At 41.0% G+C, this 115,343-nt stretch carries 107 protein-coding genes and 3 pseudogenes (1 of these 110 running past the window's edge); 53 read left to right on the top strand and 57 right to left on the bottom strand.

The features are described from left to right. From RMY16_RS05115 to RMY16_RS05105, 3 genes are all read right to left on the bottom strand, one after another. Positions 1–669, bottom strand: the 5' portion of a protein-coding gene (locus RMY16_RS05115) for a zinc-dependent alcohol dehydrogenase (RefSeq protein ID WP_322735439.1). Its footprint begins 501 nt before the window's first position; only the first 669 of its 1,170 coding nucleotides appear in the window; it begins with the start codon at positions 667–669; the stop codon falls past the left edge of the window. Positions 670–711: 42 nt separating this feature from the next. Continuing rightward, positions 712–1,410, bottom strand: coding sequence for an SRPBCC family protein (locus RMY16_RS05110; protein ID WP_322663979.1), 699 nt, complete (start codon positions 1,408–1,410; stop codon positions 712–714). 109 nt (positions 1,411–1,519) lie between these two features. Continuing rightward, positions 1,520–2,617: a DJ-1/PfpI/YhbO family deglycase/protease gene (locus RMY16_RS05105; protein ID WP_322735438.1), complete on the bottom strand. Its 1,098-nt coding sequence runs from the start codon at positions 2,615–2,617 to the stop codon at positions 1,520–1,522. A gap of 465 nt (positions 2,618–3,082) precedes the next feature. Between RMY16_RS05105 and RMY16_RS05100 the strand changes: the two genes are divergently transcribed. Beyond that, positions 3,083–3,481: a DUF6335 family protein gene (locus tag RMY16_RS05100; RefSeq protein WP_322663976.1), complete on the top strand. Its 399-nt coding sequence runs from the start codon at positions 3,083–3,085 to the stop codon at positions 3,479–3,481. Here RMY16_RS05100 and RMY16_RS05095 read toward each other — a convergent pair whose 3' ends face one another. From RMY16_RS05095 to RMY16_RS05085, 3 genes are all read right to left on the bottom strand, one after another. After that, positions 3,482–3,886, bottom strand: coding sequence for a response regulator (locus RMY16_RS05095; RefSeq protein WP_322735492.1), 405 nt, complete (start codon positions 3,884–3,886; stop codon positions 3,482–3,484). It lies immediately after the preceding gene. Positions 3,887–4,331: 445 nt separating this feature from the next. Beyond that, complete coding sequence (locus tag RMY16_RS05090) at positions 4,332–4,556, bottom strand: hypothetical protein (protein ID WP_322735437.1); 225 nt, start codon at positions 4,554–4,556, stop codon at positions 4,332–4,334. 296 nt (positions 4,557–4,852) lie between these two features. Next, the gene (locus tag RMY16_RS05085; protein WP_322735435.1) at positions 4,853–5,650 is read right to left on the bottom strand and encodes a peroxiredoxin-like family protein; all 798 of its coding nucleotides are present in this window, start codon (positions 5,648–5,650) and stop codon (positions 4,853–4,855) included. Positions 5,651–5,915: 265 nt separating this feature from the next. Between RMY16_RS05085 and RMY16_RS05080 the strand changes: the two genes are divergently transcribed. Then, positions 5,916–6,113 carry an NblA/ycf18 family protein gene (locus RMY16_RS05080; protein WP_322735434.1) on the top strand — a complete coding sequence of 66 codons (198 nt, stop codon included), beginning with the start codon at positions 5,916–5,918 and terminating at the stop codon, positions 6,111–6,113. A gap of 266 nt (positions 6,114–6,379) precedes the next feature. Here RMY16_RS05080 and RMY16_RS05075 read toward each other — a convergent pair whose 3' ends face one another. Beyond that, on the bottom strand, positions 6,380–6,904 hold the full coding sequence (locus RMY16_RS05075; RefSeq protein WP_322735432.1) for an aminotransferase class I/II-fold pyridoxal phosphate-dependent enzyme: 525 nt from the start codon (positions 6,902–6,904) through the stop codon (positions 6,380–6,382). Positions 6,905–7,226: 322 nt separating this feature from the next. On the opposite strand from RMY16_RS05075, the gene RMY16_RS05070 reads away from it, so the two are divergent. The 9 genes from RMY16_RS05070 (at position 7,227) to RMY16_RS05030 (ending at position 15,888) form a co-directional block, all read left to right on the top strand. Continuing rightward, positions 7,227–7,655 (top strand): hypothetical protein, encoded by a 429-nt coding sequence (locus RMY16_RS05070; protein WP_322735431.1) that lies wholly within the window; start codon positions 7,227–7,229, stop codon positions 7,653–7,655. Between the two features lie 617 nt (positions 7,656–8,272). Then, on the top strand, positions 8,273–9,634 hold the full coding sequence (locus RMY16_RS05065; RefSeq protein ID WP_322735430.1) for an APC family permease: 1,362 nt from the start codon (positions 8,273–8,275) through the stop codon (positions 9,632–9,634). 135 nt (positions 9,635–9,769) lie between these two features. Continuing rightward, the gene (locus tag RMY16_RS05060) at positions 9,770–10,432 is read left to right on the top strand and encodes a methyltransferase domain-containing protein (RefSeq protein ID WP_322663958.1); all 663 of its coding nucleotides are present in this window, start codon (positions 9,770–9,772) and stop codon (positions 10,430–10,432) included. Between the two features lie 241 nt (positions 10,433–10,673). Next, the gene (locus RMY16_RS05055; RefSeq protein WP_322735429.1) at positions 10,674–11,483 is read left to right on the top strand and encodes a glucose 1-dehydrogenase; all 810 of its coding nucleotides are present in this window, start codon (positions 10,674–10,676) and stop codon (positions 11,481–11,483) included. Between the two features lie 62 nt (positions 11,484–11,545). Continuing rightward, on the top strand, positions 11,546–12,949 hold the full coding sequence (locus tag RMY16_RS05050) for a glycoside hydrolase 100 family protein (protein WP_322735428.1): 1,404 nt from the start codon (positions 11,546–11,548) through the stop codon (positions 12,947–12,949). Between the two features lie 515 nt (positions 12,950–13,464). Next, the gene (locus tag RMY16_RS05045; RefSeq protein ID WP_322663949.1) at positions 13,465–13,767 is read left to right on the top strand and encodes a hypothetical protein; all 303 of its coding nucleotides are present in this window, start codon (positions 13,465–13,467) and stop codon (positions 13,765–13,767) included. Between the two features lie 103 nt (positions 13,768–13,870). Continuing rightward, entirely contained in the window at positions 13,871–14,338 is a 468-nt protein-coding gene (locus RMY16_RS05040) for a hypothetical protein (RefSeq protein ID WP_322735427.1), read from the top strand. Between the two features lie 344 nt (positions 14,339–14,682). Next, the gene (locus tag RMY16_RS05035; RefSeq protein WP_322735426.1) at positions 14,683–15,192 is read left to right on the top strand and encodes an NUDIX hydrolase; all 510 of its coding nucleotides are present in this window, start codon (positions 14,683–14,685) and stop codon (positions 15,190–15,192) included. Positions 15,193–15,246: 54 nt separating this feature from the next. Then, entirely contained in the window at positions 15,247–15,888 is a 642-nt protein-coding gene (locus RMY16_RS05030) for a DUF938 domain-containing protein (protein ID WP_322735425.1), read from the top strand. A gap of 434 nt (positions 15,889–16,322) precedes the next feature. Here the strand turns inward: RMY16_RS05030 and RMY16_RS05025 are convergent, their stop codons facing one another. Next, the gene (locus tag RMY16_RS05025; protein WP_322735424.1) at positions 16,323–18,587 is read right to left on the bottom strand and encodes a glycoside hydrolase family 10 protein; all 2,265 of its coding nucleotides are present in this window, start codon (positions 18,585–18,587) and stop codon (positions 16,323–16,325) included. A 205-nt stretch (positions 18,588–18,792) separates the two neighbouring features. Here RMY16_RS05025 and RMY16_RS05020 point away from each other — a divergent pair, with 205 nt between their 5' ends. Continuing rightward, a complete protein-coding gene (locus tag RMY16_RS05020) occupies positions 18,793–19,254 on the top strand; it encodes a DUF3592 domain-containing protein (RefSeq protein ID WP_322735423.1) in 462 nt (153 codons plus the stop codon). 7 nt (positions 19,255–19,261) lie between these two features. Here the strand turns inward: RMY16_RS05020 and RMY16_RS05015 are convergent, their stop codons facing one another. Then, positions 19,262–19,534 carry a Precorrin-3B methylase gene (locus RMY16_RS05015; protein ID WP_292777848.1) on the bottom strand — a complete coding sequence of 91 codons (273 nt, stop codon included), beginning with the start codon at positions 19,532–19,534 and terminating at the stop codon, positions 19,262–19,264. Positions 19,535–20,329: 795 nt separating this feature from the next. On the opposite strand from RMY16_RS05015, the gene RMY16_RS05010 reads away from it, so the two are divergent. Next, the gene (locus RMY16_RS05010) at positions 20,330–21,859 is read left to right on the top strand and encodes a glycosyltransferase (protein WP_322735422.1); all 1,530 of its coding nucleotides are present in this window, start codon (positions 20,330–20,332) and stop codon (positions 21,857–21,859) included. Between the two features lie 323 nt (positions 21,860–22,182). Here RMY16_RS05010 and RMY16_RS05005 read toward each other — a convergent pair whose 3' ends face one another. Both RMY16_RS05005 and RMY16_RS05000 read right to left on the bottom strand, forming a co-directional pair. Beyond that, positions 22,183–23,283: an alpha/beta hydrolase gene (locus tag RMY16_RS05005; RefSeq protein WP_322735421.1), complete on the bottom strand. Its 1,101-nt coding sequence runs from the start codon at positions 23,281–23,283 to the stop codon at positions 22,183–22,185. A gap of 452 nt (positions 23,284–23,735) precedes the next feature. Next, positions 23,736–25,019, bottom strand: coding sequence for an MFS transporter (locus RMY16_RS05000; protein ID WP_322735420.1), 1,284 nt, complete (start codon positions 25,017–25,019; stop codon positions 23,736–23,738). A gap of 1,352 nt (positions 25,020–26,371) precedes the next feature. Between RMY16_RS05000 and RMY16_RS04995 the strand changes: the two genes are divergently transcribed. The 3 genes and pseudogenes from RMY16_RS04995 to RMY16_RS04985 form a co-directional block, all read left to right on the top strand. Beyond that, positions 26,372–27,943 (top strand): adenosine deaminase, encoded by a 1,572-nt coding sequence (locus RMY16_RS04995; RefSeq protein WP_322735419.1) that lies wholly within the window; start codon positions 26,372–26,374, stop codon positions 27,941–27,943. A gap of 457 nt (positions 27,944–28,400) precedes the next feature. Beyond that, positions 28,401–28,622 (top strand): DUF4327 family protein, encoded by a 222-nt coding sequence (locus tag RMY16_RS04990; RefSeq protein WP_322663924.1) that lies wholly within the window; start codon positions 28,401–28,403, stop codon positions 28,620–28,622. A gap of 3 nt (positions 28,623–28,625) precedes the next feature. Continuing rightward, a pseudogene (locus tag RMY16_RS04985) lies at positions 28,626–28,748 on the top strand (PEP/pyruvate-binding domain-containing protein); the annotation flags it as partial. Between the two features lie 99 nt (positions 28,749–28,847). On the opposite strand, the gene RMY16_RS04980 reads toward RMY16_RS04985, so the two are convergent. Further along, the gene (locus RMY16_RS04980; RefSeq protein WP_322735418.1) at positions 28,848–29,309 is read right to left on the bottom strand and encodes a DUF6632 domain-containing protein; all 462 of its coding nucleotides are present in this window, start codon (positions 29,307–29,309) and stop codon (positions 28,848–28,850) included. Between the two features lie 340 nt (positions 29,310–29,649). On the opposite strand from RMY16_RS04980, the gene RMY16_RS04975 reads away from it, so the two are divergent. Both RMY16_RS04975 and RMY16_RS04970 read left to right on the top strand, forming a co-directional pair. Next, complete coding sequence (locus RMY16_RS04975; RefSeq protein WP_322735417.1) at positions 29,650–29,871, top strand: hypothetical protein; 222 nt, start codon at positions 29,650–29,652, stop codon at positions 29,869–29,871. A gap of 87 nt (positions 29,872–29,958) precedes the next feature. Further along, complete coding sequence (locus tag RMY16_RS04970) at positions 29,959–30,816, top strand: sulfurtransferase (RefSeq protein ID WP_322735416.1); 858 nt, start codon at positions 29,959–29,961, stop codon at positions 30,814–30,816. Between the two features lie 209 nt (positions 30,817–31,025). Here the strand turns inward: RMY16_RS04970 and RMY16_RS04965 are convergent, their stop codons facing one another. Continuing rightward, positions 31,026–31,472, bottom strand: coding sequence for a protease inhibitor I42 family protein (locus RMY16_RS04965; RefSeq protein WP_322735415.1), 447 nt, complete (start codon positions 31,470–31,472; stop codon positions 31,026–31,028). Between the two features lie 100 nt (positions 31,473–31,572). Next, positions 31,573–31,764, bottom strand: coding sequence for a hypothetical protein (locus RMY16_RS04960; RefSeq protein WP_099099305.1), 192 nt, complete (start codon positions 31,762–31,764; stop codon positions 31,573–31,575). Positions 31,765–32,213: 449 nt separating this feature from the next. Here RMY16_RS04960 and hypA point away from each other — a divergent pair, with 449 nt between their 5' ends. After that, positions 32,214–32,555, top strand: coding sequence for a hydrogenase maturation nickel metallochaperone HypA (gene hypA, locus RMY16_RS04955; protein WP_322735414.1), 342 nt, complete (start codon positions 32,214–32,216; stop codon positions 32,553–32,555). Positions 32,556–32,905: 350 nt separating this feature from the next. Here hypA and hpf read toward each other — a convergent pair whose 3' ends face one another. Continuing rightward, positions 32,906–33,553 (bottom strand): ribosome hibernation-promoting factor, HPF/YfiA family, encoded by a 648-nt coding sequence (hpf, locus tag RMY16_RS04950; protein WP_322663914.1) that lies wholly within the window; start codon positions 33,551–33,553, stop codon positions 32,906–32,908. 620 nt (positions 33,554–34,173) lie between these two features. Here hpf and lipB point away from each other — a divergent pair. Together lipB and RMY16_RS04940 are read left to right on the top strand one after the other, a co-directional pair. Continuing rightward, positions 34,174–34,899, top strand: a complete 726-nt coding sequence (lipB, locus tag RMY16_RS04945) for a lipoyl(octanoyl) transferase LipB (protein WP_322735413.1) — start codon at positions 34,174–34,176, stop codon at positions 34,897–34,899. A gap of 252 nt (positions 34,900–35,151) precedes the next feature. After that, entirely contained in the window at positions 35,152–35,352 is a 201-nt protein-coding gene (locus RMY16_RS04940; protein WP_322735412.1) for a hypothetical protein, read from the top strand. 113 nt (positions 35,353–35,465) lie between these two features. On the opposite strand, the gene RMY16_RS04935 is transcribed toward RMY16_RS04940, so the two are convergent. Then, complete coding sequence (locus RMY16_RS04935) at positions 35,466–36,230, bottom strand: amino acid ABC transporter ATP-binding protein (RefSeq protein WP_322735411.1); 765 nt, start codon at positions 36,228–36,230, stop codon at positions 35,466–35,468. A gap of 79 nt (positions 36,231–36,309) precedes the next feature. On the opposite strand from RMY16_RS04935, the gene RMY16_RS04930 reads away from it, so the two are divergent. The 3 genes from RMY16_RS04930 (at position 36,310) to RMY16_RS04920 (ending at position 38,996) form a co-directional block, all read left to right on the top strand. After that, positions 36,310–37,818: an ABC transporter permease subunit gene (locus RMY16_RS04930; RefSeq protein ID WP_322735410.1), complete on the top strand. Its 1,509-nt coding sequence runs from the start codon at positions 36,310–36,312 to the stop codon at positions 37,816–37,818. Between the two features lie 386 nt (positions 37,819–38,204). Beyond that, positions 38,205–38,828 (top strand): Uma2 family endonuclease, encoded by a 624-nt coding sequence (locus RMY16_RS04925; RefSeq protein ID WP_322735409.1) that lies wholly within the window; start codon positions 38,205–38,207, stop codon positions 38,826–38,828. Positions 38,829–38,873: 45 nt separating this feature from the next. Then, positions 38,874–38,996: a hypothetical protein gene (locus RMY16_RS04920; protein WP_322663899.1), complete on the top strand. Its 123-nt coding sequence runs from the start codon at positions 38,874–38,876 to the stop codon at positions 38,994–38,996. Between the two features lie 94 nt (positions 38,997–39,090). On the opposite strand, the gene RMY16_RS04915 is transcribed toward RMY16_RS04920, so the two are convergent. Further along, entirely contained in the window at positions 39,091–40,098 is a 1,008-nt protein-coding gene (locus tag RMY16_RS04915; RefSeq protein ID WP_322735408.1) for a glycerate kinase, read from the bottom strand. Between the two features lie 8 nt (positions 40,099–40,106). Continuing rightward, entirely contained in the window at positions 40,107–40,439 is a 333-nt protein-coding gene (locus tag RMY16_RS04910) for a DUF565 domain-containing protein (RefSeq protein ID WP_322735407.1), read from the bottom strand. A gap of 719 nt (positions 40,440–41,158) precedes the next feature. Here RMY16_RS04910 and RMY16_RS04905 point away from each other — a divergent pair. Together RMY16_RS04905 and RMY16_RS04900 are read left to right on the top strand one after the other, a co-directional pair. Next, a complete protein-coding gene (locus RMY16_RS04905) occupies positions 41,159–41,791 on the top strand; it encodes a hypothetical protein (RefSeq protein WP_322735406.1) in 633 nt (210 codons plus the stop codon). A gap of 250 nt (positions 41,792–42,041) precedes the next feature. Continuing rightward, the gene (locus RMY16_RS04900) at positions 42,042–43,964 is read left to right on the top strand and encodes a glycosyltransferase family 39 protein (protein WP_322735405.1); all 1,923 of its coding nucleotides are present in this window, start codon (positions 42,042–42,044) and stop codon (positions 43,962–43,964) included. 65 nt (positions 43,965–44,029) lie between these two features. On the opposite strand, the gene RMY16_RS04895 is transcribed toward RMY16_RS04900, so the two are convergent. Next, a complete protein-coding gene (locus tag RMY16_RS04895; protein WP_322735491.1) occupies positions 44,030–47,266 on the bottom strand; it encodes a hybrid sensor histidine kinase/response regulator in 3,237 nt (1,078 codons plus the stop codon). Positions 47,267–47,922: 656 nt separating this feature from the next. On the opposite strand from RMY16_RS04895, the gene RMY16_RS04890 reads away from it, so the two are divergent. From RMY16_RS04890 to RMY16_RS04860, 7 genes are all read left to right on the top strand, one after another. Next, entirely contained in the window at positions 47,923–48,504 is a 582-nt protein-coding gene (locus RMY16_RS04890) for a KaiA family protein (RefSeq protein WP_322735404.1), read from the top strand. Between the two features lie 113 nt (positions 48,505–48,617). Beyond that, a complete protein-coding gene (gene kaiB, locus RMY16_RS04885) occupies positions 48,618–48,932 on the top strand; it encodes a circadian clock protein KaiB (protein ID WP_069069132.1) in 315 nt (104 codons plus the stop codon). A 75-nt stretch (positions 48,933–49,007) separates the two neighbouring features. Continuing rightward, entirely contained in the window at positions 49,008–50,570 is a 1,563-nt protein-coding gene (kaiC, locus tag RMY16_RS04880) for a circadian clock protein KaiC (RefSeq protein WP_322663886.1), read from the top strand. 103 nt (positions 50,571–50,673) lie between these two features. Continuing rightward, on the top strand, positions 50,674–52,932 hold the full coding sequence (locus RMY16_RS04875) for a TolC family protein (RefSeq protein ID WP_322735403.1): 2,259 nt from the start codon (positions 50,674–50,676) through the stop codon (positions 52,930–52,932). 416 nt (positions 52,933–53,348) lie between these two features. Next, complete coding sequence (locus tag RMY16_RS04870; protein ID WP_292775463.1) at positions 53,349–53,726, top strand: hypothetical protein; 378 nt, start codon at positions 53,349–53,351, stop codon at positions 53,724–53,726. A 277-nt stretch (positions 53,727–54,003) separates the two neighbouring features. Then, entirely contained in the window at positions 54,004–54,513 is a 510-nt protein-coding gene (locus RMY16_RS04865) for a hypothetical protein (RefSeq protein WP_322663882.1), read from the top strand. A 206-nt stretch (positions 54,514–54,719) separates the two neighbouring features. Continuing rightward, entirely contained in the window at positions 54,720–55,499 is a 780-nt protein-coding gene (locus tag RMY16_RS04860; protein WP_104909074.1) for a photosystem II S4 domain protein, read from the top strand. Between the two features lie 78 nt (positions 55,500–55,577). Here the strand turns inward: RMY16_RS04860 and RMY16_RS04855 are convergent, their stop codons facing one another. The 8 genes from RMY16_RS04855 to RMY16_RS04820 all read right to left on the bottom strand — a co-directional run bounded on the left by RMY16_RS04855 (position 55,578) and on the right by RMY16_RS04820 (position 61,680). Next, the gene (locus RMY16_RS04855; RefSeq protein WP_322663881.1) at positions 55,578–56,354 is read right to left on the bottom strand and encodes an SDR family oxidoreductase; all 777 of its coding nucleotides are present in this window, start codon (positions 56,352–56,354) and stop codon (positions 55,578–55,580) included. A gap of 339 nt (positions 56,355–56,693) precedes the next feature. Continuing rightward, positions 56,694–57,251: a hypothetical protein gene (locus RMY16_RS04850; RefSeq protein WP_322735402.1), complete on the bottom strand. Its 558-nt coding sequence runs from the start codon at positions 57,249–57,251 to the stop codon at positions 56,694–56,696. A gap of 635 nt (positions 57,252–57,886) precedes the next feature. Then, positions 57,887–58,492: an exopolysaccharide biosynthesis protein gene (locus tag RMY16_RS04845; protein ID WP_322663877.1), complete on the bottom strand. Its 606-nt coding sequence runs from the start codon at positions 58,490–58,492 to the stop codon at positions 57,887–57,889. Between the two features lie 131 nt (positions 58,493–58,623). Continuing rightward, complete coding sequence (locus tag RMY16_RS04840; protein WP_322735401.1) at positions 58,624–59,508, bottom strand: lipid kinase; 885 nt, start codon at positions 59,506–59,508, stop codon at positions 58,624–58,626. A gap of 821 nt (positions 59,509–60,329) precedes the next feature. Continuing rightward, positions 60,330–60,506 (bottom strand): hypothetical protein, encoded by a 177-nt coding sequence (locus RMY16_RS04835; protein WP_322663873.1) that lies wholly within the window; start codon positions 60,504–60,506, stop codon positions 60,330–60,332. Between the two features lie 49 nt (positions 60,507–60,555). Next, positions 60,556–60,972 (bottom strand): alternative ribosome rescue aminoacyl-tRNA hydrolase ArfB, encoded by a 417-nt coding sequence (arfB, locus tag RMY16_RS04830; protein WP_292732951.1) that lies wholly within the window; start codon positions 60,970–60,972, stop codon positions 60,556–60,558. Between the two features lie 47 nt (positions 60,973–61,019). Next, positions 61,020–61,274 carry an RNA-binding S4 domain-containing protein gene (locus tag RMY16_RS04825; RefSeq protein ID WP_322735400.1) on the bottom strand — a complete coding sequence of 85 codons (255 nt, stop codon included), beginning with the start codon at positions 61,272–61,274 and terminating at the stop codon, positions 61,020–61,022. A gap of 214 nt (positions 61,275–61,488) precedes the next feature. Beyond that, positions 61,489–61,680, bottom strand: coding sequence for a hypothetical protein (locus RMY16_RS04820; protein WP_322735399.1), 192 nt, complete (start codon positions 61,678–61,680; stop codon positions 61,489–61,491). A 134-nt stretch (positions 61,681–61,814) separates the two neighbouring features. Between RMY16_RS04820 and dpdE the strand changes: the two genes are divergently transcribed. After that, a complete protein-coding gene (dpdE, locus tag RMY16_RS04815; RefSeq protein ID WP_322735398.1) occupies positions 61,815–65,126 on the top strand; it encodes a protein DpdE in 3,312 nt (1,103 codons plus the stop codon). 255 nt (positions 65,127–65,381) lie between these two features. Here dpdE and RMY16_RS04810 read toward each other — a convergent pair whose 3' ends face one another. Continuing rightward, positions 65,382–66,443 (bottom strand): glycosyl hydrolase, encoded by a 1,062-nt coding sequence (locus RMY16_RS04810; protein WP_322735397.1) that lies wholly within the window; start codon positions 66,441–66,443, stop codon positions 65,382–65,384. Positions 66,444–66,647: 204 nt separating this feature from the next. On the opposite strand from RMY16_RS04810, the gene RMY16_RS04805 reads away from it, so the two are divergent. Further along, on the top strand, positions 66,648–67,451 hold the full coding sequence (locus tag RMY16_RS04805) for an SDR family NAD(P)-dependent oxidoreductase (protein WP_322735396.1): 804 nt from the start codon (positions 66,648–66,650) through the stop codon (positions 67,449–67,451). Between the two features lie 28 nt (positions 67,452–67,479). On the opposite strand, the gene RMY16_RS04800 is transcribed toward RMY16_RS04805, so the two are convergent. The 3 genes from RMY16_RS04800 to RMY16_RS04790 form a co-directional block, all read right to left on the bottom strand. Beyond that, positions 67,480–68,499 (bottom strand): tRNA-dihydrouridine synthase family protein, encoded by a 1,020-nt coding sequence (locus RMY16_RS04800; protein ID WP_322735395.1) that lies wholly within the window; start codon positions 68,497–68,499, stop codon positions 67,480–67,482. A gap of 425 nt (positions 68,500–68,924) precedes the next feature. Beyond that, positions 68,925–70,028, bottom strand: coding sequence for an aromatic ring-hydroxylating dioxygenase subunit alpha (locus RMY16_RS04795; protein ID WP_322735394.1), 1,104 nt, complete (start codon positions 70,026–70,028; stop codon positions 68,925–68,927). Positions 70,029–70,056: 28 nt separating this feature from the next. Beyond that, positions 70,057–70,791 (bottom strand): DUF3865 domain-containing protein, encoded by a 735-nt coding sequence (locus tag RMY16_RS04790; RefSeq protein ID WP_322735393.1) that lies wholly within the window; start codon positions 70,789–70,791, stop codon positions 70,057–70,059. 672 nt (positions 70,792–71,463) lie between these two features. Here RMY16_RS04790 and RMY16_RS04785 point away from each other — a divergent pair. The 3 genes and pseudogenes from RMY16_RS04785 to RMY16_RS04775 all read left to right on the top strand — a co-directional run. After that, entirely contained in the window at positions 71,464–73,686 is a 2,223-nt protein-coding gene (locus RMY16_RS04785) for an ATP-binding protein (protein WP_322735392.1), read from the top strand. Between the two features lie 352 nt (positions 73,687–74,038). Beyond that, positions 74,039–75,076: an aldo/keto reductase gene (locus RMY16_RS04780; RefSeq protein ID WP_322735391.1), complete on the top strand. Its 1,038-nt coding sequence runs from the start codon at positions 74,039–74,041 to the stop codon at positions 75,074–75,076. A gap of 191 nt (positions 75,077–75,267) precedes the next feature. Then, positions 75,268–75,355: pseudogene (locus RMY16_RS04775) on the top strand (transposase-like zinc-binding domain-containing protein); the annotation flags it as partial. A 254-nt stretch (positions 75,356–75,609) separates the two neighbouring features. Here RMY16_RS04775 and RMY16_RS04770 read toward each other — a convergent pair. The 4 genes and pseudogenes from RMY16_RS04770 to RMY16_RS04755 all read right to left on the bottom strand — a co-directional run bounded on the left by RMY16_RS04770 (position 75,610) and on the right by RMY16_RS04755 (position 82,645). After that, entirely contained in the window at positions 75,610–76,872 is a 1,263-nt protein-coding gene (locus RMY16_RS04770; RefSeq protein WP_416211646.1) for a response regulator, read from the bottom strand. Positions 76,873–76,930: 58 nt separating this feature from the next. Beyond that, the gene (locus RMY16_RS04765; RefSeq protein ID WP_322735389.1) at positions 76,931–79,363 is read right to left on the bottom strand and encodes an MASE1 domain-containing protein; all 2,433 of its coding nucleotides are present in this window, start codon (positions 79,361–79,363) and stop codon (positions 76,931–76,933) included. Positions 79,364–79,499: 136 nt separating this feature from the next. Next, a pseudogene (locus tag RMY16_RS04760) lies at positions 79,500–79,803 on the bottom strand (IS66 family transposase); the annotation flags it as partial. 829 nt (positions 79,804–80,632) lie between these two features. After that, positions 80,633–82,645, bottom strand: coding sequence for a protein phosphatase 2C domain-containing protein (locus RMY16_RS04755; protein ID WP_322735388.1), 2,013 nt, complete (start codon positions 82,643–82,645; stop codon positions 80,633–80,635). A gap of 234 nt (positions 82,646–82,879) precedes the next feature. Here RMY16_RS04755 and RMY16_RS04750 point away from each other — a divergent pair, with 234 nt between their 5' ends. The 4 genes from RMY16_RS04750 (at position 82,880) to RMY16_RS04735 (ending at position 85,668) form a co-directional block, all read left to right on the top strand. Then, positions 82,880–83,314, top strand: coding sequence for an NfeD family protein (locus RMY16_RS04750; RefSeq protein WP_322667814.1), 435 nt, complete (start codon positions 82,880–82,882; stop codon positions 83,312–83,314). 158 nt (positions 83,315–83,472) lie between these two features. Then, positions 83,473–84,480, top strand: coding sequence for an SPFH domain-containing protein (locus RMY16_RS04745; protein WP_322735387.1), 1,008 nt, complete (start codon positions 83,473–83,475; stop codon positions 84,478–84,480). A 158-nt stretch (positions 84,481–84,638) separates the two neighbouring features. Beyond that, a complete protein-coding gene (locus RMY16_RS04740) occupies positions 84,639–84,950 on the top strand; it encodes a hypothetical protein (RefSeq protein ID WP_322735386.1) in 312 nt (103 codons plus the stop codon). Between the two features lie 148 nt (positions 84,951–85,098). Next, positions 85,099–85,668 carry a Uma2 family endonuclease gene (locus RMY16_RS04735; RefSeq protein ID WP_322735385.1) on the top strand — a complete coding sequence of 190 codons (570 nt, stop codon included), beginning with the start codon at positions 85,099–85,101 and terminating at the stop codon, positions 85,666–85,668. A gap of 76 nt (positions 85,669–85,744) precedes the next feature. On the opposite strand, the gene RMY16_RS04730 is transcribed toward RMY16_RS04735, so the two are convergent. The 3 genes from RMY16_RS04730 to RMY16_RS04720 form a co-directional block, all read right to left on the bottom strand. Next, on the bottom strand, positions 85,745–86,167 hold the full coding sequence (locus tag RMY16_RS04730; protein ID WP_322735384.1) for a type II toxin-antitoxin system VapC family toxin: 423 nt from the start codon (positions 86,165–86,167) through the stop codon (positions 85,745–85,747). Next, entirely contained in the window at positions 86,164–86,400 is a 237-nt protein-coding gene (locus RMY16_RS04725; protein WP_322735383.1) for a type II toxin-antitoxin system Phd/YefM family antitoxin, read from the bottom strand. The genes RMY16_RS04730 and RMY16_RS04725 overlap by 4 nt, the downstream gene beginning before the upstream one ends. Positions 86,401–86,573: 173 nt before the next feature. Next, complete coding sequence (locus tag RMY16_RS04720) at positions 86,574–86,978, bottom strand: Fur family transcriptional regulator (RefSeq protein WP_322735382.1); 405 nt, start codon at positions 86,976–86,978, stop codon at positions 86,574–86,576. A 145-nt stretch (positions 86,979–87,123) separates the two neighbouring features. On the opposite strand from RMY16_RS04720, the gene purS reads away from it, so the two are divergent. From purS to RMY16_RS04700, 4 genes are all read left to right on the top strand, one after another. After that, positions 87,124–87,402, top strand: coding sequence for a phosphoribosylformylglycinamidine synthase subunit PurS (gene purS / locus RMY16_RS04715; RefSeq protein WP_099102896.1), 279 nt, complete (start codon positions 87,124–87,126; stop codon positions 87,400–87,402). Positions 87,403–87,546: 144 nt separating this feature from the next. Beyond that, entirely contained in the window at positions 87,547–88,218 is a 672-nt protein-coding gene (gene purQ / locus RMY16_RS04710) for a phosphoribosylformylglycinamidine synthase subunit PurQ (RefSeq protein ID WP_322735381.1), read from the top strand. 479 nt (positions 88,219–88,697) lie between these two features. After that, on the top strand, positions 88,698–89,222 hold the full coding sequence (locus RMY16_RS04705; RefSeq protein WP_322667805.1) for a DUF937 domain-containing protein: 525 nt from the start codon (positions 88,698–88,700) through the stop codon (positions 89,220–89,222). 125 nt (positions 89,223–89,347) lie between these two features. Further along, complete coding sequence (locus RMY16_RS04700; protein ID WP_322735380.1) at positions 89,348–89,902, top strand: pyridoxamine 5'-phosphate oxidase family protein; 555 nt, start codon at positions 89,348–89,350, stop codon at positions 89,900–89,902. Between the two features lie 316 nt (positions 89,903–90,218). On the opposite strand, the gene RMY16_RS04695 is transcribed toward RMY16_RS04700, so the two are convergent. From RMY16_RS04695 to RMY16_RS04685, 3 genes are all read right to left on the bottom strand, one after another. Then, positions 90,219–90,680 carry a hypothetical protein gene (locus tag RMY16_RS04695; protein ID WP_322735379.1) on the bottom strand — a complete coding sequence of 154 codons (462 nt, stop codon included), beginning with the start codon at positions 90,678–90,680 and terminating at the stop codon, positions 90,219–90,221. A gap of 24 nt (positions 90,681–90,704) precedes the next feature. Next, positions 90,705–92,546 (bottom strand): bifunctional serine/threonine-protein kinase/formylglycine-generating enzyme family protein, encoded by a 1,842-nt coding sequence (locus tag RMY16_RS04690; protein WP_322735378.1) that lies wholly within the window; start codon positions 92,544–92,546, stop codon positions 90,705–90,707. Between the two features lie 325 nt (positions 92,547–92,871). Beyond that, positions 92,872–93,681, bottom strand: a complete 810-nt coding sequence (locus tag RMY16_RS04685) for an ABC transporter permease (RefSeq protein ID WP_322735377.1) — start codon at positions 93,679–93,681, stop codon at positions 92,872–92,874. Positions 93,682–94,470: 789 nt separating this feature from the next. On the opposite strand from RMY16_RS04685, the gene RMY16_RS04680 reads away from it, so the two are divergent. Next, positions 94,471–95,547 carry a glycosyltransferase family 4 protein gene (locus RMY16_RS04680; RefSeq protein WP_322735490.1) on the top strand — a complete coding sequence of 359 codons (1,077 nt, stop codon included), beginning with the start codon at positions 94,471–94,473 and terminating at the stop codon, positions 95,545–95,547. Positions 95,548–95,726: 179 nt separating this feature from the next. Here RMY16_RS04680 and RMY16_RS04675 read toward each other — a convergent pair whose 3' ends face one another. Further along, positions 95,727–97,289, bottom strand: coding sequence for a phospholipase D-like domain-containing protein (locus tag RMY16_RS04675; RefSeq protein ID WP_322735376.1), 1,563 nt, complete (start codon positions 97,287–97,289; stop codon positions 95,727–95,729). A gap of 216 nt (positions 97,290–97,505) precedes the next feature. Between RMY16_RS04675 and RMY16_RS04670 the strand changes: the two genes are divergently transcribed. Beyond that, the gene (locus RMY16_RS04670; protein WP_322735375.1) at positions 97,506–98,693 is read left to right on the top strand and encodes a cysteine desulfurase family protein; all 1,188 of its coding nucleotides are present in this window, start codon (positions 97,506–97,508) and stop codon (positions 98,691–98,693) included. Positions 98,694–98,871: 178 nt separating this feature from the next. Here the strand turns inward: RMY16_RS04670 and RMY16_RS04665 are convergent, their stop codons facing one another. Next, complete coding sequence (locus RMY16_RS04665) at positions 98,872–100,134, bottom strand: patatin-like phospholipase family protein (RefSeq protein WP_322667798.1); 1,263 nt, start codon at positions 100,132–100,134, stop codon at positions 98,872–98,874. Between the two features lie 501 nt (positions 100,135–100,635). Here RMY16_RS04665 and rbsK point away from each other — a divergent pair. Together rbsK and RMY16_RS04655 are read left to right on the top strand one after the other, a co-directional pair. Beyond that, positions 100,636–101,577, top strand: coding sequence for a ribokinase (rbsK, locus tag RMY16_RS04660; RefSeq protein WP_322735374.1), 942 nt, complete (start codon positions 100,636–100,638; stop codon positions 101,575–101,577). A gap of 136 nt (positions 101,578–101,713) precedes the next feature. Next, entirely contained in the window at positions 101,714–102,355 is a 642-nt protein-coding gene (locus tag RMY16_RS04655; protein ID WP_322735373.1) for a transaldolase family protein, read from the top strand. Positions 102,356–102,421: 66 nt separating this feature from the next. Here the strand turns inward: RMY16_RS04655 and RMY16_RS04650 are convergent, their stop codons facing one another. Continuing rightward, on the bottom strand, positions 102,422–103,315 hold the full coding sequence (locus RMY16_RS04650; protein WP_322667795.1) for a LysR family transcriptional regulator: 894 nt from the start codon (positions 103,313–103,315) through the stop codon (positions 102,422–102,424). A gap of 177 nt (positions 103,316–103,492) precedes the next feature. On the opposite strand from RMY16_RS04650, the gene RMY16_RS04645 reads away from it, so the two are divergent. Genes RMY16_RS04645 through RMY16_RS04635 form a run of 3 tightly spaced genes read left to right on the top strand, consistent with a single transcriptional unit; the run spans position 103,493 to position 104,922 of the window. After that, entirely contained in the window at positions 103,493–103,777 is a 285-nt protein-coding gene (locus RMY16_RS04645) for a hypothetical protein (RefSeq protein ID WP_322735372.1), read from the top strand. Between the two features lie 4 nt (positions 103,778–103,781). Beyond that, on the top strand, positions 103,782–104,438 hold the full coding sequence (locus RMY16_RS04640; RefSeq protein ID WP_322735371.1) for a glutathione S-transferase family protein: 657 nt from the start codon (positions 103,782–103,784) through the stop codon (positions 104,436–104,438). Further along, complete coding sequence (locus RMY16_RS04635) at positions 104,428–104,922, top strand: GNAT family N-acetyltransferase (RefSeq protein ID WP_322735370.1); 495 nt, start codon at positions 104,428–104,430, stop codon at positions 104,920–104,922. Before RMY16_RS04640 ends, RMY16_RS04635 begins: the two co-directional genes overlap by 11 nt. Positions 104,923–105,009: 87 nt before the next feature. Here the strand turns inward: RMY16_RS04635 and RMY16_RS04630 are convergent, their stop codons facing one another. From RMY16_RS04630 to RMY16_RS04570, 13 genes are all read right to left on the bottom strand, one after another. After that, positions 105,010–105,573, bottom strand: coding sequence for an NUDIX hydrolase (locus RMY16_RS04630; RefSeq protein ID WP_322735369.1), 564 nt, complete (start codon positions 105,571–105,573; stop codon positions 105,010–105,012). Positions 105,574–105,575: 2 nt separating this feature from the next. Then, positions 105,576–106,184, bottom strand: coding sequence for a histidine phosphatase family protein (locus RMY16_RS04625; protein ID WP_322735368.1), 609 nt, complete (start codon positions 106,182–106,184; stop codon positions 105,576–105,578). A 10-nt stretch (positions 106,185–106,194) separates the two neighbouring features. Beyond that, complete coding sequence (locus RMY16_RS04620) at positions 106,195–106,770, bottom strand: O-methyltransferase (RefSeq protein WP_322735367.1); 576 nt, start codon at positions 106,768–106,770, stop codon at positions 106,195–106,197. A gap of 2 nt (positions 106,771–106,772) precedes the next feature. Next, a complete protein-coding gene (locus RMY16_RS04615; protein WP_322735366.1) occupies positions 106,773–107,498 on the bottom strand; it encodes a hypothetical protein in 726 nt (241 codons plus the stop codon). A 111-nt stretch (positions 107,499–107,609) separates the two neighbouring features. After that, complete coding sequence (gene hpxZ / locus RMY16_RS04610) at positions 107,610–107,996, bottom strand: oxalurate catabolism protein HpxZ (RefSeq protein WP_322735365.1); 387 nt, start codon at positions 107,994–107,996, stop codon at positions 107,610–107,612. Between the two features lie 68 nt (positions 107,997–108,064). Further along, entirely contained in the window at positions 108,065–109,318 is a 1,254-nt protein-coding gene (locus RMY16_RS04605) for an MFS transporter (protein ID WP_322735364.1), read from the bottom strand. Positions 109,319–109,345: 27 nt separating this feature from the next. Next, complete coding sequence (locus RMY16_RS04600) at positions 109,346–110,122, bottom strand: sulfite exporter TauE/SafE family protein (protein WP_322700518.1); 777 nt, start codon at positions 110,120–110,122, stop codon at positions 109,346–109,348. Positions 110,123–110,145: 23 nt separating this feature from the next. Next, positions 110,146–110,802: an HAD family hydrolase gene (locus tag RMY16_RS04595; protein WP_322735363.1), complete on the bottom strand. Its 657-nt coding sequence runs from the start codon at positions 110,800–110,802 to the stop codon at positions 110,146–110,148. Between the two features lie 9 nt (positions 110,803–110,811). Further along, entirely contained in the window at positions 110,812–111,150 is a 339-nt protein-coding gene (locus RMY16_RS04590) for a TSUP family transporter (protein WP_322735489.1), read from the bottom strand. 24 nt (positions 111,151–111,174) lie between these two features. Then, positions 111,175–111,888, bottom strand: coding sequence for a DJ-1/PfpI family protein (locus RMY16_RS04585; RefSeq protein ID WP_322735362.1), 714 nt, complete (start codon positions 111,886–111,888; stop codon positions 111,175–111,177). Between the two features lie 20 nt (positions 111,889–111,908). Further along, on the bottom strand, positions 111,909–112,880 hold the full coding sequence (locus RMY16_RS04580) for a DMT family transporter (protein ID WP_322735361.1): 972 nt from the start codon (positions 112,878–112,880) through the stop codon (positions 111,909–111,911). A gap of 250 nt (positions 112,881–113,130) precedes the next feature. Beyond that, on the bottom strand, positions 113,131–114,510 hold the full coding sequence (locus tag RMY16_RS04575; RefSeq protein WP_322735360.1) for an LLM class flavin-dependent oxidoreductase: 1,380 nt from the start codon (positions 114,508–114,510) through the stop codon (positions 113,131–113,133). Between the two features lie 68 nt (positions 114,511–114,578). After that, entirely contained in the window at positions 114,579–115,172 is a 594-nt protein-coding gene (locus tag RMY16_RS04570; protein WP_322735359.1) for a glutathione S-transferase family protein, read from the bottom strand. Between the last annotated feature and the right edge of the window lie 171 nt (positions 115,173–115,343).

Below are 115,343 nucleotides of genomic sequence, written 5' to 3'. Positions count from 1 at the left end.
CAGGCGTTCGGGAAAGCGATCAATACCGATCACTTTTTCGGCTCCCATCATATAGGCGCTAATCATGGCAAATTGTCCAACAGCACCGCAACCCCAAACGGCTACAGTATCACCCGGTTGGATATCGCATAATTCTGCGCCCATATAACCAGTGGGGATAGCGTCGGAGATGAATAACAACATCTCATCCGGCAAATCTGGCGGAACTTTGACGACACCCACATCGGCAAAAGGTACACGGATATATTCTGCTTGTGCGCCTGCATACCCACCTAGCATGTGGGAGTAGCCATAAATGGCTGAGGTGATATTGCCAAATAATTTTTCTTGAATCCAACCGTTGGGATTGGAATTATCGCACAATGACCACATATCACCTTGGCAATAATGGCAATTACCACAGCCAATTGTGGAAGGAACAACGACGCGATCGCCTATTTTTAAATTGTTGACTCCCTTACCAACTTCCACGACTTCCCCCATGAATTCGTGACCAATAATGTCACCCTGTTGCACTGTGGGAATATAGCCGCCATATATATGTAGATCAGAGCCACAAATTGCCGTGGAAGTAATTTTAATAATCGCATCACGCGGGTTGAGAATTGTCGGATCTGGTACCGACTGTACCCGCACATCATTAGCACCGTTCCAGCAAACTGCTTTCATAGTTAATTATTGGGCATGGGGCATTGGGCATTGGGGAAATAACTAGCTGCGTCCAGAAGGTTGACCTTCGGTTGTGGCAATTTCGCCTGCTTCCATTAGCATCTTGAAGCGGCGTAATTCATCACCAATTTGCTGTTCTGGTTCTTCACCAAAAAGTTTAGCTACGGTAGCTGCCAATGCTCCACCGGGGGGGTTATACTCCAAAACAACCTTAACTTCCGTGCCGCGATCGCCTGGTGCTTTTGTGAAGCGAACAAAACCAGAATTATCTACGTCTGCACCTTCTACAGAAGCCCAAGAAATAAATTCATTTTCTCGGTCTTCGAGAATATCTGCATCCCATTCTACGGTATTATCTAAAGGTGCATTGGCAATCCAATGAGAACGTTTTTCGTCGTACACCTTAACAGATTTGAGATGCTTCATAAATGTAGGCAAATTCTCAAAGTCGTGCCAAAAGCGATACAATTCTTCTGCCGATTTCCTAATTGTTACCGTCTTTTCAACTTTGATGGGTTGGTTTAGACCTATTGCTTCCTGCGCTTTCTGGATTGTGCTTTGCTTGGTTGCACCTTGATAAACCAAACCACCACCGGCTAAAGCCGTCAGCGCTCCTCGCAATGAACCTTGTCTTAAACCCATTAGCACCATTGCACCGCCACCAATAAGGGATGCCCAACGTTCTACTTCACTAGCTTCTGGCTGGTTTGTACTTGATTTATCCCCTGATGTTGAAGTCACTTTTTATATCTCCATTACTGTAAATTCACCACAGAGGCGCGAATACCCTCTTCTTTCTTGTGCATTATTTGCGCCTTTTCGGTAGCCGTCTGTCTACATTCAAAAAACCTTACATTGACACAGCAGCCCCTGTAGTCGGCTTAGGAGCCTGAATCTGACCGCCTATCCGCGCCCGATACAACTGTGCCAATTGCTGTTCGTATTTCAATAAATCCTGGTAAAATTCTTTGAAAATAGCAGTTGCTACTGGGTCAGTGAACATTGCAGACAAATTGCCAATATCGCCGATACCAGTTTGCACATCACCTAAAGCAGAACGTAACTGATATATGTCATCACTTCCGGTCATGGCAGTTTTGACCTTAGCATACTGATTGGCAATATTCGCCCCTAAAGAGGGTTTTTCGCCCAATAGCTGAAGATAAGTTTCCAGTTTTTGAATGTGGCGCTGTTTATTAGCAATTATTTCTTGAAAGACTGAGTTAACTTCGTTATCTGATTCCTTTTGCAAGTAGTTTTCAAATGCTTCTAGCGAATAACGTTCACCAGCAAGAGCATTATTTAAACCTTTGGTGATTTCACCTTTAGTTGAGCCACCCCAAGCATCAGCTAGCTTCCACCATTCAGCACTTGTGTCTTTTTCATTTGGTAATGCAGCATCTTTGCCACCATAACCCAAACGGCTCAAAATAGCTGTGGTAAAAATTGGCAAGTCTCCAGGTTCACGAGATGTAATCAAATTTCCGTCAACCACCACCGGCTCATCTAGATATTTTGCGCCAGCGTTAATCATGTCCTTGGCAATAGCGATAAAACCAGTGGCTTGTTTACCTTTGAGCAAGTCGCCTTCAATCAAAACTTGTGGCCCATGACAAACAGCAGCGACTAGTTTTCCTTGTTGTATAGCTTCTTGGACAAAGCGTACTGTGTTGGTGTTCCGCCGCATTCTGTCGGGAGCCATCCCACCGGGAATTATTACAGCGTCGAATTCTGCTGCGATCGCCTCTGTTGTAGTCCCATCGGCTTGTATGTTAAGTTTGCCGCGTTTACCCTTATATTTTTCATTCATTCGGGAACCAAGGACTACTACCTCCATTCCCGCTTGTTTGAATCCATTATAAGGAACGGTAAATTCTGCATCCTCTACTGCTTGTTCAATGAGGATAGCAACTTTTTTCTTACCGGAGTGATTGTTCTGTTCAGTCATAGATGCTCTTACGTTTTTACTTTTAGTTTTTAACTAACTACAACAATGTTTATCGATTAAGACAGTTAAATAGTCAGATTTATCTTGAATAAATAATTTTGAATTACCTATTCATTAGGAGCATCTGCTACTTAAACTTATTTAATTGTTTAGCATTTAGTTAGTTACAAATTCAAATACTGAGTTAAAATGCTAAACTTAATTTTTTGTTTTTCTCTTTTATCCAATCAGAAAATAGTTATGAGTGAAAAGCTCGCCAATAAATAATTTCGGTTTGATAACTTCTAACTCATAACTTCAACTACAAGTTCCTTGACCATGAATTCATAGTTACAATATTATGGCGCGATCGCTAGTTTAGCGTCGTTCCCAGGGGATAGATTATTTTATCAGCTATACACCTCTAGTTAGACAAATTTGTAAAAAGAAAACGTTATTGTGAGAATGCAGAAAAGGGCTAGTATCATGGCAGAAAAAAATCATCCTGACAAAATTAAAACCAATGATTTGCCACAAGAGATTACCGAATCCTACGGTACTGGTGTGAAAGACTTGCCAGGATACAATATTGGTGGACGCTCAATAAAAGCAGAAAGAGACGAGTACACAGAAACTAGTCCTGAACTGACTGGTGGGGATGTTGATGCTTATTGGCAAGATGCAGATGCAGTTGGAGATGAAGCTGTTGGTGGCAGTACTTCCACTCCCGATAAAAATGTAACAGAGGACTTAGAAGCCGCAGTAGGGCTAGAAATGGCTGATTCTGAGTTTCTCCATACCAACGATATTTTAGAGGATCGTGATGGCGATCGTTGGGAGTTAGATCCAAAGTCTTCTGAAGATTATCAAGACCGAGGAGAATAATTACCAATTACAAGAAGCAACTAAATTAGCCACTATCTCCACTAGTTCTTCTGGAGCAACCGGTTTAGATACATGAGTGTCAAAGCCAGCTTCCAAGGCACGGATACGAGCCTCACTATCAGCAAATGCTGTTAAAGCAATAGCCGGGACTCGTCCACATTTATTTGCTTTAAGCGCACGGAATTTGGTAATGAAAGTGTAGCCATCCTCCCCAGGCAACCCGATATCACTAATTAAGACATCGGGTTGCAATTCGGATAATACATTACGTGCATCTGCTGCTGATATCACTGCTATAACTTTTGCTCCATCCATTTCCAAAACAGTAGTGATAAAAAAGCGAGTATCATCATCATCCTCAACTACCAAGATATCTAAACCAGTAAGAGTTCCAGAAGGTTGCATAATAAATGACATTTTATTTATCCTTACTTGCTATATTCGTAATTCGTAATTAAGAGAGTACAGAGCAAGCAGTGATTACAACTACGAATTACGTTAGCGAGTCCGCAAGCGTCATTATCAATTACGAATTATCATAACTTTTACATCCTTTAGAGCAGATTTTGGATTCACAAAAGTAGATTGATGTGCTGGGAGTGTTGATGAGATACCGAAGCAGGCTCTTTTAACAAGAAATGATTTAACACCATAATTTCAAACATATAGCTTGATAGTCACTACTCCTTCATCTATTTTCCTACTGTAAGACCACTTCGCACAAATGAAATTCAAGCGTTATTAGAAAGTCCTCACCTATCTCAATTTTCAACATAATTCAGAATTCAGGAGTCAGGAGTCAAAATTCATTCTGAATACTGATTGACAAAATGCCCTTTACCTTAAACTCTCACTGATGCCCCATACAACAGTCGGTTTGTACCCCAGCAAACTGCTTGTCTTCTTTAACCGAAGATTGGGTTATCAGTCTTCTCAATTCAGCATCAATCGCCTGATAATAATATTTCCTTGTTTGATTTTGCGATGCCTTGCATCCCACAATTATGATCTCCCAGATCCAGCGATTAGGAGAAACCGATTTGTCTTTGTCTTTGGCATATTCAGACCATTGCACAAAGCGTTTAGAGATGGCAACAAATGGATGTCTTACGCCAGTAACTAAAACTACTGATTTATCAGTTCTTCTTTATATCTGTAACTATTGTCAGGAAAATCATATTGAGTAATAGATGCAAGCGCAGGATAAAATAGTGAGGTTACGATTGATAAGGATAGAACAATTTGTTTAAGTATACAAATAAAAAAAGCCAACAATATTATTATTGAAGACTTTTTTGTTTTTCGTTGCTAGTGATTATTGAAGAGGTTTTCAAATATGCTGAAACTGTAAAAATACAGCAGAGATTAAAATTAATTCCCAAGCCCAGCTAATTCAGTTTCGATCAAGGATAAAAATGATAGGGGCCGACTCATATTACTAGCAAAGCCCAGAATTCCTGGATCTCGATGTTCGTAAAGTAACTGGCCTTTGGTATCAAACAGAAAAGTTCCACCACGCTGAGTTAAGTAGGCAGAATTAGGTACATAAGTATGCCAATTGCTTAAAACTTCCACCATATTTCGTAGCCGTAGAGTAGCTAATTCAAACGGACGTTGAAACCCACTTCCACCAGCTAATTGGAAAAACGAGCCTTGAAAAGCAGGTAAAGGAGTAGCTTGAATAATTTCATCATCTTCAATAAGTTGAGGGGCTTGACGATCTCCCTTATATCCGCGAAAAACTTCTCTTAGTGTTCCAGGACTTCCAAACCCTGCACACATTAACACTAGATTTAGCCAAGCTTTCTGAGCAGGGGAAAGTCCAGGGAGAGAAAGATTGAGACCTGAATAAAGTTTGAGTTGGTGATGTAGTTCTCCATTAGGTTCAACAAATAAATTTTCAGGTGGAAATCCTGTATATTCACAGAATCTTGTTCCAGAGGCGCGATTACCAATTCCCACTGCACGAATAGCTAGTTTTTCATCCGACAATTTTTTAGCTTCGCGCTGTAACCACCACGCATATTCAAGACTATCAAAATCCCCAAGTTGGGGCCAGACTAAAACAAGGATATATGAGGCAGTCTCGCAATTTTCTAGTAGGGGGCGGTTCATGCCATCACTAACACGCTGAAGTCCGGTCTGATTAAGGATAGTGTAAGGATTCATGACAAATGATTAGTCGGATATTTGGGGTATCAGTGACACAGGATGTACTAAAGCATTAATATGCCATCATCTCAGTTTTGTAAATATTTTGTTATACTAGTTAACAGAAGTTCATATTTAGGTTTGACACCGCTAAGTAAGGGAATACCCAGTAGGCCGCTTGATGAGTGTATTACTGCTAACGGCAGCTAGATATGAATGCTTCTTCTCAAGATTGCCAACATAGACCCTTTAGTTTTCGCCTAGTTGGGCGATTAATCCTGCGATGAATCAACCCATGACATTATCTTTAGAACAAGAATTTAGCCTTAGAACTTTTGCTGACCAAGTGCAGCAGATGTCGCGTGAACAAGCTCAAGAGTTTTTGCTTATGCTCTATAAGCAGATGATAATTCGAGAAACGACTTACCAAGAATTGCTCAAACATCAATGGGAACTTGATTCAGACTCAATATTGGGCTAAAGCAAACAAGCAAATAAATGTTTTGAATTTAGCAGCGACAAAGAAATATTGTTAGAAACTTGTGGGAGAGAGGAGCAGCCATTGGCTGCTCCTCTCTCCCATGTTTTTAATTGATTATTATTCTATTTATTGCTGATTTTATTTTTTGGAAGTACCTTCGCACTCCAATTGAACTAATGTCTGCGAAATAGTGACTTTAATTGATAGGTTAGTATTGGCGCGCTCGGCGTTTCACCACTTAATAAATGATATATAACTGAACATGACTATAAGTGAATAGACGATACACTTACGCGTTGAGATGAGAAACCTATACTGATAAAACTTTTAGTTAAATAATTTTTAATTAGCTGACCAAGAATCTTAATTCCATGTTCAATATCCTCTGGTATTTGGCAAAAGTTCAAGCGCATCGCTGGATACCCTTGCCCTAGAAAAAATGCAGCACCACTAGCAACAAGGACATTGTAAGATAAGGCTTCAGAGCAAATTGCTTGAATAGGTAAATAGTATGGCAGATGAGTCCACAGAAATAAGCCACCTTTCGGAATTGTCCAGGTGATAGCTTCCGGAAAGTAGTTTTCCAAAGCTTGCAACATCACATTCCGACTTTGCAAGTTATTAATACGTAAACGATTCAAGTGACGGCGGTAATGTCCCGATGCTAAAAATTCGCTCACAATTATCTGGGATACTGTAGAAACATGCAAGTCATTGAGTAATTTATGCTTTACCAGAGATTGATGATGCTCACCTGTCACCACCATGTAACCAACTCGTAGCCCAGGCAAAACAGGCGTTAATTGAACGCAAGATTTAACTAGGTTATCAAAACAGAATTCAGGGGTCAGAATACAAGATTTTTTAATTGTCGAGAAACAAGGCGTTTTTCAAGTTGGTGAGTTACACAAGCTAAGTCTGTTACCCAAGCATAAAGCGTGTTTTACTCCTGAATTATGTTGTATATTGTCATGATGAAAGAGTATTTGCTTCAATTGCATCTATAGATAAAGAAACATCCTGAGCGAAGCTGGTATATTTAAAACTTTTAGTAGTAACATTTTTTGAATAGAATTAAGAGATTAACCTGGTATTTTTATAAGCCTTGGCAGTATGAATATGGAATTTTTTAACAGGATTCCTTTGATGCCTTTAGTATTACTCTTATTGGCTTACATTCTCCTGGGATGGTATCTCGCTGCTAATCATATTATTTGGTTAGTAGGGGCTTTTGTTGTTGCTATGGTTATAGCTGTAGTACGAAAGAGCTTTTCTTGGTTAGAGCGTTTAGTTGAGTTTGGTTCGAAAACTTTAGTTGTCATCTTGTTTTTAAGTATATCAATTGCTTTAGTAGCAACTTGGTCGATTTTATTAAGGCTCTTTATTATCCCCTTGGCTACTACGCTGTTAGCTGATTTGGAAATGCGCTTTTCTGGCTGCAATAAACTAGATTCATTTTGGATTATAACTGTCCTAGCTGTATTGGGTTTGGTAGTAGGTGAAGCAATAGATATTTTACTGTTTCCCAGTAGCAGATACTAAATAATTTATTGATAAAAATCCGATATATTATTTATTAATTAACAGTGCAAAAATGTGCATACATACTTCATCGAAATTATGGAGCGATCGCGGTCTGTAGTACAGCAGGGTGTAAATCAAGCAAGCATCAATTATAAATCAATAAAACGTTTCTGCTATAAAAATTATGCATAGCGTTAATAGCTTTTTTCTCAAAAACTGCACAATTATGCGTCATTAGTCAATCATTCTTTAGATCACTATAAATCTCACTATGGGAAGACGTTTTACCAATTAAAATTTCCTATCTTACTTAGGGATAATGTTGTCTAGCAAGAAAAGTTAGAGCGATACCTACGGCGGCAAGCTATGCACAGAGATTAATCTTAATCTGGATTTATGGAGATTACGGGTTGAAGATATATCACTGGTGACTGTCACTTTCTCGTCATATTTATTGTTAATCATAAAAGTATAGATACTTTCTCAAAAGTTAAATTTTGGGCTGGTATCCCCAATCTCAAAGGTTTTATTGAATCGTGAGTTCCCAAATCTGGAGTACATAGATGATTCCTCTGTTGAACAAAGACTATAAAACAAAGCCAAAAGTCCCAACTCAACACTAATAAGGAAGTAATGTGAGTAGACGTAAAAACTACAATTTGCTCGATCAAACAACATCAACTGAAGTAGCAACACCCAAACCATCCCTGACATTACCAGACGCAGTGGCTCTAATTGTCGGTATTGTCATCGGGGCGGGGATTTTTGAAACCCCGGCTCTAGTGGCAAATCAAGCAGGTAGTAATATTGCTGTATTGCTTTTTTGGCTAATTGGCGGTGTAGTATCTCTGGTAGGAGCGCTGTGCTATGCAGAGTTGGCAACTGTCTATCCCGATGTTGGTGGTACTTACTATTATTTGAAACGTGCATTCGGGCGGGGAGTTGCCTTTTTATTTGCCTGGGCGCGGATGATGGTGATTCAAACTGGTTCTATTGCTCTGTTGGCATTTGTTTTTGGCGATTATGTTTCTCAGATATGGCGGCTGGGAAGGTTTTCGTCTTCTATTTATGCAGCCATAGCGATCGCACTTTTAACTGCTTTGAACATCATCGGTTTGCAGCAGGGGAAGTGGACACAAAACTTGCTAAGTGCAGCAAAAGTTCTAGGTTTGTTGCTGGTAGTGATTCTTGGGCTTACCACCATTCCTAATTCTGCCGCCCCTGTAGAATCTGCATCATCGGGAACCTGGGGACTGGCAATGGTGTTTGTGTTGCTATCTTACGGCGGTTGGAATGAAGCGGCTTACATCTCCGCAGAAATTCAAGACGGACGACGCAACATTGTGCGATCGCTAATGTGGAGTATTGGGATCATCACTGCCATTTATCTGCTAATCAATCTGGCTTATCTGCGAGGGCTAGGATTAGCAAACATGGCCCAATCGGAAGCAGTAGCCGCAGATTTAATGCGCTCTCTTTGGGGCGCACCGGGAGCCTTATTTATTAGTGTACTGATTGCGATCGCTACTTTAGGAGCAACCAACGCTACTATCTTTACCGGAGCGCGTACCAATTTCGCACTGGGACAGGATTTTTCGCTATTTGGTTTTATGGGACACTGGAAACAACGTCCAAGTAGCCCTACCTATGCTTTATTTTTGCAAGCAACGCTCGCCTTAATACTGGTTTTTTTGGGCACGTTCACCCGCAAAGGTTTTGAAACAATGGTGGATTACACTGCCCCAATATTTTGGTTTTTCTTCTTGCTTTCCGGCATATCACTGCTAGTGTTGCGAATCCGTGAACCCCACATAGCACGATCATTCAGTGTGCCATTTTATCCTTTCACACCATTACTATTTTGTGCCGTCTGCGGCTACTTGCTTTACTCCAGCTTGGTTTATACAGGCGTGGGAGCGATCACAGGTGTTTTAGTGGTGGCAGCAGGTATTCCCGTGTTGTTCTGGAATGACTACGTCAAGCAAGGTAGGACGTGAGATGAGTGAGCAGAGGGGCAGAGGAGCAGAGGAGCAGAGGAGAAGAGGAGAAATAGCAGTAAGTTCTTTCCCCTCTGCCTCTTCCAATGCCCCCATACCCAAATACCCAATAACTATTGACAAAGGAGAAAATTCATGGACTTCAAAAAAATTCTGTTTTTACTGGTTACAGGCGTTAGTATTACCAGTTTAGGAATTGCTGGGTGTACGCCGCAACAACAAGATTTGGAAGCCGGAACACAACAACCTTCTACTCTAACAGGTCAGACCGAAACCGAAACACCATCGGCGACAACTCCCACAACTCAAGTCCAAGAACGTCCTGGAGATGTTCCTTATGTACCGACACCACAGCCAGTGGTAGATGCAATGTTACAAGTGGCAAAAGTGGGTAAAAATGATGTGTTGTACGACCTTGGTAGTGGTGATGGCAGAATTGTTAATACTGCGGCACAAAAGTTTGGTACACGCGGCATCGGTATAGATATTGACCCCGATCGCATCAAAGAAGCTAATGAGAATGCTAAAAAGGCAGGAGTAACCGATCGCGTCAAGTTTGTCCAACAAGATTTGTTCAACACTGATTTTAGCGAAGCAACAGTAGTTACACTTTATTTACTGCCAGAGATCAACGCCAAACTCCGTCCCAAGCTGTTGAAAGACCTTAAACCTGGGACTCGCATTGTTTCCCACGCCTTCGATATGGGCGATTGGAAACCACAGCAGACTCTCAATGTAGAGGGCAAAACTGTTTACTATTGGGTAGTCCCTGAACAAGTGCCAGCGAATTTGCGATAGGGATTAATACCAATTCGTAATTAAGAGGCGTCAGATTCAAGTTAAGCTTCCATCTCTTGAATCTGTAGCCTGATTTTTGAGAATTGTTTTCAGAAATTCAAAATTATCAAATATTTATTTTTTTACTTTAAATTACCTCCAATAGGAGTTGACAATACAAGCATTAAGTGTAGATAAAAATCTAAAATCCAAAATTGTTCGACTAGTGCAAATTCAAATCAGGGCAGCTTAGAGAGGAAATATGATAGGCTTAAAAGGAAAGAATGCTTTAATTACAGGTGCAACTTCAGGTATCGGTCAGGCGATCGCTATCAGACTCGCCGAAGAAGGGTGCAACATCGCCATCAATTACCGCAAAGACCCTGATGCCGCAGCAGACACGGAAGAGATGGCATTGCAAAAATCCTGCGGAAATATCGAAAATTGTGGTGTGAAGTCGCTGCTGGTTCACGGAGATGTCTCTCAAGAATCAGACATTGTTGAAATGGTCAACACCGTAGTAAAGGAATTTGGTAGTTTAGATATTCTAGTTAACAATGCTGGCATTCAAATAGAAAGTCCATCCCACGAAGTTAGCACAGCAGACTTTGACCGAGTAATTGCAGTCAATCTCCGGGGTGCTTATCTCTGCGCCCGTGAAACTATTAAACACCTCCTGTCTGTTAATCGTCCGGGGGTGATTATTAATATTTCTAGCGTTCACGAAATTATTCCGCGACCGATGTATATCAGTTATTCCATTAGCAAAGGTGGGATGGGAAACCTCACCAAAACTTTAGCATTGGAATATGCCAAGCAAGGTATTCGTGTCAACGCCATTGCCCCCGGAGCAACAGTCACGCCAATAAATCAAGCCTGGATAGATGACCCCGAAAAAAAGGCGCTCGTGGAAAGTCACATCCCAATGGGGCGTGCTGGCTCCTCAGAGGAGATGGCAGCCGCAGTAGCTTTTTTAGCTTCGGATGATGCCGCCTACATCACCGGACAAACGCTATTTGTAGATGGTGGATTGACTCTATATGCTGACTTCCGGGAATCTTGGTCAGCTTGAGGTTAGGCTGGCGTACTTTCCACAATTAAGCCGATACATACCATTAGTGGAATTAAACGCCCATGACTAGCGCGATCGATAAGAACAGTCAGATGGAAGCAGAAGCCTGGGAATTATTGGAAGATTCCGTAATTTATTACCAAGGAAAACCCATTGGGACTGTAGCTGCCAAAGATGCGGAGGCAGATGCACTTAATTATGACCAGTGCTTTCTTCGCGATTTTGTCCCTTCTGCCTTAGTGTTTCTCATGCACGGCAAAGCAGAGATTGTGCGTAATTTCTTAGTAGAAACACTGAAACTACAAAGTCATGAAAAGCAGATAGACTGCTTTGAACCAGGAGCAGGATTAATGCCCGCCAGTTTCAAAGTACACTCTAATGGGAATGAGGAATTTTTGGTCGCTGATTTTGGTGAACTAGCGATCGCTCGTGTTCCCCCAGTTGATTCTTGTATGTGGTGGATTCTCCTGCTACGAGCTTATGAAAAAGCTACAGGCGATTTGTCACTAGCGCGTCAGCCAGATTTTCAAGCCGGAATCAAACTAATTTTGGATCTTTGCTTAGTACATCGGTTTTCCATGTACCCAACAATGTTAGTTCCCGATGGCGCGTTTATGATTGATCGTCGCATGGGAGTTTACGAACATCCTTTAGAAATTCAAGTGTTATTCTACGCGTCCTTGAGGGCTGCTGGTGAATTGCTTTTACCAGATGGGGATGGCGATAGCTACCTTGGCAAAGTCAATAGGCGATTGGGATCTTTGAAATATCATATCCGCAACTATTATTGGCTAGACCTAAAGCGATTGGGGGAAATCTATCGTTACAAAGATAACGAATTTGGTAAAGAAATTGTTAATAAATTCAACATCAACTCAGAATCAATTCCTAGTTGGTTGACCGAGTGGTTGCCCGAAACTGGAGGATATTTAGCCGGAAATTTGGGACCGGGACGGATAGATTTTCGCTTTTTTGCTTTGGGAAATCTGATGGCAATTTTAACTTCCTTAGCTAGCGTTAAAGAATCTCAAAGCATTATGAATTTATTCGCTCAACGTTGGCAAGACTTAATCGGCTATATGCCTGTTAAAATTTGCTTTCCCGCAATGGATGGTTTAGAGTGGAGAATTGTTACAGGATGTGACTCTAAAAACAGGGCTTGGTCTTATCACAACGGCGGTAACTGGCCGGTTTTACTGTGGTTATTTACCGCTGCGGCATTGAAAGCCGGTCGCACAGAACTTGCTCAAGCAGCGATCGCTATTGCCGAAAGGCGTTTATTTAGAGATAAATTCCCGGAATACTACGATGGCAACAATGGTCGTTTAATTGGCAAAGAAGCCCGAATTTATCAAACTTGGAGTATTGCTGGATTGTTAGCTGCCAAAAAGCTGGTGGAAAATCCAGAGTACTTGGAATTAATCAGTTTTGCAGAGGGTCTTGAAGGGCCAGGTTGTAGCCTGTAGGTAGATTGTAGAGACGGCGATTCATCGCGTCTATTGCCTGAACCGAACAGTATTAGGTAATGAATACCTGGCAAAGTTTTACCCCAAAAATGATTTAGTGGTGTAATTATACAGGGTGTTTCTGCTAACTAGTACAGCAAACGCGTAAATCCAACTACTATCTCAATTGAGCAGACAATAGGCAGACAAGTTGTTCTGAGCAACTGGTTAAAGGTAGTCAAACTTCCGGCTGTACTAGCTATACTGACATAACATTGCAAGCGGGCAAACTTTTGGTAAGTATAAATTAGTAAATAGTATATTTGTACCATGAAAATCCTGATTAAAAGGTTCCAGCGATCGCACAGCCAGCTTCTCCATCAGAGAGTACCCTAACGAGTGACCCTGCCTCTAAATCCCCTTTTCAAATACCCGATAACTGATACACTATATTGTAAGAGGTATCTGAAGTGTCATACTTAGTAATATCATCAGATCGTCTTTGCATCCTTAACACGTTTTAACGTGTATTAACCATGAAAACTACTTCAGATTTAATTCCAGAATTTGAAAAACTATTCAGACAAAAATTACAATTAAATAATTGTAAACTTAGAAAGAAAAGACAAGAGAATAATTATGAAATTATTACTCCAGCTAAAGACATCTTTTTAATGTATTGGTCTGAGTTTCCAGAAGTTAACTTAATATATCAGCCTGTAGGGGTACGCACTCAGCAAACTAGTGTTTATGAACGAGCTATCCGCTCCCACATTAGTTCTAGTTTGAGTAGTATTCAGGAGAATCCTCACTCTGAATCACCATTATTGGTGCAATAGCTGAAACTCAGATAACACAGACAATATTTACTAAGCTCTCGCCAGTTTTGTTATATAACTGACGAGAGTTGATCACCGAAAATATGTTGATCGAGAGATAAAGATGCAATCCGAAAAAAATCAAGATCAGCTAGATTATAAAACCTTGTTAGCCAATGCAAAGCAAGCCTTAAAACTTGAATATCAAAAATCAGCCGCTTTAGCATCCCAACTGAAAGCCATCAAAACTCAGTTAGAACAAGTTCTGGCTGAAAACAAAACTCTGAGAGAAAGTACTTATGAAGATGTAGTTAAGCACTTTGAGGCGCGTACTCAAGCAGCAGAAGCACTAGCACTAAAAACGAAAGTACGACAAAAATTCCTTGAAGCCAATGGTTGTAAGGATGATGAGAGCTTTGATACTCTATGGGATAGTATTAAAAATAAGATTCAGATCCAAGACAGTGAAGTGAGAATCGTTGCTCAAAATGGCACTCCTAAATTTACTTTAACAGGCAGCATGATGACTTTAAGGGATTTTATTCAATCCCTCAAGCAAGATCCAATCTCTGGAAAATTTTTCTTGAGCTAGAGAGCCAAATTAATGAAAGGCTCTCGCTAAAAGTGGACTAACGATTGTAGTCAAAAGTTATTTATCTTCGTCTCCTGGCGACTGTTCGATTTGACTTTGTTGGGCATTCCACTCCAAAGTAATACACTCCCAAGACTTCTCGGGTTTTGGGGAAAAGGGGAAGGGAAAAGGGAAAGAAAAAACCTTTAATCCTTCCCCTTTTTCCTTTTCCCAAAGCCCGATTCCCAATCAAAAATTCACAAATCGAGAAGTATTGAATGCACTCCAACATTTAAGATTGCGTAGAGTTATTAACATTAGCGTATATTTTAATCAGTAAATTTCAATTTAAGAGAAATTTAATTATGATACAAAATGATGAAATACTCGACATTGTAGATGAGAATAATTGCATAATTGGGCAGAAGAAACGTTCGGAAATATATAGTCAAAGACTATGCAATTTTAGAGTTGTCAATGCTTTTATTGTTAATTCATTAGGTCAACTGTGGATACCTCGGCGTTCTGCACACAAAAGTATCTTTCCCCTTTGTCTTGATATCAGTATGGGGGGTCATGTTGAAACCGGAGAAACCTATGAATATGCTCTACAACGTGAACTTAAAGAAGAGTTGAACTTAGAATTAAATATACTTAATGTTCGACTTTTGGGATATTTAGCACCACATCAATATCAAGTATCTGCTTTTATGAAGGTTTATGAAATTAAATTAGATTGTAGCCCAGAGTACAATAAAAATGATTTTATTGAAAGTTTTTGGTTATCTCCTGATGATTTAATAAAATGGTTGTATGGCGGTGAGCCTGCAAAAAGTGACTTGCTCAAACTTGTGCAAATATTTTATCAAGATTAAGTATAATTCTTCGTTTGATATTTGTTCAGATTAATTATAAATATAACGATCCAGATGACACCACAAGACGCACGACAATATGCACCAGCAACCGAGCGTAACCGCGAAGCAATTCTAGAAGTACTTTTACAAGTGTTGCCGGAGAGTGGCACTATTTTAGAAATAGCAAGTGGTACTGGTGAACACGCAGTCTTTTTTGCATCCAAGCTCAGAGATTATCTGTGGCTCCCAACCGATGTAAATCCACAATCAAGAGCCAGCATTATTTCTTGGACTGAACACAATGTATGTGATAACGTTTATGCACCGCTTGAGCTAGATGTGAGAGAACCAGTTTGGGCTGTGGAAAATGGTGGATTTGATTGGCTAAATACGAAGCCAATTGTTGCCATCGTCAACATCAATATGATTCACATTTCACCTTGGTCAGCCTGTCTGGGGTTAATGGCAGGGGCAGGTCGTATCCTAAAAGCAGGAGGTATCCTCTATTTGTATGGCCCCTTCAAACAAGGTGGAGAACATACAGCGGCAAGTAATGCAGCTTTTGACGAATATTTACGCACTGAAAACCCAGAGTGGGGTGTGCGTAACTTGGATGATGTTGTAGCAGTAGCTAGCGCCCAAAATCTGATCTTGCAACAGATTTACCAAATGCCAGCTAATAATCTTTCAGTAGTGTTTCAACGTTCTACTTAGTGATTGATTTTTACTGGGCTAAAAGCCAATACGGTTCAGTTAAGAAATTTATCCGTTGAGGCAGGCAGGGGGAGCAGGGGGAGCAGGGGAGGCAGGGGGAGAAATAAAAGCTTAACTGAACTGTATTGGGCTAAAAGCCAATATGCTTGGGTTAAGGGTTATTCTGACTTTTCCCCATAAGTGAAAAGTCCACCAAAAACCTAACCTTTTTCTCGACGCGGTAAGGAGGAAAATTCAAAGTCTCTCTCCTTTTAGGAGAGAGAAATAGAAGAGAGGTTTTCCAGATGCCGTGAAAAGTCAGAAGGGTTATTGATGTAAATAAATGGTCTTTCAAGACGCGATAAATCGCGTCTCTACATTAGGGTTTCGGCGATGTTTGCGTAAATCCTGGGTTAGTTGAACGCTATCTGAGTCAGCAAGTCTTTACTTTATTCTCACCGCCGACTGCGAAAACCCTGTTTACCATTAACTTGGTCAAAGAGTACATCGTATTTATCAAACAAAGCGATTCCAGGATTTACAAATATAGTCAGTTCTGATTGTGGCGAGATACTCAAATTCCAGCGATTAAATCCGTCACGGGTTCCTGGTGTCAAACTGTAATCAAAAATGCCATTAATTCCTACTTTCACAGCATTTGCTGACCCTAATACTCCGGGTTTGAGTTTACCTGCTGTAGAAGCTGACTTGAATTCAGTCAAACCATTAATAGTTCCAGTATCAGCGATCGCTCTGCTATTACACAAATTTTTCGCAGAACTCCCAGCAAGAGTTAAACAAACTTTGGTTAGTCGAGAATCCCATCTTTTACCGGGTACACCATTAATTTCGGGTTGTTGACTCCAAGAAGCCATTTTGAAACCTGCTTGATTCTCAGCAGTTAAACCGAGAATTAAGCTGCCATTTTTGTTACTACCACCATTACCAGCGACGATAAATCCGTTACTCAGATTGCCCGATAATTTTCTCAACGGGTTATAGGGAAGTGATTTTTCAAAATAGTTAACACCGACAATTCCAGAAAATGATACACTACTATTTGCTGAACATTTAGGTTTTTGGGCAGTACATTGGCGGCTAGTAACAAGTTGTACGGGAACAGGTTCGGCGGTGGGAATCAAACCAAACCGGACATTAGCGTAAACTAATTCTCCTTCCAGGATAGTACCATCACTTAATACCTCCTTGATATTTTGACCTGTTCTTTGAATAGGAGAATTACCTAAAAACTCTTTGGGAACTCTTAACCCTGCTGACCCTGTATCTAATAAAATACGTTTTGGTTGACCATTTGCGATCGCAACTTCCAAAAAATAGCCGCGAACACGTTGTCCAAGTGAAGGTTTTGGATATAAAGGTAAGCTTACGGTGTTAAAAGTTGTCTTGCGGGGTGTATTTTGCGAGATATCGCGCAACGCTGAATTTGGGAAAAGAGCCGCAAATGCTGACTGGCGTTGCGCTGCTGGTTCAGGGGCAATATCCCAAAGGCTTTCGTAGTAGAAAAAGCCAATACCTAAACCGCGTTGTTGCGCTGCTTCTACCTGGGATTTGATTTGTGGGATGGCAACTGGACGATTTCGTAAACCCGCCATAATACCGATACCAGTTGGAATGATTTGTTGGGTTTCTAAAATTTCTGGGCGGGTAATTTGAGCGATAAAACTTTCCAAATCATTACGATACACCTGCATGACCAACTCATCAACAATACCCAACCGTACCCAGTTTAGCCAATCTTGCAGTTGCATTTTATAAGCGAAATTATAGTAATTAGGAGCAACTGAAAAAATGGCATTCGGTTTTCTGGCTTTCACTGTTTGGTAAAGGTCTACCATGAATGCAGTCATTTTATCTGCCCGCCATTTTATCCATGCTTGGGCTTGGGGATTAGGTGGTGGAGGATTCCCAGTTTCTTGAGTATATAGACTAATCGTGTACTTATCGTAACCAAAATCTACAGGTAAACTCATGTGGTCGTCAAATTGAACGCCATCAGCATTGTATTTAGTGATAACTTCGATCACGAGTTCGCGGATAAGCTGTTGCACTTCTGGGTGAAAGGGATTCAACCACGCTACTTCACCCGCAGCACTAATTGAAGTTTGAGTCCCATCCCCTTTTTGTGTTAGCCAATCTGGATGCTGCGATGCAAGTTCCGAAGTTAGAGGAACCATAAAACCAAATTCAAACCAGGGTATTGCTAGTAACCCTTGGCTGCGGGCTTGAGTAATAATGTCTGCAATTACATCTTGTCCCTCTGCTCCCTTGAAGAAAAAAGGTATTCCCTTTTTCTGCATGATGGCACTGGGGTATTGTGTATAACCATCATTCCAAACTACGGGATAAACAGTATTAAAGTTTAACTGCCGCAGTTGACTCATGGCTGCTTGCACCTGTGAACGATTTCTAAAAACGCTAAAATCGTTACCACTTAGCCAAACTCCCCGAATTTCCTGACGAGGTTGAGGAGGTAGTTGGGCAACGGTAGGGGCAAAGCTGTTGAGTAGCAATACCAGAAAGAATGAGATCAGACATAATAATGGCAGCAGACGCTTTTTCAAAAGCCACGGCGCTGTCTGTTGACTCGTTACCTGTAGCTTACTGAGACCTACTAGTACTCGTCTGTGTACAGGCTTAAATAGTAAGTTAGTTAGAATTGCGTTAATTTTTCTACTTTTTTCCCAAAACTGAGTTGTCATTACTTCTGCTTACTAAACGAGGTTGATTGGTTATATTTAATACCATATAAACGTTAAATTACTACATCAGGAAACTGATGCAGTAATTTAGCTGCAAGATAGTTGACGCAGTTATAAGCTTAGTGGTGCCAAATAGAAATGTTTCAAATGTAAGCTGTAATCGAGATGCTGTGATGAAATTTATTGTTGTGCGATCGTCAAACCCATGAATTTCCAACCTCACCAAAACACTTTTGAGGACAAATTAAGCGCAAGTATTGGGCTGGCCATTGGATTACTATTCATTGGGGGCGGTTTTTGGGTACGTAACATAATCACTTACGAAAGTGCAACGTTAAACGAAACACGCGGTACGGTGGTAGACAGCATCAGTCGTCGCGATCGCAGCAGTACAAACAACAATGAGCAAAAAGAAACCTATGCGCCAGTTATCGAGTTTCTAGCCAACGGTAAACGCACTCGTTTTACAGGCAATTATGAGTCCTACCGTTCCAGCAACGGCCAGATGGTGGTGATACGTTACAATCCTCAACAACCCATAACTACTGCGCGTGTCGTGAATCCGCTAGAAGGTTTAGTACCTTGGGGAATGTTTGGGATGGGTGGGTTAGCTGTGGTTTTTAGCGTGGGCGCACTGTTGCCTATACACTGGTCTTCAGATAGGTAAGCAGAAATTAGATATATTTTGATTTTCGTGCTGACTTTGGCGGCGTTCGGTGTGCGCCAAAATATTTCTCACTGCGGTAACGCAACCACACCCGCAACACTTGCGGAATCTGGTCTTTTTGTTCTTTAGTCAGAGTATTGTAAAGGGCTAAGGCGCGATCGCGTTCGCCCCGACAAGCAGCATTGTTGTGAGCATCCCAATAGCTGCGGGCTACTCGAATCCGCCGACAGACTTCTTTAATCAGCGCCTCTCCCGTAAGTGGAGTATCTTGCTTAGTCATACTCAAATGCGATAAATTTCTAATGCCATCCTAGCGAGTCAGATTTATCTTGACACTTCAAATTCCAAGCTGGCTGATTTTAGCTTTTCATAACGCATCCTACTACTGCCTAGTAGTTCGCCAAGTTTCCTTGGCGGGGTAAAGGGCAAGGGGGAAAGGGGAAAGGTTCTGTATTGTCCCCTTTCCCTTTAACCTTTACCCTTTTCCCCCTCTTGCAAAAAGCACTTTTGTAAAAGGTCTATTACACATCGCACTCTTATCTAGTCTTACAAGTTTTTGCTTTTTTTACAGCTTTTTAAGATTGCCTTTTCTACAGCGCAAGATTCATGGTCTGTCTTTGACATGACTCAAGATTATTTGTTATCGATTGATGATAAAAATTAAAAGACAGCAATCAAAAATCCGATTAGATACACTACACTCAATTCCATTTTTGGAAACAATAGTTAATTTATCTGATTTTAAGCCTTAAACCGTAGTGTTGCCAGGTAGATTAAGTAATTTTCCCTTATATTTTCTAAGAGCAGCGCAGCCGATGGCGTACCACTTGCTATTCACATCCTGCCTTGTTTCTTGAAAGTTACCATGCTATTTATGTCATCGGGTATATATGCGCCAGCCGCAGTAGCGATTAACTTAAACATTAGGATAAATGCGTGAATTGGCCATTTATCTACAGCCTCACTGCTTGCGTTTTTCAGCCTTGGGAGTTTTTAACAAGCTCACTAAGCTATTATGCTGCCGTCTTCAAGCAAAAATCTCTGGTAGAAATTAACCTGTATTAGGAAGTGGGCTATGCATATTGGATTTCTCAACCCTCAAGGCAATTTTGATTCAGCCAATAGTCACATAACGAAACACCCAGATTTTGGGGGTCAGCTAATTTACGTTAGGCAAGTCGCTATAGCCATAGCTCAAATGGGTCATAAAGTTGATATTATCACCCGTCAAATTATTGACCCGGAGTGGCCAGAGTTTGCCGAAACGATTGACACTTATCCAGAGATCGATAATGTCCGCATTATCCGCTTACCAGCTGGGCCAAAAGAATTTCTCTCTAAAGAGTTGTTATGGCCTCATCTTGTTGCTGATTGGGTACCCAACATCTTGAAATTTTATCAAGAGCAAGGTGGCTTACCCGATGCTATGACTGCTCACTACGGCGATGGAGGACTGTGTGGCGTTTTAATTGAAGAGGAGACAGGCATACCTTTTACTTTTACTGCTCATTCTCTCGGCGCTCAAAAGATCGACAAATTGGAAGTCACCCCAGAAAATCTCACACGGATAGACGAGCAATTTAATTTTAGATATCGCATTTTAGCCGAACGCCTGAGCATGAATCGCTCGGCGGTTAATATCACCAGCACACGACAAGAACGTTTTGAACAGTATTCTCATCGCGTCTATAGTGGTGCAGTAGATGTAGACAACGACAACCGCTTTGCAGTGATTCCACCGGGAGCAGATTTCTCGATTTTTGGTGCAGAAGCGCGTTCCGAAAACGAGGAGGCTACTTACGAGTTCATTCAGGAACGATTGGCACGGGACATTGCAGAAGACCGTCGAGATTTGCCCGTGATCTTAGCATCCAGTCGATTAGAGCTGAAAAAAAACATATTGGGACTAGTGCAAGCTTTCGCAATCAGTCCAACACTTCAGGAACGAGCTAACTTGGTGATAATTACAGGGGCGCTGGACAATCCTTTACGAGAAGAGACTAGCGACGAAATCACTGAAGAAGTATTAGCCCCAATTCGAGAAGCGGTCAAAGAAAACGACTTGTGGGGCAAAATCAGTGCATTTAGCTTGTTACATCAGTCTCAAGAGTCACTGGCAGCAACCTATAGGTTTATGGTTAAACGCCGCTCAGTATTTGCGCTGACTGCACTCTACGAACCCTTTGGGCTTGCTCCCTTAGAAGCGGCAGTAGCAGGCTTACCAGTGGTAGCAACCAAGAACGGTGGCCCTAGCGAGAGCTTGCGACAGGGAGATAAGGAATATGGCGTACTCGTTGACCCAGAAGATCCTGCTGATATTGCACGGGGCTTGGAGCGGTTGCTATGTGATGCTCAAGAGTGGGAGTATTTTGCCCAAGCTGGTCAGCAACGGGTGCTGAAGAAGTACACTTGGGAATCTACTGGTGAAAACTACCTGTCTTTGCTTGAGCAAATTGTGTCTTCACCGGAAACTCGCCCTCGCCCTGAACTCCTTCCTATCCATCCTTACTTCCGTAATCCAGAATCGCAGACCGATGTTTTTTTGGAAGAATTGAGCGAACTCTACTTTGGATCTAATCAAAAGGTACTAAGCAATGTCGATTAAATAAAGTGCAAAACTGGGGTCAAAGCAGAAGTTCTTGCAGGGAAGGCGGAAGTTGCTACAGACTGCGCAAAACACAGAAACGTCAAGGCGGAAGTTCTTGCAGGGAAGGCGGAAGTTGCTACAGACTGCGCGAAACACCGAAACGTCAAGGCGGAAGTTCTTACAGGGAAGACGGAAGTTGCTACAGACTGCGCGAAACACCGAAACGTCAAGGCGGAAGTTCTTGCAGGGAAGGCGGAAGTTGCTACAGACTGCGCGAAACACCGAAACGTCAACCCTGGAGCAATATTTTTTGATGGATGCTAAATGTGGGATTCAGGCAGCTATGAGCAGCCAGCGCAAAATGTGCTGACTGCTTCAGCAAACTGCTGATTTTGCTCCATCAATGCCATGTGTCCACCTGGTTTTAGGGTGACTCTTTCAGAGTAAGGTAATTCTGCTTTCATGCGATCGCTTGCCACAGGTTTTGTCGCTATATCTGAAGCCCCACACATTACCAATACAGGAACGTTAATAGTTGCAAGTGTGTTTGTTTCGTCGAACTTCAACATTCCCAGTGTGCCACGGGCCAGAACACCAGGCGAACCCAATGCTGATAAAAATGCTGCAAAACTTAGTTGACCGCGTGTTTCAGTACCCGTAAATCCAGATAGTTCGACGGTGATGTACAGCGAACCATTGAAATACGAGAGCCAAGTCATCAACCAAAAAACCGGCCACAGCACGATAGTCAGGTACAACACAGGTTCGAGTAACGGTTTCTGCAATTTCCGTACCAGATTGCTAAAGATGCAAGTTTTTACCGGATTGATGTAAGTAGTATCTACAAGAATTAAGCCAGCTACTCGACTCCTCAATTGCTCTGGAAAAAGGCGACAGAATGTCAGGTTAATCATTCCGCCCATGCTGTGTCCCAACAAGATAACAGGTTTATCCCCTGCTATGGCAATAACAGCTTCCAAGTCACGGGCATATTTTTCTATAGAGTGATCGTTGTTTTTCGGTTTAGCGGATTTTCCTAACCCTGGTAGATCCCAAACAATTACTCGGAAGCGATCGCTTAGTTGTCGTTTGGCATAATACCATATAGTACTGTTTGGCCCCCAACCGTGTGACAAGATAATTGGTTGACCATCTTCAGGGCCAAAAAACTCTACTTGCAACACGCTTCCATCTGGACGTGGTAAGCGCTGCACGGTTTTGCTACGCATAAACTTGGGTTCCTCGTTTCCAGGACGGCGCAGCAGTGGCAAACTGATAAAACGACCTCCAAAAGTCCACAAAACCATTACTAGTCCAGCTACTAAGTAGGGCGTTCCTACAAGTTCTCGTTCGTACCATTCATAGAGAATGTAGATTCCCCCGCCAAGTACTCCAACAGACAGCAGTTGAAACAGCCATACAAGTAGAAAATTATGAGGCATGAATATCATGAGCCTAAACCTTGCAATGCTTTGTTAACTGCTTTTAGCTTCATACCATAGTTAGAATCATCCAACTTTCACTCCCAAGAATGATTTCTACAGTGTTATGGGGGTGATAAAAATGCTGGGTTAGTCGAACAACAGTCTGACTTTTCACAGTATGTGGAAAAGGAGCAAGGGCGTGGGGTTGCAGGTTTGGGGTGTAGTAAGACAATATCAGTTCTCTACACCCTACCCCTAGTCTTGATGGGGGTTTCAGTACTTCCCGTGAAAAGTCAGATCAACAGTGTAGATTGGCAAAAATAACTATTAATCAAAAATATTGCCTCTCTCTGCCTCCTGCTTTTGATTAATTAACAACTCTTCAGTAGGGGTGTGTTAGTGACAGGTGTATGAGCCTACAGCACGCTAGCGCATTCGGATTAGGATTACGAATTAATATCAAATGCTTACTACTCAGGCAAAACATTAACTGAATCGTTACTAAAATTTTGTTCAAGATAGCGTGGATTGCTTACTCCTACGTGCAAAAGCAGTGCTGTAACTAATGCACCGATAGCTGCTACCAAAAAGGTAGTTCTATAGTCAATATTCTCCACTATCCATCCACCTAGTAGAGGAGCAAGGATGCTGGCAGGGGCAATAAGAGTATTACCAAGACCAATATAGGCTGGTCGTTGGTGTAGGTTTCCAAACTCTAAGGTCATTACCGCAGCAATATTTTGCAGAGCTATCATACCTATTCCCTCTCCTATAAATACCAAGTAAAACCAGTTAGCATTTGATGCTAAACAAGCTAAAACCGAACTGAACGCACAGGCTACACAACCAATTTGTAGAATCAACTTGCAACCGATGCGATCGCCTAACCAACCCAAAACTAATCCAGCAATAGTTTGTGTGACCATCAATAGAGTCGTAATGAACCCAATAGATGCTTCTCCCATCTCATATTGATGTACGGCATAGAGCGTATAGAAGGGAAGTGGCATCAGTGCTAACTGTGAGATCATACGTGCGATCACAAAGCAACGGAAATTCTCATCACAGCGGAGGATCACAATCAGACTGTCCCAAAATTCACGTCTACTTTCAAAGGCTGATGGTGTGATGCTTACTGGCTCTCGCGTCCTAGACATAAAAAACCAAGATAGAGCCATTGCCAAACTGGCACACAAAAAACACAGAGCAAAGTTAAATGGTTGAGCAATTTCCTTAAGCAGTAAACCTGCGATCGCAGCACCACAAACACTCATCAGATTACCAGATGCTGATAAAGTACCGTAAAAAATACCAAGGTTTTTAGAGGGAACAATTTTCGCAACCATACTTTGCCAAGCAGTAGCGCTAAACCCACCGCCTAGCCCTTGCCAAATGAGTATGGCAAATGTCAACAGTAAGATAGTTTGGTGATTGAATTTTAGTTGTAACAAAGCCACCAGTGCTAATCCCAAAAATGGAAGCTTCTGATGAATTGTCAATAACATTACAGTTGGTTTGTAACACTGTAGACGAGCTACCTTACTAGCTGTTAATAGCTGAGGTAGTTGCCAGCCTAAGCGTGGAATAGCTGGGATCAGACCAATGAGTAATGCAGAATCCGTAAGAGTACTAACAAATAGAGGAAGAATCGTGAAAAATGAAGCAAAACCACTCCCAAAACCAAACAATCCACTTTCAATAACATTGACAGTAAAATTATGGCGAAGGTTTTTTTGAATTTCAGAATTAAGCATTTTTATAGATATTACAAGTTAGGTGATTTATTCTGTTTTGTGGAAACTCAGGCTGCATTTTAAGCAGGTTGATCTTCTTTTTGTAGATACTTAGAAATCACCTAAGTACCTACAAAAACCTGAGTTCCATAGATTGTTCCCAAATGTTGTACTTAAATCACCGTTGAAAAATATTTTTGTAAAATATCCCAAGTTTTGATGGTGAGCCTTACTGCAAAGGAGTTTGGGTTAGTGGCAAGTGTAGGTTAGCTTTGAAGTTGTAAGTCTGTGGTGCGTGATTGGTAAGCGGTGTAGATTATGCCAAAGCTCACGCCTATTAATCATAGAGATTGACTTGACAATAAAAGAGCGAAAGCATAAACGTAGTTCGTTGTAGACATCGCCCAAAAGGTATTGATAAAGGTTAATTTGAAACTGGACTCTTTGGATTGAGTCGAAGAAAAACTGGAAGTGTGTTTATTAGTCTATTGACCGACAGATTGTCGTGAGTTAATTTTGGAACAGTGGCTAAATCAGTTATCAATAGACTTCTTGCAGAAGTTGGCAAAAGGTGAAGAGGTGAATGGCACTAAGTTAAGCCGTATAGTAGGCAAGGTATTGTAGGAGAGTACAACTATTCCATTAGACTTCTTGCAAAAGTCGGGGTAAAGGTGAAAGGGAAAATTTACTTGTTTGGGAAATGCGATCGCTCACATTGTGCAAATCCCCGATTAAATGCGTAGACGTTTCTTTGGCTTGTCGTCAGGTGCTATTCTCTTATCAACATAAATGCTATATGTCTTCTGAGTTCTATGTTTCTATCTCAGATACGAATGGCACTAAAATTCATGTGAAACCTCGTGAGGGCTATCTTGTTAGGGGTAGGGTGTAAAGAACTGATATTGTCTTACTACACCCCAAACCTGCAACCCCACACCCGGTCTTGATGAGGGTTTCAGTACTTCCCGTGAAAAGTCAGACACCCAACACCCCACACCCTTTCATCCAGGAATACCAGGGATTTACGCTTTTCTTAGTGCCATTTATCTCAGATACATTCAAACCAGTTAATTTAGTACGTTGTGACTATGCGATGCGGTCTGCGGTAATCGTAATTAATGTATATTTTTGAATTTAAATAACAAACCCAAATAAACACCCAACAGTATCCTGATTTTTAGAAACAATCTTCTTTTCAGAATTCAATACAATGTTAAAAAATGATAAGTTCTGATTGAACTATCTAAAATTTATTAATACGTATCTATCTTAGGTTATAGTTTATTTACCTTATAAAGATTGATAGTTGATGGTTTTGAACAGCATGAGAACTACATTCATACTGGCCATGTTTTACAAAAAAATAAATCTATATGCATAGACGAGCGCCCTTATCTTTGTTTTTAGGAGTATTAACGAGTTCTAGCTGTTTTATCTTCAGTGTAGTAGCCCAAGTCCCATCTAATTCGCAGCAGTCTTCGACTCGGAGTGAAGCTGAAGCTGCTAGTTGGTTTGAAGCTCATCGCAAGCAGCCAGCCGCTTTACGAGCATTTGTACAGCGAATGCCGAAGGGAGGAGATATACACAGTCATCTAAGCGGGGCTGTGTACGCAGAAAAATATCTGGAGTGGGCTGCCATCGATGGGTATTGTGTGAATCCAAAGATGGGGGCTTTAGTTGAACCTAAGGCCTGCGGTCAGGACAGTAGCTATTTTCCAGCCTCAGAATTGTTAAACCGAACATCTGTTTATGATTCCCTAATAAATCGTTGGTCTACTCGTAACCTCCAATTTGCTGGAAAATCTGGACACGACCAATTTTTTGAGGCTTTTAGTGGTTTTGGGCCAATATCAGACTCTATAAGCCGTCGGGATGATATGGTCGCGTCAGTAGCAAATCGGGCAGCTTCGCAGCATATTACCTATCTAGAGTTAATGCTTACCGTTCAGGGCAGTGAGGTTCGACAGCTAGGGCGTGAAGTTGGTTGGAATAAAGATTTGCAAGAGATGCACCGTCAATTGCTCAAACGAGGATTAACTAAGCTAGTGACACTGGGCAGCCAGCAATTTACACAGTTGGAGCGCGAAGTCTCGAAAACACTCGGTTGCGGTACTCCATCAGCACAGCCTGGATGTGCAGTAACAGTGAGCTATTTGCAGCAAACAACAAGAACAAAGTCGCCCGTTGAAGTGTTTGCTCAGTTAGCTTATGCCTTTGCATTAGATTCATCGGATTCGCGGGTAGTTGGCATCAATCTTGTCGCCCCAGAAGACAACCCGATTGCACTGCGCGACTATACTCTGCAAATGCAAATGCTGCAATTTTTCAAACGCCAATATCCCAATGTCAAGGTCACGCTTCATTCCGGAGAGTTAACCCTGGGTTTGGTTCCGACCGAGGATTTACGTTTTCATATTCGGCAAGCTGTAGAAGTGGCACAGGCATCTCGCATCGGACATGGCGTTGATATTCTTTTTGAGGAGCGTCCCTTCGAGTTGATGGAGCAAATGCGGCGACGCGGCGTGTTGGTTGAAATCTGCCTGACTAGTAATGAGATCATTTTGAATGTACAGGGAGATAACCATCCTTTTAGGGAGTATTGGAAAGCTGGAGTACCAATGACCCTTGCTTCTGATGATGAAGGCATTTCCCGCATCGATTTGAGTCATGAGTATCTGTTAGCAACAACGAGATATGGGCTGGGATATAAAGACCTCAAGCTACTGGCTCGTAATAGCTTAGAATATAGTTTCGCTCCGGGAAATAGTCTCTGGAAGTCGCCTGAGTTTAAGACAATGGTTCCAGCTTGTGCAAGCGATACTCCTGGTGAAACTTCTGTTTCTCAAGGGTGCAGTGCTTTTTTGAACAAGAGCGATCGCGCGCGGATTCAATGGCAGCTAGAATCGGAATTTGCTCGGTTTGAGTCATTGCAGAACTGGCTTTGATTGACTTTCACGAAAAACGTAGAGCAACGAATTATTTCACCGTACCGACAAATTAGAAGTCAAGTTTTTCATACCTGCAAGCTTTACTGCAAACAATACCTTTGCCAAAATTTTTCTAGGCTATTATTTTGGCAAAGGTATTGTTAATTTAGTGTATTTTCTAGATTCCATATTGATTCCCCTCCTATAGCTTTGTCTATACAGGATAAAGACAAACGCAAAAAATTTGAGGTACTTGTGAGGAAGTGCAAGATTATCTCTTCAGTTTCATAGGACTAATAAATTAAGTAATTTAAGTAAAAAATTATACTTTTAAGCTCAAGATTGTCTAGGAATAAACTTATGTATCATTATTATCTTTTTCACAATTTCCTCAAATTGTTTTGGTAAGTTTAAGGTAAAGCCAAAGCATGAATTGTTCTGGTTTTGCAGAACTTAAATAGCTGGGAGAAGAGTTATGGATACTGCTGTCAAATATGACCTAGAAGTTATTAAAGAAGAAGCGCGCCAACTTATTTACAAAGGACTTGTAAGACGTAACCAGCCAATTTATGCTTTGTGTCAGTACATTCCTGGTCGAGATTGGATTTGTGTTGAGCTTGTGCTAGAAGAAAACGACTTTTTACTCAGAGATAAGATTATCGATCTGTTAGGTCGTGAAGACTGGATTGAAGATTGAAACAAAGGCGTGAAAGTTCCTACGAGATTTGCTACTACGGCTAAAGCCTACCGCTATTTTATGCAAGCAGCAGGAATAGAACCGCAGCTAAGACAGATTGTTGCAGACTTAGATGTTGAAGATGTGATTTAGAAGCTGATTTGAAGTCTGCGGTTGATTTTAACCGCGTGATGGTGGCCTTAGGAATTTTCCTCTATCCGCTGCATTTGATTCGTTATGCTGCGCTCACTCACGCACTGGCGCTACTTCGTGTGATGCAAGAAAACCAAGGACAATTGCTACTAAAATCAATGCTGGAACATCCCCGAGGAGGTGTCCACGTTCCACAGGGTCAATCACTGCGTGTATCGCCATGATCAGCCCGTGAACAAAACTCGACCAGACGGTGAACCAGATTAAACTGAGATGCGCTTCTGGTTTTCGAGAAGCCCATAGTAAAAAGACACCGAGCGTCGCATAAACACCAACGATCATCTGTTCATATTCGTATTGACCTGGTTGCCATGACCAACCCGATGGCCATATCTTCATCAAAGGATAGACCAGGAGAAAAGCAATTCCAACAACAACAAGGACAATTTGCAAGTACCGATGCTGCTCATCCATTACTCCAACCTCACAGTATTTTTTCAGGGTAGTTTCTACTAATGGAATACCTAGTTGTAATAATATTCTTGCTAGTGACACTTCAACTTAGGAGTGTTAAAAATCTTGATGTTCCTCGTGTTTTAAAGTTGATCCAACACTGCATCATTTGCAAAGCAATATGCATCATTGACGGTGAATCATAGACTTTTTGCAAAAGTCGGGAAAAGAGGAAGGCGGGGTCTGGTTTGGGCATAAGGGGCGCAAGGCCTTGCGCCCATACGATGGGTGTGGTTCCAATACGGTTTAGGAAAAGGGAAAAAGGTGAATTCATTCAAACCTTTACCCCTTACTCTTTCCCCTTTTCCCAAACCACAACGGATATGAAAAGTGCTTATCCGAAACGTATTAGGTGTGGTTCAACAAGCACTAAGTGAGGCAAATGTTTCCCAAAGTTGTGTTGAGTATTGGTGCATTGCTAGCGATCGCTTTTTTAATTCGGCGGCGTTGCAGCATTTATGCAACGCCGACAAGCTTACCAGTGATAGGCAATATTCTCAACTCGATGATCTTTTTCTTCGGCTTAGGTGTGTTCTGCTTATGGTGGATAAAACGCGATCGCATGACAGTTAAGCACCTCCAAAAGCTCTCTTATAACATTTAACATTCATTATTCTGTAATTTGCATTTCAAAATGCAAATCTACCAAGGGTGATAATGCCTAATGGTACAATAGCAGAAGCATGAAAGCGTGAATACAAAACTCCTCATTTATCCTCAAGAACTCACGTCACTGTTAGCAGAAAACTCATTAAAAACTGTCATTATTGATACGCGAAGTCCAGAAGATTATGGTATCTCTCATATTCCTCAATCCATAAATATTAGAGATTTTTTCACCTATCTTTTAGAGAATTCTTCCCCAGCAGGATTAAAGGAATTGCAAGAGTATTTTGCAGAAATCATGAGCAGGGTAGGAATATCTGGTACAGAACAGTTAATTGTTTATGAAAATGCTTTAAATAAAGGTTACGGTCAATCTTGTCGAGCAGCTTTCTTACTGAAATATTTGGGTTGCGCTCAGGTATCTATTTTACACGGAGGATATAAAGCATGGCTCAAGACAGGATTACTTACTACCGATGAAGTACCGAACCGTGAAAGCAGCATATTTAGATTACATCCCAACGCTGACATAATGGTGACTACCAGCGAGATGTTACAAGCAATTGAAAATCCAGCAATTATTAAATTAGATGTGCGCGATCGCAACGAATGGCTTGGGTTGAGTTCTTCTCCTTACCATCCTGATTTTTGTCCTCGCAAAGGTAGAATTCCTAACGCTGTATGGTTAGAATGGCATCATCTAATGAATTCTGAATCGGAAATTCCCACGTTCCGATCGCCAGATGAAATCCGAGAAATTTGTCAGTCAGTAGGTATTACTTCTGAGTCTATTGTGTACATTTACTGCTTTAAGGGTTCAAGGGCTGCGAATACATTAATAGCTCTTGAAGAAGCAGGAATTTCTGCTAGAAATTATTTTGGCTCTTGGAATGAATGGTCCCGTGATTTTTCACTACCAATTGATAGCAGAGTCATGCAATGAGCGGATAAAGCAATACCCTTGGCTTCCGAATAATGGTAGATTGGGTTGAGGCTGTGAGTAAAATTCTTGCGTCGCAACAGTGCAAATACACTTTAACTTGAGTGCGATCGTTAAACAGTATTACTAAACTAGTATTATTTAAAGCTGCTGAAGTTTGCCATAACCCACCCTCCGGGAAAATCACGGGAGATGATCTTAACAGACTACTACTATTTTATTTGGAGGGTAACATCAAATCGCTGGACAATCGAGCGATCGCCTTCCCAAGATCGCCATTCCTTGAGTTGTAATCTAGCTACCCCTCTAGCTTTGGTTTTGAAGGTAAATATCCGTTTTCCACCAACACCTACGAGCCCATCTGTTGGGCTGCTAGAAAAGGTTGAATTCTGAAGTTTGATCGCATAGGGATCAATTTTTTCGATCTCCCATGTGTATCCCGTGCTTGGATTTTCTGCTAGATTGAGTACAATTACACTGCCACTGCGAACTCTAAAAGTTTTACCTTGGTCTGCCTGGGTAATGGTAAGCGGTGACACTTTCTTCTTTTTAATACATTTGTGGCGATCTACTACCCCAACGACGGTTGGAGTATTGAGATAACTTATAAACCCTTGATTAAGTTCTAAAAGCGTAACCAAAGTTATTGGCATCAACATAAAGAACATTATTCAGCACCAAAAAGATCATAAAATTCATTGACAATGCGTGGCGGCTCTGAATCATCTACCCATTGATTCTGATTCCTGAATTCTTCAATCAAACATCAACATTTATCTGTTCTATCTGTCTAGCGGCTTTATCCCAAAGCTTTGCTGAAGTTTCATCTTGCCAATGAGTTCTCAAATTTTCCGCTTTTTTGTGACATATTCGCTCTAACATTTCTAATATTGCGGATAATGTCAATTTATTAATTAATGATTCTAAAATTTCCATATATTCTTTTTGCATGATAATTACCTCCTTAACTTCATCTGAGTATATGCTGACAAAACCCACTTGTTCTTAAAGGATGTATTAAAATTTATTGTCGAGTGGTACTAATATTCTGCCAGCTTATACACGCAGTTTAACCTATTTTGAATACTCAATTTTGAGAATTTATTTTTAAGAGATGAAAAAACTGTTTAATTTAAATATTTCCTCACAAGTTCCTCAAGTTTTTTATCTAACTTAAAAATAGGGTTGGATAACTAAAAAGTATGAATTGTAATGCGATGGGCTATATTCTACCGGAGGCGATGGCTTCTCTACGAGACGCTACGCAAACGGCCGCCGTAGGCATCGCAATTAGTTACGGTAATGAGTTGCGTTGAGAATCTATAACCTCTTGCTAAACAAGGAATAGAGATAGCAATCGATAAAATAAACCACTTAATCAAAACTGCGAGGAAAGAATTATGCATGAAGTTGGCATGATGCAAAATATTCTTGATGCTGCTGTCAAGCGAGCTAAAGACGATGGCGCTCAACACATTCGTTTAGTACAAATGCGAGTAGGTGAGGCATCTGATGTAGTACCAGATTCTTTGGAGTCTGCCTTTGATGTTGCCAAAAAAGGAACAATAGCGGAAGATGCCAAACTACAAGTCGAGAATGTTCCTGCTGTTTGTTATTGCTCGAATTGCAACATTGAATTTCACCCGACTAACAAACTGAATGAATGTCCAGAGTGTCACCAAGCTTATTGTGAAGTGCATCAAGGCAACGAGTTTGAACTAGCTTTTCTAGAAGTTTCTTAATTTATCGCCTGAATATTACTGAAGTTACCAATCAACTTGCAATACATCAGGCAGATAAAATCAACTGTGTAGTTTCATATTGCCGCGCAAGCCCTCTCTGTTTTGCACGGTACAACACAAAACTCTGATGTCTACTTCCAAGGGAAATAAACTGTCAATCCTTATTATCTAGCTTATGCAGATATCAGCCAGAAAGTCATGGATGAATTTGCTGCGATAACTGGACGACAATATGGGAATGGGCATTGGAAGAGGTAGAGGTGCAAAGAAGAAAGACTTATTGCAACTTCTCCCCTGCTCCCCTTGTCTGGCTCATCTCCCTATTCGCCCTACTCCCTATTCCCCAGTCCCTATTTACTCGAATGCGACTTTTCCGGCATGACTATATTAGTGTGGCTTGCCTTGCCATTTTTGCCGTTATTCTGTGCGTTACCATTGCGGGGATGGATAACACCATAACCACCGTGGTTACGTTCGTAAATTACATTAATCTCTCCAGTTTCAGAATTGTGGAACATATAAAAGTCGTGTCCCACGAGTTGCAGTTGTTCTAGGGCTTCTGCAACGGTCATCGGCGGCATAGAAAAATATTTGGTGCGGACGACTTCGTTGGGCAATTCGGCGGTGCGATCGCCAATTAAATCTGTTACTATCGACTCTGGAATAACAACTTCTGTTGGTTGAGCATGAGTTTTGTGGTCTTGACGCCGTTCTTTATATTTCCGCAGTTGACGGGCAATTTTATCTGCAACTAAGTCAATGCTGGCATATAGGCTCTCGCTGCTTTCTTCGGCACGAATAACGCTACCATTAGCATAAATAGTTACTTCAGCCGCTTGTCTTGGATTAATTCGGGGATTCCGGGCGACGCTAAGATGCACATCCACTTCATTTGTAATGCTTTGAAAGTGACTAACTGCTTTTTCAATTTTTTGATGTACATACTCACGAATCGCATCGGTGATTTCAATATTTTTGCCGTGGATGACAAGCTTCATTTAATACTCTCCCGCTGAATATTTTGGATGTGTGAATTTGCTTTGTATGAAAAGAAATTGCGGTAAGGTTTATTACTCCCGCCAAAACAAATTGTGAACTATATTGTATCTACTGCTGTTAAGCTGTCTCTCAGCTTACTCTATCTGAGGAATTGTCAAGTATACCCTTGGTTTACCTCCTCATCTCTGCGCTGATGTCTAATTGTATATCCAATTAGCACTCTTGAGTGAGGAAATCTAATTGTAGCTTTTATGACTACCTTTTCTTTTAAAGGAATGCTTACAGAACTGTTGATAGTTGCTCCTTCTGTGTTCGATTGAGGTTTGCTTGCTGTTGTTCAAGAATACAAGGCTTTGTGGAAGTTTGATTCTGTTTGAAATGCAAACAATTGTATTAAAGTCATCAGCCAGTACATTCGTCCTTATTGTCTTGGCATAATGCTTATTGCAGAGAATTCCTCCTAAAACCTATTGAGGTTATATATTCAAGCTAGCACTTTGTATTTTCTAATGCATCTTCCCTTGACTTTCCTTTAAAATCCTTTGCAAAGCTTGACAATTGTTGATTCTAATCCTGTAACTTGAAATATATTTAGTTCTTTATACGGTTGAATTTTGGCATGATCCATAGTACTGAACCACAAAAAAACATTTGTTTGCTGTATAATCAAGGAATAATGCCTTACTTGGAAGCTCATGGATGGCAGCGATCGCTCGTCACTGAGCGCATTCATGACCCAAATCTAGATGATGTGTTAATTTTGCTAGAACATCCTGCTGTCTACACTTTGGGACAAGGAAGCAACTCAGACTTTCTCAAATTTGATATTGACCCTTCGGCTGCGCTCAGGGTAAACAGTCAGTATGATGTGCATCGAGTTGAACGAGGCGGCGAGGTTACTTACCATTGTCCCGGTCAACTTGTGGGATATCCAATTTTAAATCTGCAACGTTATCGTAAAGACCTCCATTGGTACTTACGGCAGCTCGAAGAAGTAATAATTCGTGTATTGGCAGTTTATGGATTGCAAGGAGAAAGAATTCCGGCTTTTACTGGCGTTTGGTTGCAAGGGCGAAAAGTTGCAGCTATTGGTATTAAAGTCAGCCGTTGGATTACTATGCACGGCTTTGCATTAAATGTTTGTCCAGACATGACAGGGTTTGAGCGCATTGTACCCTGCGGTATTTCTGACAAACCTGTAGGCAGTTTAGCCGAATGGATTCCAGGTATCACCTGCCAAGAAGTGCGTTTTTATGTAGCACAATATTTTGCGGAAGTCTTTGGCGTGGAATTAGTAGAATCTCAGCCTCAAGATTTTTCTGGTCTGAGTAAATTCAGCTTGTAATATGTAATAAATACTATAGCAGTCCTATTTAAATTGTGAGACACTTATGAGAGTAGTCCATATTTAATACTATCAAAATAACTATTTAATACCCATTTGAAAAAAGAATGTAATAGATACAAGCCTGAGAAACCAAATTAAATCAGACTTTTTAAATTTTGAATTGGTATGACTGCGGTTGTCAAAGCTAAACTCTGATTATTTCTAAATTTTTATACTAACTTTTTACCGCTTTTAAGCACAACTTTGCGCGTGAATTACTCAAATAATCTCCAGATATATGCCCCATCGATAACATTTCTCAGAGAACGTGATTGGACAGCTTTGATAGAACTATTTGATAGAGACGACGGTGATGAAATTGAAGCCGACATCAGCGGTAGTTTATTTTGGCTAATACCTGAACCTTGTTGGGAGGATGATCCCTTTGATTTCTTGCGCGAATATCTTTAATTAGTGCTGAGTGCTGAGTGCTGAGTGGGAAGTAGTGAGTGCTGAGTGCTGAGTGCTGAGTGGGAAGTAGTGAGTAAGGAGTTTCAAGGAAGTCTTTAATTACGAATTACGAATTACGAATTACGAATTATTTGAAGGCGACTTAGGAAAATACGTAGGCGATCGCTTTGGGGATTGGTCAGCACTTCATAGGCTGGGCCTTGTTCTGTCACAATACCTTTGTCTAAAAATATCACCTGATGGGCTACTTCTTTGGCAAACTGCATTTCATGGGTGACAACTACCATTGTCATCCCTTCTGTGGCTAATTGTTGCATGACTTGCAGAACTTCACCGACAAGTTCAGGATCTAGGGCGCTGGTGGGTTCGTCAAATAGCATGATTTGGGGATTCATACATAAACTACGAGCGATCGCTACTCGTTGCTTTTGTCCGCCAGAAAGTTGTTCGGGATAAGCAGAGGCTTTGTCAGATAAGCCAACTTTTTCTAAATATAATCTCGCTAGTTGGGCGCTTTCTTTCGGTGTTTTACCCAAGACTTTACGCGGTGCAAGTGTCATATTTTCTAGAACGCTGAGATGGGGAAACAAGTTGAACTGTTGAAAAACCATACCTACTTGTGTCCGTAGTTCCCGCAGTTGGTTATATTTGACAGTGGGTCGGGATAAGTTGATACCGTTGATTATTAAACGCCCTTTGTCAATGGTTTCTAACCGATTAAAGCAGCGTAGTAGTGTACTTTTACCACAGCCGGAGGAACCGATAACTGCAACGACTTCTCCTCGGTTGATTTCGCCGGTGATTCCTTTGAGGACTTTGAGGGAACCAAAGTTTTTTTCGATATTGTCAAAAAGAATGGCGGGGATGGTATTGTTCATTACTTATATCAAGCTGCTCTACAGTTGATTGTAAGGTTTTTAACGAACCGCAGAGGCGCAGAGAGGGAGAGAAAATAATATGGTTAAATTTGGTTTTGGGCGCTGGTGTGTGGTTGTAGGTTTTAGCTGTTTGTTACTGGCTGGCTGTGCTGTGAACTCTAGCGTGGGGAAAACTTTGCGGGTTGCTACGGAACCAGCATTTCCACCTTTTGAGTTTCAAGGAAAAGGTGGCGAGTTGCAAGGGTTTTCCATTGATTTGATGAATGCGATTGCTTCTTCTGCTAACTTTAAAGTTGATTTTCAAAGTCTGCCTTTTGATGGCATTATCCCAGCTTTGCAAGCCAAAACCGTAGATGCGGCCATTAGTTCGATTACGATTACTGAGGAGAGGGCGAAAACAATTTCTTTTTCCCGCCCTTATTTTAAGGCTGGGTTAGCGATCGCAATTCGCGCAGACAATCAAGATATTACTGGTTTTGACAGTCTCAAAAATAAAAAAATTGCTGTACAAATTGGTACAACCGGGGCTGCAAAGGCTAAAAGTATTCCTGGGGTGCAAATTCGCAGCTTTGATTCTGCGCCGGTAGCTTTGCAAGAATTGCTCAACAGTAATGTAGATGCGGTAATTAATGATGCACCTGTAACTTTATATGCAATTAATACAGGCAATCTTCAGGGAATTAAAGTAGTACAGAAATTGCTGACGGAGGAGTTTTATGGAATTGCTACAGCTAAAAACTCGCCAAATTTGACATTGATAAATGATGGCTTGGATAGGGTGCTGAAAAATGGCACTTATTCCCAAATATACCAGAAATGGTTTAAAGTTGAGCCACCATCACTACCAGCTAAATCACCATTTGAGAATCAAACTAACGCTAGCGCACCTACAATATTAACTTCAATTAGCGTGGTATTGCAGGCTTTTCCAAGTCTATTGCAAGGTGCATTGATAACGTTGCAATTGACGATACTTTCTGTAGTATTTGGTTTAATTGGCGGTTCCTTAATTGGTATTGTTCGCCTTTCTCATATTGCACCTGTGCGTTGGTTGGCGAGGGCGTATGTAGATTTTTTTCGGGGAACGCCTTTGCTGGTGCAAATTTTTATGATTTACTTCGGTTTACCAGCAATTTTACAAGAATTTGGTTTGACATTTTCTTTTGATCGTCTCACTGCTGGAGTAATTGCTTTAAGTTTGAATAGTGCTGCATATATTGCCGAAGTTGTCCGTGCTGGGATTCAATCGATTGAAACAGGACAAGCAGAAGCAGCACAATCATTAGGTTTGAGTTCTGTGCAAACCATGAGGTATGTAATTTTTCCCCAAGCTTTCCGGCGGATGATTCCACCTTTAGGTAATGAGTTTATCAGTTTGTTAAAAGATACTAGCTTAGTTGCAGTGATTGGATTTGAAGAATTGTTCCGCAAGGGACAGTTAATTGTCGCTGATAACTATCGCGCTTTTGAGATATACGCGGGTGTAGCGGTGGTTTATTTATGTTTGACGTTACTTTCTTCACAGGTGTTTAGTAGCTTAGAAGCGTGGATGAATCCGGTTAAACGCCAAAAGAAATACGAGACATAATAATTTTCAGTAGAGTGTGTTACGCCGCAGGTTAACGCACCTGAACAGATGAGATGAAGATGGTGCATTACTCGGTTAACTAATTTGGTATATTAAGTCCTCCGGCTTGAGAAGGGAGATAATATATAGATAGAATGCTCTACAGAGCAAACAAATATGTTATGTCAGCAAAAGATAAATTTCACGACGTTGTAACATTAGATTTCCAAGATAAATATTTTTTATTTTCATCAAGCAAAAATATATGACAATTCTCAATGTTCGTAATTTATCTTTAGAAGAAATTCATCGTCTGTTTGGCTTTAAAAAATATTACAATGACTCATTTTATAACTACTTTAAAAGCATTGGTGATTAAGGCAATATACAAGCCAAGGTAACAATTTATGACTCAAGCCATACCCAAACTAGTAAGCTTTGAAGATTTTGCAGCGTGGCGGCCCGAAGGTGGGAGATACGAATTACATAATGGTGCGATTGTTGAAATGCCTCAACCAACTGGTGAACATGAAGATGTTGTTGGTTTTATAGCTAGAAAACTAACAGTAGAATTTGACCGATTAAATTTACCTTATACAATTCCCAAAACTGCGCTGATAAAACCTTTTAATTCAGTATCAGCTTACTCTCCAGATGTGTTGATATTAAATCGTCCTAATTTAGTGAATGAGCCGCTATGGAAAAAAGAATCAACTGTATCATATCCGGCATCAATTCCCTTAGTAGTTGAGGTAGTTAGTACCAATTGGGATGATGACTACTACACAAAACAAGGTAAGTATGAGGTTATTGGAATTCCTGAATACTGGGTTGTAGATTATCTGGGTTTAGGCGCTAAAAAGTTTACTGGCAACCCCAAACAGCCTACTATGTCTATTTATCAATTAATCGATGGTGAATACCAAGTTACTCAATTTAGAAGTACAGATCGCATCATTTCGCCTACTTTTACAGAATTGAATTTAACCGCCGAACAGATTTTTCAAGCTGGAGGTTTCCCAAGTAGTTAAAATTATCGAGATAGCTTCTTACAACTTGTCTAATTACGAATTAGTATGAGACTACCTTGGGATGAATGGGAAGCAAGTAACCATGAAATAGAACAAGTAGCGAGCAAATTTATCTTTGCTAATTGCTATGACACCCAAAAAGCTAGCATTGTGCTACAAGCACTTTAACGATACCTCTGGAATTTTTGGTCTAAAGAGTAGGATAAATCACGCTTTAAGCAAATTATAGTGTTTTTAGCTAATTTGCTTGAGAACTAACGCCCTAAGCCCGATCGCAATACACTGCACCAAAGCTACGATCGCCATTAATCTCAATCACCATATCAACCACTGTCGCATCTTTTACCAACGGCGTGATAAATAATTCCGGGTGAAGCGATCGCCAAAAATAATTGACAAATTGTTCTATCTCTGCATTGCTCATCCCCGATTTACCCGCAGCGATCATTTGCTGTTCCGCTTGTTTGCGCCACTCCAAAGAACAGCGATAATCGGTTGGATAGAGCAAAATTAAATTGTCTAATCGCTCCCACAGTGGTAGATAAGCATGGAGGCGAAGATTCAGATCGCGGGCAAATGCCTTATCTTCATCTGTAACAATTGGCGGCGGTGCAGTATCAAATACATCTGCGTTAATTGGTCGTACACCCACAAACCAACCTTCAAATAGTACAATATCTACATCCGTCACCATTTGGGAAGTAGTGCGATCGCCAGCACCTGCAAAAGCTGATTTATCAAAGCGTGGAAGCATCACTGGGCTTTGCAACTGGCGAATTTGATCTAGTACATTTAAACCTAAGTCTATATCGTGGGTTCCTGGTGGGCCGCGCCAAATTAAGCGGGGATCTTGCTGTGTTAAAAGCAAGCGATCGCTGTAAGTTTTATATAAGTCATCCAAAGATAAACTCACAGTCCTGTATCCCAAATGATCGAGAATCAAAATGAGAATTTTGGACATTGTGGTTTTACCAGTGCCTTGTCCTCCCAATATTCCTTGAATCAGGGGGCGTCCCAACTGTTGGCGTTGCGATGCTAGTTTGATCCCCAAAGGCAGCCACAAGTCCCACAATACCTGTAACATTTCCTGGGGTAGTACTTGGAGAGTAGCTTGACAGAATTCGCTAAAAGCTGGGAAAACAGATTTTAGTAAATGCGATCGCCTTTCGATCATTTCATCAACATTTTCCAGCGTGATTCCAAAAGCTTTTGCCCTCAATGCATCTGCTAACGCCGCTTCTCTTGCTGACTGCTTCTTTATCTCCTTCATCTCCCACCCTACGATCCCAGCTTAAAGGCTTCGAGAAACAGTCCGTAGATGAAACCAACTTTGAGGAGATTTAATGAATCTACTAAGAGCGATCGCCTTGACAAAAAGCTGCGATGATAAAATATCCTACTGGTAATTTCCGTCAACATCACTAAAAAAGCAGCTACCAGAATGTCTAATTCTGCTCGTTGACCGGCTGTAGTGGAAGCTACGTTTGCCAGAAAAAAACCTAACAAAAAACTAATGATCAGCAACGATAGCCGCCGCCAAGGATTAAAAAACCATTGCCCTAAGCGTGTAGCAATGGCATCGAATAAGTTATTGAGACGAGTGTTTTGCATCACATAGACTTCTGGCGAAAAGTCAAGATATCTTGAAAAATCCTATATTCAAAAGAGGATATTGGTTTTAGCCTCAGCTTGTTTGTTAATATTATAAATATCTGCTGGGCTTCCAGCGTTGATTCAAATTTGCACATCATATCATCTTTAGGGAAGTTTAGTCCCTTAAAAGGGTGCTTATTCTAACGCAAGATGAAATATGCATCTTAAATTTATCTAAGGGTTTGGCAAAAAATGCCTTGTTAGGATCGCTAGTACCGCAAAGCGGAAGTCCGCCCCAACTCTTGGAGACTCTGTGTTTCGACTTTGCTCAACATAAATTCGCGTTCGAGGAAGTCAAAAGTCAAAAGACTGTGATTTTAGGCTTTTTGGCTGTAATAAAACGGTAGGTTTATTCTGCCTAACTGTACTAGTGGTTTCACGAAAGTTTTATTTTTATTTATACAAATGAATTGGCTGGCTCGGTATCTAATTTTCTTGTTTTTATGCAAGCCTACGGTCAAGACACAAAGCAATGGGTATCTTTACCCCTTTTTTGTCAAATATCCAGGAAATTATTTCCTCCGAATATTGTCTAATCAGAATGATACATACAATACATTAGTATCATTCATTTTAGGAAAGTCTATATCAGACTACTTTCTATGATTCCCTTTTGGGATAATAGGCTACTATTTGGTCAAGCCTAAACAAAATATTTATTTCTAATAACTATCAATATGAAATCCTCAGTATATCGTAACCTCGGTATTACAGTTTTTTGCTTGGGACTGCTTGCTGCTCTGGTGGGATGCTTTGGAGTAAGCGTATCCCTTGAGTCCACACCAGATACATCTTCACAACCGCCGACTGAAACTACTCAGTGGGAGACGGCTTCCTCTACACCCGTTTTACCTGAAAAGGGTGTTTCTGCTAGTCTATCAACAGCAACTACCTCAACCAATCAAGTAGAACATAATAATATTGAAGAGAATACTTATCCTGTCTTGGCAGAGCGTGATAAATCAGCTAGTAAAAGTAAGGATCAAGGAACTTTGCGAATGAGCAATCAAACAAATCAGCCTGTACGGTTGGCTCTACTGGCGCGACAGTCGCTCGCAAAAGGCTCTGGGACTAAGCAGGCTAACTATGATGTACCGGCACATTGGGATTTTGCTCCCCAAGAAGGTAGTGAAAAAGGGCTGATTTTATCTCTACCTCAGAATAATTTAAAACTGGAGAAGGGAGATATTTTAGTTGCTTTCGCACAAGATGGTTCCCGTCGTTACTGGGGCCCCTATATTGTCGGCGAAACTCAATTACCTAAATGGAATGCCCAAAACAGAGAATGGCAACTAGTACTGAGTCCATAGTCAATATTTAGTAATTTGAAATGGTGAACCAGCGCTGCGGGAGGGTTTCCCTCCGCAGGCGACTGGTGAACCCGAAGGGTATGTTTATTTCCGCCGTGCTGTACTAGCGTATTGGAGAAGTTTCTTTGGCGACTTAGAACAACTGGCGTTACTGAACAGGAAAAAGTGTAATATTGTTGAATTCAAAACTCCAAAGAACAAAAGATAGATAATCAACGACTATTGAGTAGTGATTGTTGACTATTGACTAATGAGCATGAAATTGAGTGTTAAGCACACTGTTGATCAGTGGTTCAACAAAATAGTAAAGAATCCAGCCCTTGGTGTAACTGTGTCGATTTTGTGGTTGATATTGATTGGCTGGATAGCTTTTGGGTGGAATTTGGGCAATATTGGTTTGATTGATGAGACAGAGCCGCTCTTTGCCGAAGCTTCCCGCCAAATGTTCGTCACAGGTGATTGGATTACCCCATTTTTCAATGGTGACACTCGTTTCGATAAACCTGCTTTAATTTACTGGTGTCAGGCGATCGCATATCATCTGATTGGCGTGAATGAATGGGCAGTACGCCTTCCTTCCGCGATCGCAGCATTCGGCTTAGTTTGTTTAGGTTTTTACACTATCCAGTGGTATCTGCTTAAACAAGAGGAATTAGAGCAAGTTTCACGTCCTACTCGTCGCTACAAAACATCTTTTATAGCAGCAGCACTGATGGCGCTCAATCCCGAAACTATTATTTGGGCGAGAACGGGTGTCTCTGATATGCTGCTCACCGGATGTATAGCATCGGCTTTGTTCTGTTTTTTTCTAGGGTACGCAGGGAAGGAAGGGAGCAGAAGAGCAGAAGAGCAGGAGAGCAGGGGAGCAGAATTAATCACTAATGTCCAATCCCCAATGTCCCATGCCCTATTCCCTAATAAGTGGTACTTAGCTTTTTATGTACTGATTGCTGGCGCAATTTTGACAAAAGGGCCAGTGGGAATTGTTTTGCCGGGGCTAATTGTTGCTGCTTTTTTACTTTACGTGGGTAAAGTGCGAGAGGTGTTGCGAGAAATGCACCTTCTTGTAGGTACACTGATAATTCTCGCTTTGTCAGTGCCCTGGTATGCTTTAGTAATTTGGCGCAATGGCTGGAATTACATTAACTCCTTTTTTGGTTATCACAACCTGGAACGCTTTACAGAAGTAGTTAATGGTCACTCAGCACCTTGGTATTTTTACTTTGTAATCGTGCTGTTGGGTTTTGCACCATACTCAGTGTATTTACCAGCTTCTATAATCAGACTAAAATTTTGGCAGCGATCGCATTGGCGATCCCTTGAACGTTTTCAGCAATTTGGTTTATTTGCCTGGTTCTGGTTTGCTAGCATCTTTGGCTTTTTTAGCATTGCTGTTACTAAACTCCCTAGCTACGTATTGCCTTTAATGCCAGCAGCAGCAATCCTCGTAGCCTTGTTGTGGAGCGACCTTTTTTCGGATACAGAGACACGGCAAACAATTCCTGTTTCCCCCTCTCCCACTCCCCCCATCTTTGCGTCTTTGCTGCGAATAAGTGGTTGGGTGAATGTAGTATTTTTATCAGTTTTGGCAACAGCACTACTCAACATTACCCATATATTAGGTACCGATCCAGCGATAAGTAACTTTCACGAACTAATTGAACAATCTGGTTTACCAGTAATCGCGGGTATAATTTGGCTAGTTTCTGCTGTTTTGGTTGCGGGTTTATTATTGAGCCGCCGCTGGAACTACATTATGAGTATTAATTTAATCGGGTTTGTGGCGTTTGTAATTTTTGTCTTAACGCCTGCTTCGTTCTTTATCGATCGGGAACGTCAATTACCCTTAAGGGAATTGTCTGCGGTCATTTTAGAAGCAAAACAACCAAACGAAGAATTGATCATGCTTGGCTTCAAAAAGCCTAGTGTGGTATTTTACAGCCACATCCACGTAAATTATTTAAAATTTCCCCAAGAGGCTGTAGAGCATATTAAAAACAAGGCTGCTAAAGGACTAAAACCTTCTTCAGTGCTGCTGTTGGCCGAACAGAAAAAGTTTTTGAAAATGGACTTACAGCCAGATGATTACAAGAATTTATCGACCAAGGGTGCTTATAACTTGGTTCGAGTTCCTTTTAAGAAAATGAAAAAAGAAAAAATAGACATATCATAAATTGTCATTGGTCATTAGTCATTTGTCCTTTGAGAATAACTAATGACCAATAACTAATGACCCCGTTAACATTTGTTATTGTAACCATTGACAGCTAAAGCTTGATTGATCTGGCTTAATAGGTCTTCCATTGATATTGATCGCGGTAATATTTGGGTAGCGATCGCACCAACAACAGTTTCTATCGATTCCAAACCATTCTTTTTCTGCTTGTTAATTCCCTTATAAGCTATTCCATCCTGGAAACTGGTTTCTGAGAGATTTAATCGCTGATTTAGTACCAAAATTGGTGGTAACTTTAAAGGCGAATCTCCCAATGTTTTCAGTGCTTTGAGTACATCTTTGTGGATAGAGGTTTCTCCTAAACAAATTAGCAGTAAGTCAACGCTTTCGTGGCGAATTTGTTGCAACACTTCTGCCCAACAAGGACTCATCGCCGCTTTGAAGCCTGCTGTTTGCAGGTATTGAATTAAAGCTTGGAACCACTCAGAACCACGTTCAGCAGTTTCACTACTAATTGAGCAATTTTTTTCTGTCCGATAACCCTTAGCTGGCTTACGTCTTACCTGGGGAAAATCCCGCAGCATTGTTAGATCCACTACTAAGATGTTGGGAGGGCAGCAAATACCAGAAGCAATTTCTAGTACTGATAGTAAAGCATCTGTTTTTTCGGTGCGACTGCTGTTGTCTTTCGCAAATGGTGTTAAGTAAGGAAATACAGATAACCCTGGTATTTTAGAGGCGATTAAGGTAGTTGCAACATCGCAAGTCACCAGTGGTATAGCTGCCAAACGTGGATGTCCAATTAGTTGTTGCAAATAAATTTGGGCGGTGGTACTTTCGACATCTAGCAAAATGACATCAAACTGCCATACCCGTGCCAAAAGTTCTGCCTGATCTAGGTCATCTACTTCAATCACCCGATGTTCTCGAAGTGAGGGGTGGGGATTGACCGATTCTAACTGGGGATTCACCAACCTGAGAATTCGCAGTGGGGTTTTAGTTGGGATAATTGCACTATTATTTAATCCTATCTGCCCAATTGCTTGTGCAGTACATAATTTTTCTAGAACTGGTGCTAAGACCTGATGCTCTACTGGCAAACTTAAGAAACCATCGGCTCGGTTAGCAAATGCTTGCTCCTTTTCGGCTCCTGTGGCCGTGACAATTACAGATATATGACGGGTTGCAGTGTCAGATTTTAGTAAAGTCAGCACATCCCAACCTGAAAGCAGGGGTAGCAACGGATTTAAAAATATCGCTATTGGTTGCAAGCGTCGCGCTTTTTCGACTGCTTCTGTCCCCGATCGCGCAATCACTACCCGATATCCTAAACCTTTGAGTTGTTCGGTCAAGTCTTCAATATATCGGGCTACTGCCTCGACTACCAAGACCAATCGTTGTGAACTCGCAAGATGATGCTGTATGGGCGTACTAACTTGCTGACGAGCGGCTGCGGAGTTTTCCCGTGTCGGTTGATATCGTGTCTCCTCGTCTTCTCTGATTCCCATATCTGGTTCCGAAAAGCCTGTTTTCGGGGGACTGGGCGGCAGAAGTAGGGTAAACTGGCTACCTTTACCTTCACGCGATAAGAAACTGACATCTCCTCCGTGGAGGCGAGCCAAGGCGCGAGTTAATACTAGCCCCAAACCAGTGCCTTCAAATTGGCGGGTAAGGGGATTTTCTAGTTGTTGGAATTTTTGAAAGATTAAGTGTTGCTGGTGTTCGGGAATACCAATGCCTGTATCCCAAACGGTAAAGGCAATCCATCCTTCCCAACGACTGACCCGCAGCCCAATTTCGCCAGATATTTCGGTGAATTTAAAGGCGTTGGAAAGTAGGTGCACTAGCATCTGGCGTAAGCGCAATTCGTCTGCCACCATCTGATCTAAACCTAGTTCAATGGAAAGACAGAATTGCGGAGCAGATGAACGGGCATTTGCAGGTGGCGGGGCAGATGTCGCTTTGGTAGTTTGAGTGTGGATAGCTTTGGCTTCCGAGAGGGCGCGATCGCACACAGCCTGAATTTTCACCGGAGTCAGCGTCAAATCCATTTGTCCCGTCTCCATCCGGGTCAAATCCAGAATGTCATTCACCACACTCATCAGGTGGCGTCCGCTTTGATGAATCAGTCCCGCATAACGGGCTTGACGCTCGTTAAGTTCTCCCAACTGCTGATCCACGAGCAAGCGCGATAATCCTAAAACGGCAGTTAGGGGAGTTTTGAGTTCATGACTAATACAAGCCAAAAATTCGTCTTTTAACCGATTTAGTTGAATTAAATCGGCATTCTTCGCTGCTAGTTCTTTACAAAGCTGCTGCTGTTCAGTGACATCAGTAGCTAAAACCAACCACAAATCAGTGCTGAGTGCAATCTCCTCTGCTGCACTCATCACTTTAAACTCAGAACTATCTAAGGGAATTTTGGCAAACTGCCAGATTCGCTCTTGACCATTTTGTACTTCAACAACGCAGGTACAAGTACCCACCTGACTATCCAAATAGCATCGGCTGTATACAGCATCACCTGATGCTTCTGGTTGAGTCAGTTCATCTTCACCACCATACTCATTCTCCCTACCATTGGGATGAACCTTGATGGCTGGTTGGGTGACATATTCTGCTATATCGGAGCGGTTCGGGGCAAGTATTGCCTCCACCTGTTGCCTAACTCCTTCTGGATCTTTTAAGGTTCCTAATTGCTGCCACCAGGCAGGATTTCGCGCTACCACCTCGCCTGTACCCGTTTGCAACATCAAAGGCCAAGGCAGTCTTTCTAGCAAGTGTACCAGCGGCTGATGTCCTAGCGACTTGGGTTCATTTGGTCTACCATCATACTCATGACGATGCTCACTAGACCTTTGTAATCCACCCAAGCGTGCTTTAGCCAGCGATCGCAACAGGCGTGAACTATCCAGCAGTCCCAAATATCGACCACCAGAGTCAATCAGCGCCCAATCTAACTTTTGGGGTTTTTCGACTTGTGAATCGCACCAGCGCAAGCTTAATCGCTCTACACGCTCCGAAGCTGATATTGTCTGTATTGGCTCAATTAGACCTTGACCCCAGGTAGAGAGCGATTGTTGTAAATTTAGATTTTTATCGTCACTTTGTGCTAATAATTTTGGGATTAAACGGGCAGAATACAGCAATCCAATGGGACATTGCTGTTGATTTACTACTACCAGGCGATCGCACTGCTCTTGCTCAAAAATCTCCAACACCACTGCCAGAGAACTTGTTTGGGGGCAGCTAGGTACGGTTGCCTGAAAGTCATAAAGCGGGTAATCTAGCATTAACATAAGGATTTGGGGGTCATTCTTCCTGTGGAACCCTCCGGCATTTCCATCTGCCAGTTGATGGTCTTTTCGCCTGAAGTCATATCCTTTAAGAAGACTCATATAAGCAACTCTGGTTATTTCAACGCCTTTCAAACAACGGAATTTCCCCTAACGGACACGGGAATTGCAAACGAGTGCATTTTTCCAAGAGGCGACGTTTCTCATTTCTAGCAACTAGCCTCTCCAGTGTCTTACTGGTATTTAAACTCCTCATCGATAGCGACGGCTAAAACAATTATGGCCCCAAAGATTCGCTTTAGAACCTTGAGGAATTATAATGATTTGGAATGCGACAATCCTTTAAGTTCGTTTAAGTATCTTATCAAGGAGCAAAATAAAAAAATCTATCTATTTATATACATAGATATGTAAATCATGAGTTAATTATTGTATCTTGCTATGCCGAAGGATACCTTATCATCAAAGACCTACTAAGTTCTACCAGTTAGTTGCTGCACTAAATTGTTAGGTGCGTAGCACTATCTGCTCTCATAGAGCGTTATTTTGGGGTTAAATCACCATTTGACTGCACACCCAGTATCCCCTTAAAGCGTTAGCTAAACTTATCAGCCCGCGTTTATTGGTCAAGGCGATCGAGGAGATATATTCAAGAATAGATGTTATTACCGATATTGATTCCGCAATTTAATGTGAACAAATGCTTAAATAATCCAGTTGACTTAGCCAACCTAAAAGGTTTGAGTACGTGGGTGGGGCAATTGATGGACGCAATTACTGCCCAATTTTACTACTTACCTGTTGCTGTAACGACCTCTGGAAAAATCAACTATTTACCAAATTGTCCGCCACTCAATCCAAGTAAGGCATACACTAGCAAGTACGTTTATGTATTTGCCAGTCAGATGCAAAAAAGCCAACAGCATTTTCAGGAGATGACTCCAGCAGAAAAACAAGGACTATTAAGACAGCTTAAAATAGATTATAGCCTGATTCTTATAGATTATTTTACCACAGACAAAACACTCAAAGATAAAATTGATAAATTTATCAATACTATATTTTATGCTAATATTCCTGTGCCTCAAATCATCGAAATTCACATGGAGGTAATTGAAGAATTTTCTAACCAGCTAAAATTAGAAGGCAGGAGCAATGAAACGTTACTTGATTATCGGCTAACTTTAATCGATATCTTGGCTCACTTGTGCGAAGTTTATAGGAGTTCAATTTCTAAATAAATTAAGTTTATCGGTGTATATTTCACTTTGAACACACTATTGCTGTTAGTTACTCCCAATGCGCGAACGCATTTGTTATTTTTATGCTCATGAATAGTTATTAACTATATTATATGATTAAAGCCAGAAAAACCTACGTTCTCAAGCTTTACGTAGCAGGAAACACCCCGAATTCAGTCCGGGCATTAAAAACACTCAAAGATATTTTAGAGCAGGAGTTTGAAGGTGTTTATGCTTTAAAAGTGATCGATGTATTGAAAAGTCCACAACTGGCGGAAGAAGATAAAATCTTGGCAACGCCAACATTATCTAAAATTCTGCCTCCACCCGTTCGCAAAATTATTGGGGATCTTTCAGATAGAGAAAGAGTATTGATTGGATTGGATTTGCTCTATGAAGAACTGAGTGAAGAAGATTTTGAAGAGTAAATTTTTAATCATAAAAAATTGAGTCCAAAATTAGTAATAAAAAAACAGGTTTTAATACCCTTTTGTTATCAAGCAATGAGTCAAAACGAGCAAGTAGACCCAAAACAACCACCAATAATTAGGGGTGTCGAAAAAATTCGGACAATGATCGAAGGGTTTGACGATATTAGTCATGGTGGTTTACCAATTGGTAGAACGACCTTGATTAGTGGTACATCCGGCACAGGTAAAACGTTATTCTCTCTTCAGTTTCTTTATAACGGTATCACCTACTTTGATGAACCAGGAGTATTTGTAACCTTTGAAGAATCACCAAGTGATATTATTAAAAACGCCAATATTTTTGGTTGGAACTTGCCCCGCTTAATCGAAGAAGGCAAGTTATTTATTCTTGATGCATCTCCCGATCCAGAAGGCCAAGATATCGTTGGAAATTTTGACCTTTCTGCACTCATTGAGCGTTTACAATATGCCATCCGCAAATACAAAGCTAAACGAGTTTCCATCGACTCAATAACAGCAGTATTTCAGCAGTATGAAGCAATGGGAGTAGTGCGACGCGAAATTTTTCGTTTAGTAGCACGTCTCAAACTACTGAATGTCACAACTTTAATTACTACTGAACGTAGTGAAGAATATGGGCCTGTTGCGTCTTTTGGTGTGGAAGAATTTGTTTCCGATAATGTAGTAATTGTTCGCAACGCTTTAGAAGGAGAACGCCGCCGCCGCACAATTGAAATTCTCAAATTGCGTGGCACAACTCACATGAAAGGCGAGTATCCCTTCACGATTACTAATGAAGGAGTTAACATCTTCCCACTGGGAGCAATGCGCTTAACTCAACGTTCTTCTAATATCAGGGTATCTTCTGGTGTCAAAACCTTAGATGAAATGTGTGGTGGTGGTTTCTTTAAAGATTCAATTATTTTGGCAACAGGAGCCACAGGTACTGGTAAAACGCTGTTAGTAAGTAAGTTTATTCAAGATGGCTGCCTGAATGGAGAACAGGCGATATTATTTGCTTATGAAGAATCACGCGCCCAATTATCTCGTAATGCTTCCTCTTGGGGAATTGATTTTGAAGAATTAGAAGATAAAGGTTTACTCAAAATAATCTGTACCTATCCTGAATCAACTGGTTTAGAAGACCACTTACAAATTATTAAATCAGAAATTGCTATTTTCAAACCCGCTCGGATTGCTATTGATTCTCTATCAGCACTAGCTCGAGGAGTGAGCAATAATGCATTTCGGCAGTTTGTAATTGGTGTGACAGGTTATGCTAAACAAGAAGAAATTACCGGCTTTTTTACTAACACAACCGACCAATTTCTAGGAGCGCATTCGATTACTGACTCTCATATTTCCACGATTACCGATACAATTCTGATGTTACAGTACGTAGAAATTCGCGGAGAAATGTCGCGGGCAATTAACGTATTCAAAATGCGCGGGTCTTGGCATGATAAGGGGATTCGTGAGTATAATATTACTGCTGACGGGCCCGAAATCAAAGATTCTTTCCGAAACTACGAACGGATTATCAGCGGTGCTCCTACTCGCGTTAGTATCGATGAAAAGGCGGAACTTTCTCGCATTGTTAGACGTTTTGAAGACAAACAGAGTTCCGAACCCTAAATTTAGTATCGTAGTATATTCTTTCCTAAGTTTAGTATCGTGCTATATTCTGTGGTGAAGAAAGGTTTTCTGCCGCTAGATTGATTTTCGTGTGAGGGATGCGGTGAAAGGACAGCAATTATTTTATAGCTTCTTACCTGGTGTAACGGCAGCAGTTTTAACAACTCAGCCTGCTTGGGCTGGTACTGCGAAACTAACTGGGGTACAACTGGCGTCTTCTCCTAGTGTTTTGACTTCTACTTATGGTCAAGGCTTGGTTGTAGACACCATAAATAGGCAACTGCCTAATAGTGCAAATGTTAGTGTTCCAACCCTAGTACCTACTTTGGGTTTTACTAAACTTAGTATGAAACCTTTAAGTAATAACAGTATTCCCGTATTTACGGCTGAAGATACTGTTGTGCCAATAAAACAACTACTTAAGAAAGATAAAGGTAGATTTTTCAGTTTGACACCTACCTCTAATCCTTCACTAGCTCAAAAGAACCAAAAACAGAGTAATTCAAGCGCTGATAGGCAGAAATTAAAGAAGACAGTAGTTCCCAACTACACTTCAAAACCCCTTTCTGTCCAAAAAGAAATTTTGTCCCTGTCTTCTTTCCAGCAGCCAGTGGTTCAAAAGAAAAATACTGTTACTCAGTTGCAAACATTTTTACAAACTTCAGCTACAGGTGCAGGAGCAGCAAAACTGTTGTCAGCGCAGAGGTGTCCACAGGAGTTGAGCAAAAGCAAAACTGACTCCTTGGCTGTGCTACTAACCTCAAGCACCTGCTTACGACAAAACGCTATTGGTCGCTTGGCTCAAAGTAATACCACGATTCCGACAGATTCGACGCCAATCACTGTGCCAGGAACTGTAACTCCTGCACCAGAGGGTTCGGTGCAACCTTCTACTGTGCCAGGAACCGTAACTCCTGTACCAGAGGGTTCAACGCCAACTATCACTGCGCCAGGAACCGTAACTCCTGCACCAGAGGGTTCGGTGCAACCTTCTACTGTGCCAGGAACCGTAACTCCTGTGCCTCCAGGGCCGGTGCAAATTCCAGAGAACCTGATTCCTAACTCAAATCCCCTACAATTTCCCACCAAACCGGAGGAGGTGCAACTTCAAGGAAATCAGCCGATTACTTTGGCACAGGCTCTGGAGTTGGCACGGCGTAATAATCGCGATCTACAGGTGTCTTTATTGGAGCTAGAACGCAATCGAGCGGCTCTACGAGAGGCGCAAGCTGCTTTATTGCCCACTCTGGGAGTTAGCACCGATCTGACTCGTAGTCAGTCTGCTAATGGCCAACGTCAGAACGAATTAAGCGGGCCGTTTGCCCCTAACCAAGATCAACCCAGTACATCTTTTTCTGGTGAAGCACAACTTTCATATAATCTTTATACTTCTGGGAGAGTGCAAGCTAGCATCAAAGCGGCTGAAGAACAGGTACGTTTTAGCGAGTTGGCTGTAGAAACTCAGTCTGAGACAATCCGTCTGAATGTTGCCAGAGACTACTACAATTTGCAACAAGCAGATGAACAAGTACGGATTGCCCAATCGGCTGTGCTGAACTCTGAAGCTAGTTTGCGTGATGCAGAAGCTTTAGAGCGAGCTGGGGTTGGTACGCGGTTCGATGTGTTGCGATCGCAGGTGAATTTAGCAAATGCCCAACAAAATTTAACTAATGCTAGATCCCAGCAGACAATTTCCCGTCGTCAATTAGCAACTCGGATCAGTTTGCCGCAAGCAATAAATATCAGTGCCGCTGACCCTGTACAATTAGCTGGTCTTTGGAACCCAACCCTAGAACAAAGTATTGTGTTGGCTTATCAAAATCGTCCAGAATTGCAACAGCAGTTAGCACAACGTAATATTAGCGAGCAACAGCGTAGGCAAGCTCTTGCGGAACTGGGGCCTCAAGTTAGTTTGGTCGCTAGCTATAACCTGCTAGACCAGTTCGATGATAATGTCAGCGTTACTGATGGTTATTCATTCGGAGTTAGGGCAACCCTAAATTTGTTTGATGGCGGAGCAGCAAGAGCAAGAGCAGCTCAACAGCAAGCTAATATTGCGATCGCAGAAACTCAATTTGCTCAACAGCGCAACCAAATTCGCTTTGAGGTAGAACAAGCCTATTCTACCCAGCAATCTAGTTTGGAGAATGTTCAAACCGCTAATACCGCTTTAGAACAAGCTAGGGAAGCTCTACGTTTAGCGCGTTTGCGATTCCAAGCTGGTGTAGGTACTCAAACTGATGTCATTAACTCTGAAAACGACCTCACACAAGCTGAAGGTAATCGAGTCACAGCAATTTTGGATTACAACCGCGCTTTAGCTGATTTACAACGGTCTGTTACCCTCAGAGCATTCCGCTAATTAGCTGAAACTCCATTGAATGAATACTTTTGACTACTGTTGTGTTTATCATGACATTACACAGTCCAGTAGCATTTCTAATAAAAAGCTAGCTAAAAGCCTCACTTATTCAGTAAATACACTGAATAAGTGAGGCTTTTTAGTCCAAAAGGCACTATTGTAAATTGTGATTTTTAGAAATTCTTTAGCGATCGCTAAAGGATAAAAAGAAAAAACTACGGTTTTCAAAGTAGACGTGTTTTATCTAATTCTTCCGGTAACGAAACTTTTTCCGCTCCTCTGAAAAGAGGGTTAGGGAGAAGTCGTAGAGAAGGAGTTGTTTTTGTGAGGTCTGTATTGGACTTAGCAGAGAAGCGCTATAGTCAAATTTGGACTAACATAACTGAGTGTTCGATCGCTTGCCTTGTCAAAGACTCATGACTAAAGTAACATCTCAAGAAATTGCACAGTTTCGCTCTCAATTGGCAGACGATCCTAGCGATATGGAAGCGCTGGATTTGATTGAAGACTGTGATGGAGATTTGGAAGATGCAGCGATGACGCTAGCTATCCGAGCAGGACAACAGCCAGAAAGAGCAAATTCCGAGTGGTTAGATGCCTTGGCTAGAAAATGGCGTGTGGTCATTTGTGAACAAGAATATCGAGAAGATTTGCTTAATACTTCTCTTGTGAAGATGATGGAACATCTAAAAACAACGCCGACATTTCCTAAGATTTTGGCAACGCCAGTTTTGCTATATGTCCTCAAGCAAGGCGTAAACAATTTTTGTGAGCCACTAGATTTGCTAAAATGATCGACCCGCATTTTAATCTCACGATTAAAACTGCGGCTACTGAACATAGATGCAAAACGGCTTCAAAACCCTTAATAAGCTTAGTTCGCGCAGGCGGACTACACAAACGCAGTGGGTAGTCCTTTCAGTGCTTTGGTGCAAGATGTGAGCCTGCTAACTCTGATGTAAGTCTTGGAGTAATCCAGATGTGTCACTTCTAGTCATGCGAGGTTGAATAGACCAGGACTGATACGCTGTTAATTAAGGCAAAACTTCTATTAGACAAATTGTAAAATCAATGAATTACCTTGTTGCCGTATTACCAGACCGCATTCAAGCCGAAGCTGCTTACTTAGCTTTAGAAAAAGAAGGCATTAACAGCACTATTTTAGGGAGGGGGTATAAAACGGCTGACGAGTTTGGCTTAATTGACCCCAAAGAACAGGCTAAAAAGCAAGCAAAACAGATGGCAACCTGGCTGATACCATTTGGCTTTTTTGCAGGTTTTACATTCAGCCTGATTACTGGTTTAGATACTTTTGCCTGGGCGGGTGAAGTTGGCAATCACATTGTTGGCGGACTGCTGGGTGCTGCTAGTGGTGCGATGGGTGGTGTGTTTGTCGGTGGCGGAGTCGGTTTACTTGTAGGTGGTGGTGATGCTTTACCTTATCGCAACCGCTTAGATGCAGGTAAATATTTAGTCGCCGTTCAAGGTTCTGAAACTCTGACTCGCCAAGCAACCAAAATATTACGTCAGTTTGATCCAGAAAATATCCAAGGTTATGCCGACACAAATACTGTGTATTGAATAAATCATAGTTTACAGATCACGAGACAACGGCTTGAGTTACTTTCCTATTCTTGGGAGATGGCTTAAGCCGCTGCGATCGCAAACAAATCCCCAGTAGAAAGGCTAACCCAATCTGGACAGGAACCGTAGAAATGGGAATTAAAGCTAGAATCAGGATAGTTATAGCAAATTAATTCTCAATTCATAACTCATAATTTTTAAGAATGTTGCCACGAGAAGAACTTTTAAAAGGTGTTGAAAATCGAGATAGTGTCGCTCGTGCAATCGATCAAGCAGAGCAAGCAATCAAAACTTGGGAAGTGGTTTTGACAGATTTTCTATCTCCCCCAGAATTGGCAGAAATTCAAAGGGTATTTAACCGATTAACAGAAGTGCAGTTGGTAGCATGGGGTGGATATCCGCAAGCTGAACGCCAAAGAATAGCGATCGCTCGTTCGGAACTTCCCTTAGATCAATCTCAAGTCAGCCTTGTAGCCGTAGAAATTGCTGGTAATTTCCTGTTTGATACCGCCTCTCACCGCGACTTTTTAGGGGCAATGTTGGGGACGGGAATTGTTCGTGAAAAGACAGGAGATGTGATTGTCTTAGGAGAACGAGGGGCGCAGGCGATTGTTGCACCAGAGTTGGTGGAGTTTTTGTCAATGAGCCTCAAACAGGTGCGATCGGTTCCTGTGAAAACTCAGCAGATTGAGCTAACTGAATTAAAGGTTCGGGAACCCAAGAAAAAAGAATTAACTACTGTGGAGGCTTCTTTAAGATTAGATGCGATCGCATCTGCTGGTTTTGGCATGTCCCGCAGCAAAATGGTTGATTTCATCGATGCTGGTGATGTCCGCGTCAATTGGAAGGAAGTTACCCAAGCTAGTTCTCAAGTCAAATCAGGCGACTTAATCGCCATTCGCTCTAAAGGGCGTTTAGAAGTTGGGGAAATCGCCGTTACAAAAAAAGAGCGTTACCGAGTTCAATTAACAAGGTACATGTAATAAGTTAGGAGTGAGGAGTTTTAAATACATCAGTTTATTTAACTTTAAACTCCAAACTCCTAAATAGATAATTAATACTTAGGCTTTAAAGCGTTTTGCTAACATATTCAGTAGAAGTTTACGCGGTACAAGCCGAGATAATTTGCTTCTAATTTGAGTGGTACTATCAGAGCTAATAACAGTTGGATAGCCTTTTTCTAAAGCCTCTAAAGATTCCCAAACCACTTTTTCGGAAGAATAGACTTTATCTGTACTGCCTGCCAGCGCTGGAGGAAAATTAGCTTCTGCAAAAAAGTTTGTTTCTATTGGCCCTGGACAAGTGACTAAGATCCGGACACCATACTGATAATTTTCTGCCCATAATGCTTCACTAAAGCTGAGAATAAAAGCTTTACTAGCAGCATAAACAGAAAGGTATGGTATAGGTTGAAATGCCGTAATAGAAGATACGTTAATAATACTTCCAGAACGACGTTGCCGCATCAAGGGTAAAAATTTATGGGTTAAATCTACCAATGCTAAAATATTTAATTGTACGATTTTGACTTGTTTTTCTCCATCCCCTTCAGCAAAGTCGCCATAGGAACCAAAACCAGCATTATTGATTAATAAATCAATGTTTAATCCCTTTGCCTTTGTGGCATCAAATACACTAGCAGCTGCATTAGGTTCTGTGAGGTCTTTTACTACAACGTCTACTTGAATGTTGTGTTGTTCTTGTAGTTCTTTAGCTAATTTGCTTAGTTTGTCTTCAGAACGAGCAACGAGTACAAGATTTGTTTTGCGTGCAGCTAGTTCTTGAGCAAAGGCTTTACCAATACCACTAGAAGCACCAGTAATTAAAGCAGTTGGCATTCTACATATTCAGATAGTTTTTAAGCACTTATAAATCTTAGCTATGCTGACTATAAGTTTTAACTACCCAAAGTGATATATCCAAAAGGGTAAAAGCAGCACTTTGTACTATGAAATCTGAGTGAAGGCTTGCTCCACTCAAAATTTTACTTCCCTAAAACTTGACTTTTTGAAACTATATTAATTCTCCCAATATACCGATATGGGAGATTCTTAAATCTTCTTCATCTGTATATTCAATAGACAAGTTGATTTTTTCTGGTAATTTAGGCAAAGATGATATCAGATATTACAAATAATGATTTTTTCATGACGATTCAAATTCATTTTGAATTCTAATTACCATTTTTCAGACCAATAGATAATTTCTGACGTGGAACTATTAATTGCAACGCCGTAGCTATTTCCATGATTCCACTTAAAGCCAGGTCTACCTTTGTTATCTGTATTTAATACCAATATTTCATAAGTAGCTGGAAAAGATTCTGTAGGAGAGTCACTAGTATAAAAGAAAGTTGTGGGCACACCGTTAGGTTGATTTATGTGGTCGTTTGTGTTACCGCCTATATATTTGTGCTTGGCACTATTTCTGTATTGTGAAAGTAATTTTTCTATCTTTTTTGGTGGCTCTTTCAGTCTAATTTGAAAAAAACTACTTCCTTGCAAAACTTTGGGAGAGTAAGCAATACGAACGTCTTTAGCATCAAGGGGAATCTCATTAGGAAAATGTTTTACTTGGTCATTTTCAGACCATAGTTGATTACGAATTTCTTTATAGCGTAATGTATTAGTTATGATTTTAGGCTCACTATTACTGCTAAAAGTTGTTCTCAGAAAAAAGCTTCCCCCGACAATACTAAGACTAGCAAGGGCTAATAGAAATTGCGATCGCTTCATCAAGTTGGGTGTGTCTAACTTTCGTAGTCATATACCCAACTAATAAACTAAATTCGTACTATTGCGGATATCGAATCAGAGATATTAACAGAAACTTTGTGTATTCAGAGGAAAATTGGGATAATTGTAAAATTAATGTGAAGTTGGTCAATGATTACCTAGTCAAATACCGTAGGTAATCCTCATTGAAGCTAGTACTACCGTTTTAGCTAACGAAATCAATTCCACAGCTATATATTTATTTTTCAATTCTTCCTGATGCAGCAATAACTAAAGCGGAGATATAAATAGTAGATGCACCTTAATTAAATCACAGCCTTCAGCTTTTAGTTGGGGGCTTTTTTTTTATTGCTGATACTTTTTTATTCATTAATGAAATAAATTTGCTTAAAAGTCTAATTTTCCCGGATATAGCAATTAATAAAGTGGATTAATAAATGGTAGATGCACCTTAATTAAATTACAGCCCTCAGCTTTTAGTTGAAGGCTTTTTTATTGCTAATAATTTTTTGCGAAAAAAATAAATTTTATTAAAAGTCTAATTTGCCCGGATATGGCAATAAATAAAGCGGATTAATAAATGGTAGATGCACCCTAATAAATTACAGCCCTCAGCCAAAAGCTGGAGGCTTTTATTATTTCAATATCGATGGCAGTAAACTAGGAGCTAACCACACTGCATAACCAATAAATCCAAACAGCAAGGTAATCAGAGCAGTAATGCCGTAGCTGATGCAAATTAATAAACCGTCAGATTCGATGGTGGCAACAGTCAAAAGTAAAATACCGATAGTAGGAATAGGATTTGTAAACGGGATTGGTAATATTAGCAATACTGTTAATAAAGAGATACAAAACCCATTAATTCGCCAAACTAAAGGATTATGGGCTATTTTTGCTAATCGGGGACGGGCGATTTTCTGGAAAACTTTGGTGAGCCGTCCCAAATTTTGCAAAAGTAACTGGGCGAAGGAACGAGGAAATTTGTAGTTAGCGATTCTTTTCGGTAGCCAAGGCGATCGCCTTCCTAAAACCATTTGCACTGACAACAGTAGACAAGCACCACCAAATGGGCCAGTTAATCCCGGTGGCATGGGAAGCAAAAAAGGCAAAACTAATAATGTAATTACCAGACTAAAGCCCCGTTCTGAGGTTTCTGTCAGAATATCGCCTAGAGTCAGCGGTTGTTCAGCTAGGCGTTGCAACAGGGACTTTATATCTTGAGAAAATCTCAGATGCATTTGGCGTCAGTTGATGCGAGTTCCCACTTTGCAGTAAAGGAAGATGAGGGAGAATAACTTCTAAACCCTGCCAATTTTAGATTTTGAATTGAAGGAAAATCTAAAATCTAAAATCTAAAATTGAATGACTCCTAACTCCTGCTTTCTGGGGGTACAAAAACAGCTATAGCTTTAGGTATAACCCGAAAATGAGCAGGTGTGTAGGTAGTAATTTCACCATCTGTATTGATAGGGCGATGTTTGCGAGTATGTACCTCTATTTCTTGACCTTGAAGCGAGCGTACACTCTGCCAATGTATATGTCGCCCTCGTCGCATTGCGGGTAGTAATAATATAACCTGCCACCAGTGTTCAATCTCCAAGCTATAAAGGTCTAGCCTTTGATCGTCTATTGTGGCATCGTCAGCCACTGCCATACCACCACCGTAATAGCGACCGTTACCGACAGCAATTTGTACTGTTTTGACGCGAATCAATTCACCGTTGATCGCAATCTCTGCTGTAAAAGGTCTAGCTTCCAAAATCACTTGCAATGCAGTAGCAGCATAAGCAAATACTCCCCAACGGCGCTTAACTTCTTTGGTAAGCCGTTGGGTAATTTTTACACTCAATCCCATACTGGCAACGTTAAAAAAGTGCTTGCCATTCACACAACCCAAGTCGATGCGCTGTAAATGTCCATTTCCAATAATTTTGCAAGCTTCGTTCAAGGAATTTGGGATTCCTAAAGTTCTCGCTAGATCGTTGGCAGTTCCCAGAGGTAAAATTCCCAAAGGTAACTGAGTCTCAATTAAAGCATCTACTGCGGCATTGAGAGTGCCATCTCCTCCACCAATAATTACCAAGTCAATTTGATGCTTATAGCGAAGTATAACTTCAGCAAGATGTTTGGGATCTTCTGTAGACTCTTCAATTAAATCAAAGTCAAGTGTTTTGAGATATTGAATTGCTTCCGACAGACCCTTTTGCCCTTGGCGAGCATGACGATTTACTAACAGCAGTGCGCGGGAACTCATGGGTGGTACCTTGCGTTGTTGATATGTCCAATTATTCGCATCTATATATTCTGCTTGATGTTTACTATAAAAAAGTGTTTAGGCTGTGATGAAAGTTATTAACCATTCATTTTTCTAACACTTATTATATTGTGACTACTAATTTTTAATTTTTCTTTTTCTTTAGTTTAGCTTTACTAGTCCTCAGTGTGTTTATCTTTAACAAATATAATTATTACTCTTTAGCTAAATGAATTTTAGGTATTTTTATTTGTAAAATAGCAAGTTGCTCAAATATTACTATGCAAAACATAAGGGATATTTTTCATTCAAATAGATACATATACAGCAAATTGCAACTTTGTAAGGTATAGATTATTGTAAGGGCACAACAATAGACCTCTTGCAAAAATATATTTTTGCAAGAGAGGGAAAAGGAAAAAGGTTAAAGGGAAAGGATTTTGAGTTTCTTTACCCTTTTCCCCTTCCCCTTTACCCCGACTTTTGCAAGAAGTCTAATGTTGTGCCCTTACCTATGTAAATCATTTATGTGAAAAATTCTGTATATAAAGCTTCTGTGTTGAATCCAATACAGCACTAGTTGGTTGCTTAACTGGGGGAAATCCCGCAACGGATTAGCTCCCCTACTAGGTTGAGGAGTAAGATTCAAAGTCTCTTTGCTTTTAGTAAATCGTTATTACAATTATTTAATTTTTAGTTAAAAAAGCAATTATATCTGTGAACTTATGCTGTGACAGATTGAAAATTGTCTATGTTAAAGCGATCGCACCTTGGAAACGGCTTTTTTAGGTAAATCCCTATCTTCATTTGGAATTTTGCTTTTATGACTTTTTCGCGTCGGTGTCGCCACCAATAATTGCTTGAAACACATCACCTAGCAAAAAGAAAAACCCCGAAACTAATACTACAAGCATTAAACTCGCAAGACCCGCAAAGGGAGAGATGATAAACAAGATTAAAAGCCCAAACATCAAAATTTTTAGTAATGTCTTATTCATCTTTTTTGATATTGAATAATATGTGTATTCTCTACAAATAATCGATAAATCAACAATCTGTCACCTGCCCTCTGTTAGATTTTATCTGTGCGCGCTTACTTTTGTGGTCAAGGCGCTTTCTTTGAGAACTGCGAGTTGGTTTAGTGGGTTTACGTTTGATTGTCACCACAACTGCGCTTTGAATGAGTTCTTGAAGTCTTTTCAAGGCTGACTCACGATTGTTCTCTTGGCTTCGGTGTTCTTGGGCTTTAATTACCACTACTCCTTCTTGGTTAATGCGTCGATCGTTGAGCTTTAAAAGCTGTTGTTTGTAATAATCGGGTAATGATGAAGCCGCAATATCGAAGCGCAAGTGGATGGCGGTAGAAACCTTATTTACATTTTGGCCTCCTGCTCCTTGCGACCGAATCGCGGTAATTTCAATCTCAGTCTGTGGGATAATAACATTATTGGAAATTTGCAGCATTACTCACAAGGCAAAAGAAAAACTTGTAACTTTGGAATAAACTTTCTTTACTCGGTTTGTTCGGTTAAATCTATCATTACATCTTGGTCTTCATTGTTGTTCAAATTCACCTCTAAAGTCTGTCCTTGGATTGTTACTTTATCACCCGGTACTAGTCGCCGTCCTCGTCGAGTTTCCAGCATCCCGTTTACTTGGACATCACCACCTTGAATCATCAGTTTGGCTTGACCTCCAGTTGGCACTATACCCATCAACTTTAAAAATTGATTTAACTTAATTGTGTTGTCTCTAATTTTCTTCATAATAAATAAAGGTACATAATTTTAATTGTATCGTGGCCTTCTCAAGCTAAAGCGTAAATCTGTTACACCACATAATCAGCTAAGTACCCCATTTCATTAATTCGTAGCAAATTTAATTTGGCAATACTCTGCAATGGCATTGTGTTGGCAAAAATTTAACAAAGTCACGCTTTTACACAAAACTTTACTGAGAAATGTGAATTTACAGCAGTTTTCATTTAATTGAACTGTATATGTTGTACAAGGACAGTAATGCTTTACCTCTACTGTGTGGTGCATTTACCTGAAAATTGCTAATTTTATTAATTGGCTGTGGTGGAGTGACGCCAATAGCGATCGCGAGTGCGTCTGGTAGAAAAGCGTTAGCGAGTCCGCGATCGCGAGTGCGTTTCGTAGAGAACGTCATAGCCAGTCGTAGATATCGCTCTAACAAAAAGTGTAATACCAGTTATTATCTATAATGTTGATCTACAAAGCTGCCAGATATGGGTTAAAAACCAGTCTGGAAAGTTCTTTTAGTGTGTTCAGGGGACTGGATCTATGATTAAGCTGGGTTTATTGGTACAGTCCCAAAATAACTCTTTGGGTATCGGAAAAGTTACGGAAATATCTGATACCAATGCGATCGTTGAGTATTTCTGCTCTATAGGCCAACGTCTCCAAAAAACTTTACCTTTAAGTACGCTCTCTGAAGTCAAGCTTGAACCCCAAGCTAGATGCTATATCAAGTTCCCAACTCAGGATAAATGGATAGTTGGCAGAGTTTTTATCTGGGATGAAGATACAGAAATGTATCAAATTGATTTACCAGATAAGAAAACTGCGATCGCATCTGTTGAAGACATTTACGTTCGTTGTAATCTACCAAATACAGACCCCATCCAAACTCTGGCGATGAAGGGTCACGAAACGCCTTACTTCCACGACAAAAGATTGGCTTTCGTGAAATCCTTGACTCAGCAACGCGCTGTAAGTCGCGGGATGACGGGACTGATTTCGGCAAATATTAATCTTTATCCTCACCAAGTTGAAGTAGTCAGGCGGGTACTGGAAGACCCAATTCAACGCTACTTGCTAGCAGATGAGGTGGGACTCGGAAAAACCATCGAAGCGGGTGCGATTCTCCGTCAATTCCTCCTCGATGAACCGAAAAAAGGTGCGGTGGTATTAGTTCCGCAATATTTGCTCAAACAATGGCGGACTGAGTTAGAAAACAAGTTTTACATCTCCCATTTTGGTAAACGGGTAGCGGTGCTGGCGGTTGAAGATATTCATAAAATCAACCTGAAAGCAAGGATAGGCTGCTTAATTTTAGATGAAGCTCATCACATCGCAGCAATGGCAACCTCTAAGGATGCAACAGTACGCCAGCGTTTTCAGACTTGCAAAGAACTTGCTCATAAAAGCGATCGCTTACTTTTATTATCTGCCACTCCTGTTCTCAATCACGAGCAGGATTTTCTGGCCATGTTGCACTTACTCGACCCAACAACCTATAAAATTGGTGATCTCGCAGGGTTCCGCGCCAAAATTGAAAGTCGTCAGCAAATTGGTAAACTTCTGCTTTCTTTTAAAGAAGGTGTAGAACCAGAGGTTCTCAAAAGCAACTTGCAGCAATTGCGAAACCTCTTTGCTGAAGATAAGTATTTGCTGAAGCTGGCGGATGATTTAGAAAATTGTTTACAAGCAAATTCTACTGAGCAAGAGCAAATCGTCCAAGCGATTCGCGTCCATGTCAGCGATATCTATCGACTACATCGGCGAATGCTTCGCAACCGTCGCGCTGCCGTGGAAGACGTGATATTTGACCGCAACTTTACGCCCAAAGAAGAGTACGATTTAGACGAGCGATCGCTTGATATCCACGAACTGCTCAATCAATGGCAAAGTGTTGCTCCTGATGAAAAGCAATATCAGCGAATTTTTCTGCTGTTATTTCTGGCTGCTGGTACTTGGTTAGGCATTTTAGAGCAGGTAATTACGGCGCGTTTAACTGCAAAACCTCATGCTAAACTCATCCAGGAGTTTAAAGAAGATGATGTTCGCCTGTTAACTACAACCCCCAAATTCTCAGGGGAAGAAGAGATTCTCCAATCCTTACTAAAAATTATTCGTCAACCTCAAGAGGACGGACAACGGACGGAAAATTTAAAAACAGTCCTGCTGAATCAGCTGGGTACATATTTCAAAATTCCCGCAAACGTTCGGAAGAATCAAAAGGAATTCATCACCAGGATACAGCAGAGAATTAAAAGACCAATTGCTGGCGATATTCTGCCCAAATTTGTTGTATTTACCAGTTTTGTGCAAACTTGTGGCGAAATTGTCCGGTATTTATCTGATACCTTTGGCGCAGAGACAATAGCCAGCCATCAATTTGGAGAATCACCAGACAAAGTTGAGGAAGGCTTAAATCGATTCAAGAATAACCCCAACTGCTTTATTTTAGTATGCGATCGCTCTGGAGAAGAAGGGCGTAACCTTCAGTTTGCCGATTGGTTAATTCATTTTGACCTGCCTTGGTCGCCTAATCAATTAGAGCAGAGAATTGGCAGACTTGACCGCATTGGCAGTAAAATTGGCATCCAATCTAGTGCCTTGATTGGCCCCTACTTGGAAGATAGCCCTCACAATGCTTGGTATAAAGTATTAAAAGATGGGTTTGGTATTTTCCAACAATCAATTGCCAGTCTCCAGTTTTATGTTGATGAGAAACTTGCAGAATTAGAAACAGTTTTGTTTCAATCAGGTGCGCCTGGATTATTAGAAATGGTTTCACCAATTCAAGAGCAAATTGAAGCGGAAATAGCCAAAATTAGCGAACAAAATGCTTTAGATGAAATTGATGCAAACGATGAAATTGCTACCGAGTATTTTCAAGACCTAGATAATTACGATGCTCGTCATCTAGAAATGAAACGAGCAATTGAAGGCTGGATTTGCGACGCACTCGGATTCAGAGGACTGAATAACCCAGATTCATCAGAGATGCGGCGTTATCAACCAACAACGCGTACTTTGGTTCCGATAAATGAGTTACAAAACCGTTTTGCTGAGAGTTCTCTAGACCAATTTGGTACTTATAATCGCAGAGTAGCAAACCAGAATGCTGGTGTTAAACTCTTTCGAGTTGGTGAAGGATTTATCGAAGCACTCTTGAACTATATCAATTGGGATGACCGAGGTGAAGCCTTTGCTCTGTGGCGCACTGATGCATCTTGGGACGCGAAAGAAGGGAAAGAGTGGTTCGGTTTCCAGTGCAATTATGTAGTCGAGGCAAATTTAAGAACTGCCAAACAAGTTTTACTAGATAACAAACTGGATAATTCTCAATTCAAAAACTTGCAGCGCCGCGTTGATGCTCTATTTCCGCCAATTATAGAAACTATCTATGTTGATGGTCGCAAGCAGCCAATCCGGGTTGTTGAGGATAAAGCACTCTTAAGTATTCTGCAACGTCCATATAAAGACAAAAACAATAATCAAGGACGAGATTACAACTTAGCAAAAGAGCGCTTAGGAATTATTGACGATTTTGTTGACCCTAGTAAATGGCAAAATTTTTGCTATGAAGTGCGTAACACTTCTTCAGAATTACTTGCCAATCGTCCCGATTTTATTGACTTATGTCAAAATTGTGCTAAAGTTGCCGAAAAGAAATTAGCCAATAGAGTAGAACAATTAGGTCTACGTTTAAATCAGCAAAGTTGGGATAATGCATTAGCTGAAGAATTGAAGATAGAAACTGCTTTAAATGCAGCCATTCTAGAGGGAATTCGCCAGCCGCTTCTAAGGCTTGATTCTGTGGGTTTTATTGTGGTATCGGGGCGATCGCTTGTGCAATTTGAGTGATATTATGTGCGATTAAACAGCTTTGGAAATCAAATAGGATTCCCAAAGATTGAGAGCTGAAAATCTCCGACTTTTTAAATAAGTCGGGGATCTTTTTGTTATGGTGTTATTGATGACATTGCTGTAAAAACATATACAGCATATTTCAAGTAGATGATATACAAAGTGCAGAACTCACACATCAGATATAAAAGTTTGTACTTCCTTCTGAATTCTGCCTTCAAACCCGTAGCTTTGTATTTCATGTAAAAGAAATTAGTATTCACCCCAACGATGCCACTGGTGAAAATCTTTTCCGGCACTCACAGCTAAACCAATTTGGTGCTGTGAAGATAGTTCATCGTGTCCACCTTCGTTTGCGCCAATGTAGTACATACGAAAACTGCCATCATCCATTGCGACTACACAAGGCGTGCCTACAGCCCTTGCATCCCAACGACCAGAACCCTTTTGAGCATGAGAAAAGATAGAACCTCCAACTTGCTGTCCTTGATGTTTTTGCCAATGAATCCCGTCGCTAGAAACAGCTAGACCGATGGAGTGATAACCATTGTTGTTAACACCTTCGTAAAACATTACGTACTCTCCGTTTATTTTCAGAACATTGCGAGTACCAATACCTCTCTCATCAAAACTTCCAGGCTCACCTGGTTGTAAAATCTGACCAACTTTTTCCCAATGAAAACCATCGCTAGACACAGCTAAACCGACTAAGAATCCTTTGTCAGGATTTAAGGTATGGTAGTACATTTTCCAGGTTCCATCATCATCAGGCAAGACCTGTGGCCAGGCGCAAAATAGGGCATCAAACTCCCCTGCCTTACCTAAATCGAGAAAAGCTCCTTGATAATTACCTTCCAGCCGCACCCAATTTATGCCATCACGGGAGATAGCACAGCCAGGGCGCATATTTAACCCTTTAGCTTTAAAGCTTCCCATCTCAAGAATTGTGTGGTCTCCACCGAAATACCACATCCAATAAAGACCATCGTGAAAGTAGACATTGCTTACACCAACATGGGCTGAGTCAAACCGGCTAGAATTTTGGTGAGGCTCAAAGACAGCCCCCATAGTTAATAATCCTTGGACGCGTTGCCAATGAATTCCATCATCAGAAATCGCTAAACCACAGCGACCAGTGGGCAAATTGATTTGCCGATCAAACGACGCATCCCGACCGTAATACCACATTTTCCAAGTTCCATCGGGACAGTACAAGACCTGTGGCGAAGAAACTCGTTCGGAATCCCACCAGCCTTCGGCTCCAGGCGTTAAAACCAATCCTGGTTGATGATTTGGGGTTTTTGGATGATTCATATCTAAATCTAAAATCTAACTTAAAAAATCTAACTTATTGAACACTGAAGTTTCATACTTGACAAATTAGCTATTAATCCTATCGCTAAATTAGGCTTTTATTGAGAATCAATAATGAACAAATAAGGTTTATAAAAAATGCGAGTATTAGTCAGGGTGTAGTCCATTGCAGTATCAAATAATTCACAAACCAAAGGAGAACCGATGACTGACAAAAAGGTCGTGCTAGTAACAGGAGCATCATCTGGATTTGGGCAGTTAACTGCTCAAAAGCTTGCTCAAGAAGGTTACTGGGTCTTCGGTACTAGTCGCAAGGAACATCCAACTGTACAAGATGTAGAAATGTTGACACTCGATGTTACCTCTGAGTCTTCAGTGCAATCCTGTATCAAACAGTTGCTCGCACAGACTGATCGCATTGATTTACTGATTAACAATGCTGGACAAATTCATGCCAGCATGATTGAAGAAACTTCTTTAGAACAAGCTAAGGAGGTTTTTGAAACTAACTTTTGGGGTGTTGTCCGGGTTAGCAATGCTGTTTTGCCAGTTATGAGACAGCAGCGTAGTGGGCATATTATTAATATCAGTTCAGTGGCGGGATTGATTGGCGCACCAGGCCAAGGTTTTTACAGTGCAAGTAAGTTTGCACTCGAAGGTTATAGTGAAGCATTGAGTGTGGAACTAGACCCTTTCAATATTAAAATATCTTTAATTGAGCCTGGTTACTTTAAGACCAACTTCAACCACGCCATGTTATCATCCACATTGAATTATGCTGATTACGACAATGTACGCGATGTGATTCGCTCAACTGTTAGTCAGGCAATTGCACAAGGCGACGAACCTGAAAAAGTCGCACAGGCGATTCTATTTGCTGCTCGTAGTCGGTTGCCACGATTACGCTATCGTGTTGGCAATGAGGCACAATGGTTGCCTCGCTTAAAAGCAATATTGCCAGATAACTTGTTTCGATTTGGTGCGCGCAAGCGGTTGAATTTACCATAAATCACAGCCAACTCAACAACGCCCGATATCACACGCTCAAAGAAGGTGCTAGGGCTAAAGTTTTTGTAAAATCGGTAAGGAGAACGCGATCGCAAAGGTTAAACAATTCTGCCTCAGTAGAAGTGTGTCGCATCAACCGTAAAAAATCGCCTTCGGTGTCAACACTCAGAGCAATGTAGTTGAGGAACATTTTCAAGTAGCCTACGCGCGATCGCTCTGGCATAGATGCTGCTGTGGGGGTTTGCCATAAACGATCAATATAGTTGCGTACTTCTGCTAAAGGAACGAGCGCGATCGGTTCTCTTCGCAAAGCTTGCCGAATTTGATTAAAAAGCCAAGGATTCCCGATCGCCCAGCGTCCTACCATCACACCCGCCGCACCCGTTTGAGAAAGCACTTCAACAGCAGTTGTCGCCGAGTTAATATTGCCATTAGCAAGCACTGGACAATGGACTCGTCTAACTGCTTGGGCGATCAAATCATATTTTACTGCCCCGTGGTACATATCTTTCACCGTACGACCATGCAAACTCAGCAAATCAATGCTGTGGCGATTGATGATATCTAGAATTTTGTAAAAATTATCAGTATTTTCAAAGCCTACACGCATCTTGACCGTCAAAGGTCGATTGTTGACTGCCTGCCGCAATTCTCCCAAAATCCGATCCACTTTTTCCGGCAAGAGCAGCAATCCACCCCCAACATTTTTGCGATAAATTCTAGGTGCTGGACAGCCCATGTTCAAGTCAACTCCAGCGATATTATAGTTGCAGAGTTCCTTTGCTGTTCTTACTAAGTCTGGAATACTTTCGCCAATCATTTGCGCAAAAACGGGGCGACCCGTGTTGTTTTCGGTGATCGCTGCCAGAATGCTACGATTGAGCCGTGAGGTATCATTGACGCGGAAATATTCGGTGAAAAAGTAGTCAGGGCTGCCGTAGTGGGCAATCACCTTCATAAACCAGAGGTTTGTCACATCCTGCATGGGCGCAAGAGCGGTGAGGGGTAAGTGTGGATAGAGCGATTGGGGGAGCGGTACCTGGGGCATAAAGATGAAGAGCGATCGACAAAGCTCACTGTTAAGTTATAAGTAGCTAGACGTAAATCAATTAAAGTTTGTAGTGTTTGCATAGCGTCTCGTAGAGAGGACTTTAGTCCTAATTATCGTTGCTTTGAGCGATGAATCGCTCACTACAAACTAGGAGTTTATTAGTAATCCTATTCAACAATTTTTTTATCAAAACTAACTAATACCACAAGCTGCTAGTTTTACAGCTAAAGCATCTGGGTAGCGCCACGGTTGAGAACCACCAATCCAAATACGTGAGGGTAAATGACCGATTGGTGCTTTGAGACTAAAATTGAATTCTGAATTTGCATAACTAGTAAGTAAATAAATACATGTTAGTCTATTTACTGAAGGCGTGATGCTGCGTCAGCGTAGCCCATTGCAGACATCGCTCTTTCTGTGTATTAGGGTTGGTAGTACTTCGACAAAACTTGATGGAAGTGAGAAATTCCATATTCAATGTCTGCGAGCTGAAGTACACCATAAGCTTTGGAGTGAACACTTGCTTGTAGCGATCGCACCACCCCAAAGTCTTCATTTAACACCCGCTCAAATTCAGGTCGAAATTCATCCTGCTTATAAGGAAATGCTTCAATCTGTGCTTTTGTTTGATAAATAAAAACCTCAAACTTAGTTCTTGTGGGAGATAAAGGAGTCAGCCGAAAAACTGAAACTTTGTCTCTTGCGGTATTAATCATCATATTGGGAAAGATGAAGCCCTGGTAAGATTGTCCCCTTGGTTCTCCTGAAAAAGCGGGGTGATCTTTCACAAATTCATCATCTGTAAAAGGAACAAATATCTGATAGTGTCGCCCAGTTGGAGTGTAAATAATATTCTTCGGATCGAAACACTTTAAACTTTGGGCATGAACAACTGACAAGTGATAACACTCTAGATAATTCTCAATGGGAAATTTCCAATTGGCTGGCTCTTCATAAAACCAGTGGTCAACCTGCTGAAGTTCCTGCCAACGGTGCTGATACTGCTCTAAGTAAGCTGAAAATCCAGCCAAATAACTTACTAAAGATTCCCCTTCTGCTTCTGAGTTAACGAAGATAAAGCCGCCCCATGTCTCCACTCGTCCCTTAGCTAGATAGACAGTCGACTTATCTAAATTGGGAAAACACTCAGCGCGAGGTAAACCTTTAAGATTACCTTCATAATTGAAGTTCCAACCATGATAAGGACAACGCACCCGTTGACAATGACCCTGCCCTTGTAACATCTGCGCTCCGCGATGCGGACAAACATTGTGCATTGCTTGCAATTCACCATTATTATCTCGAATCACGAACATGGGCTGATCACCAACTTGGCAAGTTAAATAATCCCCAGGATTAGGTAGATCGGATTCACGTCCTACAAACTGCCAAGTGTTACGCCAGATAGTTTGCTGCTCATAAGCAAAAATTTGCTCGCTAAAGTAGTAATCACCAGGTAATCCAAATTTTGGTTTATTAGTATTAGGAGTTTCATCCACAAATGATGGATGGGTGAAGATATTCATAGTGTTAACTTCTATTTAATCTATTTAATCAGTGGTGTTGAGCGATCGCTATCCCAAGTCCAACCTCAGATGAGATTGCCTCTTGCGCTAATTCCTGCCACCAGACCTGCATTGCATCGATCATTGCCCGAAACCCTGCTGCAAACTCTCCAAATTCTTCGGGTTGTATGTATGCTGCCACAGATGTTCTTAAGCCCGCTTCATGTTCAATTTCCCACTCATCTAAATGCTTGCTGAAGAAATATTGCAAATCTTTGGGCATTGCTCCTTCTAGCAACCACTCTAGAAGTTGCACGATCAGAGTTAATTCCGGAATTGAGGTTGCCTCGATCGCATAGGTTGCCCCTAGCACATTAGGTAGTTGTTGCTCAAATATCAATTGCATAGTTCTCAGCAGTTTGAATGTAGCTATTGACGGCATTGTGTTTTTCACAGGAACGCCCAGTCCTTGTTCTAACCCTTCAGCTAAAAGCGTGTAATGAGAGATTCCTTGTGTACTTTTGCCCATCTCTTCGGCAATGTTTTCTTTGAGTTCTTGGGCTACAATGTCCCATTCTGCTACCAGCGCTTTCTGTCTTGCTAACTCTGTGAAACCCACCAACTCCTTTGGAAAAATCGAATATTGCTGCATGATATAAGCAATCTGAGCAAAACTTGCTTGACTCAGCATTTGTGCAACCGGATTTTTTGTAATACTAAATGCCAGGTAATCCTGAGCGAGCAGTTGATTCAGCTGCTGAGTTAGGCGATCGAATCTGTTCACAATTTTAGTCCTTTCAAGAGTTGAAGTAGTGTCGGTCGATTTGTCGCAAAAGTTGGTATGAATATAACAAAGGTGATACTAGCGGCAATATCAAAACCAAGCAAAATTGATACGTAAAATTAATACGCATTTCACTGGGCTGATTACCAACTATTTCTGAATACAGGCAAGGCAAAATTGATACTCAGTTAGCTTGGTTGATTACCAAAGATTTCTGAATACCGATATTAGGCCTGAACTTGCAAACAGTTAATTTATGAAGTTTTTGGCATTATTGATTGCCAGATTTGGTTTTTGGAATCCAAAAACCTTGAGTTTTATTACTATAAATATTAAATCATTATAAACATTTATACTTCATTAAGATTATTAAAGTAATGTTTTTTTACTGAAATATTTTTCAAGTGGTATTATTGTAAACTTAATTACTAAATATTAATACTTAGCAAATTACATTAAATATCCCAAATAGCGGGACACAAATGTATTTATCTTGTTCACAGAAGTAAGAAACCAGCTTGATTGAGGATAAAGTTCGGGAAGATGAAGCACAAATTATCTTAAGAATAGTATAAATACAACTAAGTGATTTTTCTGCTATTTGATAGTATGAAGTTTGTGATGGGTAATCTAGGTTAAGCAAAGACCTGAGCGAACCAAGATTTACCACTCATGAAGATACATCCATCTGGCAAAGTCCGTGCATTTTCATTACAGCTTGTTCTGGTCGTTCCTTTCGTATTGCAACTTTTTGGCATCGTGGGGCTAGTCGGGTATCTGTCATATAAAAATGGCCAGAAAGCAGTGAACAATCTAGCGGATCAGTTGATGGAGCGAACCAGTGGTGAGGTAAATCAACATTTAGATGCTTACCTGTCGATTCCTCATAAAGTTATCCAGTTAAATGCTGATGCAATTCGCATGGGATTGCTGAATGTGCGGGAGCGTCTCAAGGTTGGCAAGTACTTCTGGCACCAAATGCAAGCCTATGACCTAACCTTTATCAGCTTGAACTTAGCAACTGGGGAAGGAACTGGAGCCGGCCGTTACGATGGCAAAACGGTGACAATCGATGATAATGCGATCAAAACGCCAAGCCGGCCAAAAAATACGAAAACTTACTTAACAGATAATGATGGCAACCCAACCCAAGTGATGACGACCAGTACTTGGGATACCGTCAATGAACTTGCCTACACTGAACCTGTGAAAGCGGGGAAACCTATCTGGGTTCGCATTTATACTTATTACGATCCTGCTTATCCCCCTTATATTGTGGCATCGGCAGGTCGTCCGATTTATGATGCCAGCAAAAAACTGATTGGTGTTGTAGGGGCTGAAATTCACCTGTTGAAACTCAGTGAATTTTTACAGAAATTAAATGTCAGCAGCTTCGGACAGGTTTTTATTATGGAGCGTGATGGTATGTTGGTTGCCAATTCTGCTCAAGAAAAGCCTTTTACCGTAGTCAACAACGAAATTAAACGCCTTAAAGCGATCGACAGCCCCAATCCGATGCTACAAAGCATTGCCAAGCAGCTTCAGCAGCGTATTCCAGATTTTCAGTCCATTACCAATACCCAAAAACTGAAAGTTAATGTTCAAGGAGAAAATTTCTACGTGCATGTTGTACCTTGGCGTGACCAAAATGGTTTGGACTGGTTAGTAGTAGTTGGTATTCCAGAAAAAACTTACATGTCACAAATCCATGCCAACACCCACATTAGCATTCTGCTGTGTTTTGGGGCACTGATAGTAGCAACGACGATTGGCATATTTACCTCGCGTCGGATTGCAGATCCGATCTTGCGTTTGAATCAGACTACCCAAGCAATAGCATTTGGTGATTTAGAACAGACACTCCCAGAGGGGAATATCCATGAACTCAACACTCTTGCTCACTCTTTTAATCACATGGCAGGGCAATTGCGCGAATCCTTTATTGCTTTAGAAAACAGTAATGCCGAACTAGAAGCGCGAGTCGAAGAACGAACTGTTGAACTCAAAACAGCCATGAGTGAATTGCAGCGTACCCAAGCACAAGTACTCCAAAGTGAAAAAATGTCTAGTCTGGGTCAACTAGTAGCAGGTATTGCCCATGAAATCAATAACCCAGTTAACTTTATTCATGGCAATATTACTCACTTGGATGAATATACTCAAAACTTGTTACAGATGATTTATCTCTACCAAGAACGCTATTCTAGTCATGACCCAGAAATTCAAGCATTAGCACAGGAAATCGATCTAGAATTTCTCATTGAAGATTTACAAAAGATACTGCCTTCAATGAAAATGGGGACTGAGAGGATTCGTAATATTGTGCGATCGCTGCGGAATTTTTCGCGTATGGATGAAGCGGAATTTAAGGCAGTTGATATTCATGAAGGCATCGAAAGTACACTTTTAATTCTGCAACATCGCCTTAAAGATAAACCAGACCGTCCAGCAATTGAAGTTGTTAAAAATTATGGCAACTTGCCGCAAGTGGAATGCTATCCTGGTCAACTCAACCAAGTATTGATGAATATTCTGGTAAATGCAATGGATGCTCTTGATGAGTTAGATATCAAGCGTACCTGTCAACATATAGAGGAAAATCCCAGTCAAATTACTATCCGCACTTCAGTAGTTGATTCACAATCAATAGAAATTGCGATCGCTGATAACGCACAAGGAATGCCAGAATCGGTTCAAAACCGGATCTTCGATCCATTTTTCACTACCAAACCTGTAGGCAAAGGAACAGGCATGGGTATGGCAATCAGCTACCAAATCATTACGGAAAAGCATGGTGGTAGATTGCAATGTTTTTCTAGCCTTGGGCAAGGCACTAATTTCATAATTCAAGTGCCTATCCGCCAAAAAGCTCCTGAACCCGTCCTCAAAGTATAGAGCGATCGCATCATTTATTGGAATTGTTAAACCAATGTTATTTGGCTCAATTGATGACACGCCCTATAAACAATTCTCAAAGAAGACTTTCATACTAAGTATTGTGTTTGAGTTGACATCTGAAGCACTGAAACAATATCAGGAATACAATTATCAGATTCTTCCTCTGCTGCCAACGTCTCCAAAGCTTCCTCTTCTTACACAGCAATGGAATATTTTTCTATTACCTTCTCTCTATCAAAAATCTATCTCTATCTCACTGCTTTTATCCTTCAACAGTTAGAAGCAGCAAATTTCGCTCCATGCAAAGCTATGAAGGCAAGTTCTCATACTGTGGCAAAAGGATAAATTTGTGGATATTAGCAGACGAAATTTACTGAAGGTAGTTTCTGCTTCTGGTTTAGGTGGAGCTGGGGTATTTGCTTTACAAGGTTTAACCAAACAAGTTTTAGCGCAAAATCAGTCTACCCCACTCCAGATTAAAAAAGGGGAAATGCTCTACAGGCAACTAGGACGCACTAAAGAACAAATATCTGTAATTGGTCTAGGTGGTCATCATATTGGTAGACCAAAAGATGAACAAGAGGGTATTGAGCTGATCCGTACTGCTCTCGATCGCGGGATTAATTTTATGGACAATAGCTGGGATTACCATAATGGAGGTAGCGAAATTCGCATGGGTAAAGCTCTCCAAAATGGTTATCGTCAAAAAGCTTTTCTAATGACTAAAATCGACGGTCGCACAAAGGCGGCTGCTGCTAAACAAATTGATGAATCTTTAAAACGTTTGCAAACAGACCACATTGATTTATTGCAGCATCATGAAGTTATTCGCATGGAAGACCCAGACCGGATTTTTGCCCCTGGTGGTGCGATGGAAGCAGTTGTAGAAGCACAAAAAGCTGGCAAGATTCGCTACATAGGCTTTACTGGGCATAAAGACCCTTTAGTACACCTGAGAATGTTGGAAGTTGGCAATCAAAACAACTTCCGTTTTGATGCAGTGCAGATGCCGTTAAATGTTATGGATGCCCATTTCCGCAGTTTTGAGAGGCAAGTTTTACCCAGACTGGTTAAAGACGGAATTGCTGTACTGGGGATGAAATCAATGGGCGACCAAAACATTCTCAAAAGCAATGTGGTTAAACCGATCGAATGTCTGCATTACGCAATGAATCTGCCAACTTCAACGGTGATTACAGGCATTGAAAGTATGCCCATCTTAAACCAGGCTTTCGAGGCAGTACGTACTTTTACACCCATGAGTCAGGAACAAGTTAGAGCATTACTGAATCGGACTCGCCAAGCTGCTCTTAAAGGTCAGTATGAACTATTTAAAACTACTAACCAATTTGATAGTACAGCCAAAAATCCTGAGTGGTTAGGATAAGTTTTAGCTAGAGCGTGTTTGAAAAGGCGTTGCATAATATAGCTAAGTGCTGAGTGCTGTTAGCGGAAGCGGGGCGTTTAGCCCGTGCTAAGTGCTGAGTAAAAATCCAGTTTTTTCAAGACTTTGAGCAATCAACACTGTCCTAATCTGTGTGACTACGGCTATAGAAGGATGAATTGAGGCCATCTACTGTGCAATGTCCATACTGCGGATCTACGGAAATTCGTAAGAACGGAAAGCAAAGAGGTAAACTTGCATTACATTTGCGTATCGTGCGAGGTGCGTTCCGCCCCGCTTCTCTACGAGACGCTACGCGAACGCTAACGCCAATTTATTGATTTGTACAATCCGCCGAAAGGATATTCTGAGGAATTGAAGCAAGTTGGTCTGGGTAAAGGTTAAAGGGGAAGGGGTAAAGGTAAATATCAAACCCTTTCCCTTTCCCCTTTCCCCCTTAACCGAAAAGTATTGGATCGGCACAGGCTTGATAGAGATAGGGATGGTGTGGTTTGTCAGAGTTGACTATGTAAGTCCTACAAAGGCAACATGATTGCAAATTCAGTTCCTTGATTGAGTGTGGAATTAACCTTAATTGCTCCACCATGCTTTTCTACTACAATTTGATAAGCGATCGCCAATCCCAGCCCAGTACCTTTACCAACTGTTTTCGTTGTGAATAGATAATTAAAAATTTCTTGCCTCACTTCTTCTGTCATGCCAATGCCATTATCGGCAATCCGAATCGTTAGATATCCAGGACTGGATATCTCTGTAAAGATGTTGATTGCTAGGGAATCATTGACTCGCTTGCCCTGCTGCCAAACATCTTCCAAAGCATCTACAGCATTAGCTAAGATATTCATGAACACTTGATTGAGTTGTCCTGGATAGCACTCAACCTTTGGTAAGGAAGCGTATTTTCTGACGACTCTAATTTCAGGTCGCTGTCCCAACCCTTTAAAACGATGTCGCAGGATTAATAGTGTATCGTCAAGTCCCTCATGAACATCAAACTTAACCTTTACCGATGTGTCAATCCGGGCAAAGTTTCGCAGCGACACGGATATTTCTTTAATTCGTTCTGTGCTAACCTGCATAGAATTGAGGAGTTTGGGCAAATCTTCTAAGAGAAAGTCTAAATCTGTTTGAGCGATCGCATTCTGAATGACAGGCGGTAGTTGGGAATAATTTTCCTGACATAATTGCAGGATATGAGTGAGATCGGCAATATACTCTTGAGCAGGATGAATATTGCTAACAATGCAGCTAATGGGATTATTCATTTCATGTGCTACACCTGCTACCAATTGACCAAGCATTGAAAGCTTTTCTTGTTGCACCAGTTGCACTTGTGCCTTTTGTAATGCTGTCGTTCGCTCTGTAACCATTTGTTCAAGATTATCGGTCAATTGCTTCAGTTGCAAATGCATTCGCACTCTGGCAATCACTTCTGCTTGTTCAAAAGGTTTGGGAATGTAATCAACGGCTCCTAACGAAAACCCTTTCACCATATTTCCAGTATCAGCCAACGCTGTCATAAAAATAATTGGGATGTTTTGCGTTAATGGATCGGCTTTAAGTTTCTGGCAAGTCTCAAACCCATCTATTCCCGGCATTTGCACATCTAACAAAATTAGAGCAGGTGGTTTATGCCGCACCATTTCGATCGCACTTTCTCCATCTTCGGCAACTCTAACCGCGAAACCTGCACTTTTTAGCGCTTGTGATAGTACTGACAAATTAGTTGGATTATCATCAACAATTAAAACAAAATCAGAGTTTTTCATGGTTATCAAATGTTTTTTATAAAATGACTTAACAAGACCAAAAATCTTATTAAGGATTATTTACAGTTTATTTGGACTGGTCTATCCATTGATTTAATGCCTCTCGCAATTTCCTGATTTGGAAATTTTCGGCAAGTTTGATTACTTGTTGAGCAAAATCAAAATAAACAGGATGATTACTCTTTAAGTTATTGGCTTCATGCAATATCCCATCAACATTGCCATCTTTTGCCAACTCATACAAGCTAGTCAAAATCTCAATCGAAGGTAAAGACAATTTTTGAAAATCTGACTGAATATTAGTTTGGTTGCGCTCTAAATCAACTTCCGATTTTGGTGCATAAATCCATACCAAATTTAATTTTAATCGTAGTAATTCCAGCAAAACTTCAGCTACAACAGGTTTAGATAAAAAAGCATCCGCACCAACATCTAAACTACGATTTTGATCGCTGTCAAACACACTTGCAGAAGAAGCAATTATTGCTATATTTTTTAACTGAGTAGATTGCTTGATGTACCGAATCAGACCAAAGCCATCCATTACAGGCATAACTAAATCAGTAACGATCAAGTCAGGTTGAGATGTACCAGCCCGATCAATTCCCTCTTGTCCATTACTAGCTTCTATTAACTCAAATCCAATTGGTTCTAATAAATTAAGGATTACCGAACGGTTTTCCCACTTGTCATCTACTACTAAAATGCTGCGTTTTTTGCCTTGATAGCCTGTAATAGCTCCTTGTTGCATTACTCTGGAACTTGCAGCCCATTGTTTTGCTTCTGGTAACTCTACTTCAAACCAGAAAATACTACCTTGACCAATTTGACTTTCAACTTCCAAAGTACTACCCATGAGGTAAACAATTTTTTGACTAATAGCTAATCCTAAACCTGATCCTTCAGATTGTCGTTTGATGTCTCCTACTTGCTCAAAGGGAAGGAAGATTTTCTGCAATTGCATCGATGTCATCCCAACCCCTGTATCTTCTACTTGAAAACGAATTTTATAATTAGTTATTTGTTCCGTTTCTTGACTACTGACAGATGACGAATGATTAATAACGTTTACTTTTAAAGTCACCCCTCCTTTATCTGTAAATTTGACTGCGTTACCCAAAAGATTAATCAGAACTTGCCGCAGTCTTTTCTCATCGGCGTGGATACCAACCGGGAGCTGAGAGTCAGGCTGATAGGTGAAGGAAATAACTTTTTGATCGGCTTTAATCCGACAGATTTCGACTACTCCTTCTAGAAACGAAGGAAAATGGAAATCGATGGGATGCAACTCCATTTTGCGGGCTTCGATTTTAGACAAATCCAGCACGTCATTAATTAAAGTTAACAGATGAAAGCCGCATTGATGGATAATTTCAATTCCTTTGTATCCTTTGTCAGACAAGGTTTCAGTACGTTGGAGAATTTGAGTATAACCGAGGATGCCATTGAGTGGAGTTCGTAATTCGTGGCTCATGTTGGCAAGAAATTCACTTTTGGCTTGATTGGCAACTTCGGCAACAGTTTTTGCTTCGTTGAGTTGGGCAGTTCGTTCTTCAACTCGTCGCTCTAGTTCATCATTGGTTTGCCGCAGTATCATTGCTGATCTTTGGTTTTCACTAGTTACCGCAGAGATCACAAAGGTAGTGATAGCAATTACACAAATGAATGATTGCAACAAGATGAGCGATTCATTCGGTGAAAGTTGTTTAGCAAACGAACCAAAGCCTTTAACAGTACCAAAAACCGCGATCGCTGACACAATAAGTACAGCTAGAGTCGATATCCGCGCTTCAAATCGAAATGCCGTCCAAATTAACGGCGGAATGATCATGTATTCGATTGGGTATCCCCCTGAAAAAGCGACCCGAACAATCGCCATCATTGACAATAAGACGAATGCAAGTTCGATCATTTGTCGCTGATGGAAGCTTCTCGGCGATGGAGATTTTTGCAACCATGCCAGCACTAAAGGTGTAACAATTAAAATACCTGTGCTGTCTGATGTCAGCCAAGTTCGACAAATGTTACTAAATATTGACCAAGGTGCAATACCACTAATACAAAGCGTTAGTGCAGCCAAGATGGAACTGATTAGGGGGCTGGGTATAGTCAGAACCATAAATTTAAAAATATCTTGCGATCGCTCTAAGAAATGGCGACGCTTGATAAAGTTATGAATTAAAAAAGTTGCTACGAAAGGAGTAATTAAGTTGACAGCCGGAATGATAGTACTAAGTAAAAGATTGTTCTTAAAAAAGAGAGTATAACTAACAATAAAATCACTCAAAAATATGATGGGCCAGACCCGATAGCCTACCAATAACATTCCTGCTAAAAACACACCGAATGAAGGCCAAAATGCTGACGCACCACCGACAAATGTCATGGATAAACCTATGTATCCCAGTCCGAGGTGAACAATAGGAATAGTCAGTGCTGCTATTATAAATGGACGATCCAGCTTGGGTAGGAATTGCTGCCTTGTCGTAGTTTGCTGCATTTCTTGTCTCCGTGCAGATAGCTGAAGGCCAGTAACCCTCAACAAAGGTTGTCCAGTTTATAATTCCCAAAAGTAGTTGTGACTTTTATCATCAAGAATAGATATGGCATAGCTGTCATACCGTAAGGATTCAGGTCTAAAATTGTGGAAGCAAAGAAGGGCGAGACTGAGAATTAATAGAACCAGCCAGTAGAGCTTGTGCAAAAAAATCAATTCCCTTCCGACCTTGACGACGACAGGTTTGCACCACCGTCAACAAATTGGCATGAACGCGAACCACCATTAACTTTACGTTTTGTGACAGCTAAACGCAGCGATCGCGAAGCGTGTCCGAAGGACTCTCGTTCAGCCTGATTGTTATCAGGGGACACTTCAGCATAGTCAAGGGAATACCACCATTGAGAAGCTTTATTTCGTAAAGAACGTAAAAGTTTGCTGCTTCATATTTGCGAGCGATATTTTCCCTCAAGTGTCCCCTTTGTCAATACCCTGCCACCTGAATTATTACGTTTTTATTTTTTGCAGTAGTGTTTTGCTACTATTAAAAGACACTGGTTATGTAACTGGGATATTGTGAGCTTCTAGTATCTTCGCTTGTACAGATTTAATTTGTTGAATGGGAATCTCGATTATGAATTTAGTTCATACGGTTCGGTTAAAGGGTAAAGGGTAAAGGGGAAAGGTTTTGAATACATCCTTTCCCCTTTACCCGCAAACCCATTCCCCAGATCATAAGGAAAGTGAAAAATACTTATCCGAACCGTATTGGACGCTGTTGAACTTCTTGCGACATTCCTATGCCATTGTCAGCAATATCAATCGCAACCCAATCTGAGTTGAGTACAAAAGTGCGGATAACGATTTGTGGGTTGTATTTATTTTTTGTCAGTCCCAAAAAGGGGGCAAAAGCCTTTCAAAGCCCTCCAATTTATCGGGGGATTTAGGGGGATCTTCAACGATTTTGATTTTATACAAAGATGTGTCTACACTGTAGCTTTCTTGGGGTGAGGGCAAAACGTTGTCACCAAGCGGGTTTAGCGTTAAGTTGTTCTTGTCAAGATTGCAACATTTCTCCCAAACATTGCAATATTCCTCATCAGCATTACAACATCTATAAGGAAGGTTGTAATATTTGTCATCAACATTACAAGATTCCTTATCAATATTACAATATCCATAAGGAATGTTGTAATATTTCTCATCAACATTACAAAATTCCTTATCAATACTGGAATATTTCTTATCAACATTAGAACATTTCGGTATAACTTACTTCCTACTCGGACACACTGACTGCACTTTTTGGGGAAATTGCCGACACATCTGCTGTAATCCTTGAGGATTAATTTGCCACCAAGCAAATAATCCCAGACTTGTACCCCCCACAAGCAACGCCAACCCTACCCCCAGCATCACTAAAGGTTTACCCCGCTTCGGCTTTGTAATTAAAGTTGGTGAAATTTCTGGATTGAGAGGTGGTTCCTCTGAAAGATCCAAATCTAGATCCAAATCTAGATCCAAATCTAGCAAAGCTTGCGAACTTTCTGTAAAAGAAGTTGGTTCTTCTAATTCTTTTAATTCTTCTAGTTCCTCTAGTTCCTCTAGTTCTTCTTCCTGTATTTCTGCTTCTATAATTTCTTCTGGCAACGCCGGAGTCACAGGTACTAAGTATTCTGGAGAGACACGGCAATAAGTGAGAACAACCGAAGTATTATCACGCCCATTTTTTTCGTTTGCCAAGTTAATCCAGTTGCGGACAGCATCTTCAACTGTCATTTGCCCTGCTAACACGGGTGTTGCATAATCCTGCCAAGATTGTTCTACCCAGTTATTATCACTTAAACCATCAGAACACAGTAGCAAAATGCCATCTTCTTCCAGAATAAATCGCTGAATCTTAAGACGCAAAAATTCTGAATTTCTTGTCCCTAATGCTTGAGTTAAGGCACTCGCATCTGGTCTGAGAAGTGCCTTTCGATACAAGCTTTTAGCAAAGCGTACTTCTCGCGTTGCCACATCATCATCTACTGTCAGTAGCTGGCAATAATTGCGAGTAATCCAATAGGCACGGCTATCACCAACATTAGCCAAGTAAAGCTCATGGGTATTATTTGATTGCCACCCAGTACTTGTCTGGACTCGTTGTGGAACTTGCAACGCCATGACAATAGTTGTAGCCATGCGTTCTCTGCCTTGGCGTTTTTGCTCGTTATTGCGGGCACAAATTACATTATTTACTACCCGTAAGCTCGCTTCTAATTGTTCCTGCAACAACTCAGGTGGTACAAGTGCAGTTTGTTCTGTCACCTCAGTTAGTAAAGCGCGAATTTGTAACTTTACAGACTGCACTGCCAATTGACTTGCAACTTCACCGCCTTCGTGCCCGCCAATGCCATCGCAAACAATCGACAAGTGGCGCAATAAAGGTTCATCTAAATCAGTCAAACTATTGGGATAGCAAGCATCTTCATTTTGCGCCATCATCGGGCCAATATCTGTAGAACCTGCCACCTTTAAAACTAATGGCAATTCTGCAGCAGCTGCTAGTAGTAAATTGTTGAGTTGAATATTAATCGCCTCTAACTCAATCTCAGTTTCACACATCTCCTGGACAATGTTCTGTAACCCCTTAGCTACTGATGTTTTTGCAGAAGCTACCCAAAACTGCCAACACTCCCCCAGATTTTGTAAACTCAACTTTTCATCGTTTGGTGTTTGGTAGAGTTCCAAAAGTCGCACACACCAACCTTCGACTCGCAAGTTGTCTATTACTAGTAAACTGTGGCTAAGTCCCAATTCTGCTAGAGGTGTCCAAAGTTGGAGAATTTGCCACAACCAATAAACTTGTCGTACTGCCGTGGCTTCTTCCCAAGCCTCAACAATAGTTGGATAGATATTTCCTGTCTTATCTATCGGCGCATTTTCCAATAAGAGAATATCAGTTGTATCTTGCTCAAGATTACTAACAAACCCATAAGCCTGGGGCAGATGTAACCGCTCTTCATATAATTGTAAATAAGGAATTACTTCGGTTGGCAATTCTTCCGGTACATCTGGCGGCAGCCCCGGTTGAGTATCCAGCCAAATCTGTTGTTTAATTACCTCATACCTATCTGCTACCTTTGTCCCTGGTGGGATGTAAGCAGACAATGAGCCAGTCGCCCAAAGATAGCGGTGAACTAAAGGAGTTTGGCAACTAGCACAAACGTTATCTCCCATAGGATTAATGGGGCTATTACAGCGTGGATTTATACAAAAAATTATCAGTTGAGTAGAAATCATAAAATAGGAGTCAGAATTCTTCTTTATACATAAACTTCGATTAACTTTAGCTGGCAATGAATTGAAGGCTAGAATAAACTGGACTTGTGTACCGCTAACTACACCTTGTTACTGAAATTAATCAAAATTATTGGTAGAAATACCCAGTTTTGTTTTCTGTAAATAACTTATGTCTGGCTGTATCTAATCGTAGAAATGCATTTACGTCAATAATGTAGAGACTAGGATGGCGCTATGCCAAGTTTTACCTTAATCTGGCTTCTGGCAGGAGCAGTTCTGTGTTTAACAGAACTGTTCTTACCATCGGCGTTTGTCGCCTTCATGATGGGAATTAGCGCTTTTGTGGTGGCGCTGCTGTCTAGAGTGGGTATGGGAAGTGTATGGTTGCAAATTGTGGTTTGGCTCTTGCTTTCCACGGTGCTAATCGTGCTTTCTCGTCGGTTTTTGCAACCAAGACAACGCAAATCAAAAATTCGGGATGCAGTCATAGCTGAAACCTTAACAGAAATTCTGCCTGGGAAAACAGGGCGGGTGCGGTATGAGGGAAATTCTTGGCAAGCAAGATGTGACGATGACAAATTTACCATACCACCCCATCAAAGAGTTTATGTGGTTAGGAGGGAAGGTACTACTTTGATTGTTGTACCGGAAAATCTGTTGAATTCTTAAGTATTTGTCATTTGTCACTTGTACTGAGCGTAGCCTCTCGTAGAGAAGTATTTATCATTTGTCATTTGTCAAAATTCAAGAGTTTTTTTACTCTACTTCTTCTGCTCACTCATATCTTCCACTCCGCACTTCTTTTATTAAAAATTAGGAGATTCACAATGGAACAGTTCTTTTTACTAGTATTTTTAGCTCTTGGTGGTTCTGCTGTGGCAGGTTCGGTGAAAGTCGTAAATCAGGGCAATCAAGCTTTGGTGGAAAGATTGGGTAGTTATAACAAAAAGCTGGAACCAGGACTAAACTTTGTCGTTCCTTTCCTAGATAGAATTGTTTACCGAGAAACTATCAAAGAAAAAGTCTTAGATATTCCTCCTCAACAGTGCATCACTCGTGACAACGTTGGCATTGAGGTAGATGCGGTGTTTTACTGGCGCATCGTGGATATGGAAAAAGCCTGGTACAAGGTAGAAAATCTCCAGTCGGCAATGGTAAATATGGTGCTGACTCAAATTCGCGCCGAAATGGGACAACTGGAGTTGGATCAAACCTTTACTGCTCGTTCTCACATCAGTGAGCTTTTATTACAGGATTTGGATGTTGCTACCGATCCTTGGGGTGTAAAAGTGACACGGGTAGAACTGCGAGATATTATTCCGTCTCAAGCTGTGCGTGAATCGATGGAATTGCAGATGTCGGCAGAACGACGCAAACGAGCAGCAATTTTAACTTCTGAGGGCGATCGCGAAGCTGCCGTCAATAGTGCCAGAGGTAAAGCTGAGGCGCAAATATTGGATGCGGAAGCTCGTCAAAAATCGGTAATTTTGCAAGCGGAAGCTGAACAAAAGGCGATCATTTTGAAGGCTCAAGCGGAACGTCAGCAGCAAGTTCTGAAAGCGCAAGCGATCGCAGAATCAGCAGAAATTATTGCCCAAAAGCTCCACACTAACTCTAATGCCAATAAAGCGGTGGAAGTACTGTTTGCCTTGGGCTATTTGGATATGGGCGCGACAATTGGTAAAAGCGATAGTAGCAAGGTATTATTTATAGATCCGCGCACTATTCCTGCTGCTTTCGAGGGTATGCGTTCCGTTATCTCAAATGGTCAGATTGACTCTAACGAGTTGTTTTCCAAGCAAATCCCAGGATTAGAAAATAACCGCCCTAGTTAGAAGTGGGGACAAGGGGGCAAGGGGACAAGAAACTTGTCTCTTTGTCTCTTTCCAATTAGGACTTACGCAGTCAAAACCTGAAACCTCGATCCCCCCTAACCCCCCTTTTTAAGGGGGTTGGGGGATTTCTTCTCGGCAGTAGAGATTCGACAGTAAAGTTGTGGAATATTAATACAGGTGAATGTCTCCAAACTTTACACGGTCATACTAATAAAGTCAGTTCAGTTAACTTTAGTCTTGATGGTAAAATCCTTGCTAGTAGCGCTGGCGATCATACAACACGGCTTTGGGATGTTCGTACTAGTGAATGTAGAACAATAAAACTTTGGGATGTAAAAATGGGTAATTGCATAAAAACTCTAATACCCGAACGACCTTACGAACGGATGAATACCACAGGTATTAAAGGTTTAACCTCATCAGAAAAAGCCGCGCTCAAAGTATTAGGTGCAGTGGAGGATGGAGAATAGATTTTAGGCGTAGTCCTTTATAAACATCACCTAATATTCATCCGATCTATTTGATAAGATTACAATAGCTAGTAATAAGAATGCGATTACACAAACTTGTCGCATTCTTCTATAAATTAAATAATCAAGTTTTGATAAGTTGTAAATCATGACATTATCTATTCAGCCAACCACGGTACTAAGTGTAGAAAAATTTTTACAACTACCAGAGACAAAACCAGCAAGCGAATATTTTAATGGAAAAATATACCAAAAGCCTATGCCGCAAGGAAAACATAGCACTTTACAAATTGAATTAGCTTCTGCCATAAATCAAGTTGCAAAACCCAAAAAGTTAGCTTATGCCTTGACTGAACTACGCTGCACGTTTAGCGGACTTTCTATAGTACCAGATATTGCTGTGTTTGAATGGCAAAGAATTCCACTGGATGCCAAAGGTAGTATTGCCAATAAATTTGAAATTCCCCCAGATTGGATAATTGAAATTCTCTCACCAGAACAATCAGCAAATCGAGTTATCCGCAAAATTACATTTTCTATTCAAAATGGAGCAAAGCTAGGTTGGTTGCTTGATTCTGCTGATGAGTCAATCATGATTTTTGAACCCAACAAATTACCAGAATTAAAAGAACAACAAGATATATTACCCGTTTTGAGTGTTTTGGGAAATTGGCAATTAACAGTTGCAGATGTATTTAGTTGGTTGAGTTTTATTTGAATAAAGCAACAGTAAGCTGATGCTAATACACTTCTGAATTATTATAGAAAATGAATATTTGTAAAGGAAAGTTGATTTACCGCAGTAACAAAACCTCAACTCCTAAAATTTCAGCACTTGTTGCTAAAGCTTCATCAGCCGTTACCAATTGGATATTATTTTGAAATGCAATTGTCAAATGTAGAGCATCAAGTGTACGCAATGGTGTATCAAACCGACTAATCCACTCACGCGCTAAATTATAGTGAACTGTTTCCACTGCAATTTGAGTATAAAATCCACTATCCAAATCTGATTGAAACCTTTCTACAATAGCTATTGCATCTTCCTGAGATATTTCTCGCATTCTGACTCGACGCGATAAAGCAGAAACGAGTTCAACCTCAGCCAACTGACTCAAACCTACTTCAGCTTCATTGAGTAGTAATTCTTCAACTGCATCGCTTAAAGCCTCTGTCCAATACAAAGGAGCAATGACACTTGTATCTAAATAAATCAACGACGTTCCTCTGTACGTGCATTTATGACAGTTGTACTCAATGATTCACCCTTAATCGCAAGAGAATCACGAAATTGCTTCATACTTGCTAATTGTTCTTCTTTTTGTAGCGGAGGAACTAAACGAGCGACAGCTTTATCTTGCTCTAGCAAAATTACTTCTTCTCCCCTAGCTACCCGTTCCAAGAGAGATTTTAAATTCATAGCTGCTTCTTCAACGCTAATTCTCAACACTGCATTACTCCTGTAGTTAAGCTTGAAGAGCAAAGAAAATTTCCTGCTCACACCATTTCTTTATAGAAATTAGAAATTCACATTATTAGCCTGTATAAGCAGGCTTTTTTCTGGTAGCCACGGGCTTGAGTCTGTGGAAAAATGAAGTGCAACATCACATAGAATTGGTATGACTATTGGCTAATCTCACTAGCTTGATTTACCTGGCATTGACTGCACAAACCAAAAAACTCTAGGGTGTGGTAAAAAACTTTAAATTTATGGCTTGATTCTAGCTGGTTTTCTAAGTCATGAACTGGGCATTGATTAATCGGAATTGAGACACCACATTGCAAGCAAGTAAGGTGGTGTTTATCTTGTTGTGCTAGGCTATAGAGGGCTTCACCGTTAGCCAAATTCCGCACTTGTACCATGCCTTCTAGTTTTAAAGCTTCTAAAGAACGGTAAACTGTTGCTAAACCCATACTCTGATTTGTATTACGTAGTTCTACGTAAATATCTTGGGCGGAAATGCCTTTTTTGATAGTTTTCAGTAGGTTGAAAATACGCTCTTGACTGCGGGTGCGTATAGCTCTCATAGACAATTATTTAAGTATGCCACTGTAGTTTGAAGCTGTTAGATGAGTTAATCGATCGATTAACTTTAACCGCTTCGTAATCTTATTTTCACTCAGTTGGAACAGAAAGTTATAGTATAGCGATCGCAGCATTCAGCAAAAGCCCGTGCAAACCAAGTATCTAGCCAAAATTTTCGTGACCCTTCGTCCTTCAGTTTTAGACCCCGCTGGTGTGGCTGTACAATCCGGTCTTAAGCAACTGGGATACGATAACGTTGACCAGGTGCGGATTGGCAAGTACATTGAACTCACCATCACCTCAACCGAAGAGAAAAAAGCGCGTAAAGACCTTGATACCATTTGTGACCAAATGCTATCAAATCCCGTAATTGAAAATTACCGCTTTGAATTAATTGAGGTCGAAACTCAAACCGGGGTATTTTAAGGACTGAGCATAACAGGCAGAGGAGCAAAGGAGCCAAGAGAATGCAACTTCTCCCCTGCTCCCCTGCTCCCCTGCCCCCTGCTCCCCTGCCCCCTGCTCCCCTGCCCCCCTGCTCCCCTGCTCCCCTGCCTCCCCTAACTAATCATGAAATTCGGTGTTGTTGTTTTTCCCGGTTCTAATTGCGATCGCGATGTTGCTTATGTAACCAGAGATTTACTGGGGCAACCAACGCGCATGGTTTGGCATCAAGAAACAGATATTGCTGATTTGGATGTCGTGATTATTCCTGGTGGCTTTAGTTACGGGGATTATCTGCGCTGTGGTGCGATCGCGCGTTTTTCACCCGTGATGCAGCAGGTTGTGGAACACGCCCAAAAGGGTAAGTTTGTCCTCGGTATTTGCAACGGCTTTCAGGTATTAACTGAAGCTGGACTTTTGCCAGGGGTGTTAACCAGAAACCGGGATTTGCATTTTATTTGCGATCGCGTCCTTTTGAAAGTTGAACGTACTAATCTATGGACGCAAGCTTATACAACTGGTGAAGTTATCACTTTGCCCATTGCCCACGGAGAGGGGCGATTCTACGCTGATAAAGCCACTCTCGCAAAAATTGAAGATAACGGACAAGTCATATTTCGCTATGAAGGGGAGAATCCAAACGGTTCACTCAACAACATTGCTGGGATTAGCGATCGCCGAGGTAATGTGTTGGGAATGATGCCGCACCCAGAAAGGGCATCAGACGCAATGCTAGGGGGTAGTGACGGCTTGAGGTTGTTTCAAGGCTTACTAGAGAAAGTAGGGGCATTAGCGTAGAGCAAATAAGTTGAGCGTTTTGCGATCGCTGTCTGTAAGATAGATAAACATTTTTCTACAGACAGCGATTTATTTTGTTAGTGGGAACTTGAAGCATTTTTTACAAGCAAAGCAGGACGCATTAAGGGTTAAAGGCTAGTGATGCCTTGAGCGCAGTCGTAAAGCCTGCGGCATAGCTACGCTTAAGGCGCAGTTTCTCGTAGAGAAGGGAGCCGAACCATGTTGAGGTGCGGGCTACGCCTACGCATCTAAGATTGTGGTAGAAAAACATTAGGGTAAAATTACTTGCCAGTCTGAGTTAAATCGAAGCACAGAATTTGTCATTGCTCGATCGATTTCTCATACTTGAGCTAGTAACTGTTAAAATTTAGAGCTAGCGTGTTTTAATCTTTTATTAGACTTACAAAAAAAGTCCGCGTACACAAAAAACTTCCAGCCAGTTTTGGCAAGTTTTTGAGAACAAAGAGAGAAACAAACTTATGGGACTTTTCGATCAAATTCTTGGTGCCGTTGCTAATCCCAATCAACAGGGCAGCTTAAGTCAAATAGGAAGCATTGTTAATACTGTACAGCAGTTGAGCGATCGCACAGGCACAGACCCTTCTACCATCCAATCAGTTTTGTCAATTGTGGGTGGTCAAGTGCGTTCTGCTTTACAAAACAAACAAGCCACAGATGGTAATGAAGCCACACAAAATTTAGTCAGTCAATATGCTGGTACTTCTCCCAATCCCCAAGCCGTCAATTCGTTGTTTTCTCCTCAGATACAACAGCAAGTAGCTCAAGTTGCTGCCCAGCGCACTGGGTTGGATGCTGGTATCGTTCAACAATTGCTGCCTTTGGCAGTACCTTTGGTGCTAAAGTTTTTGCAATCAGGTGCCAATACTCAAAATCCCCAAGCTGGCGGAAATCCTGTACTAAATTCCTTCTTGGATGCTGATGGTGATGGTGATGTCGATATTGCTGATGCCATCCAAATGGCTAGTCGATATATGAGACAGTAACAGTTTTCTCCCAACTCCCCACTCCTTTCTGATAAACCAGACATTAGTAATTATACCTTGCTAGATTTTTAGCTAAGACATAGGCTGAGAATACAATCAATTTGTAAATATAAATCAGACAGTCTATGTCTAAATTGTTTGACTTTATTACTGAAGAACTGCAAGACTTTATTGCTGCCCAACACCTTTTCTTTGTTGGCTCTGCACCTTTGAGTCCCACGGGCCATGTTAACCTGTCTCCTAAAGGTCAGGACTGCTTTCGTATCCTGTCTCCCAACCGAGTATGTTATTTAGACCTAACAGGTAATGGTAACGAAACATCAGCCCACTTGCAAGAAAATGGGCGGATAACCTTCATGTTTTGTGCCTTTCAAGAACCCGCGTGTATCTTGCGTCTTTACGGTCAAGGAACCACAATTTTACCGAATTCTCCAGAGTGGGACTCCCTGTATTCTCTATTTTTGCCAATACCTGGAACTCGTCAAATTATCGTCGCTGACATTGAAAAAATTCAGACTTCCTGTGGTTTTGGCGTACCACTTTATGAATATCAAGGTCAGCGCCAGACTCTAGTAAACTGGGCTACTAAAAAAGGCGAAGAGGGAGTTCGAGAATATCAACAGAAGAAAAATCTTGTCAGCATTGACGGTTTAGCGACACCACTGAGTAAATTACCCTAACTTTGCCTGATTGATTATTTTATTCATTCATATAATATTATATAATTCAGGTTCTAAGTTGTTTCATTGACAATACATTAGATTAGACCTATGTATAAGTCGAATCGACCCCCCTTAATCCCCCCGATATATTGGGGGGAAAATTGAAATCTTGCTCCCTCTCCAATACATACGGGGAGGGTTGGAGAGGGGTGATTCAACGATTTTTACAAGAGGTCTATTCTTCTGATTCCTGATGTCAAGCCTGATTGAGATGCTCTTACCCTAATTCGCAGACCCTAGCTGAGAACCAGAGAAAGCTGATTTACTTCTTAGTTCACAGACTTGTTCTAATCCACCAGCTTATTTTTCTCAAATTAGGATCTATTTCCTGCCAAAAGCTTGCTGATGAGTCTGTTTCTCTTGTTGCTGCGAGTATTTTATCTATAGTGTCGAAGTTTTTTTGAATCAACTGCTTATCTAGTTTAGGAATATCTAATTTCAGATATTTCAGACGGTTAGGTAACTCTACTTTCTCTTTTGTCGGCAAGTGGGCAATCTGAGCAACTTGTTCTAAAATTTTGTCTACTGATACAATTATTTCTTGCAAGCTGGGCTTTTTAATTTGTAATTGTAAATCTTTTTCTTCAAAGGCTTCTTCTTGATTACCTAACTTTACTAAAACTATTTTGACAAAGAAAATATTGTAATCTATCTGACTAACTTCACCTACTTGCTGATGATATTTTCCATTTTTATTTATAACTACTATGTCACCTTTCTCAATTTTGTTATTCATAATTTATACAGCCTTGTAATTAAATTACAAAATAATCTCCTCTACAGAAAATACTACTCTAAAGCCACAAACCCTCAGTCCACCGTCTGACTCATTCCAGCTACGGCTAGCGCTGCGACAAAGTTCTGCACTAAAACTCCAAGAACCACCGCGTAGCACGCGACGATTCATATCACCGCCAACTTCCCAAGCTGTTCCATCTAAGGGTGCATCGTTGTAATTGTTATGCCACGAATCAGCACACCATTCCCAAACTAACCCGTGCATATCGTACAATCCAAAGGCGTTGGCGACTTTAAAACTACCGACGTTTGTTGTTTCTTTACGGAATTTGCTTTTTGGTTCCATAGTGCAGCTGACTAACTCAGAGGTAATGGTTTCGCCAAAGTGGAATGATGTTGTAGTTCCGGCCCGACAAGCATATTCCCATTCAGCTTCACTCGGTAAACGATAGTCGCGTCCAGTTTTTTCTGATAGCCTAAGACAGAATTCTACAGCCTCATACCAAGATACATTTTCTACTGGTCTATCTAGACCCTTAAATTTCGATGGATGGGGATTTAAAGCTTGTTTGACTTTGGGTAAAGCTGCTACTACTCTCCACTGTGCTTGAGTTACAGGAAATTTCCCCATAAAAAATGGTTCAACGGTAACTTGATGTCGAGGGCGTTCGTCAGCATCTCCTTCAAATTCCGGTGAACCCATCATGTAAGTACCACCAGGAATCGATACCATTTCTAATGTGACAGACTTACCTAATTCTTCAGCAAAGAAGTTTGCGTTACCACTCATGCGGTTTACTTCTCTACCCCCTGTGTCTACTGTCACTACGTCAAATTCAAAGGTTTCTAATGGGGGCAATGGTACGATTACTTTTTGTGGTGGCAGCGATAATATAGGTTGAGGCATCGAAACAATTTTTAAGGCAACAGGTTCAATGTTCGATGTGGCAAACTTCAAATCGTTGATGACTTCTACTGCTGTTTGATACCTTTCACTCGGTAGATGTTTGAGTAATTTATCTAAAATTTTTCCTAATTCGTCGCTGATAGTAATACCTTTTTCTTGTAAACGTTCGCGCCACAACCATTTAGCGCTCATAGCATCATAAATAGGGTCATTAATCTGCCCAGAAGCATCCTGCAAGGGCAAACATTGAGTTAAAAGACGCACACAAGTTACACCCAAAGCATACAAATCACTACCGTGACAAGCAAATCCAGCCATTTGTTCTGTTGGGGCATAACCAAGGGTATAAATTACCGTAGCTTGTCTTCCTATACTAGTTTGTGTTACCTGTTTAGCACCACCAAAGTCAATTAATACAGGTTTTTCATCACTTGCACGGCGGATGATATTTTCTGGTTTGATATCTCGATGAATGACATTATGAGTATGAATGAATTGCAGTACTGGCAATAAATCAGCTAAAAGTTCCCAAATTTCTTGTTCACCATAAATTTGTTGCTGAACTTCTTGTAATAGAGTTTTACCTTGAATAAATTCTTGTACGAGATACAAACTAGTACCTTGTTCAAAATAGGCTAGTAATCTGGGAATTTGGGTATGATTTTCTCCCAGTTCATACAATCTAAAAGCCTCTTCTTTGAAAAATTCTGCGGCTTTAGTGCGTTGTCCTGTTCCCTGAAATTGAGGGAAAAATTGCTTGATGACGCAAGGGGCGTTTAGTCTGTCTACATCTTCTGTAGAATATGTTCTACTAAATCCGCCTTCACCTAAGAGTCTTAATACGCGGTAACGATTTCTGAGAAGTTTGCCAAAGTTGCTTTGTCCGCAACTCACGCAAAATCTATTGCTATCAGAGTTGAATGGATTTGAGCAATTGGGATTTTGGCAGATTTGCATAATGAGGGGGAAATAGCATCTTCTCCAAAGTTAGCCCCAATATGATCTAATTGAAAGCAGTTATGTAGAGAAGCGAACACGGAAGTTTATTCATGTGCTTAAAACTATCTTTCACACGAGGGCATAAGGATAAATTAATTATCTATATTGACTTATCTATACTATGACGTTGTGTTAGCAGAAAGCACGGCATATTGCCATAATATTCGGGCGTTAGGCTTGCCGTAATCCACCCTAAATTTTAATATAACTGTTGTTTACTATCTAAAAAAGTTCACGAATAACCAAATCACCTACCTGTAACTTTTATTGCCAATTGCGACTCTTATTTAAAAGCTTTATTCTCTCCAGAAGCGCGAATTAATTCAGCTACAAGGGCAACGATCGCAGATGCTAAAATTAACATTACACTCAGAGCATTAATATCAGGTTTAACTCCGGTTCTAATCCGGCTAAAAATTTCCATTGGCAGAGTGTTAGAACCGCTACCAGCAGTAAAACTAGCAATAAGAAAGTCATCTAAGCTAAGAACAAAAGCTAAGAGACAACCAGCAATAATCCCAGGCATTAATTGAGGTAGCAATACTTTGATGAAAGCTTGGGTTGGTGTAGCACCTAAATCTAGTGCTGCTTCTTCTAAGTGTGGATCTAAATTAGTCAGTCGGGAAGCAACTACAAGCCCAACGTAGGCCAAACAAAACACCACATGGGCTGCAACTATCGTCCACAAACTCAAAGGTATTGCAAAGGCTGCTAGACATACTAGGGTAGCCACTGCGATCGCAATATCAGGAATAATCAATGGTAGGTAAGCAATACCCCGATACAATTTTTTACCAGGAAATTCGTAACGCGCCAACCCAACCGCCATCAAGGTTCCCAGCACTGCGGAAATTGCCACGGCACAACCTGCAACTATCATACTGTTTTGCAAAGCTGATAAGATGCGATCGTCACTGAACAACTTGCGATACCAATCGAGAGTGAATCCTTGCCAAGTTGCACTGTAAGGCGACTGATTGAAGCTATAAAAACTAAGTACCAGTATGGGCAGGTACATGAACACAAATATCAACAGTGAGAAAACCGCTTGCCATGAGACACGCGGTTTTTTGAGAGATGGGGAGATATTCACGTTTATATATGATTTTTATTGATAGCAATATAAAATATCATATTTTATGTAATAAGTCAATTATTTAACTATCTTCTCTCCTTTTTAACTAGTGGAGAATCCAATAGCAAAAGGTTAAAGGGTAAAGGTTAAAGGTTTTTTCTTTCCCCTTTCCCCCGCCCCTTATCCCCAGAGGGGGCCCCACCTTCCCCTTTTCCCCAAAACCCGACAAGTATTGCGTAGCACTGCTATGTCTCTATAACGGTTCTGGATAACGCATATTTAATTTTTGAAGATGTCTAATAGTTAACTGTTTAAGAACTTGGATAGAACTTATAAGAAAAATTGCTGTTCTGATTTCAAGCTACCGACTTTACCCTTTGGTTGGCTACAAATTATTATTGAGAGTACGGAAAGCCGCCCAAAAAGTATCTACATGAATTATTTTTTAATTAATATTTGTAAATCGGACAATTGATAGGTAATAGCTGACTTTTTCTGCCTATTATCAGTATTTAACTTGATTTTTGACGATTTTAGGAAATTATTGGCTGTAAAAAAATCTATATTTAAAATTGCACCAAACACTAAAAAACAATAAATCAGAGTGTATTTACCTCTTGAGGAGTGGGTAATTTCCGTACTAGGATAGATGAAAAATATATAAATAAGAGCATAAGATTTAAAGGGAATTGTTAAGAAGTTTAGTATCTGAAGCTACTTTATTGATGCCAAGTGAATCAATTATAAGCACTCAAACAACAGAAATAAAAAACTTCTAATTCAAGTTTGATTTTTAGGAGGTTTATGATGCGAATTGCTCAATTAGCTCCACTGTGGGAAAGAGTTCCACCTCCAGCTTATGGTGGCATAGAGTTAGTAGTAGGGTTACTGACTGATGAATTAGTCCGGCGCGGACACGAAGTAACTTTATTTGCATCGGGAGATTCAATTAGTCTGGCAAAACTAATTTCAGTTCATCCCCGCGCTCTCAGACTTGATCGCACAATCAAAGATTACAGTATTTACGAGATGCTAAATCTAGCTTCGGTATATGAACGCGCAGAAGAGTTTGATATTATCCACTCTCATATTGGTCATGGGGCACTGCCTTATGCAAATCTAGTAAAAACTCCTACGGTTCACACGTTGCACGGTACTTTTACCCCTGACAACGAAAAGATGTTTAGTTTTGGGAAAAAACAACCCTACGTCAATATTTCCAATTCACAACGAGAACCAAGATTAGGGTTGAACTGTATAGCGACGGTTTACAACGGGATTGATGTTAGCAGTTATAAGTTTCACTCCCAACCAGAAAATCCTCCTTACCTAGCATTTTTAGGCCGGATGTCTCCAGAAAAGGGAGTGCATTTAGCCATAGAAATTGCAAAACTTGCTGGTTGGCATTTAAAAATGGCGGGTAAGATAGATGTCGTTGATGTGGAATACTTTGAGAAGGAAATTAAACCACATATTGACGGAGAGCAAATTGAGTATTTGGGTGAAGCCAACCACGCTCAAAAAAATGCCCTGATGGGAGGTGCAGTCGCAACTCTGTTCCCCATCACTTGGCGGGAACCCTTTGGATTGGTGATGGTAGAGTCAATGGCTTCAGGTACGCCAGTGATTGCGCTGAAGTTGGGGTCTACTGAAGAGGTAATTTCCCACGGTAAGACGGGTTTCCTCTGCAATAATATTCAAGAGTGCATCAGTGCCATTGATCGCGTCGTAGAGTTAGACCGCTATGCCTGTCGTCAGTATGTCGAAAATGTTTTCAGTGTTAAGCACATGACTGATGGCTATGAGGCGGTTTATCAACAAATAATAGCAGAACGATTTTCTCAGAATGGGCATTTCCGCAGTTTAGTTGATTTAGCTAGCTAGCGATCGCATTTGTGTAATCTTAGATGTAGATGTTTTTAATTAACTAAGTAGAATATAGACTCTCGTAGGGTAGCACAGTTTTGCTACCCTACCAAGTCACGCGATGTCTACGACGGGCTATCGCCTACGCTTCATTTTTCTAAAGTTCTAGCGCTCACTCCTGTAACTCTTTCTAAGTCTTATAAAGATGTAAATTTTTGCTGCTGACGACTAATAATTATTCGCTGTGCTAACTTCTTACCCAGGCCAGGGAGAGTTGCTAATTCTTCTAAACTTGCAGTGTTGATATTGACTTTTTGAATCGCTTGTAACTCACTTGATGAAGAAGTTTTTATCTGAGGACACCGTGTTTGTTCTAATTTGATTTTTTCTTGAATTGCTGGTGGTAAACCGGGTTTAACTTTGGTATAAAGACGACCAAATTCTCGCACATAATGGGCAGCAACTATCGGATTTTCAATCACTACAAGTGTCTCATCGTTACCATTATTGGCAGCATCTGACCAATTATGAGAACCTGTAATTACTGTTTGACTATCAATAACACCAAATTTATGATGCAATAAATCGCCTTTGGGTAATACAGGTACACCTACGGTAGTAATTGGATTTGACCAAGGATGATTGTCAATTTCATATTTACATTTATTACTAAGGGCAATCCCCATCATATCTAAGGCTTCGCTGTAAGGACGGTAAGCGAATTGTGGTTCAATTAAAGCGCGAATTTGCACACTTTGTTGATGGCGCTTTTCTAAAATATTGGCAAGAGGCTGTTCAGAAAATACAAATAACGCCATATCAATAGACTTGGTTGCTGAATCTAAAGTTTTACCAATTAAACCGTTACTACTGTTATTCCAAGGTTGAGTTGGAGAAGTAGGCGAAAATTGCACAGTAATTTTGGTATTACCCAAAGTTATTTGTTTAGGTAAACGTATCGGTTTTTGCAAACCAAATCGACTATCTGCTTGACCTCCCGGCCCGTCACCCCACATAATGTTAAATTCTTCTGTAAAGAAAGCAGCTAATTCTGGGCTGTCAATCTGCAATAAGTTATTGGCATTGCCTAAACTACTAGAATTTGTAAAATCACCCGAAGTATCACTTAATGTAAAATTAGCTGAAGTGATAATTACGAGGCGATTGTCCACAATCACAAATTTATGATGCATCAAGCTGCTACCCGCTGAACCATCTGCTTGATCGTCTAGCCAGGGAATTTTGGCATTCTGCAAAATTATCAAAGCATCCCTTTGATTGATTTCGGTTGGGCTTAGTTGATTATCGTGGTTAATATCAATAAATTGGCGAAATTCGTTGTAGCGTTCTTGTTCTCTTTTATCTAACTTACCTACTTCAGCAGATGTTAAACTACTCCAAGGTCGGCTATAAATATTTTCTAAAATTACCCTGACTTTTACCCCAGCTTTTTGTCTATCAACCAATGCTTGGGCAACTTTGGGTAAACGTAATTCTTGCACCGCTATATCTACTGTAGATTTAGCATTCGTAATCGCATCCGCAATCTGTTTTTCTAAATCATCTCCCAGGCGAGTTTGCTGACGGTAAGCTTCTTGGTATTCTGAAGACTCAGAATGGTTAAAGTAAGCTTGAATTAACGGGTTTTGTGGTAAGGGTGCTGGACGCTGATTGTAGGATTGGACTCGTTGACAACCAGGGAGGGAGAATATCAGTAAAAAGATATATAAAAAATATCTTTGTCTAGAGATAAGTTGCACTGTAATCTGTTAAAAGTGAATTGGGAGTGGATATATTTATCATTCCCAAAATTTTGTGGTCTGAATTAAGTAGAGAAATAAGTTTTCAAGTCAAGGAAAAATTCACTGTTAGATGTAAAATTACAGATATTTTTTTCAGGATTTGTCCACAAAAACTGTATATCCTGACAAATCCGCAGTCTATCACCAACGTGTGTTCTCACCATTATCGGTTATATGCAAATTTATCTAGATTACAGCGCCACTACTCCGACTCGAAAAGAAGCGATCGCAGTTATGCAAACAGTCCTCACTCAACAGTGGGGCAATCCTTCCAGTTTACATGAGTGGGGACAACGAGCAGCAACGGTTGTAGAACAAGCCAGAGTCCAAGTTGCTGGTTTAATTAACGCCGCTACCCCTGAATCGATCGTTTTTACTTCTGGTGGCACTGAGGCAAATAATCTAGCAATTATGGGTGTAGCTCGGTTATATGCTGTACCTCAACATATAATTATCTCCAGTGTTGAGCATTCCGCAATTTCTGAAACAGTGCGGTTGCTAGAAATGTGGGGTTGGGAAGTTACGCGCTTATCTGTAGATATTAAAGGCAGAGTCAATCCCTTGGATTTAAAAGCGGCGTTGCGACATAACACAGCCTTAGTTTCTATAATTTACGGTCAAAGTGAAGTTGGGACTGTGCAACCGATCGCAGAACTGGGTAAAATTGTGCGATCGCATGGTGCTTTGTTCCATACAGATGCGGTGCAAGCTGCGGGACGCTTACCCATAGATGTGCAACAACTACCTGTAGACTTACTTAGCCTTTCCAGCCATAAAATATATGGGCCGCAAGGTGTAGGGGCGTTGTATGTGCGTCCTGGTGTGGAGTTGATGCCCTTACTGGGTGGTGGTGGACAAGAAATGGGACTGCGTTCTGGTACGCAAGCAGTACCGATAATTGCCGGATTTGGTGTAGCAGCAGAATTAGCAGCCGAAGAATTAGCTACAGAAACACCACGATTAATTGAGTTACGCGATCGCGCCTTTGCCCAATTAGCTGAGATTCCTGGTTTAATTCCTACAGGGGATGCTTGCGATCGTTTACCTCACCATGTCAGTATGTGCCTAGAATACGCCGACGGGGAAAAACTTAGCGGTAAAGCCTTGGTGCGACAGCTAAACCTTGCTGGCATCGGTATCAGTGCTGGTGCTGCTTGTCACAGTGGTAAACTTAGCCCTAGCCCGATATTGTTAGCGATGGGTTATTCAGAAAAAGCTGCCTTGGGGGGAATTCGTATAACTTTGGGGCGTGATACGACTGAAGCTGATATAGATTGGACGGTAATGGTATTGAAGCAAGTTTTGCAAAGGTTAACACCAGTTTTTAGTGGGCAACCTAAGTATATTTCAAAAATCAAATAGGAGTCATATAACAGTGAGCCAACTGTTGCTGCAATCGCCTCAGAACAAATTCTGTTTTTATCGCAATCTGATTTGATTTGTGAGAATTTTAAGCCGCAGATATCCGATTTATCAAAGAGGTCGGATATCTTGTTTTTCAGGAATGATTCAGGATTGCTAGAGTTGCCTAGCAACGATGTCAAACTGGTAGCGCCTCGGTCTGATTAGTAATTGTATGAGTAACAGGATTATTGTCAATGAATTGTCTAATTGCCTCTTTTACTTGAGGCCCTTCACCATATACTCTGGACTCAAAAATTAGACCATAGTCAATGAAAGCTTGAGCTGTAGCAATCAAAGTGGTAATATTTTTATCTGTGGAATCATCCATCTCTTCATTCACACGCATATCCTTCTCATAATTCTTGTATTCTTTGGGGTTTGTATTTACAGCTTTAACTAAATACTTATTTTTTCTTTCCTCTTTTTTTTCTATGAGAGTACGAGTCATTTTATAATTTTCATTTGCTGAGATTTGGTATCTCTCATTCAAATCAAAATCCAATCGGAGATAGTGCCCTAACTCAAAACCTCCAAGGATATTTTGACAAATCGTAGCATTGATTTCACCTGTTGGCTCCATGAATACATCCACAAGCCGTTCTACCCAGCTTAATTTGTGCCATTTTTTTATTTTTTCATATTCAAATGGGTTCGCGCTTCTACCCGTACCGATAGAAAGTACAGAAATATCCTCTAGCTTGAGATTCTCTAAATTATGTTTTTTCTTATCTTCTGGCGATAGTTTACGAGAACGACTCACTTTTAAAGCATGACTAATTGCTGCCAAGGATGGATTATTAGCACAAACTCCACCATCAATGTGAGGGAATGACCATTTACCAAATACCTGTTCGTTAGATGCTGTTAACTCGCGTGGAGGGAAAAAAGTTGGCGCTGATGCCGAACTAATACATATATCTTTGAGTGGAAGTCCATCGTACCACTGAGCGCCCAAATCAGGATGTAAATTGGTGAAAAAAGTTGTGTTGCGATAACGCATATCATAGGCGAGAATCAACAATATGGTATTGGTAATTTCGCCAATTTTAGTTTCACCCAAAGCAGAATCATCTTTAAGCGCATTCTCTAATCCATCATGAGAATATTTGGGTGAAAATATATCTCTGACAAATCGCCAAGGTTTTTCAAAATTCCTTGGCTGCGGAAAGATGTCCTTGGCTTTTGTTTGATATAGTTCCAGCAGTTTAGTGGTATTTAAGCCTTTCGCCAGTCCCGCAGCAATAATTGAACCAGTAGAAGTACCAGTAATCATGTCAAAGTATTGGTGTAATTCTAAGCCGTAAGTTGCTTGGATTCGACTTTCAACCTCTTTGAGCATTTGTACTGAAACTACACCACGAATTCCACCACCATCTAAACTGAGAATTTTGAATGTCATAACCTACTCCTAACAAGACAACCATTAAAACGATGGTTATATGGTTCCCAGTTATTGGTGAAGAATTTCACGGCGTGCCGGAAAAGAGAAGCAAGTGTCCGTAGCAATACTTTTCGGTTAAAGGGGAAAGGGGAAAGGGAAAAGGTTTAAATTTACCTTTCTCCCAAACCAAAAAAGAGATTGTTGGGTTTATCCGAAAAGTATTGTGTCCGTAGAGTTTACGCTTTTACCACAATGATTTTGCCTTTCTACAAAAAATTCATACATATAATCAGCAACACCACCAAAAGGGTTAAAGGAGTTTATCACTTAAGCACTGTACAACTAACCATGATGTAAATTATGAGAATTGATCATTTCGGGCGTTTCACATAACCCTAATTTACTTACATATTTGCGTAGGCGTAGCCCTTCTCCTATCGGAGACGCTGCGCTCAGGAACCACCCGTCGTAGACATCGCATCCTGTAATATCAATCAAAATAACTTTAAGAGCAGCATCATGAGTATTATCGTCTTCGGCAGCATCAATATAGACTTGGTAGCAACAACACCCCGGTTGCCAGTTGCAGGAGAAACGTTACTAGGAGAAGAGTTTTTTAAAGTTTCGGGAGGGAAAGGAGCCAATCAAGCCGTAGCATTGGCAAAATTGGGCATTCCTACCCAGATAGTGGGGCGTGTAGGCGCAGACGATTTTGGTACGGAACTTGTTAACAATTTGCAAGCATCTGGTGTGCAGACTGATAACATTTTTGTAGATAAAACTGTAAGTTCTGGAGTCGCTATTATCACCGTGAGTCATACTGGTGAAAATCAAATCGTCGTCATTCCTGGTGCAAATGGGCGCGTCAATCAAGAAGATATAGAGCGATTATCCCACTTTTTACCAGAAGCTACAGCACTACTTTTACAACTAGAAATTCCTATTACTGCCGTGGTTGCTGCTGCCAAAGCCGCAAAAGGTGCAAATATAAAAGTAATTTTCGATCCCGCACCCGCACAATCTAATTTACCAGATGAATTGTATCCATTGGTAGACATTATTACACCGAATGAAGTTGAAGCAGCGCAATTGGTGGGTTTTCCTGTGGATGGCGAGGAACAAGCCGCCAAAGCAGCTGCGGTTTTATTACAACGGGGTGTGAAATGTGCGATCGTCAAACTAGGTGCTAAGGGTGTTTTTTGTGCTACTGCTGAAGAAAAGTTTTTTGTACCTACGTTTTCAGTTCATGCAGTTGACACAGTAGCCGCAGGCGATGCTTTTAATGGTGGTTTAGCGGCGGCACTTTTTGAAGGACTTTCCTTACATCAAGCAGTTGTCTGGGGTGCAGCAGCAGGTGCTTTGACAGCGACAAAACCAGGCGCACAAACTTCGCTACCGGATAGGTTTACATTTGATGCATTTCTTCAGGAAAGGGGAATGGATAGTGGCTTGCAAGGGTAGGTATTTAAAAAAGTATAGAATCAACAAATAAAATGCTTATCTGATAGGGATTGGCAGAAATATTCAGTACAGAGCTTCTGAACGATGTAGGGTGTATAGCAGGAGAAATGCAGATAGTAAAAGTGAGGAATTAAGTATGGCACTATATCTAGACTCCGCGATCGCATCGGAAGCTGAAGTTGTTAAGCTTTGGGGATGGGTAAAAGGTATTACAACAAATCCCACGCTGTTATCTCAAAGCGATACTCCACCAGAAACCACGCTCAAAAAATTGGTTTCCTTGACAAATGGCCCGTTATATTATCAACTTATGGCATCTGATAAAGCTGGGATGCTAGCTGAAGGTAGAAAAGCTTTAGAGATTATTGGTTCACAAACAATTTTGAAGATTCCTGCAACACCGTTAGGGTTTGAAGTGGTAGCGAGTCTATCACCAGAAATTACCTGTTCAGTGACAGCGATTTATAGTGCAGCCCAGGCAGCAGTAGCACGGGAAGCAGGAGCTAAAATTGCCATAGCTTATGTAAATCGAGCTACTCGATTGTTAGGTGATGGTATTGCTTTGGTGAGGGATATGGCTAGCGTACTCAAAGGCAGTGATATGGAAATCTTGGCAGCTAGTATCAAATCTCCTGAAGAAGCAGCCGCATCGTTACAAGCCGGGGCGGATCATTTAACTTTACCATTGGCAATGTTGCAGGCGATCGCAACTCATGAATTCTCCCAAAAAACTGTTGAAGAATTCGCTAAAGGAGGCATCGGTTTAACTAATGCGTAATATTTCGGCTCCTTTCGACTTCGCTCAAGGCAAGACGCTCAATACAAGTTCGTAATTTGGATGTATTCAATAAGTGAATTTAGCTAAACTATAAAAATCAAATTTACTCAACATTTCCAAAAAGGTGAATACCGCAGGTACTTGCAGAGCATTAGATAAAGTTGCAGTTGCAATGACTCTTTCAAGCGGTGCAGGTAAACTGTATACCTGCACCTTTGGTGGAATGGGTACAGCTGCTAAACGAGGCATAATAGCTGCTCTCAGTCCTTGATTCACCATACTAACGACTGTGGAATCTTCTTGAATGTCGGTAGCAGTATGGATTGGAATTGCTAAAGTCTTCAGGTGGTTGTGAAGAATGCGCCCACAGGGTGTACAAGGAAGCAAAACCGGCGGATAGGCTGCTATGTCTTCCCAAGTAATTTGCGAACTGCTAATTTTGCTATCTGGTGGTAGTAAAGCTACATACTCATCCCGAAAAATTTCCCAGGTTTCAAATTCTTCACCAGTTGGGAGACAGGTAATACCAATATCGGCACGTCCATCATGCAAACACTGCTCTACATCTGTGAAAGCAGCACACTCTATGATTGTGACAGCAATCTCTGGGAATTGATTGTGAAATTGAGCGATCGCTTTCGGTAATAGATGAGTAGCAACGCTCCGAAAAGCCGCAATTCGCACATGACCACCATGTAAACCTTTATGCAGGTTTGCTTCGTGTTGCATCATTTTTAGATGCTGCATTGCTTGACGCGCATGATACAAAATGCGCTCTCCAGCAGGTGTCAGCACAGCACCGTGACGACCTCTAGCAAATAATGGCACACCTAATTCTTCTTCTAGGGTGGCGATCGCATGACTAATTGCAGGCTGGGAAAGCTGCAATTCTAAGGCTGCCTCACTAAAATTACCACAATCTGCGACTGCAACTATGGCTCGGAGTTGGGAGAGTTTCATAGTCAATTGATGAGAACAAAAGTATACACATCCTGACTTCATTGTGGCAAAAAGGTTGTATTAGTGATTTTTCATATCTATAAATCCCATTTATAGAACCTATACAAGCCATGATTTGATTCCTAACTGAGATGTTGTTACTGTTTTATTTACTGAGCAACTTTCAGGAATAATTTTATGAACAATAACATTAGATGTCTATCAACAGAAGATATAGAAATAAATTGTAGTCCGTCATTCCAGAAAAAAATCCATTCAAACTTCTGGAAATCTCTGCATCTGATTTGGGAAAATTTTGTTAAAAAACTGCTAACCGATCCTAATGAATTACAAGTTTGGCAAAAGGTTGACCGCCACGGTAATATCTATTGGCAAGCTTACGACCCGGCAACCGGAAAATCTTTTTCTTCTGGTTCCGAAACTGATGTGTTTATGTGGATTGAACAACTTTATCGGTATTAAAAACATGACACAACTTACTTTGGTAATCGGCAACAAAAATTATTCATCTTGGTCACTTCGTCCTTGGTTAGCGATGAAGCAATTCGGTTTGGAATTCAATGAGATTCGGATTCCTCTCTATAACGACCCAGATTTTTCAGCAAAGGTTCGGCAATATTCGTCATCAGGAAAAGTACCTGTGTTATTGCACGATACGCAAACAGTGTGGGATTCTCTTGCTATTTGTGAATATCTAGCTGAAACTTTTCCAACCCTGCAATGGTGGCCAGAGGATAAGGCTGCAAGAGCATTAGCTCGTTCTGTCAGTGCAGAAATGCACTCAGGATTTCAAAACTTGCGTCAGAATATGCCGATGAACTGCCGTACTAAATATCCTGGTAAAGGTTTAGAACCTGGCGTACAACAAGACATTGACCGTATTACTAGTATCTGGCAAGAATCACGTCAAAAATTTAGGAATATTGGCAATTTTTTGTTTGGTAATTTCACAATTGCTGATGCGTTTTTTGCTCCAGTTGTCCTGCGATTTATTGCCTATGATGTGCAGTTAGATACTATTTCTAGAGATTATGCGGAGTCAGTTTTGGCACTTGCAGCAATGCAAGAGTGGATAAATGCAGCAAAGAATGAGACAGAAGTTATTCCCCAATATGAGTTTTAGTGAAATAGCAAATATGGAAAACATAAAGGGCAGAAATATTCTAATTAGAGATGCAAACCAAAGGGATATTCCTGCCATTATGGAATTGATTTACTTGAAAGCCGAATTTGATGGTTGTCCTGAATCTGTAGAAGCAACTCCTCAAAAACTAGAAATTGATTTATTTGGAGAAACGCCTCTTGCTTTTGTTCTTTTGGCTGAGGTTAATGGCGATACTATTGGGTTGGCAACTTATCACTTTATCTATTCAACTTTTTTAGCAAAACAGGGAATTTGGCTTGATGATTTATATGTCAAAGCTGAATATCGAAGCCACCGAGTTGGTCAGGCACTCATGCTACGCTTGCGCCAGATTGCCAAAGAAAATGGTTGTGGCAGAATCGATTGGACTGTAGCTGTGTCTAACGAGCGTGGAATCAATTTTTATGAAAGAATAGGTGCAAAGATTATGAATAAAGTAAAAGTATGTCGTTTAGCAGGGTAAGAGCATCTCAATCAGGCTTGACATAAGGAATCAGAATAATCTAATGCATTAGTGAAGTTATTGACAAATATAACTCTAGCTAGATGGCTAAGTAAATTGCATTTTATCAAGTTTCTTTAGAGCAAAAAATAATGAACTAATATGTAATGTTTGCAGTAATATACCATTTTCAATACCTTCAATTACTTTTTCTAGGGGTAATAAAACTACATCAATTTGTTCTGTTACGTCTAACTTTAAATCAGCTACACATTCCACATCTATTGCTAAAAAGCAATGAATTAGATTATTGTGAGTTGCTGAATTCGGTGAGAGTGTAGCCGTTTCAATAAAATTATTGCTTGTATATCCTGATTCTTCTAATAACTCACGTTTTGCCGCTTCCAATGGTGAAGTATCTTCTACTTCCATAGAACCACCAGGTAATTCTAAAACTGTTTTGTTAATGCCATAACGATATTGCTTTACTAATACAATTTCTTGATTTTTTGTTAAAGCTACAACATTTACCCATGTTGGATATTCCAGAACATAATAGGGGTCAACTATTATTCCATTAGGCATTTGGCAAGTATCAGAGCGTACTGAAATCCATTTATCTTTTACTATATGTCTAGATTTTAATACAATCCAATCAAATGAATTTCCCATATTTAAACCTCTATTTCTCTACTTTTTACAGTAATTATTTCTAGTAATTTTAAATTTGGTAAAGCTAGTACTATAGCCATTGGATGCTCAAGTTGCTGCCAGAAATGAAATGGTTGTTTGCCAGTAAAAGCAGCAATAAACAGCGTCATGACAGTGCCGTGCGACACAATAATTACATCACCAGTTGGAGTTTTGGCAATAATATTTTCTACAGCTTGCTGGAAGCGTTGATGAGCTTGCGTTGCTGTTTCCAATCCCATCACCAATTCGTCTGGTGTGGTGAAAAAAGCAGTCAGGGTTTCAATAAACTTTTTTTCTTTTATAAAACTAAGATTACTACGGTTATGTTCATTTAATCCTGCAAAAACTTCAACTGATTGATTAAATTTCTGGGCAAGAATTTGGACAGTTTCTATAGCTTTTGGCTCATTGCTAGCAGTTATAGTACTTGGTTGGAAATTTGCTAACCTTTGCGCTAACAACTCTGAGCGTTCTCGTCCTTCTGCTGATAATGGCCAGTCTCTAGCAGGCAATTTTGCTATTTTCTCTGGAAGCGAATGTCTAACCAGAATTAATCTTTGCACACTATTTTTATTGAAAGTCGCATTCATAAATAATTCATTAGATGCGCGTTGCTAAAATTACTGCATTTTTTGCTGTCACGCGGATTTCTGTGGCAGCAATCCGAGGATCTTTGAGCCAAAATTCCCTGATTGGATCTGTACGTCCCTGCCATTCTGGTGGCCAGTATTCTTCAGGTGTGAGATCGTCTAGTAAGATGAAGCCTCCAGGTTTGAGAGCAGTTATCAATGTCTGAGGTTCTGTGAGTTTTGCCTTTCCGCCATCGGCAAATAACAAATCGAAGGGAGTGTAGGTGAGCAAGTCGCGCCAGTCGCCTTGAAGTGCGTGGACATTAGACTTATCAGTAAATAGCTGTTGCACAACTTTGGCACGATCGCGATCGCTTTCAATAGTAATCAATGTACTATTTGGGTGTAATGCACTCACAATCCATGCCGCACCAACCCCACACCCGCTACCAATCTCGCCAATTTGACCCTGTGTGATGTGGCTGGTGAGGACATGCAACAGGCGACCAACTTCTGGGAGTGAGGATTGGGTAAACTCAAGTTGTGCAGCTAGAGATTCGGCCTGCTGCACTAATGATGGACTTGAGGCGACGGGATAAGTTGTCATGTCTACTCCTTCACCAAAACTTCTCGCAACACAACTGCTAAATCCTGCAATGCACGTTCACCATCTCCCACAAACGTTGAACCATGCATTGTCGCCAGTGTACGCGGCTTGAGTGCTGCTAATTCCTGGATAATGCGATTGGTATGTGTTGTGTATGGTATGTAATTGGGAAAAGGACTGGCTTCATAATTGACTATTGTTTGACGGAACCGTTCAATCACATCAGACTCAGTTATTGCTTCCACATCTCCAAACTGGTGGAAAAGGTCTGAGCAAAATAAGGTTTTATGACTAGTTTCCAAGAATAATCCTGCATCCCAACTGTGAGGAACTTGTGGTGTATGGTGAAACTGAAAACTATATTTACCAGTGTTTAAAACTTCAGCGTGTTGCATAATTTTGGATGGACGAATTGCAAAATCATCTACACTCACAAAGGCTGCTATGGGGCTACAAACTGTCTGAGCATTTGGCGCAAGGGACAGCCATTCATTTAGCGATCCACATTCATCAGCTTCAAAATGGCTAAAGCTAATCCAGCGAATTTGTGATGGGTCAATAATCTTTGCCACTGCATCATGTACTAGTGGAAACATCCCCTTTAAACCCGTATGAAATAATAATGGTTCTTCATCCTTCACTAAAAACTGGATGAATTGCATATCTATTTTTGGGTCATAGGTTGAGATGCGATAGATATCTGGGGCAATTTCGGTAATGCTAGTCACGTCGCTTCGCTCCAAATTCAAAATTCAAAATTCAAAATTCAAAATTAATGATCCCTATAAATAAATTTAGTTGCTCTGTATCCTTTTCGTTTTCGATCATAGTTTTAAAATTCACACTGGCAATAATGAAACATGGGCTGAAACTACCTTCCAGCCTTCGGTAAACCTGTACCAAGTCTGGCTTTGTCGCCCGAAACGCTCTACACCATTGATAATCCGGCGAAATTCTAATGTCACTGTTGCGGCATCTTTCCCAAAGGTGACAACCTTGAGATTCGAGATTTCTCGCTCTATTTTCGGGTTGGGTCGATTCTGACGAAAGTTACGAATTTCATCGTTACCATAGAGGTTTTCTGTGATGCCAAAGCGCACGACTTCAACCGCATCCCAAAACAAGCTATCCATCACCTCCAAATTGTTATTAGAAAGGGCTTCTTCGTACTTGAGGTACAAATCGGTTACTTTAGCTACAACAGTAGGGTCATTTATAGTAGTCATTGTTGTTACCAATTTTTGATGTTATGGCTGATTATGCACTCTTTTAAATCGTCAGAGCTATTTTTCTTTTAAGCTCCTTCAGTACGTAGATTTAAACGTACCAGATCGCGGAAGGTGGAGATTTGTTGCATAAAGAAGATTGAGCCTGCAATACAAATACTTGCACCAAGGATGACAGTATTACTACTACCAATTTTGCTTGCTAGTGCGCCAGCTATTAAGTTACCTATAGGTACTGCGCCTGTAGATGCCATAACGTAAAGACCGGTAATTTGTCCGCGATTTTCATCGCTCACCAGCAACTGAAGCAAAGTGCGTCCGGCAATTATTTGCAAAATAAAGCCGAAACCAGCTGCTAATAATGAAAGCAGTGAAAGCCAGAACACATGGGATAGGGCAAAGACAATTAAGCTTACTCCCATAAAACCTATACCCAATGCTAGAACTTTACCGGACTCTAGTACATTGCTATGCTTCGTTAAATAGATACCACCTGCTAAGGTTCCCAAACTGGAAGCTGTCATCAAGAAGCCGAAGGTGTTAGGGCCACCTTGCAAAATCTCCTTGGCAAAAATCGGCCCCAAAGCTAAATAAAATCCCCACACGCAGCAAACTAAAGCCGAACCAATTAAGACTGAGCGAATTGGCAAAAACCCAAAGGCATATTTAAAACTAGTTTTTAATTCTTCTAAAGGTTTGCGTTTGGGAATGACGGCTTTTCTGGATGTCAACCGTATTGCTAGGAGGGCAATAATTACAGCGATGTAACTAATGCTATCAATCAGGAAACATAGCCCCGATCCCAGCGCCACAATTAATAAACCTGCGATCGCAGGCCCCAACATACTCGTCACACTCACTAGCGAAGAGTACAAGGCAAAAGCATTACCGAGATTTTCCTTACCAACTGTTTCCGGAAGAAATGCCTGCCGAGTCGGAATGTCGAAGGCGTTAATAATCCCTTGCAGTACACCAAGAATTGCAATGTACTCAATATTAATCGTACCGCTTAGAGCTAGCCACGTTAGAGCTAAAGACTGAAGCATTCCCAAAATCTGGGCAACTAGTAGAATTTGATGACGATTCCAGCGATCGGCAATGATTCCACCCAGAGGAATCAATAGAAGTGTGGGAATTTGGCTGGCAAAGCCCACTAGACCTAGTAACCAAGCGGAATCGGTGAGGCGATATACTAGCCAACTAGTAGCCACTTGAGTCATCGACGTACCAATCAAAGAAATTGCCTGACCTGTGTAGTACAGGCGAAAATTTCTGGAACTAAAAGCACGGAGCATGACTTGTGATTTTTTTGATGCTTCCATATATCACCCTTGAGTAGTTCCCAGTTCTTAACCGTGAATAAAAAAGTAGGCAGTCATCGTAAAGGCAACAATCATGACAAATTTCCGAATTAAGTGGGGTTCAAGTTGACGAGCATAATGGGCACTTAAGTAACCACCAAGAGAGCCACCGACTGCCATCAAAATAGCTTGATGCCAAGCAATCACACCTGCAAAAAGAAATGGAACGATCGCAATACCATTGATACAACTCCCTAAAAATGTCTTGAAAGCATTCATTTTGTGAATACTTTTGATGCCTAAAAACGTTAGAGCTGCCAGCATTAAAATCCCTATACCTGCGCCGAAGAAACCGCCATAGATGGCGATCGCTAGTTGAGCCAGTACTAAATTAAACAACGGTACAGATTCCGGTGAGGTGTTCTGGTTTTGACGCTGCAACCACTTTTTGAACGGTTCGCCAAAGGTAAATACCAGGGTTGCTAGCAGCAATAGATAGGGAATCAGCTTTTTAAAGACATCTGGCGATGTATACAACAAGGCGATGGAGCCAATCATGCCACCAACTAAACTGACGCCACATAGAAGTAAAAAATCTCGCCGCTCAATGCCCAAATCTTGACGATATGCTCCAGCACTGGCTAGGGAAGCCACCCAAATTGCAGTATTATTGGTGGCGTTAGCTGCGATCGGGGGTACACCCGTAAAAATAAGAGTTGGAAACGTGATAAAGCTTCCACCACCCGCTACAGCGTTTAAGCCGCCTGCAATGAAAGCGGTACTAAACAACAGCAAGCTATGGATAAACGTTAATGATGGTGGCATTATTTTGAATTACGAATTACGAATTACGAATTATAAATTATAAATCTGGGAATATCACTTGGAGAATGGGCAATCAAGTCAGCACCATGAGCTTTTAATTCCTCCTCAGTTCCATAGCCATAGGTAACACCAATTGAAGCGATGTGATTGTGCTTGGCTCCAATGATGTCATGTGAGCGATCGCCTACCATCACCACACTAGAGGGTAAAAGTTTTTCTGTTAATAAAATATGGTGAATTAAGTCACCTTTTACGCTCCGCGTTCCGTCAAGTTCGCTACCATAAACACCATCAAAAAGCAATGATAAGCCAAAATATTCAATAATTTGCGTTGCATAAATATATGGTTTAGAAGTAGCAACAAAAGTTTTATAACCAGCAAAACGAATGGCTTTCAGGACTTCTGAAATTTGAGGATAAAGGGAGTTTTCAAATAATCCAATTGTGGCAAAGCGACGACGATAAAGTAAAATAGCTTGTTCAATTACTGTGCCATCCAAGGTATTGAGTAATTGCGAAAAGCTATCTTTCAGTGGTGGGCCAATACACCAATGCAATTCATCAGCATCCGGCGGTTTATAACCGAGTTCAGAGAGCGCATACTGAATGCAGCGAGTGATGCCAGGTTTAGGATCTGTCAAAGTCCCGTCTAAATCAAAAAGGACAGCGTCACAAAGCATATATTAATATCAAATTAGACCTAAGTGATTGATATGTAGTTTCATCAGCTTTTGCTTATCTGCGGATAAAAAAGTAAGAAGTAGCAGTAACACTGCACCTAACAGTCCACCAATCACGCTAACACCACCAAGGAGCCATGAGAGTTGTTGTGTCGGCAACTTATCATGATAGGCAGCCACGCTGGCAATGTATCCAGTAGATGACGCTAGCGTACTTGTTGCATTGGCATTGATAGCTGGTAGACCAGTTAGTAAAAGTGCTGGAAAAATAATCAATCCACCTCCTCCTGCAACTGAATTTAATACCCCACTGAGCCAAGCACTGAAAAATAGAAAACAAGCCTGGATTAAATTCAGACAAAATTGAGATTTTTATGATACAGAAGTTGGTGATTGAGCAATTATCTTTTGGATGATTTGTAGACGGTTATCTCGACGATTTTTGCTAGCAGCTTTGACTCTGTTGATGATTACTTCTGGTGCAGTTTCGGGTGAACCACTTTGAAAAGGCGGTTGAGGATTGTATTCTATTCCTAATTGAATCGATTGGGCGATCGCTTCTGTGAATAATTCCGCAGCTATGACTAGTCCAAAGTCAATTCCTGCTGTCACACCCCCACCTGTAATCCGATTGCGATCAATTACAACCCTTTGTTTTACTACCTCAACGCCCAATAATTCCAGCAAATCTAAGTATACCCAGTGAGTAGTGGCACGATACCCTTGGAGTAAACCAGCCGCCGCCAGTAGTAGAGAACCCGTGCAAACAGCTGTCACGTAGCGTGCTTGTTCTCCCTGAGTTTTCAGAAAATCGAGAAATTTGCTATCTTCCAGCTTGGCATCAATACCAGGCCCTCCCGGCACAAATAACACGTCTAAAGCTGGCGACTGAGTAAATGTCGTGTCAGGTAAAAAAGTGAGTCCGCGATCGCTTTGAATCGGTTCTAAAGTCTCCGCTAGCAGATATAATTGTGTGTCTGGTAGTTTGCTAAAAACCTCGTAGGGCCCAGTAAAATCTAACTGCGTCAGATTTGGGAATAGTACAATCCCGATAGATAGAGAAAAGGTTTGTTCTGTAGTAGTCATTTTTAGTAATTCATAATGATTTATTTTGGGTTTCTAGTAAGAATAGATGCTTGAATAAAGGCTTCTCCACTTAGCAAAGCAATCCCTAATGTGACAACACCAATCCCTATACTCTGAATCAAGTTTAAAGTTTCGTTAATGGTTATCCATGCCACTAACGCCGTCAATGCTGGACTGCTAGAGCCGATTATGGAGGCGGTAGATGCGCCAACCATCCGAATCCCCAGATTGTTTAAAGTATGTCCAAGAAAGCTAACAAGACCCGAAAATATGCTACCAATCCATAAAGGTGTCCAGTCAAGTTGTCCGCTTTTAGCTGGCCAAAACACTAAGCTAATACCAGAGAGCAGTAGAGTACAGGCAAAACTGATCCAGGTAAAGGGAACTGGATGGAATTTTTCCAAACATTTTTGAGCAATGATGCAATAAAAGGCATAAACGATCCCAGCGCCAAAACTAGCGAAAATGCCGATCGCAATGGTATGACTGCTGTAGGTGGCAGAAGATTGGGGAATGGTGAGAGTGCTTCCCACCAGAATAATAGCCATTACTAGCCAACGGAACAATGTGGGGCGATCGCCAAAAAACTTCCAAGATAGCAGCGCTGTAAATACGGGATAGGTGAAGAAAAGGGTCAAGGCAATACCTGTGGGAATCAAGCCAATAGCAATGTAGAGTGAGGCAATATACACAAACATCAGCACCCCACAGCCAAGAGCTTGGATTAGAACATCCCTGCGAACACGGGTAAACAAGTATTGGAGTTCTGTCCAAGCAGATGGATATAGCTTGAATGATAGAGATGCCATGAGTGGAACCACCAGCAGCATTCGCATGAACATCAGCAAGAATGAATTCTGCAAATCCGGTTTAACGTATCCACCAAGTAAAAATAAACCTAGTACGAGATGTTCTGAAAACAAAACTCGGACTGTAACGTTGTGAAACGTCAAAACAAAGGAGGATAGAAGAACCGTTAGGATGCCCAACACGATAAAAAGTTTCCTTAGAGACGACTTGATTGTATTGTTAAAACCACTGGAATAACAAACCAGATGAAGTTTGAGGAAATCAAAGCCGTCGCTTCAAAAACGCTGCCAGTTGTTCAATAGACTTCTTGGGATTGTGGGGAAAAGGGTAAGGGGTAAAGGGTAAAGGTATGGAATTTTCCCTTACCCTTTAACCTTTAACCTTTCCCCAACATCTTGGCAAAAGTTACTTTTGCAAGATGTCTAATCAAAACTATGCCAAGGAACCGACGCCCACAGGTTCAGGAGCAGTCCTTGTGGTGAACTGGTTCACCGGACGGGGCAAACCAAGATTTTCACGCAAAGTACTACCTTCATACTCAGTACGAAATATTCCTCGGCGTTGCAATTCGGGAATTACCAAGTCTACGAATTCCTCTAAACCTCCAGGTAGCCAAGGTGGCATAATGTTAAATCCATCAGCCCCACCATTGACGAACCAATCTTCTAGTTGATCGGCAATGTGTTCTGGTGTTCCGAGAATCGTTCGATGTCCCCGCGCTCCTGCAATCCACAAATACAGTTGCCGGATTGTTAAATTCTCTCTGCGGGCAAGATCGGTGATCAACTGCAAGCGGCTTTTGCCACCGTTGGTATCAGGCAGATCCGGCAACGGCCCATCTAGGGGATATTTGGACAAATCATGGCCACCCACTAGCCCAGAAAGCAGCCCTAATCCAACCAAGGGATGAATCAACTCCTGAAGTTGCTCATATTTATCCTTAGCTTCCTGCTCAGTTTTACCAATTACCGGGAATACCCCAGGCATAATTTTGAGATGGTCAGGGGAACGTCCGTATTTAGCCAATCTCCCCTTGACGCTAGCGTAGAAGGCTTGAGCTTCTGCCAATGTCTGTTGTGCAGTGAAAATCGCCTCTGCTGTTTGAGCAGCTAAATCCTGTCCAGCCTCAGAAGATCCAGCTTGTACGATTACTGGATATCCCTGCGGTGGACGCGCCACATTGAGCGGGCCGCGTACTGAGAAATATTTACCCTTGTGGTGGGGAACATGCAACTTTTCTGCATCGAAGTAAATACCTGACTCTTTATCGTGGAGAAAAGCATCGTCTTCCCAACTGTCCCAAAGTTTGGTGACAACATCCACAAATTCTTTCGCCCGTTCATAGCGTAGCGAGTGTTCTAGGTGGTTTTCTTGGCTGAAATTCTGCGCTGCGGCTTCAGCAGAGGAGGTTACGAGATTCCATCCGGCACGACCACCGCTGAGATAATCTAGTGATGCAAACTTACGGGCGAGATGATAAGGCTCATCATAAGTCGTTGATGATGTCGCCACCAACCCGATATTTTCTGTCACCGCAGACAGAGCCGATAATAAGGTTAAAGGTTCAAAATGGACACTGAATTGTCCCGAACGGCTAAAAGCCTCAGCCCCTTGTCCTCTATCCCAGACGGCTAAACCATCTGCGAGGAAAAGCATATCAAATTTACCCCGTTCAGCCGTTTGTGCCAGCTGCTTATAATGTTGGAAGTTCAGACCTCCATCAGCAGGGGTGTTGGGATGTCGCCATGCTGCAACGTGATGACCACTCCCAGGTAAAAATGCTCCGAGTTTAAGTTGTTTTTTTGTACTCATGTTTATATTTGCGAGGGCGTACTTATGCTTTTTTCGTTCTCCAGTTTGGAACAAGAAAATGTTAGTTATTAAGACTCTGGTCTTGTTGCTTGGATGGAGGGTAGTTTAGAGAATTCATCGTACCAACTAGCAAGTTTTGGATATTTCTGCCGCCATTGCAGATTGGGAAGGCGGATTTCTAGTCCAAGTGCAGAGGCGAGGGTTATATGAGCAAGTTTAGGAGTTTGGTCGAGTTTATCTGATATCTTCTCGAAGTAGTCTAAAATTCTCAACGCTCGCTCACGCTCAAACTCGATCGCCCCAGGAGACTGTTCGCTGTGGGGACGCCTTAACTCCCGTACCCAGACAGCAATGCCATCTATGAACCCACCAGTCATACCTTCAAGTTGCTGTAAAAAGCCATTAGATATGTCAGCAACTAGTTTAATTTCAGGATTTAAGTGATTCAGATAGACGCAAATTATACGTGTTTCACTCAAGATAAATCCGTCGTCAGTCGCTAGAGTTGGTATTTTACCTGTAGGGTTGTAATTCAGTAGGTCGCTGTTCGGATCTCGTGCAATGACTTTTTGCGTTTCGATCTGGTTGCTGAGATTCAATTCTATTATTGCTACCCGTGCAATGCGTGCATAGGGCGAGTTGGGTGTATAGAAGAGTTTCATAAAAAAGCGCGATCGTCATTAGTCAACAGAAGGTTAAGCCAGTAAAGGGCAGGGAACAGGGAAATGGAGTTCAAAGCCTCATTAATGGAGTTCAAAGCCTCATTAATGGAGTTCAAAGACTCATTAATGAAGCTCAAAGACTCATTAATGAAGCTCAAAGACTCATTAATG

The organism is Nostoc sp. DedQUE12b (assembly GCF_034530835.1).
Classification (GTDB): domain Bacteria; phylum Cyanobacteriota; class Cyanobacteriia; order Cyanobacteriales; family Nostocaceae; genus Nostoc.
Note: the sequence above shows the minus strand (reverse complement) of the source record. Positions and strands in the feature narration are given on the sequence as shown.

Excerpts from the sequence above, each read along its gene's own strand:
- RMY16_RS05005 (WP_322735421.1), bottom strand. The coding sequence starts at position 23,283 with ATGCCTCATAATTTTCTACTTGTATGGCTGTTTCAACTGCTGTCTGTT.
- RMY16_RS04655 (WP_322735373.1), top strand. The coding sequence starts at position 101,714 with ATGGCACTATATCTAGACTCCGCGATCGCATCGGAAGCTGAAGTTGTT.
- RMY16_RS04845 (WP_322663877.1), bottom strand. The coding sequence starts at position 58,492 with ATGCATCTGAGATTTTCTCAAGATATAAAGTCCCTGTTGCAACGCCTA.
- RMY16_RS04635 (WP_322735370.1), top strand. The coding sequence starts at position 104,428 with ATGAGTTTTAGTGAAATAGCAAATATGGAAAACATAAAGGGCAGAAAT.
- RMY16_RS04650 (WP_322667795.1), bottom strand. The coding sequence starts at position 103,315 with ATGAAACTCTCCCAACTCCGAGCCATAGTTGCAGTCGCAGATTGTGGT.
- RMY16_RS04890 (WP_322735404.1), top strand. The coding sequence starts at position 47,923 with ATGTTATTACCGATATTGATTCCGCAATTTAATGTGAACAAATGCTTA.
- RMY16_RS05040 (WP_322735427.1), top strand. The coding sequence starts at position 13,871 with ATGCAATCCGAAAAAAATCAAGATCAGCTAGATTATAAAACCTTGTTA.
- RMY16_RS04800 (WP_322735395.1), bottom strand. The coding sequence starts at position 68,499 with ATGCCCCAGGTACCGCTCCCCCAATCGCTCTATCCACACTTACCCCTC.
- RMY16_RS04620 (WP_322735367.1), bottom strand. The coding sequence starts at position 106,770 with ATGACAACTTATCCCGTCGCCTCAAGTCCATCATTAGTGCAGCAGGCC.
- RMY16_RS04630 (WP_322735369.1), bottom strand. The coding sequence starts at position 105,573 with ATGGGAAATTCATTTGATTGGATTGTATTAAAATCTAGACATATAGTA.
- RMY16_RS04925 (WP_322735409.1), top strand. The coding sequence starts at position 38,205 with ATGACTCAAGCCATACCCAAACTAGTAAGCTTTGAAGATTTTGCAGCG.
- RMY16_RS05100 (WP_322663976.1), top strand. The coding sequence starts at position 3,083 with ATGGCAGAAAAAAATCATCCTGACAAAATTAAAACCAATGATTTGCCA.
- RMY16_RS05080 (WP_322735434.1), top strand. The coding sequence starts at position 5,916 with ATGAATCAACCCATGACATTATCTTTAGAACAAGAATTTAGCCTTAGA.
- RMY16_RS04850 (WP_322735402.1), bottom strand. The coding sequence starts at position 57,251 with ATGAAGCGATCGCAATTTCTATTAGCCCTTGCTAGTCTTAGTATTGTC.
- hpf (WP_322663914.1), bottom strand. The coding sequence starts at position 33,553 with ATGAAGCTTGTCATCCACGGCAAAAATATTGAAATCACCGATGCGATT.
- RMY16_RS04765 (WP_322735389.1), bottom strand. The coding sequence starts at position 79,363 with ATGCAGCAAACTACGACAAGGCAGCAATTCCTACCCAAGCTGGATCGT.
- RMY16_RS04670 (WP_322735375.1), top strand. The coding sequence starts at position 97,506 with ATGCAAATTTATCTAGATTACAGCGCCACTACTCCGACTCGAAAAGAA.
- hpxZ (WP_322735365.1), bottom strand. The coding sequence starts at position 107,996 with ATGACTACTATAAATGACCCTACTGTTGTAGCTAAAGTAACCGATTTG.
- RMY16_RS04960 (WP_099099305.1), bottom strand. The coding sequence starts at position 31,764 with ATGCAAAAAGAATATATGGAAATTTTAGAATCATTAATTAATAAATTG.
- RMY16_RS05060 (WP_322663958.1), top strand. The coding sequence starts at position 9,770 with ATGGACTTCAAAAAAATTCTGTTTTTACTGGTTACAGGCGTTAGTATT.
- RMY16_RS04750 (WP_322667814.1), top strand. The coding sequence starts at position 82,880 with ATGCCAAGTTTTACCTTAATCTGGCTTCTGGCAGGAGCAGTTCTGTGT.
- RMY16_RS05010 (WP_322735422.1), top strand. The coding sequence starts at position 20,330 with ATGCATATTGGATTTCTCAACCCTCAAGGCAATTTTGATTCAGCCAAT.
- RMY16_RS05030 (WP_322735425.1), top strand. The coding sequence starts at position 15,247 with ATGACACCACAAGACGCACGACAATATGCACCAGCAACCGAGCGTAAC.
- RMY16_RS04825 (WP_322735400.1), bottom strand. The coding sequence starts at position 61,274 with ATGAAGAAAATTAGAGACAACACAATTAAGTTAAATCAATTTTTAAAG.
- RMY16_RS04665 (WP_322667798.1), bottom strand. The coding sequence starts at position 100,134 with ATGACATTCAAAATTCTCAGTTTAGATGGTGGTGGAATTCGTGGTGTA.
- RMY16_RS04595 (WP_322735363.1), bottom strand. The coding sequence starts at position 110,802 with ATGCTTTGTGACGCTGTCCTTTTTGATTTAGACGGGACTTTGACAGAT.
- RMY16_RS04835 (WP_322663873.1), bottom strand. The coding sequence starts at position 60,506 with ATGAATAAGACATTACTAAAAATTTTGATGTTTGGGCTTTTAATCTTG.
- RMY16_RS05095 (WP_322735492.1), bottom strand. The coding sequence starts at position 3,886 with ATGCAACCTTCTGGAACTCTTACTGGTTTAGATATCTTGGTAGTTGAG.
- RMY16_RS04990 (WP_322663924.1), top strand. The coding sequence starts at position 28,401 with ATGGATACTGCTGTCAAATATGACCTAGAAGTTATTAAAGAAGAAGCG.
- RMY16_RS04570 (WP_322735359.1), bottom strand. The coding sequence starts at position 115,172 with ATGAAACTCTTCTATACACCCAACTCGCCCTATGCACGCATTGCACGG.
- RMY16_RS04915 (WP_322735408.1), bottom strand. The coding sequence starts at position 40,098 with ATGAAGGAGATAAAGAAGCAGTCAGCAAGAGAAGCGGCGTTAGCAGAT.
- RMY16_RS04870 (WP_292775463.1), top strand. The coding sequence starts at position 53,349 with ATGACTAAAGTAACATCTCAAGAAATTGCACAGTTTCGCTCTCAATTG.
- RMY16_RS05050 (WP_322735428.1), top strand. The coding sequence starts at position 11,546 with ATGACTAGCGCGATCGATAAGAACAGTCAGATGGAAGCAGAAGCCTGG.
- RMY16_RS05105 (WP_322735438.1), bottom strand. The coding sequence starts at position 2,617 with ATGACTGAACAGAACAATCACTCCGGTAAGAAAAAAGTTGCTATCCTC.
- RMY16_RS04860 (WP_104909074.1), top strand. The coding sequence starts at position 54,720 with ATGTTGCCACGAGAAGAACTTTTAAAAGGTGTTGAAAATCGAGATAGT.
- RMY16_RS05070 (WP_322735431.1), top strand. The coding sequence starts at position 7,227 with ATGAATATGGAATTTTTTAACAGGATTCCTTTGATGCCTTTAGTATTA.
- RMY16_RS04690 (WP_322735378.1), bottom strand. The coding sequence starts at position 92,546 with ATGCAAATCTGCCAAAATCCCAATTGCTCAAATCCATTCAACTCTGAT.
- RMY16_RS04840 (WP_322735401.1), bottom strand. The coding sequence starts at position 59,508 with ATGAGTTCCCGCGCACTGCTGTTAGTAAATCGTCATGCTCGCCAAGGG.
- RMY16_RS04640 (WP_322735371.1), top strand. The coding sequence starts at position 103,782 with ATGACACAACTTACTTTGGTAATCGGCAACAAAAATTATTCATCTTGG.
- RMY16_RS04575 (WP_322735360.1), bottom strand. The coding sequence starts at position 114,510 with ATGAGTACAAAAAAACAACTTAAACTCGGAGCATTTTTACCTGGGAGT.
- rbsK (WP_322735374.1), top strand. The coding sequence starts at position 100,636 with ATGAGTATTATCGTCTTCGGCAGCATCAATATAGACTTGGTAGCAACA.
- RMY16_RS04645 (WP_322735372.1), top strand. The coding sequence starts at position 103,493 with ATGAACAATAACATTAGATGTCTATCAACAGAAGATATAGAAATAAAT.
- lipB (WP_322735413.1), top strand. The coding sequence starts at position 34,174 with ATGATCCATAGTACTGAACCACAAAAAAACATTTGTTTGCTGTATAAT.
- RMY16_RS04720 (WP_322735382.1), bottom strand. The coding sequence starts at position 86,978 with ATGAGAGCTATACGCACCCGCAGTCAAGAGCGTATTTTCAACCTACTG.
- RMY16_RS04995 (WP_322735419.1), top strand. The coding sequence starts at position 26,372 with ATGCATAGACGAGCGCCCTTATCTTTGTTTTTAGGAGTATTAACGAGT.
- RMY16_RS04785 (WP_322735392.1), top strand. The coding sequence starts at position 71,464 with ATGAAGATACATCCATCTGGCAAAGTCCGTGCATTTTCATTACAGCTT.
- RMY16_RS04965 (WP_322735415.1), bottom strand. The coding sequence starts at position 31,472 with ATGTTGATGCCAATAACTTTGGTTACGCTTTTAGAACTTAATCAAGGG.
- RMY16_RS04735 (WP_322735385.1), top strand. The coding sequence starts at position 85,099 with ATGACATTATCTATTCAGCCAACCACGGTACTAAGTGTAGAAAAATTT.
- purQ (WP_322735381.1), top strand. The coding sequence starts at position 87,547 with ATGAAATTCGGTGTTGTTGTTTTTCCCGGTTCTAATTGCGATCGCGAT.
- RMY16_RS04585 (WP_322735362.1), bottom strand. The coding sequence starts at position 111,888 with ATGACTACTACAGAACAAACCTTTTCTCTATCTATCGGGATTGTACTA.
- RMY16_RS04905 (WP_322735406.1), top strand. The coding sequence starts at position 41,159 with ATGAAATCCTCAGTATATCGTAACCTCGGTATTACAGTTTTTTGCTTG.
- RMY16_RS04975 (WP_322735417.1), top strand. The coding sequence starts at position 29,650 with ATGTTTCCCAAAGTTGTGTTGAGTATTGGTGCATTGCTAGCGATCGCT.
- RMY16_RS04700 (WP_322735380.1), top strand. The coding sequence starts at position 89,348 with ATGTCTAAATTGTTTGACTTTATTACTGAAGAACTGCAAGACTTTATT.
- RMY16_RS05045 (WP_322663949.1), top strand. The coding sequence starts at position 13,465 with ATGAAAACTACTTCAGATTTAATTCCAGAATTTGAAAAACTATTCAGA.
- hypA (WP_322735414.1), top strand. The coding sequence starts at position 32,214 with ATGCATGAAGTTGGCATGATGCAAAATATTCTTGATGCTGCTGTCAAG.
- RMY16_RS04930 (WP_322735410.1), top strand. The coding sequence starts at position 36,310 with ATGGTTAAATTTGGTTTTGGGCGCTGGTGTGTGGTTGTAGGTTTTAGC.
- RMY16_RS04805 (WP_322735396.1), top strand. The coding sequence starts at position 66,648 with ATGACTGACAAAAAGGTCGTGCTAGTAACAGGAGCATCATCTGGATTT.
- RMY16_RS04920 (WP_322663899.1), top strand. The coding sequence starts at position 38,874 with ATGAGACTACCTTGGGATGAATGGGAAGCAAGTAACCATGAAATAGAA.
- RMY16_RS04695 (WP_322735379.1), bottom strand. The coding sequence starts at position 90,680 with ATGAATAACAAAATTGAGAAAGGTGACATAGTAGTTATAAATAAAAAT.
- RMY16_RS05025 (WP_322735424.1), bottom strand. The coding sequence starts at position 18,587 with ATGACAACTCAGTTTTGGGAAAAAAGTAGAAAAATTAACGCAATTCTA.
- RMY16_RS04795 (WP_322735394.1), bottom strand. The coding sequence starts at position 70,028 with ATGAATATCTTCACCCATCCATCATTTGTGGATGAAACTCCTAATACT.
- RMY16_RS04935 (WP_322735411.1), bottom strand. The coding sequence starts at position 36,230 with ATGAACAATACCATCCCCGCCATTCTTTTTGACAATATCGAAAAAAAC.
- RMY16_RS04820 (WP_322735399.1), bottom strand. The coding sequence starts at position 61,680 with ATGACGTTCTCTACGAAACGCACTCGCGATCGCGGACTCGCTAACGCT.
- RMY16_RS04895 (WP_322735491.1), bottom strand. The coding sequence starts at position 47,266 with ATGTTAATGCTAGATTACCCGCTTTATGACTTTCAGGCAACCGTACCT.
- RMY16_RS05020 (WP_322735423.1), top strand. The coding sequence starts at position 18,793 with ATGAATTTCCAACCTCACCAAAACACTTTTGAGGACAAATTAAGCGCA.
- RMY16_RS04625 (WP_322735368.1), bottom strand. The coding sequence starts at position 106,184 with ATGAATGCGACTTTCAATAAAAATAGTGTGCAAAGATTAATTCTGGTT.
- RMY16_RS05085 (WP_322735435.1), bottom strand. The coding sequence starts at position 5,650 with ATGAATCCTTACACTATCCTTAATCAGACCGGACTTCAGCGTGTTAGT.
- RMY16_RS04755 (WP_322735388.1), bottom strand. The coding sequence starts at position 82,645 with ATGATTTCTACTCAACTGATAATTTTTTGTATAAATCCACGCTGTAAT.
- RMY16_RS04745 (WP_322735387.1), top strand. The coding sequence starts at position 83,473 with ATGGAACAGTTCTTTTTACTAGTATTTTTAGCTCTTGGTGGTTCTGCT.
- RMY16_RS04855 (WP_322663881.1), bottom strand. The coding sequence starts at position 56,354 with ATGCCAACTGCTTTAATTACTGGTGCTTCTAGTGGTATTGGTAAAGCC.
- RMY16_RS05035 (WP_322735426.1), top strand. The coding sequence starts at position 14,683 with ATGATACAAAATGATGAAATACTCGACATTGTAGATGAGAATAATTGC.
- RMY16_RS04680 (WP_322735490.1), top strand. The coding sequence starts at position 94,471 with ATGCGAATTGCTCAATTAGCTCCACTGTGGGAAAGAGTTCCACCTCCA.
- RMY16_RS04705 (WP_322667805.1), top strand. The coding sequence starts at position 88,698 with ATGGGACTTTTCGATCAAATTCTTGGTGCCGTTGCTAATCCCAATCAA.
- RMY16_RS04605 (WP_322735364.1), bottom strand. The coding sequence starts at position 109,318 with ATGGAAGCATCAAAAAAATCACAAGTCATGCTCCGTGCTTTTAGTTCC.
- arfB (WP_292732951.1), bottom strand. The coding sequence starts at position 60,972 with ATGCTGCAAATTTCCAATAATGTTATTATCCCACAGACTGAGATTGAA.
- RMY16_RS04600 (WP_322700518.1), bottom strand. The coding sequence starts at position 110,122 with ATGCCACCATCATTAACGTTTATCCATAGCTTGCTGTTGTTTAGTACC.
- RMY16_RS04910 (WP_322735407.1), bottom strand. The coding sequence starts at position 40,439 with ATGCAAAACACTCGTCTCAATAACTTATTCGATGCCATTGCTACACGC.
- RMY16_RS04810 (WP_322735397.1), bottom strand. The coding sequence starts at position 66,443 with ATGAATCATCCAAAAACCCCAAATCATCAACCAGGATTGGTTTTAACG.
- dpdE (WP_322735398.1), top strand. The coding sequence starts at position 61,815 with ATGATTAAGCTGGGTTTATTGGTACAGTCCCAAAATAACTCTTTGGGT.
- RMY16_RS04865 (WP_322663882.1), top strand. The coding sequence starts at position 54,004 with ATGAATTACCTTGTTGCCGTATTACCAGACCGCATTCAAGCCGAAGCT.
- kaiC (WP_322663886.1), top strand. The coding sequence starts at position 49,008 with ATGAGTCAAAACGAGCAAGTAGACCCAAAACAACCACCAATAATTAGG.
- kaiB (WP_069069132.1), top strand. The coding sequence starts at position 48,618 with ATGATTAAAGCCAGAAAAACCTACGTTCTCAAGCTTTACGTAGCAGGA.
- RMY16_RS05000 (WP_322735420.1), bottom strand. The coding sequence starts at position 25,019 with ATGCTTAATTCTGAAATTCAAAAAAACCTTCGCCATAATTTTACTGTC.
- RMY16_RS04900 (WP_322735405.1), top strand. The coding sequence starts at position 42,042 with ATGAGCATGAAATTGAGTGTTAAGCACACTGTTGATCAGTGGTTCAAC.
- RMY16_RS05055 (WP_322735429.1), top strand. The coding sequence starts at position 10,674 with ATGATAGGCTTAAAAGGAAAGAATGCTTTAATTACAGGTGCAACTTCA.
- RMY16_RS05015 (WP_292777848.1), bottom strand. The coding sequence starts at position 19,534 with ATGACTAAGCAAGATACTCCACTTACGGGAGAGGCGCTGATTAAAGAA.